Below are 82,330 nucleotides of genomic sequence, written 5' to 3'. Positions count from 1 at the left end.
GCCCCCACCACCGCCAGCTTCTTGGGCTGGGGCACCCGGCCGAAGGTGAGCTCGGTCTCGAAGCAGGCTCGCGGGTTGACCAGACAGGAGGCGCGCTTCTGCTTGAACACGTGATCCAGGCAGGCCTGGTTGCAGGCGATGCAGGTGTTGATCTCGTCCGCCCTGTCTTCGGCCGCCTTGATGACGAACTCGGGATCCGCCAGGAAGGGGCGCGCCATGGAGACCATATCCGCCTCGCCCCCCGCCAGGATGCGCTCCGCCACCTCCGGCGTGTTGATGCGGTTGGTGGTGATGAGGGGCACGGTGAGATGCTTCTTCAGCTCGGCGGTCACCCAGCTGAAGGCGCCGCGCGGCACGCTGGTGGCTATGGTGGGGATGCGGGCCTCGTGCCAGCCGATGCCGGTGTTGATCAGGGTCACTCCCACCGCTTCCAGCGCCTTGCCCAGCGCAATCACCTCTGCCAGGGTCGAGCCCTGCTCCACCAGATCCAGCATGGAGAGGCGGAAGATGATGATGAAATCCGGGCCGACCCGCTCGCGGATGGCGCGCACTATCTCCACCGGGAAGCGCATCCGGTTATCAAAGCTGCCGCCCCAGCCGTCGGTACGCTTGTTGGTGCGCTCGCAGATGAACTGGTTGATGAGATAGCCTTCCGACCCCATCACCTCCACGCCGTCGTAACCCGCACTCCTGGCCAGGGTTGCCGTGGTGGCGAAGTCGCGGATGGTGCCGCGGATCTGCCGCTCGCTCATGGCGCGGGGCTTGAACGGGGAGATGGGCGCCTTGAGGGCGCTCGGCGCCAGGCTGAACGGATGATAGGCGTAGCGGCCGGCATGGAGGATCTGCAGCGCTATCTTGCCCCCTTCCCGGTGCACCGCCTCGGTCACCTTCCTGTGCTTGGCCACCTGCCAGGGGAAGCTCAGCTGGGTGCCATGGGGCACCAACCGCCCCCGCAGGTTGGGGGCGATGCCGCCGGTCACGATGAGACCGACCCCGCCACGGGCCCGCTCGCCGTAGAAGGCGGCCAGCTTGTCGAAGCCCCCCTTCTCCTCTTCGAGGCCGGTGTGCATGGACCCCATCAATACGCGGTTGCGCAGCCGGGTAAAGCCGAGGTCGAGGGGGGTCAGCAGCGTGGGATAACGGCTCATCATGAACTCCTTGTCGGGGCCGGGCTGGAGGCACCCCGCCCTGATCCGGCCATCGCCCAAGGCCAGGGCGACGTCGGCAGGATGGGCGTGTGGCTCACGGGGCCTCCAGTTAATTTTTTGTTATCAAACTGGGGCTAGAGTAAAGAATCAAAAATTCTTTTTCAAACAATTGTTTGGACATTTTTTCAGCGAACAGCCGTGTTCCGAAGGCGGGGCAGGCGATCGTCGCCAAGGGGAAATGGCAATTAACGGTGCAACTGGTTAATAATGCCCTTCTCTACCCATTAACAGGGCGACAACGCAGCCATGTCTATTTTCAAAGGTCTGGGGTGGCTATTTCGCAGCCTCTGGCGTCTGCTCAACTTTACCCGGTTGATGCTGGTCAACCTGCTGTTTCTGCTCGTCGTGCTGGTCATCGCCTTCAGCGTCGGCCAGAGCGAGACCCCGGACACCCCCATCGAGGGAGCCCTCACCCTCAACCTCTCCGGCGTGCTGGTGGAGCAGCGCACTCAAACCGATCCGACCGTGCAACTGCTGCGGCAGATGGACAGCAGCGACGAGCAGCCGAGCGAGATAGTGCTCTCCGATCTGCTGTGGGCCATCAAGAGCGCCGGGGATGACGATCGCATCAAGGCGCTGGTGCTCAAGCCCCAGGGACTGCAGGGAGCCAGCCTCTCCAAGCTGCAGGAGGTGGCAGCCGCCATCGACGCCTTCAAGGAGAGCGGCAAGCCGGTCATCGCCATGGCCGACTACTACAGCCAGGGAGCCTACCTGCTCGCCGCCCACGCCGATCACGTGCTGCTCAACCAGAGCGGTGCCGTGCTGATCGAGGGCCTCGGCGTCTACCAGACCTATTTCAAGTCGGCGCTGGAGAAGCTCAACGTCACCCCCCACGTGTTCAAGGTCGGCACCTACAAGTCCTTCGTCGAACCCTATACCCGGGACGAGATGTCCCCCGAGAGCAAGGAGGCGAACCAGCGCTGGCTGGATCAGCTGTGGCAGTCCTATGTGGCGGACGTGGCCGAGCAGCGGGAGATCGAGCCCGATGCGGTCGCACCCAACAAGGATCACTTCCTCGAGCTGCTGCGCAAGGCCGGTGGCAACGCCGCCAGCTACGCCCTCGACAACGGCCTGGTGGATCAGCTCGCCACCCGCGACGAGATGACCCAGGCGGTGATCAAGGAGGTGGGCGAGAGCGATGATCACGGCTGGAAGGGGGTGGGCCTCAAGGAGTACCTGGCCGCCATTCCGGAGCAGTATCCCCAGAGCGGCAAGGATGAGGTGGGCCTCATCACCGCCAGCGGCGCCATCATGGACGGCGTGCAACCCGCCGGCACCATAGGGGGCGACAGCCTGGCCGATCTGCTGGCCGAGGCCCGCCGCGACGACCAGGTGAAGGCCGTGGTGCTGCGGGTCGACAGCCCGGGGGGCAGCGCCTTCGCCGCAGAACAGATCCGCGCCGAGCTGCTGGCCCTGAAACAGGCGGGCAAGCCGGTGGTCATCTCCATGGGCAGCTACGCCGCCTCCGGTGGCTACTGGATCTCCGCCGATGCGGACAAGATCTTCGCCTCCCCCACCACCCTCACCGGCTCCATCGGGGTGTTCGGCATGTTCGCCACCATCGACAAGGCGCTCTCCCAGTACGGGGTGCACACCGACGGCGTGGGCACCACGGACTTCGTGGGGATCGGGTTGACCCGGGCCCTGCCTGAGCACGTGGGCGAGGCCATCCAGCTCAGCGTGGAAGACACCTACCAGCGCTTCGTCGGCCTGGTGGGCAAGGGCCGCGGCCTGAGCCCGGAGGAGGCGGAGAAAGCCGCCGAGGGCCGGGTCTGGACAGGTCGGGATGCCAAGGATCTGGGGCTGGTGGACGAGTTCGGCAATCTGGACGACGCCCTCAAGGCCGCCGCCGAGCTCGCCAATCTCAAGCGCTGGCAGGTCACCCCCATAGCACCGGAAGAGTCAGCCCGGGACAAGTTCCTGCGCGAGCTGTTTGACAGCAGCGCCCGCATCCTGGCCCCGCACCTGCAGAGCTGGCTGCCCGCGGGCTTTGGCAAGGCGCTGCTGGAGATGAACCGCGGCCTGGATCCCCTGACCCGCTTCAACGATCCCCAGGGCACCTATGCCTTCTGCCCGGTCTGTGTCCAGTGACGTGACTCCCCCATAAAAAAAACCGCCCTCGGGCGGTTTTTTTTATGGGGGAAGAGAAGAAAGCCTCAGGCCAGCAGGCCGGACTCATGCCAGCGGTGCAGCTCGGCCAGCACCCGGGTCTCCCGCACCGTCCACTGGGGACAGGGGCCGGCCAGCTGGGTCTTGTTGGTCTGCAGGGCCTCGGCCAGGGCGAACCAGCCCGGGGCGAAGCCGAGGCGGATCTCGTAAGGCTGGGGACAGGGCTCGCTCCACCCCTCCCCCACCCGGCAGAGGTAATAGGACGATCGGATGCAGTAGGCGTCGTAGTCCGGCTCGCGGGCGGCGCGGTACTCCCGGGTTTCTCCCAGCAGGGGCCCCACCTCCAGCAGCTCGGCACCGCACTCTTCCCGCAGCTCACGGGCCAGGGCGGCACCGTGGCACTCCCCCGCCTCGACGCCGCCACCGGGGAACATGAGATCCCCGTTGACGCTAGAATGCACCAGCAGCAGTTCATCCCCGCGCATCACCACGGCCCTGACCGTGGTCCGCTCGAGCACCCTCCCCTCGCAGGGGACCTGACCATGGACGAGGCGGATGTCGAAGGCATGGGCCCACTCAAGGGCGCCGGATGGCAGCGGTATCATGGGGCCTGGTAGCTCCCTTGTCTGAGCGCCTCGACTATGGTGGCGGCCGCCTGATCCAGCCTCTCCTGCTGCTCCTTGCCGATGGCGTGGTAGATCCCGAGCCGGGTGGAGGAGACCTCGGGGCTCTCCTGGAAGGACTCGCTCACCTTGCCCCACAGGTAGGCCTGATCAAACGCCTTCTGCCCCATGTAGAGGGTGCTGAGGGCCGTCAGGATCCGGCTGTTGACCCTGTCTCCCTCCCCGTAGAGGGAGAGCGCATGGTGCATGAGCGTGATGGCTTTCTGTGGCTCGCTCTTGGCATAGATGCCCCCCAGGGCCAGTTGCAGTTCGGGCTCCTCGAGGGCGGGGGTGCCTTCCAGCGCCAGGAAGTCGGCCCGGGCCTGGGGATTGGTGTTGTTGGTCCAGTGCCAGAGCAGCAGATAGGGATCCCGGGAATTGCGGGTCTGCGCATCCAGCTGCTCCAGCTGGGTGCCGGCGGCCAGCATGCCCTCCACCCGGGGGCTCTTCTGCTCGCGGGCCCGCTTGTACTCGATGTTGGTGGAGTGCTCGGCGCACTGCAGGTAGCGCTCCAGTCCGCGCATCAACTCGTACTGGCGCCTGTCCGTCCCCTCCTCCTGCAGGCGGTAGCGGGCGCGGATGACGTCGCTGCGCTCGTGGCGACACCAGCCGTCGTCCACCAGATCCTCACACAGGGCCGGGGATTGGGAACAGATGTTGTGGATCCTGTCGTCGTCGCAGGCCGTCAACGTCAGGCAGCAGGCGAGGGAGAGCAGTAACGGACGCTGTGGGAATAGGGTCATGGTTCACGTCTGGTCGGTAACAATCGCAACCCGCCCTGGCCACCGCCAACTAGCAAACAGGCTACATATCCATTACAATGCGCGCGCCGTATAAGGCCGCGACTGCAGAATAATATAACGAAACCATCAGCCCTACACTGATCTGCATTCGACGAATTTCAATTTGCCCAGGCAACTTGCTTCAACAACGTGAAATAAAGGATCTGGTTAATGACCCACGAGCACTACTTGCAGGCGTGGCAGGAGAGCCAGGAGCTCGCCGAAGCCATGCAACCCTTGATAGGCCGCCTCTACCGCCAGCAAGGGGTAGAGATCACCATCTTTGGCCGCCCCCTGCAAAACGCCTCCACCATCGACATCCTCAAGGCCCACCGGGTCGTTCGCCGCCACCAGGGCACCCCCCTCCCCATCCAGCACAGCTTCCCCCTGCTGCAAGCCATGGTCGCGCTGAACCCGACCGCCGCCGAAGTCGATCTCGGCAAGCTGGCGGTGGGTTACTGGCAGGATCATGAGGACGAGTCGGGCATCGAGGACTATCTGCGAGCCAAGCTGGCACCGGCCCTGAACCGGGCGGGCGTGCCCGCTCCGACCGACGTGGTGCTCTACGGTTTCGGCCGCATCGGCCGCCTGCTGGCCCGGCTGCTGATCGAGCGCACCGGCGCCGCCAACTCCCTGCGCCTGCGCGCCATCGTCGTGCGCGGCGGCCGGGACGGGGATCTGGAGAAGCGCGCCAGCCTGCTGCGCCGCGACTCGGTGCACGGCCCCTTCAACGGCTCCATCGAGGTGGATGTGGAGCGCAGCGCCATCATCGCCAATGGCACCTTCATCCAGGTGATCTATGCAAACAGCCCGGCCGACATCGACTACACCGCCTACGGCATCGATAACGCGCTGATCGTCGACAACACCGGCGTCTGGCGCGACGAGGCGGGCCTGTCCGAGCACCTCAAGGCGCGCGGCGCCGCCCGGGTGCTGCTGACTGCCCCCGGCAAGGGGGAGATGAAGAACGTGGTGTTCGGGGTCAACCACGAGGTGATAGGCCCGGATGACAAGATCATCTCCGCCGCCTCCTGCACCACCAACGCCATCACCCCTGTGCTCAAGGTGATGCAGGACAGGTACGGCATCCGCCACGGCCACGTGGAGACGGTCCACTCCTACACCAACGATCAGAACCTCATCGACAACTATCACAAGGGCGAGCGCCGCGGTCGCAGCGCGGCCCTCAACATGGTAATGACCAGCACCGGCGCCGCCAAGGCGGTGGCCAAGGCGCTGCCGGAACTCAAGGGCAAGTTGACCGGCAACGCCATCCGGGTGCCGACCCCCAACGTGTCCCTGGCCATCATCAATCTGTCCCTGGAGCAGGCGACCGACCGGGAGAGCCTCAACGCCTATCTGCAGCAGATGGCCCTGAGCTCGGCCCTGCATCGCCAGATCGACTTCAGCGCCAGTACAGAGCTGGTCTCCTCCGACATGGTGGGATCCCGCTTCGCGGGCATCGTCGACTCCCAGGCCACCATCGCCGAGGGGGATCACTGCGTGCTCTACGTGTGGTATGACAACGAGTTCGGGTACAGTTGTCAGGTGGTGCGGGTGATGGAGCAGATGGCCGGCGTAGTCCGCCAGGATCTGCCGGTCTGATCCCGCAGTTTATGGCTCAATAGTTCAAGGAGAGGCCGGATGTCGTTTCAACAGGGTGAGTTTTTGCAAGCAATCAGGCAGATGCCCGAAGAGGTGTACGAGCGGCTCAAGACCGCGGTCGAGCTCGGCAAATGGCCGGACGGCAAGCCCCTCACCGAGGAGCAGAAGGCCACCTCCCTGCAGGCCGTGATGGCCTGGCAGGCGATGCACCTTGAGAACCCCGAGCACATGAACATTGGCCGTGACGGCGAGATAGTGATGAAGAGCAAGAGCGAGCTCAAGCGCCAGTATCGCGACGAGGAAGAGATAGTCCGTATCGAGATCAGCCACTGAGCCTGACCTGCCCGCAACAACTACAGAGGGGAGCCAATATGGCTCCCCTCTCTCTTTGCACTGTGCAGCAAGCTTTACCTTCAGGGGGTCAGCTCGCCGCGCAGCGACTGTTGCATCAGCTCGCGGATGCGCGGGGCCGGCAGATCCTGGCTCAGCAGGAAGTGCAGCTTGGTGAGCGCCGCCTCGGCGGTCATGTCGAAGCCCGAGATGACCCCGGCCCGGGAGAGGGCGTTGCCGGTGGCATAGCCCCCCATGTTGACCTTGCCGTGCAGGCACTGGCTCAGGTTGACGATGATGACGCCGCGGGCCGAGGCCTCGGAGAGCAGCGCCAGCATGGCCGGGTTCTGCGGCGCATTGCCCACCCCGAAGGAGAGCAGGATCAGCGCACGCACCGGCTGCTGCAGGATGTTGGCGATCACCTCGGCCGAGATGCCGGGGTAGAGGGTCACCACACCGATGGGCTGGGGGGTGATGTCGTGCAGCACCAGGGGGCGATCGGAGGGCATCCCCAGCTCACCGGCCTCCAGGGAGATGGCGATGCCGGCGTTGAGCAGCGGCGGGTAGTTCGGCGAGTCGAAGGCGTGGAAGCCGTCGGCGTGCACCTTCTTGCTGCGGTTGCCGCGATAGAGCTGGTTGTTGAAGAACAGCGTCACCTCGTGGATCGGGTAGTTGGCCGCGATGTAGAGGGCGTTCAGCAGGTTCTGCTGACCGTCGGAGCGCAGCTCGGCGAGCGGGATCTGGGAGCCGGTGATGATCACCGGCTTGTGCAGATCCTCGAGCATGAAGGAGAGCGCCGAGGCGGTGAACGACATGGTATCGGTGCCGTGCAGGATGACGAAACCGTCGTACTGCTCGTAGTTGCCTTTAATGTCCTCGGCGATGCGCTGCCAATCCGCCGGCGTCATGTCGGAAGAGTCGATGAGGGGAGCATATTCGTGGATATGGTAATCCGGCATTTCCGGTCGATGGAACTCGGGCATCCGCGCCAGACAGTCTTCCATGAAGCCCGCCATCGGCACATAGCCGTGGTCGGAACGCTGCATCCCTATGGTGCCGCCTGTGTAGGCGATGTAGATGGACTTCTTCACACCCTCTCCTCTTTGTGGACTGGAAACCGGCAAATCATGTTGGGGCTCAACCGACACGTTCCCTCGTCACGCCCAGTATCCTGGTGCGGACAGGGGGAAATATCGGGCATCAGCCGCGTCCTTCACTTCCTGCTTCCCCCTGCGGGCTGGAAACGGGCGAATTATAAAGAGTGTCGCCCCAAATGACAGCCGCGACTGCATCACCGCCCTTCGCAGCGGACTCCGCATGGCAGTGTTAAATTCCATGTTAACGTCTTGTTTTAATCATTAATGTGATGAACATGGATATAAACGATGTTTTTTGCTAATATCCGCCGGATTTCTCAAGAATCTCATCTGAACGCCCGCCGCTGACGGGCTCGTATCGTTCCCATTTTCGCGTGGGACGGGGCCCAGGCCCCCTCTGTAATTGGCGCCTTCGCCACTCTGTTTCATCCCGGCTGGATCTGTGCGTCTTTCTCGCCAAAGACACAGCCGATCAACATGGGAGTACCGAATGCTACAACTTGATTCCTACACCACCCTGGTCGCCGCCACTCTGGTGCTGCTGCTCGGCCGTCTGCTGGTCAACCGGATCGGGCCGCTGCGCACCTTCAACATCCCCAAACCCGTGGCCGGTGGCCTGGTTGTCGCCCTTATCCTGCTGCTGCTGCGCTCCACCCTGCAACTGGAGGTGCAATTTGACACCAGCCTGCAGACCCCGCTGATGCTGACCTTCTTCGCCTCCATCGGCCTCTCCGCCGATCTCGCCAGCCTCAAGCGCGGCGGCAAGGCGGTGCTCACCTTCCTGCTGGTGGTCACCGGCCTGCTGCTGATGCAGAACAGCCTGGGGGTGGGTCTGGCCACCCTGCTGGGTCTGGATCCCCACATGGGGTTGCTGGCCGGTTCCATCACGCTGTCCGGCGGCCACGGCACCGGGGCCGCCTGGGGCTCCATCTTCACCGAGAAGTACGGGGTGCAGTCCGCCGCCGAGCTCGCCATCGCCTGCGCCACCTTCGGCCTGGTGCTGGGGGGGGTGATCGGCGGCCCCGTGGCCCGTCATCTGGTGAAGAAGGTGCAGGTGCCCGGCGAGGAGCACAACCGGGACGATGCTCCCCAGGGCTTCGAGATGCCGGACATGGAGCGGCCGCTGACCACCTTCAGCGTGATCGAGACCCTGGCGCTCATCGCCATCAGCCTGAAGGGGGGCGAGATGCTCTCCGCCTACCTCAAGGGCGGCGCCCTGGAGCTGCCGGTCTTCGTCTGCGTGCTGTTCGTCGGCGTGCTGCTGCGCAACGTGCTGACCCTGCTGAACTGGCACGAGGTGAGCGATCGGGAGGTCTCCCTGCTCGGCAACGTCAGCCTGTCGCTCTTCCTGGCCATGGCCCTGATGAGCCTGAAGCTGTGGGATCTGGCGAGCCTGGCCCTGCCCATCTTCGTGCTGCTGGCGGCCCAGACGGTGGCGATGGCGCTCTACGCCGTGTTCGTCACCTTCAGGGTCATGGGCAGCAACTACGACGCGGCCGTGCTGGCGGCGGGCCACTGCGGCTTCGGCCTCGGCGCCACCCCCACGGCAATTGCCAACATGCAGGCCATCACCCAGCGCTTCGGCCCGTCCCACATGGCGTTCCTGGTGGTGCCCATGGTGGGCGCCTTCTTCATCGACATCATCAACGCCGTGGTGATCAAGCTGTTCCTGGCACTGCCCTTCCTGTAATTCCCGTCCTCTCAGACGCAATAGGCACAGGAACCCTCAACCCGGGGGATGCTGGTGACCGAGGCCCCCTCTTTTTGCGAAGAGGGGGCTTTTTGCGTAATAGGAGTCAGACAGCGACCGCCTTGATCACCTTCCACTACTATTGGCTTACGACGTAGTCAATGTGAGGTGATGTGGTGAGACTCAACAGTCTGCGCAATAAAGTGTCTCTCTATCTTCTGCTGCTGATCTCATGCGCAGCAGCCATCAGCTATGGCGTCAGCACGACCGTACTCTCTGCCAATACCCGGATTCTAAACGAGCATAATCAGCAAGCAGCCCTGGATCGTGCCCAGCTGTACATTGAATCCATGCACAAGAGCCTCATGATCAGCACACGAGACTATGCCGAATGGCGAGACTCCATTCGCTTTATCCATGGCAACTTGCCCACTTATCTCGACGAGAACTTCAACGCGGGAACACTGGATAACCTCAATGCCCACTTTGTCCTGTTCATCAGACCGGATCACTCGCTCTACCGTGTAATCGGTAGAGGGGGAGCGACCTACGTGACGCTGGGCAACACCCACCCCATCTGGCCCAAAACGCAGGACTATCTCACCCGCTACTGGTCATCACCAGGCACACGGGGATACACACTGAACGGCTGGTATCAAGAGCAACCCATCCTGCTAGCGGTTCATCCTGTTCACGACCCTGATGCCACCAACCCGCAGCTGGAGGGCTGGATAGCCATGATCCGCCAACTTGATGGGACAGGCGTGCAACAGATCCGGGACATGACCAAGCTGGACATCGAGTTTCTCCGAGATACAGGGGGGGCCCCCCTTGCCGAGCAACGCGCTCTGCCAGACAGCGAGAATACCAATCGGCTCATACTGCGCATCCCCCCAGATCACCAATTGCTGACACAACAGCGGCTCAGCAATCGCATGCTACTCATCAACTCAACCCTGCTCCTGATCGCCGCCGGTCTGGGCACTATTACCATTTATGAACGAATGGTGATGCGTCGGCTCACCATTTTTACCCGCCTGGCCGAGCAATACAGCAGCCTGCAGCCAACAAGCAAACACTGGCCTCTATCGGGTAACCCCGAGTTCGATACTCTGGCCAAGGCGCTCAATAGCATGGTGGAACAGCTCCGACTCTCGGAGCAGGCTCTCTACGATGAGGCCAGACGCGATGGGCTGACCCAATTGGGCAATCGGAAATTTTTGAGCGAGCAGCTCAATCAGCATCCCTGCCTGCTCACCAAACATGACCGTTGCCGCATTGCCTTGCTGATGATCGATCTGGACGATTTCAAGACCCTCAATGACAGCCTGGGGCACGAGACAGGGGATCGGGTCTTGCTAACCATCGCAGAACGCCTCAAGCAGGTGATTCGTGGTGAAGACATGCTGTTTCGCATAGGTGGTGACGAATTTGCCATCATCACCAAGATGGTCAGAGAGGAAGAGGGCGCCATTTCGCTCGCCGAGCGTCTGATGTTCACTATATCCGGCCAGCAAATCGAGCAGGGAGGGCGAAAAATCCAGGTCGGAGCCTCCATCGGAATCGCTTACGATGATGGTGCCATGAGCGCAGATGAGCTCATCCGGAACGCCGACCTGGCCATGTACGATGCCAAGCAGGCGGGCAAACATTGCTACCGCTGTTATCGGGATATACTGCATCAGCAGCTTTCACAGCGCATGCAGCTGGAACAGGCATTGCGGGAAGCGTTGCAACTGCGGCAATTTGAGGTCTGGTATCAACCCATAGTGGATGTGGAAGGTGGCAGCGTCGCCATGGTGGAAGCCCTGTGCCGCTGGCCCACCCCAACGGGGTTCTGTCCCCCCAGTGTATTTATCCCTCTGGCAGAACAGGCCGGACTGATCATCCCCCTGGGTAAGTGGATTGCCGACCAGGCGATGGGAACGCTGCGTGAACTGAGATGTGCCTACCCCGACCTGAACATCAACATCAATCTGTCGGTGCTGCAATTGATGGAGCCAGATCTGGTGACACAACTCGCCGAGCTGGCCGATCGTCATCAGTTGCCGAGGAGCTCCATCCATTTTGAACTCACGGAGAGTCTCTTTGCCGAGAATCACGGTCGCTTGGAAGATCAACTGCTGGCACTGAATCAAGCGGGATTCAAAATCCATCTTGATGACTTTGGCACCGGTTACTCCTCCCTGGAGCGCTTGCTGTCCCTGCCGATCGATGCGATCAAACTGGACTACAGCTTTACCCAGACACTGCTCAAAGGGGATGAAAGGCTCGTCAAGGCGGCGCTTTTACTGGGACGCGAACTGGAGATGCCCGTCATTGCGGAAGGCGTCGAGACCGAGGAGATGCGCGTGCAACTCTACCAGTTGGGGTGCCATTTGATGCAAGGCTACCTGTTCGCGCATCCCATGAACAAAACCGATCTGACTCATTGGCTTGAACTAAAAGCTGGCAAGACCCCCGCCTGATTGACAGAGACCTGCGCCCAGCGAAGGGATGCCTTCGCTCGCTGGCGTCCCCAGGCGAGCACGCCAGGCACAACTGGCGTTTCGCCGCAAGCAGCGTTGACGACATACCCGCAGCCCCTGACGAACAAGCCCCGCGCTCTCTCGAGTGCGGGGCTTGTTTATGTCAGCTCGAACAGGCTGCGACTGGCGTCTTACAGGATAAAGGTCGACACCTGCTTGTTCAGGTCGGTGGCCCGCCCCTTGAGGTTGTGCGCCTGATCCAGGTCGCGCATGGCGGCGGCGGTGATCTCGTCGCTCACGTCCTTGATGGCGGTGGTGTTCTGGGTGATTTCGCCGGTCACCTGGGTCTGCTCCTCGGCGGCGGTGGCGATCTGGCCCGCCATGTCGGAAATCAGCGAGACGGCCTGGGTGATCTCTTCGAGCGCGGCGGCGGCAGCATCGGCGTCTTTCACGCTGTTGTCCGCGAGCCCCTGGCTGGTCTGCATCAGGCTCACCGCGCGGGCCGTGGTCTGTTGCAGCGTCTCTATGGTGGACTGGATCTCCTGGGTGGAGTCCTGGGTGCGGCGGGACAGCACCCGCACCTCGTCCGCCACCACGGCGAAGCCGCGACCCTGTTCACCGGCACGGGCCGCCTCGATGGCCGCGTTCAGCGCCAGCAGGTTGGTCTGCTCGGCGATGCCCTGGATGGTGGAGAGGATGCCGGAGATGGCCTGAGCGTGGCGACTCAGCTCGCCGATGACGCCGGTGGCCTGACCCACTTCCTCCGCCAGGTTGTTGATGGAGTGGCGGGTCTGGTTCACCAGCATCTTGCCCTGCTCGCTGCTCTGGGCGGATTGCTGGGCGGCGGCGGCGGTGTTCTCGGCGTTGCCGGCGATCTCCATGGTGGCGCTCGCCATCTCGGTGACGGCGGTGGCGACCATGGTCACCTCCTGCTGCTGGCGCTGCAGCTCTTCCACCGCGGCCTGGTTGGTCACCAGGCTGCGCTCCGCATCGGCGTTCAGCTCGTTGGCGAGCTGGCGGATGTTGCCGATCAGCTGGTGCTGGCTGCCCACGAAGCGGTTGAAGCTGTTGGCGAGCTGGCCCACCTCGTCGTTGGCGTCGATCTTGATGCGCTGGGTCAGATCGCCGTTACCGTCGGCGATGCGGGCCAGGGCCTGGGAAACCTTGGTGAGGGGGCCGAGCAGCAGGCTGACCAGCCAGGAGATGGCGAGGATACTGCCCACCAGCACCAGCAGGGCCAGGCCGAGCTGGGTCATCAGCAGGGAGGAGAGCGGCGCCTCCAGGGTCGCCTTGTCCAGCACCAGCACCAGCTCCCAGTCGGTGTTGGGGATATCCACCGCCCACAGCAGCTTGTCACGGCCCTCGTTGTCGAAGTAGGCCGGCACCAGGCTGTTGCCGCTCTTGCTCTGCTCGATCAGGGCGTTGGTCAGATCGTTGTCGATCTCGCTGGCCGGCTTCATCGCCTTGGCCGCGTCCTTGTAGGCGATGACGGTGCCGTCCTTGTGCATCAGGATGGCGAAGCCGTCCGCCGGCAGGGCCATCTTGGTGACGTCCTCCACCAGGGAGGCGATGGAGAGGTCGCCCCCCACCACGCCGCCCTGGGCCGGCTGGGCCAGGGTCACCACCAGGATGTTGTAGGCCACGTCCAGGTAGGGCTTGGTGACTATCATGCCGCCCTTGGCCATGGCTTCCTGATACCAGCCACGGGAGCGGGGATCGTAACCGTCGCGGTTGATGGAGGGGTCGGAGTCGTGCATCTTGCCGCTGCCCTCGCCGAAATAGGTGAGCTGGAAGCGGCCGGAAACCTGGGCCTGTTGCAGGGCGTTGAGGGGCTCGGGGCCGGCCTTGTTGCCAAGGGCCTGGATCACGTCACGGCGCGCGGCGAGCCAGTCGCTGACGCTGGCCGCCTGCTGGCTGCCAAGACGCTGCACCTGTTCCTGACTGCCTTGCAGCAGCAGGGACTTCTGACTGGTATAGCTCTGCCAGGAGAGCAGCAGGATCACCAGGGAGAGGGCGATGACCACAGACAACAGTATCTTCTGCTTGAGTGATAGGTTTTTCATCGTGTTTTCTTCTTGTGGGGTCAGGAACAGGATTGCTCGAGTGCACGGCACTATATGTTGTTAGCGGCCAGTCAGAGCAAAACTGAAGCTGAGAATGGCGCCACGGACGATATTTTGCCCGGAAATGAAGAAAATGGCCTGGGAAATCGGCGACGGAAGGCGACCGGGGCCAGCCAACCCTGTTTATTCCTTCTGCAATTGGCTAGAATATCCCGTTTTTAAATCACATCGACCCCGAGAGTTTTCACGATGTTTGAAGTCAATCCTGTATTAAACAAGCTTAAGGAGCTGTCTGAGAGGACCGAGCTGCTTAGGGGGTACCTTTGACTATGACGCCAAGAAAGAGCGTCTAGAAGAGGTCAATGCCGAGCTGGAACAGCCGGATGTCTGGAACGAACCCGAGCGCGCACAGGCGCTGGGCAAGGAGCGCGTCTCCCTGGAGAACGTGGTCAGCACCATAGACGTCTTGACACAAGGTGTTGAGGACGTCGAGATGCTGGTCAGCCTGGCGGTCGAAGGGGAAGACGAAGAGACCTTCAACGAGGCCGTGGCCGAAGCCGACGAGCTCGAAACCAAGCTGGTGGATCTCGAATTCCGCCGCATGTTCTCCGGTCAGCACGACGGCTCCGACTGCTACATCGACATCCAGTCCGGTTCCGGCGGCACCGAGGCCCAGGACTGGGCCAACATGGTGCTGCGCATGTACCTGCGCTGGGGCGATGCCCACGGCTACAAGCCCGAGCTCATCGAATGCTCCGAGGGCGACGTGGCCGGCATCAAGTCCGCCACCATCAAGTTCACCGGCGAGTATGCCTTCGGCTGGCTGCGCACCGAGACCGGCGTCCATCGCCTGGTCCGCAAGTCACCGTTCGATTCCGGTGGCCGTCGTCACACCTCGTTCTGCTCCGTGTTCGTCTACCCCGAGATCGATGACGACATCGAGATCGAGATCAACCCGGCCGACCTGCGCATCGACGTCTACCGCGCCTCCGGTGCCGGTGGTCAGCACGTCAACCGGACCGAGTCCGCGGTGCGTATCACCCACATCCCGACCGGCGTGGTGGTGCAGTGCCAGAACGACCGTTCCCAGCACAAGAACAAAGATCAGTGTATGAAGCAGCTGAAGGCCAAGCTCTACGAGCTGGAGATTCAGAAGCAGAACGCCGAGAAGCAAGCCCTCGAAGAGACCAAGTCCGACATCGGCTGGGGCAGCCAGATCCGCTCCTACGTACTGGATGACTCCCGTATCAAGGATCTGCGCACCGGCGTCGAGACCCGCAACACCCAGTCCGTACTCGACGGCGACTTGGACAAGTTTATCGAAGCCAGCCTGAAATCAGGCCTGTAAACAGAGCAGCAGGAATCACCATGTCTGAACAAACCACCACCCCGGAAGTCGACCAGACTCTCGAACTGAACAACGAGATGACTGAGCGTCGCTCCAAGCTGGCCGCCTTGCGCGCCCAGGGCAACCCCTTCCCCAACGACTTCCGTCGTGACAGCCTGTCCGGCGATCTGCACGCCGAGTTCGGCGACAAGAGCGCCGACGAGCTGGCGGCCTTGAATAAACGGGTGAAGATTGCCGGTCGCATCATGACCCGCCGGATCATGGGCAAGGCTTCCTTCGCGACCCTGCAGGACATGGCTGGCAAGATCCAGGTCTACGTGACCCGTGACGACCTGCCGGAAGGCTTCTACAACGAGCAGTTCAAGAAGTGGGATCTGGGGGACATCGTCGGCGTCGAGGGCACCCTGTTCCGCACCAACACCGGCGAGCTCTCCGTCCACGTCGGCGAGATCCGCTTGCTGACCAAGGCGCTGCGCCCCCTGCCCGAGAAGCACAAGGGCCTGACCGACCAGGAAGCCCGCTGCCGCCAGCGCTACCTGGACCTGATCGCCAACGAAGAGTCCCGCAAGACCTTCGTGACCCGTACCAAGGTGGTGGCCGGCATCCGCAAGTTCCTGAACGACAAGCGCTTCATGGAAGTGGAAACCCCCATGATGCAGGTCATCCCCGGTGGCGCCTCCGCTCGCCCCTTCATCACCCACCACAACGCGCTGGACATCGACATGTACCTGCGTATCGCGCCTGAGCTCTATCTGAAGCGTCTGGTGGTCGGTGGTTTCGAGCGTGTCTACGAGATCAACCGCAACTTCCGCAACGAAGGCATCTCCGTTCGCCATAACCCCGAGTTCACCATGCTCGAGTTCTATATGGCCTACGCCGACTACATCGATCTGATGGATCTCACCGAAGAGATGCTGCGCACCCTGGCGCAGGACATCCTGGGCGACACCAAGATCCGTTACGCCAAAGAAGGCGAAGAGGGCCTGACCATCGACTTCGGTCAGCCGTTCCAGCGCCTCTCCATGGTGGACTCCATCCTGAAGTACAACCCGAGCGTGACCCGTGACGATCTGGCGACCCTGGAGAAAGCCACCGCCGTCGCCAAGGGCCTGAAGATCGAGCTGATGAAGAGCTGGGAGCTGGGCCACGTGATCACCGCGATCTTCGAAGAGACCGTGGAGCACATGCTGCTGCAACCGACCTTCATCACCGAGTACCCGGCCGCCGTCTCTCCCCTGGCCCGCCGCAACGACCAGAACCCGGACGTCACCGACCGTTTCGAGTTCTTCATCGGCGGCCGCGAGCTGGCCAACGGCTTCTCCGAGCTGAACGATGCGGAAGATCAGGCCGAGCGCTTCCAGGCCCAGGTTGACCAGAAGGCCGCAGGCGACGACGAAGCCATGTTCTACGACGCCGACTTCGTGACCGCGCTGGAGCACGGTCTGCCGCCCACCGCCGGTCAGGGCATCGGTATCGACCGTCTGGTGATGCTGTTCACCAACAGCCACACCATCCGCGACGTCATCCTGTTCCCGGCCCTGCGTCCGCAGAAGTAAGTGTGATCCCCGCCGGGCTTCCTCCCGAGCGCGATCACAATGGAAACGCCCCGCACTGCGGGGCGTTTTTTTATCTCCGATGATCCAGGGCGGGCTGCCCCGGCTTTATATCGCCGGCGGCAACAACCACGCCCCCTGCCACAGGGTCAGCGCCCGGCCCGCCATCAGCACCCGCTCCCCTTGCAGGATGAGCCTGAGCTCCCCGCCTCTGGCCGAGATCTGGCGCGCCTTGAGCCGCGTCTTGCCGAGCCGCTCGGCCCAGAAGGGCACCAGGGCGCAGTGGTTGGAGCCGGTCACCGGATCCTCGTCCACCCCGACCCAGGGGGCGAAGTAGCGGGAGACGAAGTCATGGTCCGAGTCGCTCGAGGGCGCCGTCACCATCAGACCGCGACCGGGCAACGCGCGCAGGGCGTGAAAATCCGGGGTGAGCGCGCGGACCGCCTCCTCGCTACCGAGCTCAAGCAGGAACTTGGCCCCCGCAGCGAAACTGTGGACAGGCTGGCAACCAAGAGCCGCCCCATAGGCGGGATCCAGCTCGAGGGGCGCCAGGGAGATGCGGGGAAAATCGAGCCAGATCCACTCCCCCTCCCGCCGGGCCAGTAGTTCGCCACTGCGGGTCTCGAAGCGGATGGGGAGATCCCCGGGCACCTCCCCCGTCTGCCACAGCACGTGGGCCGCCGCCAGGGTGCCATGGCCGCACAAGTCCACCTCCACTTGTGGGGTGAACCAGCGCAACCCATAGTGCCCCTCTCCCAGCCGGGTCAGAAAGGCGCTCTCAGAGAGGTTGAACTCCGCCGCCATGGCCTGCAGCTCGGCGTCGGGCCGCGTTTCCCCCAGCACCACCACGGCGGGGTTGCCTCCGAAGGGGTGATGGCTGAAGGCGTTGACATGATAGAGACGGGACATGGTTGCTCCTTGGGGCATGAGTTATCCCCGGGAGAGGGGGCTCGGCAAGGCCATTTTTATATCACGGGCGCCCCGGGGCTGAGATGGATTTTGGCTTTATAAATTCATAAATCGCATAAAGAAGATATTTTTATTCTTTGTTGTTATTCATTACACCCCTTACCCTGACCAAAAATCAGACCATGGAAGACATGTGTGATGCCATTGACAGCCCCCACCCTGAGCCCGCTCTCTGACGAGCAGCAGCGCCAGCTCAACCAAGTTCTCTCCACCCTCAATACCCAGCAACTGGCCTGGGTCAGCGGTTATCTCTACGGCCTCTCCCAGGCGGGCGTCCAGCCCGTGGCGGCCGCAGGCGCAGAAACCGCGGCCCCCGGCGGCAGCCTGACCATCCTCTACGGCTCCCAGACCGGCAACGCCAAGGGCGTGGCCAGCGCCATCAAGGCGCAGGCCGAGGCCCGCGGCCTGCCGGTGACCCTGACCTCCATGGCGGACTACAAACCCAAGCAACTCAAGAAAGAGACCCACCTGCTGGTGGTAGTGAGCACTTACGGGGAGGGGGAGCCCCCCGAGAGCGCCGTCGATCTGTTCGAGCAGCTCAAGAAGGGCAAGGTCGGCAAGCTGGACGGCCTCAGGTTCGCCGTGCTGGGGCTGGGTGACAGCTCCTACGAGTTCTTCTGCCAGACCGGCAAGGATTTCGACGGCTTCCTGTCAAAAGCCGGTGGTGAGCGCATTTATGAGCTTGCGAGCCTGGATGTGGATTATCAGGATGCCGCCAAGGCCTGGGGCGAACAGGCCGTTGCGGCGGTCGCCGCCACCCTGTCCGCAGGCGCCGCGACCGCCAGCGTGGCGGGCGCGGTGCAGGCCGCCGTCGGCCACAGCCAGTACCACAAGGAGAACCCCTTCCCGGCACGGCTCTCGGTGAACCAGAAGATCACCGGCCGCGACTCCACCAAGGACATCCACCATATCGAGATCAACCTGGAAGAGTCCGGCATCACCTATCAACCGGGAGATGCGCTCGGTATCTGGTTCGACAACGACGCGGATCTCGTGGGAGAAGTGCTGGCCCTGGCCGGTCTGACCGGTGACGAGGCCACCCCCCATGGCAACCTGAAGGACGCCCTGACCCGCCACTACGAGCTGACCCGGCTGCACGGGGGCTTTATCACGGGCCTCGCCGAGATCGCGGGCAACGCGGCACTGAAGGATCTGGCCGGTGACAAGGCCCAGATCAACGCCCTGGTGGCCAGCGCCCAGGTGGTGGACGTACTGAAACGCTTCCCGGCTTCCTTGAGTGCCGATCAACTGATCGCGCTGCTGCGCCCCCTCACTCCCCGCCTCTACTCCATCGCCTCCGCCCAGAGCGAGGTGGAAGAGGAGGTACACCTGACCGTCGGCGTGGTGCGCTACCCGCAGGAAGATGGCACTGTGCGCTCAGGCGGCGCCTCCTCCTATCTGGCGGACCGTCTGCCGGAAAATGCCGAGGTACGGGTCTTCGTGGAGCACAACGACAATTTCCGCCTGCCGCAAAACCCCGACACCCCCGTCATCATGGTGGGTCCGGGCACCGGCATCGCCCCCTTCCGCGCCTTTATGCAGGAGCGGGAAGCCCAGGGGGCAGAGGGCAAGAACTGGCTCTTCTTCGGCAACCCCCACTTCACCCAGGACTTCCTCTATCAGGTGGAGTGGCAGCGTTATGTGAAATCGGGCCTGCTGTCGAAAATTTCCCTGGCCTTCAGCCGGGATCAGGGCCACAAGATCTATGTACAGGACAGACTGCGCGAAGCCGGGCTCGAGCTCTACCAGTGGCTGGAAGCAGGCGCTCACTTCTATGTGTGCGGCGACGCCAACCACATGGCGAAGGATGTGCAGGAGGCCCTGCTGGATGTGATTGCCGAACACGGCCACAAGAGCCGTGAGGAGGCGGAAGAGTATCTGAGCGAATTGCGTCGTGCCAAACGTTATCAAAGGGATGTCTACTGATGAGCAAAAAAACGATTCCGGGACCGGTCGAAGGGCCGCTCTCCGACAACGAGCGCCTCAAGCGCGAGAGCAACTTCCTGCGCGGCACCATAGCCGAGGATCTGCAGGATCCCCTCACCGGTGGCTTCAACGGCGACAACTTCCAGCTGATCCGCTTCCACGGCATGTACCAGCAGGATGACCGCGACATCCGCCCGGAGCGCGCGGCCCAGAAGCTGGAGCCCCTGCACAACGTCATGCTGCGCGCCCGCCTGCCGGGCGGCATCATCACCCCGGCCCAGTGGCAGGTGATCGACAAGTTCGCCGAAGAGCACAGCCTCTACGGCAGCATCCGCCTGACCACCCGCCAGACCTTCCAGTTCCATGGCGTACTCAAGCGAGACATCAAGCTGATGCACCAGACCCTCAACAGCACCGGCATCGACAGCATAGCCACCGCGGGCGACGTGAACCGCAACGTGCTGTGCACCAGCAACCCGGTGGAGTCCGAGCTGCACCAGGAGGCCTACGAGTGGGCCAAGAAGATCTCCGAACACCTGCTGCCCAAGACCCGCGCCTATGTGGAGATCTGGCTGGACGGCGAGAAGCTGGGGGGTGACGAGGAGCCGATCCTGGGTTCCACCTACCTGCCGCGCAAGTTCAAGACGACGGTCGTGATCCCGCCCCACAACGACGTGGATATCCACGCCAACGATCTCAACTTCGTGGCCATTAGCGATCACGGCAAGCTGGTGGGCTTCAACGTGCTGGTGGGCGGGGGTCTCGCCATGACCCATGGCGATACCAGCACCTACCCGCGCAAGGCGAGCGACTTTGGCTTCATCCCGCTCTCTCACGTGCTGGAAGTGGCGGCCGCCGTGGTCAGCACCCAGCGCGATTGGGGCAACCGGGTCAACCGCAAGAACGCCAAGACCAAGTACACCCTGGAGCGCGTCGGCGTCGAGGCTTTCAAGGCCGAGGTGGAGAGCCGCGCCGGCATCCAGTTCGGGCCGGTTCGCCCCTATGAGTTCACCAGCCGTGGCGATCGCTTCGGCTGGGTGGAGGGGATCGACGGCAAGCACCACCTCACCCTCTTCATCGAGAACGGCCGCCTGCTGGACTTCCCGGGCAAGCCCCTCAAGACCGGCATGCTGGAGATCGCCAAGGTGCATCAGGGTGACTTCCGCCTGACCGCCAACCAGAACCTCATCATCGCGGGCGTGCCTGCCGGTGAGAAGGCCCGCATCGAAGCCCTGGCGCGCCAGTACGGCCTGCTGGATGACGGCGTGAGCGAGCAGCGCAAGCAGTCCATGGCCTGCGTGGCCCTGCCCACCTGTCCGCTGGCGATGGCCGAGGCCGAGCGCATGTTACCCGCCTTCGTCACCGACATCGAGGGCTTGCTGGCCAAGCACGGTCTGGCGGATGACGCCATCATCTTCCGGGTCACCGGCTGCCCCAATGGCTGCGGTCGCGCCATGCTGGCGGAAGTGGGGCTGGTGGGCAAGGCGCCGGGACGCTACAACCTGCACCTGGGGGGCAACCTCGAGGGGACCCGCATCCCGCGCCTGCATCTGGAGAACATCACGGAGCCGCAGATCCTGGCGGAGCTCGACACCCTGATCGGCCGCTGGGCCAAGGATCGCAACCCGGGCGAGTGCTTCGGCGATTTCGTCATTCGCGCCGGCATCATAGCCCCGGTCATCGACTCCGCGAGGGACTTCTATGCAGCCTGAGCAGACTGGTACAGCCCGGCTGGCGCGCACCGCCGACGGCCGGCTCGACCTTGACGCCCTGCTGGCCCTGAGCCGCGAGGAGCAGACCGAGGCGCTGGCCCCCCTCAACCGGGAGCTGGACGCCATGAGCGCCCCCGAGCGGGTGCGCTGGGCCCTGGCCAACCTGCCGGGGGAGCATGTGCTGTCGTCGAGCTTCGGCATCCAGGCGGCGCTCATGCTGCACCTGGTGAGCCGCGAGCGGGCCGACGTGCCTGTGGTGCTGACCGATACCGGTTATCTCTTTCCCGAGACCTACCGTTTCATCGACGAGCTGACCGAGCGTCTCGCCCTCAACCTCAAGATCTATCGGGCCGAACTCAGCCCGGCCTGGCAGGAGGCCCGCTTCGGTCTCCTGTGGGAGCAGGGGGTGGAGGGGATCACCCGCTACAACCAGCTCAACAAGGTGGAGCCCATGGACCGCGCCCTGAACGAGCTCGGTGCCCGCACCTGGTTCTCGGGCCTGCGCCGGGAGCAGTCCGGCAGCCGGGGCAAGCTGCCGGTGCTGGCCATCCAGCGCGGCCGCTTCAAGTTCCTGCCGGTGATCGACTGGAGCAACAAGGACGTCTTCTACTACTTCAAGGAGTTCGACCTCCCCTACCACCCGCTGTGGGAGCAGGGCTACCTGTCGGTGGGCGACGTGCACACCACCACCAAGTGGGAGCCCGGCATGAGCGAGGAGCAGACCCGCTTCTTCGGCCTCAAGCGCGAGTGCGGCCTGCACGAGGAGAACGGCGAGAACGACGGATCCGGCATCTGAGCCCGACCTTCGTCCATAAAAAAACGCCCGGCCAGTGCCGGGCGTTGTCGTCTCGGGCCGGCGCACTCAGCACCGTTGCCAGGTCTCGAAGCGATAGGGATGGGGGTTCTTCTCGTCAGCGGGATGGGCCTCGCTCTCCACGAGCAGCCACTGCTCGTCGTCGAACGCCGGGAAGCGGGTGTCCCCTGCCACCGCCAGATCGATGCGGGTCAGATAGAGCCTGTCGGCCCGGGGCAGCAGCTGGCCATAGAGGTGGCCACCACCTATCACCATCAGCTCCTCTGGCGACTCGGCCTCAGATAATGTGGCCAACACCTCGTCGATGGATGAAAAAACCTCTATGCCGGGCGCTTTGAATCCCGGATTACGGCTAATGACCAGGTTGCGGCGCCCGGGCAGCGGGCGGCCGATGGACTCGAAGGTCTTGCGCCCCATCAGCACCGGCTTACCCAGGGTCACCCGCTTGAAGTGGGCCAGATCGGCCGGCATATGCCAGGGCATCTGGTTGTCCAGACCGATCACGCGATCGTGGGCCATGGCGGCAATCATGGAAATTTTCATGGTGTCGGTCTCTTGCACCCTGACTCAGACAATGGGGCGATTACGGTACACGACCAGGGAGGGTATCGCCAGCCCGAAGCTCAATGCTCCTACTATAAAGATAGCCTTCAAGCCGTTCTCCACCGCGCTCTGGAGCAGTTCCATGGTCACCCCGGAGATGTTGAGCTCCACTATGGCGATCATGGTCTTGAACGCATAGCTGCCCGGGATCATGGGGATGATGGAAGCGACGCTGAACACCGGGCGTGGCGCCAGCAGACGGCGCGACCAGTAGACACAGACAAAGCCGACCGTGGTCGCCGCCGCCAGGGTGGCCCACTCGATGGGCATGCCGTAGTGGATGAGCAGGGTGCGCAGGCTGTGGGCCAACGCGCCCCCCATGGCGCAGTATTTCAGCATCCGTGGCGGTACGTTGAACAGCATGGCAAAGCCCACCGCCGGAATCGCCGACCAGAAGGCATCCTTGGCCAGCAGCCAGAGCAGATCCATCATGCCTTTCCTCCTTGAATGCGGCCGACCGACGTCGCCAGCGTGATATTCGGCGCCTGATGCAAACCCCTCATACCTTCCACCCCCAGATACCGGTGACCGACATGGCCAATATGATGCCGATGGCGGCACTGATGGTGAGCAGGGTCGCCGTGCCCCAGCGGGCCAGCCCCATGTTGAAGTAGCCCTTCACCATGTCGGAGACCGCGTTGATGAGCGGGAACCCCGGCACCAGCAGCAGCACGCTGGCCGCCATGGCGAGATAGGGTTGCTCGCCCCAGCCAAAGAAGGTAGCGCTGGAGGAGAGCAGTGTCGCAATGAAGCCGGTGGCGGCGAAGTTGATGAGCGGGCTGTGGTGATGGCGGGCGATCAGCTGGCGCACCCGCATCGCCACCGAGGCCGAGAAGCAGGTCACCAGGAAGATGGGCCAGTCACCGCCGAACAGCAGGCTGAAGGCGCCGCAGGAGAGGCCCACCATGGGCACCACCAGCCAGGGGTGGTAATGGAACGGCGTGATGGCCTCCAGCCGCTGGCGCACTTCCCGCGCACCGATCAGCGCCTTTTCCGTCATGATGCAGATGCGCTGGATCTCGCACACCACCTGCATGTTGATGCCGTGCTCCCGCACCCGGCGCGTGGTGGTGACGCAACTGCCACGATAGAGGCTGGTGAGCACGATGGCGCTGGAGGAGATGGCCATCTCGACGCTCTCCAGCCCCAACGCCATGCCGAGCCGGACCGTGGTCTGCTCTATGATGCGGCTCTCGGCCCCAAACTGGGCCAGCATCTGGCCCGCCTTGACGATGATCCGGGTGATCTCCGTCTGCTGCTCCCGCGACAGCTCCCTTCCTGGTGTGATGCTGCTCATGATCCCTTTGAGTGTTAGCAAGATGGAATATGCCGAGATATTACCCCAAACGTGATATTTCTCCATCCCTATCTGCCGCACCACCGGCCTTGCGGGTATTAATTCAATGGGAGCTGCTGATTTGCAGCAAATAAAAAACAAATCGCCCAGGTTGCTTAACACCGGGCGATCTTCATTAAAGAGTGGAGGGGAATATATATCCGGCGGGTGACCAGGCGTTATTTTTCTTTGCGGTAGGTCGCAAGCTGGACAACATTATTTGGCAACGGGTTATCCTGCGTTTCGGCCGATGATTCGTTCTGCAGCTGAATGAGATGGTGGCGCATGGCATGGACGGATTCGTGCATCATATTGGCAATGCGGATGCAGCTGTCCATATTGTTCTTGGCGAGACGGCGCTGACAGTCGATGCGAAATTGCAGGCCTCGCAACCGCCGTTGCTGCTCCGGTCCCACCTGGGCGATCAGGGCATCTATCTGCTGGTGCAGCAGCGCATCGAGCCGTTTCGGGTCGGCCAGGGCCCAGTGCTTCAGGGTGTCGAAATCGGGCAGCTCCATGTCTCCTCCTGGCTGGACCTGTGGTGGTGGCACGGCACGACGCCGCCGGTGCATCACCCCTTCACTGTCCATAGGAAAGGTTATATAGGATGGCGATGAATTTGGGTCAGTCAGCTCCGAGCCACAGGAGTCCTTCTTTCCGGAGAAGGGGGCGTTTTGCCGGGGAGGAATTCATTTATTCCTTATTATTCATGAAATTGTTTTCAATCTGCCTGCGTCAGTTTTTTTATAAAATTTAAAGTCGTTTATAGCCACTCTTATGCGCTATTCATCGGTGCGACATAAATAGTTTTTCGTTCGAATCTCGGCCTGAATGACCCGACTTCCCGCCTCCTCCCGGTGGTTTAACATATCTCACTGATTATGTTATTTTATTTTCCACTTATTAGGACAACCAAGAGCAGACCATGAGCAAGGCAAGAATCGGTATCGTCACCGTCAGCGATCGCGCCAGCGCGGGCATCTACGAAGATCTCTCCGGCAAGGCCATCATAGACACGCTGAACGCCTATCTGACCTCGGCGTGGGAGCCCGTCTATCAGGTGATCCCGGACGAGCGGGACCAGATCGAGGCAACCCTGGCTCGGCTGGTCGACGAAGAGCAGTGCTGCCTCGTCGTCACCACGGGTGGCACCGGGCCGGCCAGGCGGGATGTGACCCCGGAGGCGACCGAAGCGGTCTGCGATCGCATGATGCCGGGCTTTGGCGAACTGATGCGGGCAGAGTCCCTCAAGTTCGTGCCGACCGCCATCTTGTCGCGCCAGACCGCCGGCCTGCGCGGCAGCTCCCTCATCGTCAACCTGCCGGGCAAGCCCAAGTCCATCCGCGAGTGCCTGGACGCTGTCTTCCCCGCCATCCCCTACTGCATCGATCTGATGGAAGGGCCCTATCTCGAGTGCGACGAGGCGGTCATCAAGCCGTTCCGCCCCAAGAAATAAGCCACTCTCTCCATGACATGAACAAGGTGGACGAAAGAGCCGACCACCTTGTTTTATGATCTCGCGCCGCGCCCTGCCCGCTACTTCCTGCCATAGACCTCGACGCCGGCCTTGCTCCCTGACGAGTTGCCGTAGACCTCTATCTTCTTGATGCAGAGCCGGCTGCCGAGGGACTTCCACCCAGACTCCTGACCCTCTTTCAGGTTCCTGTCAAAGTGCAGGGTCTTGCTGCGGTCGTTGCCGTAGATCACCTTGACCCTGTCCAGGGTCAGATCCCGCCTCGCCTTCACCATGAGCGACTTGACGGGTCGACAGATGACCATGGGGATAGTGGCCGGATAATCCCCCACGCCCAGCAGCAGTGTCTTGCCAAGGCGAATATCATCATCCGCCAGGGCCGGCGTGGCCAGCATCAGCAGGGAGAACGAGAGCGCGACCAGGCCGGGCGCGTGAGCTTGACGAGGGTGTGAAATGGACATGATGCCTCCTGAAAATGGAGGCATCTTAATGAGCCGAACCTAAACCCAGGCTGTACTGGAGCTGAATCCAAGCTGGACCAGGACTGAACGGGCGCCTCCCCGTCAGGCCCAGCGCTTGAAGATGAGGGAGGTGTTGATGCCACCAAAGGCGAAGTTGTTGGACATCAGGTACTCCACATCCAGCATCCGGCCACCGCTGCGGACATGGTCCAGGGGGGCGCAGGCCGGATCCGGTTCGTTCAGGTTGAGGGTCGGGGCGAACCAGCCCTCGGCCATCATCTCCAGGGAGAGCCAGGCCTCGATGGCGCCGCAGGCACCCAGGGTATGGCCGAAATAGCTCTTGAGGGAGGAGATGGGCGTCCTGTCGCCGAACAGGGCGGCGGTGGCATGACTCTCGGCGATATCGCCGCGCTCGGTGGCCGTGCCATGGGCGCTGATGTAACCGATGTCCTTGGGTTCGAGGCCGGCATCCGCCAGCGCCAGCGCCATGCAGAGCTGCATGGTCTCCTGCTGGGGCTGGGTCACATGGGCCGCGTCGCAGTTGGTGGCAAAGCCCACCAACTCGGCGATGATGTGGGCACCACGCGCCCTGGCGTGCTCCAGCTCCTCCAGGATCAGGGTCCCTGCCCCCTCGCCTATCACCAGGCCATCCCGGTCCCGGTCAAACGGCCTGGGACTGAGGGAAGGGGTGTCGTTCATCTGGCTGGTGGCGAACAGGGTATCGAATACCACGGCCTCGGACGGGCACAACTCTTCGGCCCCCCCGGCGACCATCACATCCTGATAGCCGTGCTTGATCGCCTCATAGGCGTAGCCTATGCCCTGGCTGCCCGAGGTACAGGCACTGGAGGTGGGAATGACCCTCCCCCGCAGACCGAAGAAGAGCCCGGTATTGACCGCCGCCGTGTGCGGCATCATCTGCACATAGGTGGTGGCCGTGATGCTGGCGGTGGTCTTGTCATTGAGCATGGCGCCAAAGGCGCTGATGGGGGCCGTGCTGCCGATGGAGGATCCATAGGCGATCCCGGTGCGCCCGCCGGTCAGCACCGGATGGTCGAGCAGCCCCGCCTGCGCCAGGGCCAGCTCGGTGGCCACGGTCGCCAGCTCAGAGACCCGCCCCATGGCCCGGGTCTTCTTGCGCGGATAGCGGGCCGGCAGCGCAAAGTCCGCGATGGGGGCCGCCAGCCGGGTATTCAAACCCTCATAGACTGCCCACTCCGGCATGGCGCGCACGGCGTTGTGCTCCTCCCTGAGGCGGGGCCCCACGCTCTGCCAGTCATTGCCAAAGGCGGTCACGCCGGCCATGCCGGTGACGACGACACGCTTCATGCTGCTACTCTCCATCCGTTCCCCTTCACCGGGTCAACCCGTCTCATGTCCCCCCTCATACCAGGCCTCCGTTGATCGAGATGACCTGGCGGGTGACGTAACCTGCGATGTCCGACATCAGATAGGAGACCAGCCCCGCCACTTCGTCGGCCTGCCCCATCCGCTTGAGGGGGATCATCTTCAGCGCTTCCGCCTCCACCTCGGCATTGACCATGCCGGTGTCGATGAGGCCGGGGGCCACGCAGTTCACCGTGATCCTGCGCTTGGCCAGCTCCAGGGCCAAGGCCTTGCTGGCCCCTATGATGCCCGCCTTGGCCGCGCTGTAGTTGACCTGGCCCCGGTTCCCCATGATGCCGGAGACCGAAGAGAGGGTGACGATGCGACCGCCCCGACGCAGCCCTATCATGGGCATGATGCAGGGTTTGAGCAGGTTGTAGAAGCCGTCAAGGTTGGTGTGCACCACCCCGTCCCACTCCTCGTCGGTCAGGGCCGGAAAGGCGCCGTCGCGGATGATGCCGGCGTTGCAGACCACCCCGTAGTAGGCGCCGTGGGCCTCGATATCGCCCTCCAGCCGGCTGCGGCACTGCTCCCTGTCCGAGATATCGAACTGGATGAGGCGCCCCTGCCCCCCAGCGGCCGTCAGCTCACTCAGGGTACCCTCGGCCCCTTCCCGATCGCTGTGATAGTGCACCACGACATGAAAGCCATCGGCGGCCAGCCTCAGGGCGATGGCACGGCCTATGCCCTTGCTGGCACCGGTCACCAGTACGGTGGAATTCATCCTCACTCCCTCTTCAAAAAAACAGACAATTCGACGGTTGCATGCAACCAACCCCGCCAGGATCGCATCTGTCCTGCTATCCAAGCAGGGTCGACAACGCTTCATCGCCCGGCAGATAGGTGCTGAGCCTGGCCTCGGCGCAGGGCAGATCCCCGCACAGGATCCGGCACTCGAAGCTCGCCATGCCGCCATCCTCCAGCAGGCATTCGGCCTCGATGACGATCCGCTCACCGGCCGCGAAGCTCGGCACCCGGCACTGGTACTGCCGGCTGCCGAGCAGCATGCCGATGCGCACCGGCTCCCCCCGCGCCCTGGCCCGCATCCCGGCCCAGGCGGCTATGGTCTGGGCCATCAGCTCAAGACCCACCCAGGCGGGCAGATTGCCCCGCTCGTCCAGCAACAGGCCGTGGCGCTCACCGATCCGGGTCTCGCAGCGCACTCTGGCTCCCTGGTAGTCCAGCAGCCGGTCCAGCAGCAGCATGGGGGCCTGGTGGGGCAGCAACTCGGCGATGGTGATCTCGTTCATGCTTCTTTCCCCTGATCAATCGGCACGGTACGCCCCAGCAGCAGGCTGGCGTTATTGCCGCCGAAGGCGAAGGAGTTGGACAGCACCCTGGCCACTGGTCTGCCACGGCCGGAAGCCACGCCGGCCTGCACCAGCGCGATGGGCGCCAGGGCGGGATCCCGCTCGCCCCCCTGATGAGGCAGGGCCAGTCCCTGCTCCATCAGCAGGCAGCAGAGCGCCGCCTCGATGGCGCCCGCCGCTCCCAGGGTGTGGCCGGTCAGCATCTTGGTGGAGCTGCAGGGCGCCGTCCCTTTTCCGCCAAACAGACGGGCCAGGGCCTGGCTCTCCATCTCGTCGTTGAGCCGGGTCGCGGTGCCGTGCAGGTTGATGTAGTCAAGGTCGGCGGCGCCGAGCCCGGCCTGGCGCAGCGCCATGGCCATCGCGGCTTCGGCCCCGATCCCCTCCGGATGAGGGGCCGAGATGTGCCAGGCATCGGAGGATTCACCGGCACCGAGCAGGGCCAGTTCGGCGTGCTCCCGGGTCAGCAGGAAGAGGGCGGCCCCCTCCCCGATGTTGATGCCCCGCCGCTCGCGGCCAAAGGGGCGACAGCGCTCTAGGCTCAGGGACTCCAGGCTGTCGAAGCCGTTGAGGGTCAGCCCGCACAGGCTGTCCGCCCCCCCGACGATGACCGCATCCGCCAGCCCGCTCATCAACAGCCGCTGACCGCTGATGAAGGCGCGGGCGCTGGATGAACAGGCGGTGGAGAGGGTATAGGCGGGGCCGGTGAGGCCCAGATGGCGGGCCAGAAACTCGCTCGGCGAGCCCAGCTCCTGCTGGCGGTAGTCAAACCCCGCCGGCAGCGGTTGGCCCGAGTGCATGGCCGCGACGGCAACCTCGGCCTCGGCGATCCCCGAGGTGCTGGTGCCGAGCACGATGGCGATGCGATCCGCGCCCAGCCGGCACTTGAGCCCGTCGAGGGCGGGCTGGATCTGGGCAAGGGCCGCCAGCAGCAGGCGGTTGTTGCGCGATTCATAGGCACAGAGCGCCGCCGGGATGGCGGGCAGTTCGGCGTGCACGCGGCCGACCGGGGTGAGCCGGCCATCGCTCAGTACGGCCCGTTCACCGTCGAGGGGGGTGATGTCGGCCTGTTGCCAGCGGGCCAGGGCCGCAGACACGGCCGCCTTGCCCTCCCCCAATGCGCAGATCAGGCCATAACCCTGGATATAACAGGGGGCAACGGGAGCCGCGCCTTTCACGTTCAGATTCATGGGGCCAGCCTCTCCATCTGCAACTGGTAATCGAAGGCGTGCTGGATGAGCCGCACCGGCTCGCGCTCCCCGGCGATCAAGCGGTAGTGGATCTCGCTCACCAGCCGGCCGTCGGGATCGGTCAGGCGCCGCACCATGCCGTCATCCTCGAGGCGCCAGCCTGCCGGCAACCTGGGCTGCCAGGCTGTGAGCGGCCAGTAGCTCAGCATCACGTCGGCGAGCACCTGGGTCACCGGCGGCAGGGCGGTACCGCCGAGCAGCGCGGCGAGCTGCTCGGTGTGAATGCTCTCGCCGTCATAGCTGAGCCGGAACAGGCGGATCCCGCTCGGGGTCAAGCCTGCCAGGGCGAGCCGGTGGCCGTCGGCCTCCAGCACGGTCAGCAGCTGATGATCTCCCCCCTTGCTGTGGGCACTCAGCAGTTGCTGGCGATAGAGGGGCTGGGCACGGACCGGTGCCGGCAGCAGCACACTGGTGCCCGGGGCCAGATAGGCGCGGTTCTCGGGCACGGGCTGGCTGGCGCAGGCGCCGAGCAAGAGGGCGAACAACAGGGGCAAGAGCTGCTTCATGATGAGTCCTGCAGGGCTGTGGTGAATGGTGGTCATCGCCGCTCCAGCACCAGTGGCGAGAGCAGAAACGCGATAAAGATGCCGCCGCTCAGCACCAGGCCGAAGCCCGCGATGGCCGAGGTATGGCTCAGAGCCAGCAGGCCGAACGACAGCTGGGTGGTCAGGTTGGCCAGCAGGATGGCGAACATGGTCGAGCGTTGGCGCAGGGGATCTTCGCCGCTGTAGGCGAAGAAGAGGCTGTAGTCGATGCCGATGCCGAAGATGAGGCTCATGGCCAGCACCCCGAACAGGGTGAGCGGCTGACCGCAGGCGGCCAGCAGGGCCAGGCCTGCCCCCAGCGAGAAGCCGCTGATCAGCAGGATCCGCAGGCTCTTGCGCCAGCCGAACCTCACCCACAGCAGCACGCCCACCAGGGCGATGGCCAGCAGCAACAGCTCGGTCAGCTTGACGCGGTAGTGGGCAAACAGCTGGCTCCACTGGCCACGCTGGTCCTGCCAGAAGACCCCCTCCTGCCCCTCGGCCAGGGCCGCCACGGCCGCCCCGTCCGTCACCCCGTAGACCGGCAGCCAGAGCGCGACCCGACCATCTGGCAAACCGTGCCAGAGCAGCCGGCTCCCCTCGCTGACGGGACTCCCGAGCCAGTGCGCCGGAGTCAGGGGATGCCAGGGGCGAGGCTCGGTCCTGGCCGGCACCCCGGCCCGGTTGAGCCGCGCCACCACCTCGGGCAGCAGACGGGTGAGGGCGGCGTGATCCGCCCGCTGCTGCGCCAGGGAGGGCAGCCACTGGGCCAGCGAGACGAAGCCCGCCAGCTGGCCCGCGGCCCTGGCCTCGGTCAGCTTCTGGCTCATGGCCTCGAGGCGCTGCAGGGCGGTCTCCCCATCTTTCGCCGTCACCAGGAAGCCGGTCATGCCCCCCTGCTGGCCGGTGAGCTGCTGGATCTGCCGCTCCTGGGCCTGCAACTCGGTGGGCAGGGGTTGCAGACGGGCGATGTCGTCGTCGACCTCCAGCCGGCTCAATCCCGCCCCGATCAGGGTCAGGCAGAGCAGCGGCACGCCCCGGCGCAAGGCGGGCCACTCGCGCCACCAGCTGAGCCAGAGCGCCATCGGCACCAGCACGCGCGCCTCCCGCCGGGGCAGGTCACCGAGCCAGAGCGGGAACAGGCAGAACACGGTAATGAACGAGGCCGTCAGCCCCACCAGGGCGCACAGCGCCATCTGCTGCAAGCCGGGGAAGGGGGCGAGCCAGAGCAGGCCATAACCCACCAGGGTCGCAAACAGTGCCATCGAGAGGCTGGGCAGCAGGCGGGCGCGGGTCTGGTGCGGGCTCTCCTGCTGGCCGTGCAGGCGCCGCTCGGTCAGGAAGTGGATGCCGTAATCTATGATGCCCACCAGGCTGGAGCTGATCACCAGGGTGAAGATGTGCACCTCGCCAAACCACAGCACCACGGCCAGTACCCCCCAGGCGAGGCCGATGGCGATGGGCAGCAGGGAGATCCAGAGCGCCCGGTACGAGCGAAACGCCAGCCACATCAGCAGCAGGACCCCGACCGTGGAGCCCAGCCCTATGGTGGAGATGTCTTGCTGGGCCAGCTCGCTGGCATGCTGGCTGTAGAAGAGGGTGCCGCGGCGCAGCAGCTCCAAGCCGGGATATTGGCTCTTGAGGCCCTGCTCCGCCGCGTCGAGGCGGCTTAGCAGCTCGGTATTGCGAGCGAGGTCGAAGGCCGACAGATCCAGCTCGGCCCGCAGCAGGAACCACTGCCTGCCGGCCCCATCCTCGCTCAGCAGCCAGCCATGGTCGAGACGCAGGGGGCTGGCAACCTGGCCCTGCACCCCGGCCCGGACCAGCAGCAGGGGGTCGGCCTGCCACTCGGCGCGGGAGACGCCGCCGAAGGGGCTGTAGATCTGGCCGAGCACCCACTGGCTCCAGGCCTCCGGCCCCGCCGCCAGCCTGGCCCGGCTGCCCTCGTCGAGGCGCTGCCAGGCATGGTCATAGAGAAACCCTTGCCAGACCGAGGCCAGTTCAGGCTGGGCACCGCGCACCGCACTGAGCTCGGGCAAGGCGTTCAGGGTCTTGGCCCACGCCTGCGCCGCGACGCGGCCATCCTGCCCCGCCGGCAGGCTCAGCATCCAGACCAGCTGCCTGTCGAGCTGGCGCAGCAGGCCCTCACGCAGGGCCGGATCCAGGGTGGCGCGCTCCTCGTGGGGCAACAGGTCCATCAGGCTGGTGTTGATCCGGCCCTGGGAGAGCTGCCAGCCGAGCAGCGCCAGGGCCAGCAGGCTGAGCAGCAGCCAGCAGCAGGAGAAGCGGCGCCAGGTCGGCTCGCTCCAGCCCCGGACAGAGGATGTGCGTTCGGCAGCAGATGCGGCGGGCTGTTCAGGGAGCAAAATGGGTCTGCTCCTCGGCAGATAGGGGCAGCGTCACCCTCTGCCAGTGAGAGAAGCGGATGCGGGTCTCGTCTCCCTGGCGATCGGCGATCACCAGCCGCTCCAGCTGCTTGCCGCCGCTCAGGGTCAGGCTGGCAAACACCTTGTCGAGCGGCGCCACCTGCGGCGTCAGCACCAGGCTCCAGCCCTGCTCGCCGGACTGGAAAGCGAGGGCGAAGTAGCGGGTCAGCGTCTGCTCGTCCGAACCGAACAGGGCCAGCATCATGCTGCTGAACTGGAGCAGCTGGGGATTGTCGATCACCTGGACAGGGCCCTGCCCCACCTGCTGGCTCATGCGCTTGGCGGTCAGGCTCAGGGCCAGCTCGAAGGGCTGCAGCTGATGCCACCAGAGCCCCTGACCCCGCACCAGCAGCAGCTCGCCACTGGATGTCAGGGGCCGGGCCAGCCCTTCCACCTGCTTCTCCTGCTCGAAGCGGGCTCGCTGGGCGGGCTCGGCACTCAGCAGCTCGCGGACCTCCGCCTGGGTCATGGGCAAGGCCCATGCGACCATCGGCATCATCAGCCACAGGCAGGCACAGATCCAGCCTCCCATTCCTCTGAGCCAGCGCCTCATTCGCTCACTCCCAGCTTGTCGAGCAGTACCCTTGGAGAGGCGAGACACATCTCGCCGCTCTCCTTGTTCACCGCCACCTGGATGCTGTAGCCCTTGCTGGTCCGAGTGCCCGTCTTCGCATCGAACAGTTGGTACTCGATCTTGAGGCGATTCTGGTATTCGCACAGCCGCGCCTCGACCCGCACCTTCTGACCGAAGCGCAGGGGGGCCATGTACTTGAGGCGCAAGTCTATGATGGGCCAGTGGTAGCCGGAGGCCTCCATCTGGGGATAGTTGTAATCGATAGTCTCCAGCAGGGCGCAGCGGGCCAGCTCGATGTAGCGCACATAGTGCCCATGCCAGGCCACCGCCATCATGTCCACGTCGTGGAAAGGGATCTCCACCTCTATGCTGTGGCTGATCATCCAGGGTTCAGTTGACATGTTTCAGCTCTCCATAAAGCGGATAATGACGCCCCTGCAGGCGGGCGATCAGGGCCCTGAGCTCCTGCTCCAGCGGCCTGTCCTCCACCAACACCGGGTGATCTTCTCGCACCGCCTGCACCATCTCCCGCAGGGGGTGGCTCAGTGCCTCCAGCCCAGAGTGCTGCAGGCCCAGGCGCAGCTCGACCCCCTGCACCGCCGCCAGCAGGCAGGCGGCCCCTACCTGCTCGGTCAGGGTCAGCACCCGCAACGCATCCCGCGCCGCTATGGTGCCCATGCTCACCTTGTCCTGGTTGTGGCACTCGGTGGAGCGGGAGAAGACGCTGGCGGGCATGGTCAGCTTGAGCGCCTCCGCAGTCCAGGCGGAGACCCCTATCTGCACCGCCTTGAAGCCGTGGTTGATCATGCGCCGCTCGCCGCTGGCGCCGGACAGATTGCTCGGCAGGCCGCCGTTGAACTTGACGTCCACCAGCTGGGCCAGCTGGCGGTCGAGCAGATCGGCGAGGTTCGCCACCGCCGTCTTCATGCTGTCCATGGCCATGGCGATGTGGCCGCCGTAGAAGTGACCGCCGTGCATCACGTGCTCGAAATCGCCATCGATGAGCGGGTTGTCGTTGGCGCTGTTGAGCTCGTTCTCGATGAGCTGGCGCCACCAGGGCAGGCTGTCGGCCACCACGCCGATGACGTGGGGCGCGCAGCGCAGGGAGTATCTGTCCTGCAGCCGGTCGCTGTGGCGCGGCAGCTCGCCGCTTCGCAGATCGGCCCGCAGCCAGGCGGCGATATTCTGCATGCCGGGGTGCGGCTTGGCCGCGAACAACCGCTCGTCGAAGTGGAAGGCGTTGCCCTCCATGGCGACGCTGACCAGGGCGGTGATCCGGGTCGCCAGCCGCATCAGGTACTCGGTACGGGCATAGGCGAGGCAGGCGAGCGCCGTCATCACCGAGGTGCCGTTCATCAAGGCCAGCCCCTCTTTCGGACGCAGCCGCAGCGGCATCACCCCCAGTTCGCCATAGACATCCGAGGTGCTGGCGAGCCGGTCGTCCCGATAGAGCTCACGCTCCCCCACCAGCACGGCGGCCACGTAGGAGAGCGGGGTGAGATCGCCGCTGGCCCCCACCGACCCCTCCTGCGGGATGCGCGGGATCAGATCCTGCTCCAGCAGCCAGCAGAGCCGCTCCAGCAGTGCCGGGCTGACGCCGGAGACCCCCTGGGCCAGGGAGCAGAGGCGGGTCGCCAGCACGGCACGTCCGGCCGCGACGCCGAGATCCTCCCCCAGGCCGCAGCCGTGGAAGCGGGTCAGGTGCAGGGGCAGCTCGGCCACCAGGGGGGGGGGCACGGCCCGGGTCACGGAGTCGCCGTAGCCCGTGGTCACCCCATAGATGACTCCCTCCTCCGCCAGCAGGCGATCGAGGAAGTCGGCGCCACGCTGGACGCGGGCCATAAAGGCGGGATCGGCGTTCAACGCCGGGCGGGCGCGGCGCTCAGCCAGGGCCACCACCTGCTCTATGGTGAGCCGTCCAGCCCCGAAGGTGACCTGGGGAGAGGGAGTATCACTGTTCATCATGGGTCAGCTGCCAAAAATCGAAGAAATTGAACCAGTCCAGCGGCGCGCGCAGGCAGTGGTGCTGCAAGCGGTCTGCATAGGCCTGTACCCAGTGGCGCAGGGCCGCCTCCCGTTCGGCGCGGGGCAACAGCAGCCGCTCGGCGAAGGGCTCGAAATGGACCCTAAAACGCCCCTGCTCCTTGAGGCCGAACATCAGATAGACGGGGCAGGCCAGGACGCTGGCCAGGGCGAAGGGCCCCATCGGGAAGGGGGCGGGCGCGCCGAGGAAGTCGGCCCAGACCACCCGCTTCTCCCGGGTCACCGAGGTACGGTCCCCGACGATCACCACCCACTCCCCCGCCTCTATCTTCTCCTTGAGCAGGATGGCGGTGTCGGCCCCCATCTCCTGCACCTGGATGAGATTGATGCCGGCATCCGGATTGACCTGCCTGAGCAGGGCGTTGAAGCGGGCCGCGTGGCGGGTGAACACCAGGGCATTGATGCGCACCTGGCCGTCCCGGGTGCCGAGCGCCCGGCACAGCTCCAGATCCCCGAGATGGGAACCGAGCAGCAGCAGGCCGCGCCCGCTGGCCAGGGCCGCCTCGTGGTGCTCTCGCCCCACCAGCTCGACCCGCTCCCGGGGGATGTCGCCGCGCCAGCCCGCCAGCTTGTCCAGCGCCGCCTCGCCAAAGCGCAGGAAGTGCCGGAAGCTCGTTCTCGGCCCGGGGGGCAGAGCCACCTGCTGGCTGGCCGCGAAGGCTTCCAGCCTCTTCAGATACTGCTCGGACGCCGCCCGCTGGCGGCGACCGGTCAGCCAGAAATAGCCGATGACGGGGTAGAGCAGCGCCTTGAAGCCCGTCCGGCCCAGCAGCCGATAGCTGGCCAGCATGATCTGCAGGCCCAGCAGCGAGCCCCGCTCCGGCGTGCGCGACCAGTGCCGCCTGCCCTGCTGCCAGAGCCGGACCGGCACGGCAGGCAGCTTGCGGACCCCATCCCAGAGCAGTCGGCACACCAATCGGGTGTGCATCCAGGAGATGTCCACGTTGTCCCGCCAGAGCCGAAAGTGCGAGCTGCCGTCTTCGGGATAGATGACCCGGGTCGGCACGAAGCGCATGGGCACCCCGCGCCAATGGAGGCGCACCATCACCTCGGTATCGAAATCCATGCGCCGACCGAGGCGCACCTCGTCCAGCAGGGCGCAGCTGGTTGCCAGGGGGTAGACCCGAAAGCCGCACATGCTGTCCTGTATGGTGAAGGAGAGGGTCTCTATCCAGACCCAGACATGGGTGATGTAGCGGCCATAGAGACGCCCCCTGGGCACGGAGTCATCGTAGAGGGGGCGTCCCGAGACCAGGGCATCCGGCTGGCGTTCGGCCTCCGCCAGCAGGCGCGGCACGTCCGCGAGGCAGTGCTGGCCATCCGCGTCTATCTGCACCCCGTGGCTGAAGCCCAGGGTCCGTGCGGCCATGAGCCCGGTGGCCACGGCGGCCCCCTTGCCGAGGTTGCGATCGTGACGCAACAGGGTCAGCCACGCCCCATGTTCCTCGGCCAGGGCATCCAGGGCGGCGGCAGCACCGGGCTCGCTACCGTCGTCGATCAGCAGGCAGGGCAATCCCAGGGGGTGCAGCTCGGCCAGCACCCCGGCCAGGGGGGCAGAGTGGTTGTAACAGGGGATGATGAGGCAGGGCTTCAGGGACATAGCCGCACCCGACCGCTGCTGGCATGCTCGTCCCCGAGCCGGTAACTGAACAGCAGCTGGCCCTTGTCGGCCTGCCAGCAGAGGTGCAACTCGCACTCCTGACCCGGGCGCAACGGCCTCTGGAATTTCAGCTGGTTCATGCCGGCGAAGCTCCCCACCAGGCCTGGCAACTGGCGGCCATAGTGCATGGCCCAGTGCACCTGCACCACACCGGGCAACAGGGGCGCGCCCGGGAAGTGGCCGCGAAACCAGGGCAGCTCGGGGTCGAGACGCAGGCGCAGCACCAGATCGCGCCCCTGCCAATGCTGCTCGAGCAGGGTGGGCAGCCCACTTATCTGCATGGCGCCTGCCCGCTGGCTGAGTGTTCCATCTGGCCCAAGGCGGGCTCTTTGGCATTGATGTCCATGGGTGCCTTATCGAATAATGCTCTCAACTGCCCCCAGGGGCGCTTCCCCTGGCTGTTGAGGGGCAGCTCGGGCAGCAGGCGCAGCCGGCGCGGCAGGGCGACCGGCTCAAGCCAGGGCCTAAGTTGCTCCCGCAGGGCGATGAGGAAACGACCTGGCCCCAGCGCCTGCCACTGGATCAGTCCCGCCTCGGTCAATACCAGCACGGCACCGAGCTGCTGCCTAGTCGCCACGTTCATAGGCAACACGGCCGCCTCCCGCACCCAGGGCAGTGCCCGCAGCCGCTCCTCCACCTCCTCGAGGGAGATGCGTTTCTCTTCGAGCTTGATCACCCTGTCCCCCCGCCCGATCAGATGAAAACCGGACTCGCACAGACGAATGCGATCGGCACAGAGCAGGGGGGCGCCATCCGGCAGGTAGGGGGATCTCAGCAGCAGCTGGTCGTCTTCTCCCAGCGCGATCGCTATGCCCGGCATGGGTTGCCAGGGGGTGTCGGCCTCCTGACTCTGGCGCCAGGCGATGCCGCCGGTCTCGCTGCTGCCAAACACCTCCACCGGCAGTTGGCCGAGGAGTTGCTCGCACCGGGACGCATCTGCCGGCGCCAGGGGGCCGCCGGAGGAGACGACGAGACGACAGCCCGTCGCCTTGAGTCCGGGGTCGAGCCGGCTGAGAAGCGCCGGAGAGGCGATCAATGCCCACAGGCCAGGCTGTGCGCTCAGTTGCTCGGGGTAGAGCGTCAGGGTACGGGCGAAGGGCACGCGCAGGATGAGCGGCAGCAGGATGCGAAACAGCAGGCCATAGATGTGTTGATGACTGACGCTCGCCAGCAGGCGGGCCCCCGCCAGCGGCTCGCCCCAGAGTCCGATCAACACCCTCAGCTCGGCATCCAGCTGGTGCCAGGTCTTGGGGATCGCCTTGGGCTGCCCCGTCGAGCCCGAGGTGAACAGGGTCAGTCGCAGGGAGACGGGGGCAGGCCAGCGTGCGGTCGACGGCGCCTCGGCCGCGGTGGACAGGGGCAGATGCAACCAGGGGACGGCACTCCCCTCCCCCAGGGTCTGGCTATCGGTCAGCACCCCATCGAACCCGGCACTGAGCTCGGCCAGGGCGGCCGGCCGCTGATGACCGGGCAGGATGGCCTCCCGTCCCGTCAGGGCGCAGGCGAGCAGGGCCTCTGCAAACAGCAGACTGTCCTCGAAGCAGAGCGCCCAGCGCTGGGCGGGCAGGCTCGCCAACCGGGTGGCCAGCCGTTCGGCCCCCAGACGGAGGGCACCGAAAACGGCATCCCCTTGCGGACCAAACGCCACTACCTCGTCGTCGGCTCGCGCCCAGATGGCGGCGAGCAGGTTCGCTGGCGCCATCATGCTGCGAAACACCGTTTGACTCGGCGACGCACCAGGTACTCCCCCGCCATCAGCAACCCCATCAGCAGATAGCTGACGAGGCCGTTATAGAGGCTCCAGAGGGCGAGATCCCCGTACCAGACGGTGGCGACAGCCAGGCCACCGTTGAGCACGAAGAAGCCGCACCAGACCTGGGTCACGGTACGGGTATAGCGCACCCCGGCCGGCGGCAAATCGGGTTCTTGCAGGCGCGCGAGGCGCTCCACCAGGCTCATGGGCTGGGTCAGGCTCCAGCCAAACAGACAGAGCAGTGCCAATGAGACGGCGATGGGGTAGTAGAGCAGCCAGTGCTGGGCCGAGAAGAGGGCGCTCAGGCTCGTCAGCAGCAGGCCGACGCAGGCCAGCAGGCGACCGAGCAGCAACCACTCGCGCCGCGGGGCTGACCTGGGCAGGAGGCGCAGGGCGAAGGTGACCATCAGGATCACGAGCAAGGCGGAGCCACCCCAATGGGTCAGCCCCCAATACACCGCCAGGGGATAGACCAGCAGCAGACCGCCCGCCAGCAGGGAGAGCAGGCGCATCATGGCAGCAGATCAGCCATGGTTCATCAGACGATCGACCGCCTCGACCACATCGGCCACGCTGCGCACCGACTTGAACTCTTCGGGCTTGATCTTCTTGCCGGTGAGTTTTTGCAGGTGCACCACCAGATCGATGGCATCTATGCTGTCGAGCTCCAGATCCTGGTAAAGCTGGGCATCCAGGGTCACGGCGTCTTCATCCACCTCGAACAGCTCGACCAGGGTCGCCTTCACCTTGGTAAAAATGTCGTCTCTATTCATCACGATATCTCCTCGATGGCGGGATCAGGCCTGGGACTGAACCAGGGCAGCCAGGGCCTCGACACTGGCGAAATGGCGACGGGTGTCCGCATCGTCGGCGGAGAGCACTATGCCGTAACGCCCCTTGATGGCCAGTCCCAGCTCCAGCGCATCGATGGAATCCAGACCCAGTCCGTCGCCAAACAAGGGAGCCTGGTCGTCGATGTCATCCGGGGTCAGCCCCTCCAGATTGAGGCTGTCGATGATGAGTTGCTTTATCTCTCGTTGCAGGTTTTGCATTGCGCTTCCATAGGCTGTCATGGGGTCCCGGGTTGCAGGACCTGGGTAAGAAATCGGGTTAGCTGGCGGGCGGCCAGGCCACTGCTCTGTTCGCCGTCGCCCCACCCGGTGGCCGCGATCTGTGGCAAAAACTCCAGGGTAAAGATCGGCTTGCGCTGCGGGACATGGAACCACTTGTCCTGCTTGGTGAGAAAGCGCTCGCTGCAGTGAATGCGCACGGGCTGCAGTGTCACTTGGCCGCGCAAGGCAAGCTGGGCGGCGCCCCGCTGCAACCGGATAGGCTCGCCCGGCGTAGTGCGGGTACCTTCCGGAAAGATCAGCAGCAAGCCACCGCGGCGTACCCGTTCGATGCACAGTGGCAACAGTTGTTCCGCTTCCCCGTTGGGAATGTAGTCGGCGGCACGCACCACGCCACCGAGGAAAACATTATGCCACAAAGCCCGCTTGACGATGCAGTCGCACACCGGCAGCTCGGCCGCCAGGATCACGTAGTCGAGCAGGCTGGGATGGTTGGCGACGATGAGGGCCCCCTGCAGGGCAGAGGGCATGCCGCTGACCCTGTAGTCCAGCACCCCCAACCTCTTGAGCATGCCCATAAACAGCCGGAAGCTCTGCTTGATGCTGGCCTGCGCCAGGATGCGACGCCGCTCCCCGCGCAGGCAGATGGCCAGCAACGGAAACCAGCACAGACTGAGCAGGAGCCCACCCAGACCGAACAGGGTAAAGCCGAGGGCGGTCCCCATCAGCCGCCAGAGCCGATTCAGCTGCGTCGCCATGACCACTCCCGGCGCCCATCGCTCAGCAGGCATGCGGGTTGTTGCAAAAGATGTGCGCGCCAGAATGCCAGGGGCTGGGCCAGCTCGGGGTTCCGCCCGGCTTCCCGTTGCCCCTCGCAGCGCCAGCGTTCGACTGCGTGTTCATCTTCGCCACGCCCCAGCACCAGCGCCACCGCATAAGGCGCCGTGGCAGGGAGCCAGGCTTGATGAAACGCCGGGATCTCCCCCTCGAACGCCACCAGCAGCACCCGTTCACCGCCGGCATGCAGGTTGGCGATCGCCTCGGTCAATCCGGCCATCAGGCCCCCTTCTCCTGCGGCAATGGAACTCATGGGCAGGGCCGCCTTGCCCTGGATGGAACAGAGCCCGGCCGCGGTGTTGTGCACCGACATGGAGAAATCCGTGGGGGAAAGCGGCTTGCCGGCCGCCAGGCCCTGTAGCAGCGCCATGGAACGCGCCAGCTCCCCATGACGACTGACGAAGATGGCGCTGTCGATGGGGTGGCGACCCAGCATATCCAGACCGAGTTGTACCGCGAGGCGGGCGCCCGCACTGAGGCGGCGCGCCATCATCATGGGGATCAGGGGGGTAAGGGGCAGCGCGGGAGTGACCTGGGGCCACTGTACCTCTCTGGCCCACTGTTGCCATTGACCGGCCTGCTCCAGTCCAGGAGAGAGCGCCTGCGCATCAAGGAGTGAAAATGAGAGCATGATAGCGGCGTTCTGTCCTTTTTTGGCGCGGGAATTCATTAGATATAATAAATGAGTTGTTCAATGTCGGCATAAAAATATGCGCAAACAATAACCAACTTGTTATCAGTATTAACTTTTTGGCATGGTAACATTATTTTTTAAAAAAGTAGATCCCCTCACATATCACTTATTGCATCAGACCATATTTTATTGAAAATATCATGACAATGATGTCTCATTGCCTGGCTTATTGCATTTAGCACCGGAGAATAATAATGAATTGGATCACAAAATCGGGGTTGGTACTCGGCGCATTCCTGCTCGTCGCCTGCTCCACCAGCAAGCCGATACAGAATCTTCCTGCCAACCAGGTGAATTTCAATTTGAGCGAAGAACAGGTTGGTAATGCCATCATCAACGGTGGCATCAGCAAGGGCTGGGTGATGAAAAAAGAACAGCCAGGTGTTATTCGCGGTCAATTGAACGTGCGCCAGCATCAGGCGGTGATCAATATTCCTTATACTGCTCGTGATTACTCTATCAATTATGTCAGCAGCATCAATCTGGATGACGATGGCAAAGGTGCCATCCACCGCAGTTATAATCGCTGGATCCTGGGGCTGAATCAGGCCATCCAGATCGAACTGTCCCGCGCCGGCACCCAATAACCAGAGACAGGACCGCCATTGAAACACTACCAGTGTGAGCAATACAACGCCCTCGATGCCATCAGCCAGGCTCAGCGCATCGCCTTCGCCCCCATGCTGTTTCAGGCGAGCTGGTGCCTGCGGGAAACCGGGGTGCTCGCCTATCTGGAGAGCCGAGGCAAGACGGGGGCCACCACGGCCGACATCGCCAGCCACTGCGGGCTCAGCGAATATGCGGTGGCGGTGCTGCTGGACATGGGGCTGGGTGGCGGTGTCTGTCATCTGGCCGGAGAGCACTATGTGCTCGGCAAGGTGGGCAAGTACCTGCTAAACGACCCCATGACCCGGGTCAACATGGACTTCACCCAGCACGTCTGTTACCAGCCGCTGGCCCAGCTGCTGGATGCCATTCGCGAGGGCAGGCCGGAGGGGCTCAAGGTGTTCAGCCCCGATTGGGAGACCATCTACCCCCATCTGGATGAGTTGCCTGAACCTGCCCGCGCCAGCTGGTTCTCCTTCGATCACTTCTACTCCGACTGGGCATTCCAGCAGGCGCAGGATCATGTGCTGAACTACGCGCCACGCTGCCTCTATGACGTCGGGGGCAACACGGGCAAGTGGGCTCTCTCCTGTGCGGCCAGGGATCCTGAGCTCAGCGTCACCATTCTGGATCTGCCGGAGCAGCTCGCCCTGGCCCGGCCCAGGATAGAGGCTGCGGGTCTGGCAGACCGGGTCCGTGGTCACGGGGTCAACATGCTGGAGGCCGAAGGCCACCTGCCCGGGGAGGCCGACATCTGGTGGATGAGCCAGTTCCTCGACTGTTTCAGCCACGAGCAGATCGTCACCATCCTCAAGCGCATTCGTCAGCACATGAAGCCGGGAGCCAGGGTCTGCATTCTGGAGCTCTTCTGGGACAGGCAGAGTTTCGAGGCCGCCAGTTTCTGTCTCAACGCCACCTCCCTCTACTTCACCGCCATCGCCAACGGCAACAGCCGCTTCTATCACTCCAAGCAGATGTACCAGTGCCTGCGTGATGCCGGCTTCCACGTGGAGGCCGAGCACGAGATCCCGGGCCCGGGTCATACCCTGCTGGTTGCCCAACCTCTGCCTGCGCGGCCATAATGGCCCATCGATAATGGATGGCATACATCAGGAAAGGAGCGACCCATGATGCGCAATGGCCGGATATGGCTGGTGCTCGGGCTGGCCCTGGGGGCGGTGACGACCGGCTGCACCCACATCAAGGAGGCGGGCAGAACCGTGGGCCATACCACCAGAGACGTGACCCGCGAGATTGGCCACACCACCCGGGATGTGGCCCGAGAGATAGGCCATGGTACCCGGGATACCGTCAAGAAAGTGGGTGACGAGATAAGCAAATGACAACAGGGGCCCAGGCCCCTGTTGCGTTATCTGTGATTCGGAATCACCACATGGCCATCAGCCGGAACTCCATGGTCTCTTCCTGTCCGTCCGGCAGCGTGGCGAAGAAGTCGAGCCCGGTCTGCTCCTCCACCGCATCCACCGTCACCCTGCAGTCCGCCAGCCGGCTGGCCGACACCTTCTGCTGGGACAGGCCCGGCCCATCGCTGTCATGGGCATGCCTGCCCCGGCAACAGAGGACTGCTTCTTACGTCGGGAGAGGTGTGGGGGTGGCATCGTCGACGCCGGGAAATAGTGCGTGCTTGTTTGTTCAAGATCAAAGGGGTCAATCAGAACGACTCTAGAATCAGCCCGTTATTTATTTGGAACGGCATGAAAGGCGATTCACCACCACGGGCAGGCGTTATTAATTCATCGACATACTTCCCATGAATTAATACGCCACCTTGCCAGATGAAATATTTGAGCCCATTCATTTCACGCCAAAAATGCAACATAACAACCAGCCTTCCATAACAAATAACCGGGTCTGATCCTTGGTACCCCGTATTCAGACAATGCCATTGATGATGCCTTCTTGTGTGAAGGCAAGAAATGGCCGTGCTTTTCAATCAAGATAAGGATGCATGATGAGAAAGTCCCTGTTGGCCACCGCCCTGCTGCTCTGCCCCGCCGCCTTCGCCGCCACGACGCACTGGGGATACAGCGGTGAAGCCGGTCCGGCGAAATGGGCCAGCCTGACCCCGGAATATGGCCAGTGTGCGGGCAGCAACCAGTCGCCGGTCAACCTCGCAGGCCTGGTGGAGGCCGAACTGGCGCCCCTGCAGTTCCACTACCGGACGGGTGGCAAGACGCTGGTCAACAACGGCCACACGGTGCAGGTCAACTATGCCCCCGGGAGCGCCCTGGAACTCGACGGCATGCGCTTCGAGCTCAAGCAGTTCCACTTCCACGCCCCCAGCGAAAACCTCATCGAGGGCAGGTCCTACCCCCTGGAGGGTCACCTGGTCCACGCCAACGCCAAGGGGGAGCTGGCGGTGGTCGCCGTGATGTTCGAACCGGGCTGGGCCAATGCCGCCCTGAGCCAGGCCTGGCAGGCGCTGCCAGCCAAGGCGGGGGAGAGTCACGAGCTCAAGGAAGGGGTCTCGGCAGAGGCACTGCTGCCCGCCCAGCACGACTACTACCGCTTCAGCGGGTCGCTGACCACCCCGCCCTGCTCGGAAGGGGTGCGCTGGCTGGTGATGAAGGAGCCGGTGCAGGTGAGTCAGGCGCAGATCGACGCCTTCAAGGCGGTGATGCACCATCCCAACAACAGACCCGTCCAGCCCCTCAACGGGCGACTGGTGCTGCAATAAGGTTGTATGTCACCGATTTGCGCAATAAAAAGAGGGCCTATCGGCCCTCTTTTGCATCTTCCGCAAAGGTGTTTACAAGCTGGCAGCGATGCGTGCCCCCAGCGCGGCGTTGTTCAACACCAGCTGGATGTTGGAGGCCAGGGAGTTGCCACCGGTCAGCTCGCAGACGCGGGCCAGCAGGAAGGGGGTGGAGGCCTTGCCCTTGACCCCCTGCTCGTCCGCTTCCCGCAGCGCCTGCTCGATGGCCGCGTCTATGTCCGCCTTCGGCATCGCAAACTGGGCCGGGATGGGGTTCGCCACCACGGCGCCGCCCGCCAGCCCCAGCTCCCACTTCAGGCGCAGCGCCTCGGCGATCGCCGCCGGGGTGTCGAGGCGGTAATCCACCTTGAAGCCGCTCTCCCGGGTGTAGAAGGCGGGCAGCTCCTCGGTCTGGTAGCCGATGACCGGCACCCCCTGGGTCTCCAGGTACTCCAGGGTCAGGCCGATGTCGAGGATGGACTTGGCGCCGGCGCAGACCACGGCCACCGGGGTCTGGGCAAACTCCTGCAAGTCGGCGGAGATGTCGAAGCTCTCCTGGGCGCCGCGATGCACGCCGCCGATGCCGCCGGTGGCGAACACACGGATCCCCGCCATGGCGGCCACTATCATGGTGGAGGCCACCGTGGTCGCCCCCATCCCCTTGTTCGCCAGCACGAAGGGGATGTCACGGCGGCTGCACTTGATGGCGGCGTGGCCGGCCTTGCCCAGCGCCTCCAGGGCTCCCGCATCCAGGCCCACCTTGAGGCGGCCATCGATGATGGCGATGGTGGCCGGCACGGCGCCGTTGTCGCGCACCACCTGCTCCACCTGGCGCGCCGTCTCCACGTTCTGCGGATAGGGCATGCCGTGGGAGATGATGGTGGACTCCAGGGCCACCACCGGCTTGCCGGCGGCCAGCGCGGCGGCAACTTCAGGTTGGATATCGAGGTAAGCGTTCAACATGGGTACTCCTCCAGCATGCGTTCAACGGCGGCCTTGGATAGGCCGGAAAAGACGGTATCGGAACAATTGACGGTGAGGGCGGCGCAACCGAGGGCGAACCGGGTCGTCTCGACAATGTCCTGCTCCTGCAACCAGGCGTGGGCCAGCCCTGCCATGAAGGCATCGCCGCCGCCGGTCACGTTGACGACAGGGCTGCCGAGCACGGGCAGATGGCCCTGGCACGCCCCGTCGCTGTAGAAGATCCCCTGATCCCCGAGACTCAGGAAGAGCCGCTGCACCCCGGCGCGGTGGAACCAGGCCGCCGCCATGGGCCAGGTGTCGGGCCCGCCGATGGTGAAGCCGCACAGCTGCTCCGCCTCGGTACGATTGGGTTTGAGGGTGTGGATGCGGTGCAGCCAGGGGCGGATCTTCTCCACCTTGGCGACCGACACGGTGTCCACGAAGATGATGTGCTCCCCCTGGCGCTCGAACAGCCAGTCCAGGGTGTGAGTGGCGAGGTTGGTGTCGAGCACCCAGAGCCGGGCCGCGCCGAGGAAGCCGCTCAGGGGGGCAAGCCGGGCCGGGGTGAGCTGCTCGATGATCCCCATGTCGTTGACGGCGCAGCTCATCTCGCCGCTGCCGTCGTGCAGGCTGAGGTAGCAGGAGGTCGCCTGCCCCTCCAGCACCAGCACCTGGCGCACATCGACGCCGGCGCGCTGGCTCACCTCCAGCAGGTGATGGCCGTACTGATCGTTGCCCACCGCGGTCAGCAGCCGGGTGTCGGTGCCGAGCCGCGCCAGGTTCTCGGCGATGTTGCGCCCCACCCCGCCGGCCGAGGTACGCACCTTGCCGGGGTTGGAATCCCCGATGCGCAGGTTGTCGTGGCTGCAACCGCAGATATCCATGTTGGCGCCGCCGATCACCACGGCATAGGGGCCTTCGCGCAGCACGTAGCCGCGCCCCTGCACATAGCCCTGACGCATCAGGCTGGAGATGTGGCTCGCCAGCGCCGAGCGGCTGATACCGAGCCTGTCCGCCAGCTCCTGCTGGGCAATCATGGGGTCCTGGCGCAGCAGGGCGAGGATCTCTTGCTCACGTTCCGTCATAGACAAACATCCAGTTACAAACGTTTGTCCATTATTTCCAAAAAACGTTTTCCCGCCATCCTCTCGTGCAAGAAATGTCGGGTCAGCCACAAAAAAATCACCGGGCAAGCCCGGTGATAGAAAAACGGTTTTCAGATGGTGCCACTCACCCCAGCTGTACCCAGACCTCGCTCCCCTCCAGCCGCACCGGCCAGCAGGCGACGCTCAGGGCCGGATCGTCCAGACAGCGACCGTCCATCAGGGCGTAGCGCTGCTTGTAGAGCGGCGAGGCGACCACGGGCTCCCCACCGGCATCCCCCACCAGGCCACGCCCCAGCACGGCGACGCCGGCCAGGGGGTCCACCCCGTCCAGGGCATAGACATGCTCCCCGAGGCGAAACAGTGCCAGCACCCGCCCCTCCAGCCAGGCGCTGCGCCCGGCCTGCTCCGGCAGCGCCGCCAGCTCGCATACCCGATGCCAGGCCCCGGTCGCTGACTGCAAGGTCTCTTCTTTTATGTCCCTCATACCACCTCCTTGATAGCGATATCCGGCACCCATTGCCCCCGCTCCTCACGGCGCGGCGGCGTCTCGTCCTCGGGCCGGTTGACGAAGGCCTCGAACAGCTTGAGCTTGTCCGGATCCGCCAATGTGCTCTTCCACTCGCACTGCCAGGTGCCGACGATCCCCTCCATCATGGCCTCCAGCTCGGCGCCGATGCCGAGCCTGTCCTCGATGATCACCGACTTTAGGTAGTCGAGCCCCCCTTCCATGTTCTCCATCCAGACCGAGGTACGTTGCAGCCTGTCCCCGGTGCGCACATAGAACATCAGCAGCCGATCGATGTAGCGGATCAGGGTCTGCTCGTCGAGATCCGTGGCGAACAGGTCGGCGTGGCGCGGCCGCATGCCGCCGTTGCCACACACATAGAGGTTCCAGCCCCGCTCGGTGGCGATGACGCCGATGTCCTTGCTCTGGGCCTCGGCGCACTCCCGGGTGCAGCCGGAGACCGCAAACTTCAGCTTGTGAGGGGCCCGCAGCCCCTTGTAGCGATGCTCCAGGGTCTGGGTCAGGGTCATGGAGTCCTGCACCCCGTAGCGACACCAGGTGGAGCCCACGCAGGACTTCACGGTGCGCACCGACTTGCCGTAGGCCTGACCGGTCTCAAAGCCCGCTGCCACCAACTCGCCCCAGATGGCGGGCAGCTGGTCGACCCGGGCGCCGAAGAGATCGATGCGCTGGCCGCCGGTGATCTTGGTGTAGAGGCCGTACTTGCGCGCCACTTCGCCGATGGTGATGAGCCCCTCCGGGGTGATCTCCCCCCCCGGGATGCGCGGCACCACCGAATAGGTGCCGTCCTTTTGCAGGTTCGCAAGGAAGGCGTCGTTGGTATCCTGCAACGCGCGGTGGGGCTTCTCCAGCACGTGCTCGTTCCAGAGGGACGCCAGGATGGAGGCCACCGTCGGCTTGCAGATGTCGCACCCCAGCCCCTGGCCGTGCTTGTCCCGCAGCGCCTCGAAGCTCTTCAGCTCGCCCACCCGGGCCAGGTGGTAGAGCTCCTGACGGCCGTAGGCGAAGTGCTCGCACAGCCCCTTGTCCGCCTCGACGCCTAGGTCCGCCAGGGTCTGATCCACCACCTGCTTGAGCAGGTTGCTGCAACCGCCGCAGCCCGTGCCCGCTTTGGTGCAGCTCTTCACCGCCGCCAGCTCGTGATTGCCCGCCCGCACGGCGGCCACCACGTCCCCCTTGCTGACGTTGTGGCAGGAGCAGAGGATGGCGCTATCCGGCAGCACCAGGGGCGCGGGGGCGGCCCCGACCTCCCCCACCAGCAGGGAGAGCGGCGGCTGGGGCAGCGCCACCCCGTTCTGGTAGTACTGCAGCAGCCGCTCATAATCGGCCCCGTCCCCCACCAGGATGGCGCCGAGCAGGCGATTGCCCTCGCCGTCGGTCACCAGCTTCTTGTAGATGCCCTTGACCCTGTCCAGCAGCAGCAGCTCCTGGGCGCCGGCGGTGGCGGCGTGGGCGTCGCCGATGGAGCCCACGTCCACCCCCATCAGCTTGAGCTTGGTGGACATGTCGGCCCCCGTGAAGCGGCTCTCGCCGCCGCACAGGCTGGCCACGGCGGCCCGGGCCATCTGGTAGCCGGGGGCCACCAGGCCGAAGATGCGCCCCTGCCAGAGCGCGCACTCGCCGATGGCGAGAATGGCGGGATCCGAGCTGTGGCAGCCGTCGTCGATGCAGATGCCGCCGCGCTCCCCGACGTCCAGCCCGGATTGGCGGGCCAGGGTGTCGGCGGGGCGGATCCCCGCGGAGAACAGCAGGACGTCGGTCTCAATGTGAGTGCCGTCCTTGAAGCGCAGGCGGTGGCGTGCCTGCTCCCCCTGCTCGATGCACTCGGTGGCCTTCTCCACCAGCACCTCGACCCCGAGCGCCTGGATCTTGTCCCGCAGCACGGCGCCGCCGCTCTCGTCGAGCTGCACCGGCATCAGCCTGGGGGCGAACTCCACCACCTGGGTCTTGAGGCCGAGCAGGCGCAGGGCATTGGCCGCCTCCAGCCCGAGCAGACCGCCGCCGATGACCACGCCGCTGCGGGCCTGAGCGCAGGCATCGCGGATGGCGGCGAGATCCCCCAGGGTGCGATAGACGAAGCAGCCCTCCCGCTGATGGCCGGGAATGGGGGGTACGAAGGGCACGGAACCGGTCGCCAGCACCAGGCGGTCGTAAGGGAACTGCTCGCCGTTGGCGAGGGTCAGGGTGCGGGCGGCCCGGTCTAGCACCTCCACCTCGGCCCCCAGTCGCAGCGTTATGCCGCTCTCTTCATACCAGGCGGGATCCGCCATGCGCAGGGCCTGGGGCGCCTTGCCGCCAAACACCTCGGACAGGTGCACCCTGTCGTAGGCGGCGTCCGGCTCGGCGCCTAACACCGTCACCTCGAACCGGTCGAGACCACCAGCCGCCACCAGCTGCTCGACGAAGTGGTGACCCACCATGCCGTTGCCCACCACCAGCAGCCGCTGCTTTTCGGTCTTGTCGGCGGAACCGCTGTTCTGGCGACCGAGCAGGTCCATGCCGTCCCCTGTCACCCACTGTATCTCTTTGTCAGTCATGTCTCTCTTCCTTGAATCCGGTGGGCTCAGGCGCGCAGCTTGCTGCGCACCTGCCCGGCTGCCTTGAGGGGGGTCACCTTGCGCTGCTTCTCGTAGAGGAAGCGCAGCACCTGCTGGCGCAATTTGTGGTAGTGGGGGTCATCCGCCAGGGCGACCCTGTCCCTGGGCCTTGGCAGGTCCACGGTCAGGATCTCCCCCACGGTGGCGCTGGGGCCGTTGGTCATCATGACGATGCGATCGGAGAGCAGCACCGCCTCGTCCACGTCGTGGGTGATCATGATGACGGTGTTGCCAAGCTCCGTCTGGATCGCCATCAGGGCATCCTGCAGATGGGCCCGGGTCAGGGCATCGAGGGCGCCGAACGGCTCGTCCATCAGCAACACCTTGGGGGAGAGTGACAGGGCCCGGGCTATGCCGACCCGCTGCTTCATGCCCCCCGACAGCTCGTGGGGCATCTTCTGGCTGGCGTGATCCATCTGCACCAGGGAGAGGTAGTAGTCCACCCGCTCCGCCACCGCCCGCTTGTCAGACTCCACCTGGGCCACCGCCAGCGCCACGTTCTGCTGGACGCTGAGCCAGGGCAGCAGGGCGTGGTTCTGGAACACCATGGCCCGCTCGGGCCCGGGGCCCGCTACCTCGCGGCCATCGAGAATGATGCCCCCCAGGGTCGGCTCCAGCAGCCCGGCCACCAGGTTGAGTACCGTGCTCTTGCCGCAGCCCGAGTGACCGATGAGAGAGACGAACTCCCCCTTCTCGATGCGCAGGTTGACCCGGCTCAAGGCCTCGAAGCGCCCCTGCTCCGTCTCGAACGAGATGCCGAGGTCGCTTATCTCCAGATAACTCTTCATTGGCTCTTCTCCTGCCTGAATAGGAATGTGGTTAACGCAGCACCTGGCGCTTGTCCTGAAGCAGAACCACTGCTGCAGGGCCTGTGCTGCCTCGGTTTCCCGTGGGCGTTCCTAGCGCAATACCTGGCGCTTGTCCCAGGACAGCCACTGCTGCAGGACCAGCATGCCCCTGTCCAGGGCACAGCCGATGAGGCCTATGGTGATCACCGCCACCATGATGCGGGCCAGGGAGGACGAACCGCCGCTCTGGAACTCGTCCCACACGAACTTGCCGAGCCCCGGGTTCTGGGCAAGCATCTCCGCCGCGATCAGCACCATCCAGGCCACCCCCAGCGACAGGCGCAGCCCGGTGAAGATCATGGGCAGGGCGCCGGGCAGCACGATGCGCCGCACATGGGTCAGGAACGACAGGCGCAGCACCCGGCTGACGTTGTGCAGATCCCGGTCCAGCCCCGCCACCCCCACCGCCGTGTTGATCAGGGTCGGCCAGAGGGAGCAGAGGGTCACCGTCAGGGCCGAGGTGAGGAAGGACTTGGCAAGCCAGGGCGCGGGACTGGCGTAGAGGGCGCTCACCACTAGCGTGATGAGGGGCAGCCAGGCCAGGGGGGAGACCGGCTTGAGCAGCTGGATCACCGGGTTGGCGGCGCGATAGAGCCCCTGGTTCATGCCGAGCAGCACCCCGCACGGGATGGCGATCAGGGTCGCGAGGCCAAAGCCGCACAGCACGGTGAGCAGGCTGGTGGCTATCTGATCGAAGAAGGTGGGGCGCCCTGTGTAGGGGCGCAGCTTCACCTCGGCCGCCGGATCCTCCGCCAGCCTTGCCGCATTGCGCGCCTGCTGGCGCTCGAGAAAGGCCGCCGCCTTCTCCCGCTCCTGCAGATGCTCCTGCCCGAGGGACCAGAGCTGGCTGGCGGTGGCCAGCGGTCCGGGCAGGGTGCCCAGACTGGTCTGCACCTGGCTCGCCCCCCATTGCCAGAGGCCGAGGAACAGCAGCACGCCGAGCAGGGGCTGCACCATGACTTTCCAGTTGACGGCTTTCAAATGGATGAGGGGCCACGTGTGTCGTTTCATTGCGCTCTCCTTGCTCATTGCACCCGCTCATCGCCCTTGAGGCCGATGGCGAACTGCTGCAGATAGGCGTTGGGGTGGCGGCCGTCATAGATGAGGCCGTCGATGAAGCCATCCTGGGGGCCGCGATAGCCCTGCTCGCTGGCAAAATCGGGGAAGTCGGTGGCCTTGAGCTTGCCCTCGGCGATGAGGGCCTCGGCGGCCTGGCGATAGACGCCCGGTTGATAGACCGCCTTGGCCACCTGCTCGAACCAGGCGTCCGGCTTGGCCTCGGGGATCTGGCCCCAGCGCCGCATCTGGGTCAGGTACCAGATGGCGTCCGAGTAGTAGGGATAGGTGGCGTGGTGGCGGAAGAAGACGTTGAAATCCGGCACCTGGCGCTTGTCCCCCTTGGCGTACTCGAAGGTGCCGGTCATGGAGCTCGCGATCACCGCCTCGTCGGCCCCCACGTACTCGGGTTTGGCCAGCATCCTGGCCGCCTCGCGCCGGTTGCCGTTCTGCTGTGCATCCAGCCACCAGGCCGCCCGCAGCAGCGCCTTCACCAGCCGGACATGGGTGTTGGGGTGGCGCTCGGCCCACTGCCGGGTGACGCCGAACACCTTCTCCGGGTTGTTGCGCCAGATCTCGTGATCCGTGATGACGGGCACCCCTATGCCCCTGGCGACCGCCTGCTGGTTCCAGGGCTCCCCCACGCTGTAGCCGGCGATGGTGCCCGCCTCCAGGGTGGCGGGCATCTGGGGCGGCGGTGTCACCGACAGCAGCACGTCCGCCTGACGCTGGCCCGAGTTGTCGCCGAGTGTGGGCGCATAGAAGCCGGGGTGCAGGCCGCCTGCGGCCAGCCAGTACCTGAGCTCGTAGTTGTGGGGGGAGACGGGGAACACCATCCCCATGTTGAAGGGCTTGCCCGCCTGGCGGTAATCCGCCACCACGGGCTTGAGGGCGGCGGCGCTCACCGGCGGCGGCACCTGGCCCGCCTGCGGTCTGGGCAGCTGGGGCGCCATGGCGGCCCAGACGCTGTTGGCCACCGTGATGGCGTTGCCGTTGAGATCCATGGCGAAGGCCGTCACCAGCTCGGCCTGGGTGCCAATGCCGATGTGGGCCGCCAGAGGCTGACCCGCCAGCATCTGGGCGCCGTCCAGCTCGCCGTCTATCACCCTGTCCAGCAATATCTTCCAGTTCGCCTGGGCCTCCAGGGTGACGTAGAGCCCCTCGTCCTCGAAATAGCCCCGCTCGTAGGCCACCGCCAGCGGCGCCATGTCGGTCAGCTTGATGAAGCCGAGCCTGAGCTCCTCCTGCTCCGGGGCTCCCAGTGCCAGCACCGGCAGCGACAGCGCCGCCAGCAGCAACCCCGCACATCCTTGTCGTCCGTTCATTCCAGTCCCTCGCTCGGTTCACTCTTCCCGGCGGCCACGTCACGCTCCTGGGGGTTGCAGCGCCACCTCGTTGCAGCGCTGCGACCCGAAAGGCGAGTCGCGACCAAAAAAAAGCCCCACCGATCCGGGATCGGTGGGGCTTCTTTGCCCTGTTGCGGAGGAATGGCCGGATGGCCCTTCCCTGTCCGCTGTCTCTTCACTTGCTATCGTGTATTCGGTTATTCACTTTCCGTGCCAGCTCTGCCAGAGCCCGCCAGACGGGCTTTCGCCCCTCCAATCCCGCCCTCGCCACCCCCAATTTGCCTCAATTAGGCGCAGTTGCACCAAAACGGTTGGCCACCGGGACGCTCAGGCGGGCAATGCCAGCAACAGCTGCCGCGCCAGCTCCCCCAGGCTCAGGTGGCGGCTCATGGCAGTGCTGCGCATCAGGCGATAGGCCTGCTCCTCGTCCAGCCCCTGATGGCGCATCAGCCGCCCCTTGGCCTGCTCGACGAGCCGCCTCTCTTCCAGCTTCTGGCGCAGCTCGCTCTCGGTCTGCATCAGGGTCTGCACCATGGCAAGCTGGCTGCGGGCCAGGCGCAGCCACTGCTCCACCGGCTCCCGCTCGCCGCAAGGGTGGGGCACCAATAGCACACCCTGCTGCAACAGGGCGAGCTGGGTGTCTCCCCCCAGCCGCTCGCAGAACAAGAGGCGCGGCAGGCCGGGCCAGAGGGAGAGGCCGAGGCGCACCTCGGCGCCGAACTGTCGGCAGCTGACGAGCAGGGCGTCCCCCTGCTCCATCGGGGTCAGCAACTGGCGGGTATCGAGGATCCTGGGCTGGTGCCCATACTGGCTGACCAGCAGGGCCAGCCGATTGGCCTGACCGGGATCATCGGCGTGGATCAGCAGGCGGGAAGCGGGGCCGTCCTGACCCCGGGTGGAAAGAGTAGTCATGGCGCTCCTTGCCAACGGCTATCGCAACTTGTCTGCTGCCAATGCCGCAACATGAAGGCCAACTCTTTGAATCTACCTCCTTTTTATCTATCAGGAGGTAGTGGGGGTAGAGGGTGGATCTCGGCTCAGGCGACCCTGTCCAGCGCCTCCGTCAGCAGACCTTGCAGCTCGGCGCGAAGGCGCACCACCTCCCCCACGATGATCAGCACCGGGCTCTGGCCGAGCAGGGCCAGCGCGGCCTGCGCCAGCCCGTCCAGCGTGGTCTCGTGCACCTGCTGGCGGGCGCTGCACCCGGCCACCACCAGGGCCACCGGCACATCCAGTGAGGCCCCCGCCGCCAGCAGTCCCTGCCGGATCTGGGCCGCCTGCTCCAGCCCCATGTAGAACACCAGGGTGTGGCCGGCCCGGGTCAGCCCCTGCCAGCCCTGATAGTCGCGCTCGTCCATCAGGTGGCCGGTGACCAGGGTCAGGGAGCGGGCCAGCCCCCTGTGGGTCAGGGGGATGAAGGTGCTGGCGGCGCACCCCAGGGCCGCCGTGATGCCGGGCACCAGCTCGGCGGCGATGCCGTGCCGGGCCAGGTGCAGCGCCTCCTCGCCGCCACGGCCGAACACCAGGGGATCCCCCCCCTTGAGGCGCACCACCCGCTTGCCGGTGCGGGCCAGGGCCAGCAGCAGGGCGTTGATCTCCTCCTGGGTCGGGCTCGGCTCGCCGCAGCGCTTACCCACGTCGAAGCGGGCCGCCCCCTGGGGAATGCGGGCCAGGATCTCGCTCCCCACCAGGCGGTCATAGACCACGACCTCTGCCGCCTCCAGACGGTGCAGGGCGCGCAGGGTCAACAATTCGAGGGGCCCGGGGCCCGCTCCCACCAGACTGATTTGGCTCATCTCAGACTCCTTGTGTCCTGGCACCGCACTAAGCGGATGCCAAGAAAACATGTTTGATCAACAGCTTGTCGATTTCGGGCAGACAGGTGCCGCAGTTGCTGCCACAGCCGAGCAGGGCCTGCAGCCCCGCCAGCTCGCTCACCCCCTGCCGGGTGATGGCATCGACGATGCGCTGCTCCGAGACCCGCAGGCAGGAGCAGACCAGCCGGCTCTCCCCGGCCAGGGCCTGGCTCAGTGTCTGGCTCAAGGCCCCCGCCTGGAGCGGCGTGCCGAGCAGACTGGCCAGCAGGTCGACCTTGATGTCCGGGCGCCGCTCCCCCACCAGCAGGATCCCCTCGATGCGATCCCCGGCCAGGGCCACGGCCAGCCAGCCCTCCTTCATGGGCAGCCTGAGCCAGTGCCCCTCTGCCCCCAGCCGTTGCCACAGGCGCTCTAGGCTCTCTGACCAGGAGGCCAGCAGGGTGCAGTTGCCCTCGGGCAGGGGGCGCCTGGCCCACCAGTCCACCCCCTCGCGCCAGTCATGGCGGCCGCACCAGAGCCCCTGCCAGCGGGTGGGCTGCGCCCTGGCCTGCACTCGCCCCTGCTTGAACATGGGCTGGCCCGAGAGGGGATCCACCACGGCGGCGATGAGGCGGTTGACCGCCCCCTGGCTGCACTGGCTGTCGGTCCAGTGCATGGGCAGGAAGGCCTCCCCCTCCCTGAGCCCCTCGTCCAGCCCGACCAGCAGCAGCGCCTCCCCGAGCGCGTTGCCAAGGCGCACCAGATCCCCCTCCCTGGCGCCGAGCGCCAGCAGGCTGGCGGCCCCCACCCGCACCCTGGGCCAGGGCTCGGCCTCCTGCAACCTGGGCACGTGACCGGTGCGGGTCATGGAGTGCCACTGATCCCGCAGCCGCCCGCTGTTGAGGAGCAGGGAGACAGCCCCTGCAAGCGGGGGCGTTTCTGGCTGCTCGGGGAAGCGCTGGGCCAGGGGCAGCAGGCGGGCCCGGCCATCCGGGGTGGCAAAGCGCCCGTCCTCGAACAGGCGATCACGCCCTTTGGGCCAGCGGGCATTGACGGGCCAGCGCAGGGGGGCCAGGGCCTCGAATTCGGCACGGGTGAGACCCGCCAGCCCCGAAATGTCGAACTGGCGGGATCCGTCGTTTTCAAACCCGGAGAGGGCGGCATGCTCGCAGAAGATCTCGTGCTCGTGCTCATAGGCGAACCCCTCGCCAAAGCCGAGCCGGCGGGCGAGCCGGGTCAGGGCCCACCAGTCGGGCCTGGCCTCCCCCGGCAGGGGCAGGAAGGCGCGCTGGCGGCTGATGGTGCGCTCGGAGTTGGTGACGGTGCCGCCCTTCTCCCCCCAGGCGGCGGCAGGCAACAGCAGGTGGGCGAGGCGCGCCGTGTCGGTGTTGGCCGTCACCTCGGAGACCACCAGCAGCTCGCAGCGGCTCAGGGCCTCACGCACCCGGTTGCCGTCCGGCAGGGAGACCGCCGGGTTGGTGCCGAGCACCCAGAGCGCGCGGATCTCCCCCCGATGCACCGCCTCGAACAGCTCGACCGCCTTGTGCCCCGGCCCGCGCACCATGGTCGGGCTCCCCCAGAAGCGCTGTACCCGATCGCACTCGGCCTCGCCAAAGCCCATGTGGGCAGCGAGCTGGGTCGCCAGGCCCCCCACCTCGCGCCCTCCCATGGCGTTCGGTTGCCCCGTCATGGAGAAGGGAGCCGCTCCCGGCTTGCCGATGCGACCGCACATCAGGTGGGCGTTGATGATGGCGTTGGCCTTGTCCACCCCCTGGTTGGACTGGTTGATCCCCTGGCAGAACAGGGTGACCGTCCTGGGGGTGCGGGCAAACAGCTGGTAGAAGCCGAGCAGATCGCTGCGGGAGAGACCGCAGCTGCGGGCCACCTCGTCCAGTTGCCAGGCGGGGTCGTCCAGCGCCGCCGCCAGCGCCTCGAAGCCGCTCACATGCTGCGCCACATAGGCCTTGTCCCAGCCGTCGCTGTCGAGGAGATAACGGCACAGGCCGTTCCAGAGCGTCACGTCGCTGCCGGGCTTGAGCGCCAGGTGCAGATCCCCCTGCTCCGCCGTCATGGTGCGGCGGGGATCCAGCACCACCAGCCTGAGCTCGGGGCGCCGCGCCCTGGCCTGCTGCAGGCGGCGAAACAGCACGGGATGGGTCCAGGCGGTGTTGGCGCCGGTCAGCACCACCAGATCGGCGAGCTCCAGATCCTCGTAGCAGGCGGGCACCAGATCCTCCCCGAAGGCGCGCTGGTGGGCCACCACGGCCGACGACATGCAGAGCCGGGAGTTGGTGTCCACATTGGCACTGCCGAGGTACCCCTTCATCAGCTTGTTGGCGACGTAGTAATCCTCGGTGGTGAGCTGACCCGACAGGTAGATGCCGATAGCCTCAGGCCCGGACTCTGCCATGATGGCGGCCAGGCGTTCCGCCAGGGTGTCCAGGGCCTCCTCCCAGCCGATGCGCTGCCCCATCCAGCGCGGATAGAGCAGGCGATCGGGAAAGGCCAGGCTCTCCAGCAGGCTGGCCCCCTTGACGCACAGGGCGCCGCCGTTGGCCGGATGCTGCTCATCCCCCTGCAACTGCCAGTTGTCGCCCTCCCGACTCAGCCGGATGCCGCACCCCACTCCGCAATAGGCACAGGTGGTCTTCATTCCCTTGCTCCTTGTCATGTGTCTGACGAGGGGCCCATAAAAAAGCGTCCGCCCCCCTGCGGGGACGGACGCCATTGTCCGGATGCCTCATCGTCTTGTATGGGAAAGTGACTGCAAACCCCGCGCCAGGATGCAAGGGGCGCCGCCATTGCGCGTCAGCGTGCCGGGCTGCGCCAGAGCGGTGCAGCCGCCCCCTTGTTGGGCCCGCTGGACGGGAATGCGCCCCGCACGCTGGGCAAGGAGCGCGCCGGGGGTATAATGCGCCGCCACACAGGAGAACGAGATGAAAGTGTCAGGTTACGGCGCCGCAGAGCGGGTCGATGCGCGGCCGGATGCGGCCCCCGAGTATTGCGCCATCGGGCTGGTCAACCCCAAGTCACCGGAGAACGTGGGGGCCGTAATGCGGGCCGCCGGCTGCTATGGGGCGGACGAGGTCTACTACACGGGGCAGCGCTTCGAGCTGGCGCGCCGCTTTGCCACCGACACCAAGCAGATGGTGGAGAAGATCCCCCTGCTCGGGGTCGAGGAGCTGCTGGCGTTCGTCCCCGAGGGCTGCACCCCTGTGCTGGTGGATCTGATAGAGGGGGCCACCCCCCTGCCGGATTACGTGCACCCCAGGAGAGCCTTCTACATCTTCGGCCCTGAGGATGGCACCCTGGAGCCCGCCCGCTTCGCGACGGTGAAGGAGGTCATCTATGTGCCGACTCAGGGTTGCATGAACCTGGCCGCCTCGGTCAACGTGATCCTCTACGACCGGCTGGCCAAGACGCTGAGATCGGGAGGCTGAGGGCAGAACAAGGAGGTGATCTACGTGACCACAGCACGGCTGCATGAACCTCGCCGCCTCGGTCAACGTGATCCTCTACGACCGACTGGCCAAGACGCAGAGATCGGGAGGCTGAGGGCAGAACAAGGAGGTGATCTACGTGACCACAGCACGGCTGCATGAACCTGGCCGCCTCGGTCAACATGATCCTCTACGACCGGCTGGCCAAGACGCTGAGATCGGGAGGCTGAGGATAGAATAAGGAGGTGATCTACGTGACCACAGCACGGCTGCATGAACCTCGCCGCCTCGGTCAACGTGATCCTCTACGACCGGCTGGCCAAGACGCTGAGATCGGGAGGCTGAGGGCAGAACAAGGAGGTGATCTACGTGACCACAGCACGGCTGCATGAACCTCGCCGCCTCGGTCAACGTAATCCTCTACGACCGGCTGGCCAAGACGCTGAGGGCGGAGGCTTGAGTAAGAGGGTGCGCTACGTGGCAAGCATGGCGCTAGGGTAACGGCTTGCGCGCCCTCGCCTCCTGCTCGCGGATAAAGTCCCGGAAGTAGTCGTAGAGCCGGTGTTTCCGATAGATCTGTGCCAGCTTCCCCTGCCTTGCCAGGGTGCGCATGCCGGGATCCCAGAGCCCGTGCAACTGCCTGCCCCGCTCGTTATCGGCGAAGATGGGGTAGGTCGGGATCCAGCGCAGGAAGACCTGGGCCAGTTCGGGAGGGAGGGAGCCCTTGGGATAGAGGACGCCGGCGGTCAGGTAGTAGCGGTAGCGCCCCTTGACCAGCAGTTGCAGCGCCATCTCATGGCTGTCTATCTCGTGCCAGCGCATGGGCACCGGGATGAATTTGTCGAAGGCCCAGCCCCGCAGCCAGAGCACCTCCTGCTCCTTCAGGCTGGCCTCCCCCGTCCACAGCGGCAACCAGCGCTTCTGCATCACCACGGTCACGTCGTCGGCCGAGTCCGGATAATCCGGCTGATGGACGCCGTCCACCTCCTCCCGATAGACCCCCATCGCCATGTCGCCCCCCTTCTGCACCACCGCCAGCGCCCGTTTATAGGGCACCAGGTGAGGCTGAACCACATAGCCTTCGGGCTCATAGATGGCGCGCACCAGGTCCAGGTAGATCCCGCTGCCATCCCTCTGGCAGAAGCCGGGCCAATCATCGCAGTAGACGTGCAGGGTGTCGGCCCGCAGGGGCCAGACGATCAGAAGGGAGCACAACAGGAGCAGACGAACCATGGGTTTCCTCGGTGGTATGGCCATCGGCGGTGCTCACCGCAGACGGCCCGTTCAGGCTTACAGATAGCATAGAAAACTGCCGTGCCAACCGACATTTTCCTGATTTTGCGAGCGGGTCGAGGGTTATTGCCGCCCCCTCAGGTATCATGAGAAACAAGATTCATTAGTAGCCCAACCAGAGGGGAGTTTCTCATGCCAACCATCAAATCCCTGCTCTGCCCCGTCGACTTCTCCGACATGTCCAGGGCCGTGCTCGACTACGCCGTCTTCATGGCCAATACACACCAGGCCGAGCTCAAGCTGGTCCACGTGGTGGATCAACTGCACGGCTTCGACAGCTACAAGATCCTGCACATGACCGCCATCGAGATCACCCACGAGATGGAGCGCCAGGCCAAGAACCAGCTGAAAGAGCTGGTGGCGCTGCTGCCCATCCCGGCCAAGTTCGAGGTGCGCTTCGGCCGCGCCGCCGACGAGATCGTCCTCCAGGCGAAGGAGGACAAGGTGGATCTGGTGGTCATGGGCAGCCACGGCCGCTCCGGCATCAGCCATCTGCTGGTGGGCAGCGTGGCCGAATCCGTGGTGCGCCACGCCCCCTGCCCGGTGCTGGTGGTGCGCAAATAATCACCGCCTGATGCGCGAAGGCCAGCACGAGCTGGCCTTTTTGCCATCTGCGCCTTCTCAACCGTGGGCATAGATGACGCTGCCCCCCTTGATGGTGTCGATGATGGCCCTGGACTGCTCCCGCGGCAGGGCGGGGCAACCCCAGCTTCTGCCCAGCTTGTCAAATTTTCGCAGATGTTTCGGGCTCGCATAATCCGCCCCGTGCACCACGATGGCGCGCTTGCGGGCATTGCTGTTCTTGCCTGGGCTGAGCCCGTCGAGGCGCAGGGAGTAGCCGTGCTTGCCCTGATAGGTTTCGGCGGTGCGATAGACCCCGAGGGAGCTCTGCCGGGAATTCATCTGGTTGGAGAACTGGCGGGCGGCCAGCTCCCCGGAGTTGCGGCCGTGGCTCACCCAGGTGTGGTAGAGCAGCTTGTGGCGCTTGACGTCGATGACGAACAGCCGGCGCATGGTCGAGGGCTTGCTGTAGTCGATGATGGTGAGGATGGGCTTGCGCTTGTGGCGCACCTTCTGGTAACCGTCCAGAGCCTGGCGAAATACCTGCTTGTCGAGCTTGCCCGCCAGGCCCAGCTGGCGATAGAGATCCTGATCCCAGCTGGCGTGACTGGCTCCGCTGAACCAGAGCGCTCCTATCAGCAGTGGCAGGCTCAGCCAGAGTCGGCCGCACCACGCCCTCCAATCCTGTCCCTTCATCCTTGAAGTCGCTCCCCTTGCTGTCGGTGACCTGACGCCCCGAGTGACACCGCATCCTGCAGGATAGTTATATGCAAGCCCTTGATTGCGAGCAATAAAAAACCACAAAAATGCCGACCCGAGTCGGCATTGCATGGATTGTTGCGCACACCAGCCTCAGGCACGGCTGAGATAGTCCGCCTGCCCCACCCACTTGTAGCTGGTGAGCTCGGTCAGCCCCATGGGGCCGCGGGCGTGCAGCATCTGGGTCGAGACCGCCACCTCGGCCCCGAGGCCGAACTGGCCGCCGTCGGTGAAGCGGGTGGAGGCGTTGACATAGACCGCCGCCGAACCGGCGCCGTTGACGAAGTGCTCGGCGTTGGCGAGGGAGTTGGTCAGGATGGCATCGGAGTGGCCGGCGTTGTGCTCGCGCATATGGGCCAGCGCCTCGTTGACGTCGGCCACCAGCTTGACCCCCAGGGTCAGCCCCAGCCACTCGGTGTCGAAATCTTCCGGGCCCGCCTCGCACAGGTTGTCCCCGCCGGCCAGCAGCGCCATGGCATTGGGGGCCCCCACCAGGGTCACCTTGCGCTCATTCATGAGCGCCACCAGCTGCGGCAGGAAGGTGGCGGCCACCTTCTCGTGCACCAGCAGGGTGTCGAGGGCGTTGCAGGCGGAGGGGCGCTGCACCTTGGCGTTGTCGATGACCGCCAGGGAGCGCACCAGGTCGGCGCTCTCGTCCACGAAGATGTGGCTGATGCCGAAGCCGCCGATGATCACCGGGATGGAGCTGTTCTCCTTGCACATCTTGTGCAGGCCGGCGCCACCGCGGGGGATGATCATGTCCACGTAGCGGTCGAGGCGCAGCAGCTCGCCCACCAGAGCCCGGTCCGGGTTGTCGATGTATTGCACCGCCGCCTCGGGCAGGCCGGAGGCCGCCAGCGCATGCTGGATCACCCGCACCAGCTCCAGGTTGGAGTGGAAGGTCTCCCGGCCGCCGCGCAGTATGCTGGCGTTGCCGGTCTTGAGGCAGAGGCTGGCGATGTCGATGGTGACGTTGGGACGCGCCTCGTAGATGACGCCGATGACGCCGATGGGCACCCGGCGACGAGAGAGGCGCAGGCCGTTCTCCAGCACCCGGCTGTCGATCTCGGCGCCGACCGGATCGTCCAGGGTGATCACCTTGCGCACGTCCGCGACGATCCCGGCCAGACGCGCCGGGTTCAGCAGCAGGCGATCCAGCATGGCCTCCGTGAGCCCCGCCTCGCGCCCGGCGGCGATGTCCTTCTCGTTGGCCGCCAGGATCTGGGCACTGCGTGCCTCCAGCTCGTCGGCGATGGCCGCCAGCGCCCGGTTCTTCTGTGCCGTGCTGACGGTCGCCAGCTGATAGGCGGCCTCTCGGGCCGCCAGCCCCATTTTCTCCAGACTCATAGCCTTATCCCTTTTTCTTTCATTGGGACTGCTCATAGCAGCACCATATCGTCTCTGTGAATGGCCACGGCCCCGTAGCCGTACCCCAGCACCTGTTCGATCTGATCCGAGTGTACCCCGCGCAGTTTCTCCAGCTCGACGTGATCGTAGCGGCAGATGCCGCGCGCCAGCTCGCTCCCCTTGGGATCCAGGATGCGCACCACCTCGCCCCTGGCGAAGTCGCCCTTCACCGCCGTGATGCCCTTGGGCAGCAGGCTGGAGCCCTTCTCCTGCATGGCGGCCACGGCCCCCTGATCCACCTGCACCTCTCCGTGCGGAGGGGGGCCCGCCAGGATCCAGCTCTTGCGCCCTTCCAGCGGGGAGGCCAGGGCCGGGAACAGGGTCCCTACCCGCTCCCCTGCGGCGAGACGGCCGATCACTTCCGGGATCTGGCCGGTGGCGATCACCACGTCCACCCCGGCCCGGCGGGCCACGTCGGCCGCCTGCAGCTTGGTAGCCATGCCGCCAGTCCCGAGGCCACTGACGCTGTCGCCGGCGAGGGAACGCAGGGTGTCATCTATGGTCTGCACCTCTTCGATGAGCTGGGCATCCGGGTTGGTGCGCGGATCGGCGGTGAAGAGCCCCTTCTGATCGGTCAGCAGGATCAGCAGATCGGCGTCCGCCAGGATGGCGGCACGGGCGGAGAGGTTGTCATTGTCCCCCACCTTGATCTCGGCGGTGGCCACGGCGTCGTTCTCGTTGATGACGGGAATGATGCGGTGATCGAGCAGGGTACGCAGGGTATCGCGGGCATTGAGGTAGCGCTCCCTGTCTTCCAGATCGGCGCGGGTCAGCAGCATCTGGCCGATGTGCAGCCCGTAGAGATTGAACAGGTCCTGCCACACCCGGATGAGCTGGGTCTGGCCGACCGCCGCCAGCATCTGCTTGTTCGGCAGGGTAGGCGCCAGCGGAGGATGGCCTAGGTGTTCACGACCGGCGGCGATGGCCCCCGAGGTGACCAGGACGACACGGTGTCCGTGTCGATGCAAGGCGGCACACTGCCTGACCAGCTCCACCATGTGGGCACGGTTGAGCCGGGCAGATCCCCCGGTGAGCACGCTGGTGCCCAGTTTGACGACTATGGTTCTGTTTTCCATGGGAACGAAGGGTTAGAAAAGTAAGGAATCCCTTTATACCCACGGCCCTGTTGCCCTGCAAGGCAATTAAGCCTGCCGGGTTGCAAGGGCAAGAGAGAAGCGGCCCCGCGCCAGTCAGACAGGGGGCCGGGAGATCAGGCCGCCGTCACGCTCAGCTCGGCGGTCACCTGGTCGGCGGGTGACAGGGTGCACTCCAGCTGGGCCAGCTTGCCGCTGATGAGCTTGTAGAAGTGATGGAGAGTTCGCTCCACCTCGGCCTGGTGCTTCTTGGGCAGCGCTTTGTCGAGCCAGACCCCCTCCGCATTGTAGAAGCCGACCTGATAGTGGTAGCTGAAGTGGTGATCCTCCTGCTCCAGCACCAGCCACCAGCCCCAGAACTCCCGCTTGTCCGGCGCCGGCTTGGCGCTGACGCAGACGGACAGGCAGTCGAAGCGGTAGCGCCCCTCCTCGCACAGATCTTCACGCAAATAGGGGCCAATGGCCGCGAACTGCCGCAGCAATCGCTTGTAGGTCACTCTCTCTGACATGCTGAACCTCCCTGTTGAACAAGCCATACCATCACATGGTGATGTTACATTTTTAGTTTTATATCATGTACATAAGTGCTTTTTCAGCCAATCGACCGTCTCTTTCAGCGCCTCGTCATACACCTCGAGCAGCGGCTGCTTGTCAAACACCACCGCCTTGCCGTTGCGACTCGCAGCGGCCAATGCCCGGACATCCTGCTCGGGGCAGATGAAATCTTTCTTGTGACCGATGCTCAGGATGGGCACAGAGGTGCGGCTCCCCAGCAGCCCCTGGGTCTTGAGGGAGAAGACCTGGCACTTGGTGCGCAGCAGATCCCACTGGCCAGCATCGGCCCCCAGCCGGTTTGCCAGGCCGTCGCGCATCATGCGGGGGCAGCGGGCAAACAGCTCCTGGTTGGTGAACACCTGATTGATGCCGGCACCGATGCAGACCACGGTCCTGAGCTTGAAGGGCTCGACGAAGGCGAGGCGGGCCGCCACATTGCCGGCCAGGCGGAAACCCACCATGGCGATGCGCTGGTGATCGACCCAGGCCACCTCGGCGAGGTAGCCCAGCACCGCCTGGTGCAGGCGGCTGGTGTCCTGCACCAGCGGCCAGTGCTCGGCATAGCCGGTCCCCGGCATGTCCAGAGACAGCATGCCGATGCCGTGGGGCTCGAGGCACTTGAAGTAGAAGTTGAGAAAGTCGACCTGAAGGGAGTCGATGCCACCGCTGACGATGACCAGGGGCACCGGCTTGTCGGTGGTGGGCAGGTGCAGATAGCCCTGGATGGTCTTGCCCCGGAACGGGACCTGCAGCTCCTTGAGCGGCACCTTGAACAGGCGTCCGGCCTCGCGATAGGCCATGTTGCCGAGCAACTGGGCCTGATCCGCCAGCTCGTCGTGCTTGAGGTGGGGGTAGCTCGCGATGGAGTAGTAGCGCACCGCCTTGAGCAGATGCTTCAGGGCGCTGGCCGATTCCCCCTGGGCCACCAGCTCGCGCCCCCGGTTGAAGTAGCGACCGGCCAGCTGGCTCCACTCATAGACCCAGTTGCCGGGCACATAGCCCTTGATGGTATCCAGGTAGCGCTCGTGGCTGCGCTCCCCCTGCCCCATGGCGATCTGGGCCAGGGTCTGCTCCACCTCTACCGGATCCGCCCCCTGCCAGGCCCAGGTCGGCCGACGCAGCAGGCGATACCAGCGGGGGGAGAGGGCACCGTCGATAAAGCTCTCGGTCAGCGAGCCATCGTGCTCGTCAACCGGGCTGGAATTGGAGATTTCGGAGGTTTCCAATACCTTTTTGACCCGGGTGAACAGCTTTTCCGTCAGGTTGGTATCGTCGTTTGGTTCCAAGATGGTGGCTCTTCTGTCGCAAACAATGCTCCATCTTAACCACTTTTCAGGGCGGGCAGCCACACCTGAAACGCATCAGGCCCCAAAAGGGGCCCGAGTGGATCATTGATGCCTCAGGGAGCCAGACACGGCGACCGGTCGAGGCAAGGCAATGATCAGGCTTCGTCGCAGATAGGCTTGGCGAATTCCAGCGCCATGTCCCAGGGCTGTTCGATCCAGGTGTCCTGCGGGATGGCGACTTCGAAGTCATCCACCAGGGGCTCCCCCATGGGTTTGGCGAAGATGGTGATGAACCTGGCCTTGGGATAGAGCTCGCGGATCGCCTTGGCGGTACCGCCGGTGTCCACCAGATCGTCCACCACCAGCCAACCTTCGCCGTCACCGGCCGTGGTGGCCGCCTTGACGACCACCAGTTCACGCTGGTTGTCGTGGTCATAGCTGGAGATGCAGAGGGTTTCGACGTTGCGAATGCCAAGTTCGCGGGCCATCAGGGCCGCAGGCACCAGACCGCCGCGGCTGACGGCAATGATCCCTTTCCACTGGCTGACAGGCAGTTGACGACGGGCCAGACGGCGCGCTTCACGTTGCAGGTTATCCCACGACACATAAAACTTTTTTGGCATGCTATCGATCTCAACGAGTTATAAAGCAATCACTTAAGAGGCAAGGACCCCGGCAGACACAGGGGATCCGGTCAATTCTGGCGCTCCGTTTCCCGAATTTTGCTTGCACGTCTACCGCCTCAGGGCTGGCGCCTCGGTGGCAGACACGGATGCAGTGAACGCAGGGATTGGAGGTAGCTGGCGGCCATGTCGGGCAGGATCCCGCACTCGGGCCGGCTGTTGGGCCGGTATGATAGCACCCTTTATCGATAAAAAGAGTGGCAAACGTATGCGAAAAGCAGGAAAAGTCGGCCATCTCCCGCCGTTCAGGCTACACGGGGAACAGGTTTTCGCCAGCAGGGTGTCCATTCGAGCAGCTCATTTCCGAATGCCGGACAAAAAAATAGCAGGGGAGGATGGGGTCCTCACTCCTGCTGCTCTTGGGTTGCCTGTCAGCCTCAGCGGCGACTGGCGTAGGGATTCGGGTAGTTGAAGCCCTGGGTATAGAGGGATTGGGCAAACCAATAGGTTGAATTGCTGCCTGACATCATGAACTCCTGATTGCTTAACAAGTTACGTACCTTAATGCGGGTTCAAATCCCTGAACGGACACTCGGTTCCATGGAGGCGCACTTGCTTTGCTTCGGTTCCCTGGAGGCATTGATTGTCATCCTGACAAGTGGGCTGGCCACGGCGGCTAATTTACCATTCGGCGCCGAAATGACAATATTTTTGTGATGCGCATCACGAATTTCATCTTGTGCTGATTCAACGAGGCGGGACAGTGAAGTGCGCCATGTCGATGCCCTTTGCCAGCACAAGCAGACCGCTATTTGCGCTGATCGCTCACATTTTTGCGTGATTGACTGTATTATCGTTGTCCTCTTCCCAGGCCCGCAGATGGGGCCCCGACAATTTCCATGCAGGTAAGGAGTCCCGACGTGGCACAGCTCAGTTCTCTGTCTCCCAAGTTGATTTGGCAATTCTTCGAGCAGATCTGCTCCATCCCCCACCCCTCCAAGCACGAAGCCCAGCTCAGCGCCTGGATAGTGCAGTGGGCCCAGGGAGAAGGCCTGGCGGTCAAACAGGACGCCGTCGGCAACATCATCATCAAGAAACCTGCCACGCCGGGAATGGAAAACCGCAAGGCCGTGGTGCTGCAAGCCCACATCGACATGGTGCCCCAGGCCAACGCGGACACCCAGCACGACTTCACCAAGGATCCCATCGATGCCTACATCGACGGCGAATGGGTCACCGCCCGCGGCACCACCCTGGGTGCCGACAACGGCATGGGCATGGCGGGTTGTCTGGCCGTGCTGGCCGACAAGAGCATCAAGCACGGCCCGCTGGAAGTGCTGCTGACCACGGACGAAGAGACAGGCATGACCGGCGCCTTCGGTCTGGAAGCGGGCTGGCTGGAGGGCGAGATCCTGCTCAACACCGACTCCGAAGAGGATGGCGAGGTCTACATGGGCTGCGCCGGCGGGGTGGATGCCAATATCCGCTTCCCCCTGGAGCGGGTCGCCGCCGCTGAAGGCGAAGGCTTCGAGCTGCAGGTCAAGGGGCTGCGCGGCGGTCACTCCGGGGTCGACATCCACCGCGGTCGCGGCAACGCCAACAAGCTGCTGGTGCGCCTGCTCAAGGCCGCCGAGCCGCTCGGCCTGCGTCTGGCCGAGCTCCACGGTGGCACCCTGCGCAACGCCATCCCGCGCGAGGCCCGCGCCAGCCTGCTGGTGCCCGCCGCCAGCGTCAACGAGTTCAAGGCCCTGGTCGACCGTTACACCGGCATCTATCAGAGCGAGCTGGCCGCCACCGAAGCCAACCTGACCGTGCTGCTCACCGCCCGGGACAAACCGGCCCAGCTGATGAGCGAAAGCCTGCAGTCCCGCCTGCTGGACGCCCTGATGGCCTGCCCGAACGGGGTGATGCGCATGAGCGACGCCATTCCGGGCGTCACCGAGACCTCCACCAACCTGGGCGTCATCAAGACACTCGACGGTGAGGTGTACGTGCAGTGCCTGATCCGCTCCCTCATCGACTCCGGTCGCGAGAGCATCGAGCAGATGACCCGCTCCCTGTTCACCCTGGCCGGCGCCAGCTGCGAGTTTACCGGCGCCTACCCGGGCTGGGCACCGAACGTGGACTCCCCTGTGATGGCACTGGTGCGCAGCAGCTACCAGACCCTGTTTGGCGAGATGCCGAACGTCATGGTGATCCACGCCGGCCTGGAATGCGGCCTGTTCAAGAGCGCCTATCCGGACTGGGACATGGTCTCCTTCGGCCCGACCATCCGCGGCGCCCACGCGCCGGGCGAGAAGGTGCACATCCCGGCGGTCGAGCGTTTCTGGCAACTGCTGGTCCACGTGCTGGAACATATCCCCGCCAAGTAAACAGCCGCGTCACCTCGACAACAAAGATGCCCCGCCCCGTGCGGGGCATCTTTTTGGCTGCCCCTCCCGGCCTGCCAGTTTTTGCCCAGCCTTCGCCCTCCCAACCGCGACCCGGGCTTGAAATCGTATCCATAAGCAACCCTGCTTTTGAAAACCTTTTCCATGATTTATGTAAATTTACAACACAAAAAGTTGATCCAGGTCACATAAGGCCATAGGATCAAACCGTGACCCAGGTCACACGCAACCGATGAACACCAACCGATGAGGTGAATATATGTTTGAGAACCTGGCAGTGCTGTTCCACCTGAAGGGTGCAACCAGCAAGAAAGGCGTCGAAGAGAAAGACACTTATGCGCCTGCAACCCGCAACTACTACTTCCGCTATGGCGCCTGATGTCGTCCGTCCGGAAGTTGAAGTTAGCAACGTAATAAAACTACAAAACAATCCAGCAATCCACACAACAGCCACCCCTTCGGGGCGCTGTCCTGCCCGGGCCAGATGTTCCACGGCCAAACCTGAACTCCAACCATGAAGATGGGGCCTGCAGGCCCCATTTTTTTATTGCTTGTCCCCCGTGCCATCTTGCTGCGATGCGGGCACCGGCATCATATCGCCTTTCCCAGCGGCACCGCCTCCGCCGGGGCCAGGGGGAAATGGCAGGCCACCTGATGAGCCGCACCGCCGCACGGCTCCAGATCGGGTGACGTGGTGCGGCACAACTCAGTCGCATAGGGGCAGCGCTGATGGAAGTGGCAGCCGCTCGGCGGCGAGATGGGGGACGGCACGTCCCCGGTCAGCAGGATGCGCTGGCTGCGCCTGCGGGGATCCGGCACCGGGATGGCGGAGATCAGAGCCTGGGTATAGGGGTGACGGGGGGCCAGATAGAGCTGCTGGGCCTCTGCCAGCTCGACGATCCGGCCCAGATACATGACCGCAATCCTGTCGGAGATGTGCTTGACCACCGACAGGTCGTGGGCGATGAAGATGATGGCCAGGTTCATCTCCCGCTGCAGGGTGAGCAGCAGGTTCACTATCTGGGACTGCACCGAGACGTCGAGGGCCGACACCGCCTCGTCGCACACCAGCAGCTTGGGCTTGAGGGCGATGGCCCGTGCGATGCCGATGCGCTGGCGCTGGCCTCCCGAGAACTCGTGGGGATAGCGATCCGCCGCGCTGCCGGGCAGCCCCACCTTGTCCAGCAGCTCCTGCACCCATGCACGCCGCTGTTCGGCGTTGCCCTTGCCGTGGATGATGAAGGGCTCCTCCAGGAGCTGCCCCACGGTGTGGCGGCCGTTGAGGGATTCCGCAGGATCCTGGAACACGACCTGCATCTCCTGGCGCAGGGAGCGCATCTCCCTGGGCGAGAGGTGGGTGATGTCGCGCCCCTCGAAGGTGATGGAGCCGGCGGTCGGCTCGAACAGCTTGAGCAGGGAGCGCCCCAGGGTGGACTTGCCGCACCCCGACTCCCCCACCAGGCCGAGGGTCTCCCCCTGCCGGAGATCGAAGCTGATGCCATCCACCGCATAGACGGTGTATTGCTTGCGCAGGAAGCCGCCGCCCATCTTGAAGTGCTGTTTCAGATCCCGTATGGACAACAAGGTGCTCATGACGCTCTCCCCCCACCGCTTGGGAGGCACAGTGGCGATGCCTCTGCCCCGCAGAAGGACGGAGCCCCGTCCCGTACCGGCAACACACGACTCATATGCTCAACTCCTTCCAGTGGTGACAGGCCACGGCGTGGCGAACGCTCAGCTGCTCGGTCACCGGTATGGTCTCCACGCACAGTGCGGTGGCATGGGGGCAACGGTTGGAGAAGCGGCACCCCGCCGGCATCTCGTGCAGGGCGGGCACCTGGCCCTTGATGGTCTTGAGCAGGCTCTTTGGCACATCTTCGAGGCGCGGGATCGAGGCCATCAGACCATGAGTATAGGGATGGCGCGGATGGTCAAACAGCTCGTAGATGTCGGCCCGCTCCACCGCCCTCCCCGCATACATCACCACCACCTCGTCGCACAGCTCCGCCACCACCCCGAGATCGTGGGTGATGAAGATGATGGCCATGCCGGTCTGGGCCTGCAGCGCCTTCATCAGATCCAGGATCTGGGCCTGAATGGTGACGTCCAGCGCCGTGGTCGGCTCGTCGCAGATGAGCAAGTCGGGCTCGCAGGCGAGCGCCATGGCGATCATCACCCGCTGGCGCATGCCCCCCGACAGGTTGTGGGGATAGGCCGAAAACCGCTGGACGGGCTCCGGGATCCCCACCTTCTGCAGCATGGCGATGGCGGCCTCCCGGCGCTGTGCCTTGCTGTAGTCCGGCCTGTGCAGGTGAAACACCTCCATCAGCTGATCCCCGACCGTCTGCACCGGGTTGAGCGCCGTCATGGGCTCCTGGAAGATCATGGAGATGCGGTTGCCGCGCACCCTGTACATCTGATCCGGTGCCAGCGTGAGCAGCTCCTCCCCCTGAAAACGGATGGAGCCTGCCACCACTTGGCCGTGGGGCCTGGGCAGCAGCCCCATGATGGCGAGCGAGGTGACGCTCTTGCCGCAGCCGGACTCGCCGACGATGCCCAGGGTCCTGCCCGGCGCCACGGAAAAACTTACCCCGTCGAGCACCTTTATCTTGCCGTCGTCGACGGCGAACTCCACCTCGAGATCGCGCACCTCCAGGATGGGGGCATGGCGCGGATCCTCATGATGCCTGGCACCGAAAACGGGGGCCTGTGTGTTGGGCATGACTGCTGCTCCCTTCTCAACCACATCAATGACGTGCATAGGTCTTGTCGATCAGCGTGACGGGGGCGAGCGCCTCCCCCTCGGCCTTGGCCTTCCGGGTCTCTTCCTTCACCTTGGGATCGATCCAGAGCAGGCCGCCGCTGCTGTGGGGGTAGCCATCCATGGGCCAGTAGAGCAGATCCGGCGTGTTTCGGGTGGCGGGCACCTCTGGCAGCATCACGTGGCGCCAGCTGCTGGCCCGCACATAGTTGAGCTGGACGCCGGGCACGAAGATGGCGAGATCATAGATGCGCTGCTGGATCTGACGGGAAATCCCGGCCCGCTTGGCCATGTCGAACTCGACGTTGTAGGCGTCGATCAGGGTATCCAGCTCCTTGTCCGCCACGTTGAACAGGTTGTTGGTCTGGGGCTTGTTGGCGTTGTCCGAGTGGAAGGACTCCCAGTATTGCGGGTAGAGACCGCCGCCGCCCCAGCCGAGCCAGGCCGCCTCGTGCTTCTTCTCCAGCATCACCTTGAAGCCGGTGGCACCGTCCACCAGGTTGAGCTCCAGATCCAGGCCCGCCTTCTTGGCCTCTTCTTTGAGCACGGTCAGCCGCTTGGAGTGCTCCTGGCTGGTGTAGGTGAGGGCCAGGGTCAGCCGCTCGCCCTTGTCGTTCTGCAGTATGCCGTCCGGCCCCGGCTTGCCGTAGCCCCCCTTGGCGAAGTACTCCCGCGCCTTGGCGATGTCGTAGGCCCGCTCCGGCAGCGTCATGTCGGTGAACTCGCCAAAACCCGATCCGAAGGTGGTGGCCCTGTCGTAGTCGCCGCGCAGCACCGTCTCGATCATCTTGTCGAGGTTCATGGCGTGCTGGATGCCGAGCCGCACGTTGATGTCCGCCAGCTTGGGATGGCTGACGTTGAGGTGTATCCCCTGCCCGCCCTGCTTGGTGTCGGTCATGGCCATCACCTTCTGCACATAGCCCTTCTTGTACTCCGGGGTGACCGCCTTCTCATGCCACCAGTTCGGCAGGATCATCTCGAAGGTGTCCAGCTCCCCCTTCAGGAAGTGACGGAACGCGATGTTGTGGTCGCGGATCACCTGCACCTTGATGGTGTCGATGTTGAACCTGTGCTGGTTGTAGCGATCGTCCTTTGCCCACCACTCCTTCTGCTTGCTGAAGGTGACGGACTTGCCCTTCTTCACCTCGCTCATCACGTAAGGGCCCGTGGTGGGCACCACGGCCCAGTTGTACTGCTTCACCCAGTTCGGGCCCATCTTGTAGTAGTGCTTGGGCTGGGGCCACAGCTCCGTGGTGTTGAGGAGATCCAGCTTGGCCTTGCGGCTGCCCGCCTTGACTAGGATGGTGTGGTCGTCGATCTTCTCCACCGCCACCACTTCGGTGGTGTAGTAGTTGTTGAACCAGGGCCCCTTGATGTCCTTGGAGCGCATCATCTCGTAGCCGAAGGTGTAGTCATCGGCGGTGACCGGCTTGCCGTCGGACCATTTGGCGCGGGGATCCAGCTTGAAGTAGACGGTCTGGCTGTCCGGCGCTATGGCCCAGGCACTCGCGAGCGAGGGAATGGGGTTGCCCGTATTGGGGTGAAAGCTGATGAGCCTCAGCTGGTTGTCCTGGATGAAGGAGCGGAACGAGCCGTTGGAGTCGGGCCCCACGGTGCGAAACGTCAGCGGGAAGCTGTCGACGAAGAGGTTGAGGGTGCCGCCGGGCAGCGCCTTGGGCGAGGCGAACACGGGGTCGGTGTCGTTGGTCTCCCACTTGAGATCCGCAGGCAGGCTGGCCGCCCACACCCAGGATCCGTTCACCAGCAGAAAAATAGCACCTATCCATTTGATTTTATTGTTCATGTTTGACTTCCTGGTCATGCCCCTGCACTGGGGGCTTATTCATCAAGGGTTCTGTCAACGCGGCCTGGCATGGCGCCGCGCCTCACTGATAACGGGTAAATTTGCGCGGATCGAACGCCTCCCGGATGGCCTCGCCGATGAAGGAGACCATGATGAGCACCAGGCTCACCGCCGCCACCACCGAGCTCACTATCCAGATGGCATCCAGGTTGTTGATCCCCTGGGAGAGCAGCTCCCCCCAGCTCGGGGTCGGCGGCGCCAGGCCGAAGCCCAGATAGTCCAGCGCCGTCAGGGTAGAGATGTTGCCCACCACGGCAAACGGCGCCAGGGTGACGATCATCATCAGGGTGTTGGGTAGAATGTGGTGGAAGATGATGCGCCCCGTGCCCGCCCCCTGGGCCCGCGCCGCCATCACATAGTCCCGCGCCCGCTCCTTGTAGGTGAGGGTGCGCATGTACCAGGTGATCCCCATCCAGCCGAACAGCACGTTGATGCCGACGAAGAGGCCGAAATTCGGCTTGGCCAGGGACACCAGGATCATGATGACGTAGAGGAAGGGCACCTGGGACCAGATCTCGATAAAGCGCTGCAGAATGAGATCGAAACGGCCGCCGAGGAAGCCCATCATGCAGCCGATGCTGACCCCGATGACATAGCTCGCCACCAGCGCGATGAAGGCGAAGCCGATGGCGATGCGAAAGCCGTAGACCAGCCGTGCCAGCACGTCGCGACCGCTGGTGTCGGTGCCGAGGAAGTGGCGCTCCGTGAGGCTAGGCGCATAGGGCGGATAGGCCTCCTCCTTGAAGTCCTGCTCATAGGGGTTCCAGGGCACCAGGGGCAGCAGCACCCAGTCTCCCTTGTCCTCTTGCTCCAGCTTGGCTTGCAGTTGGCGGTAGTTGGTCTCGTACTCGTAGTCGAGCCCGAAGTGCTGCCCCGGGATCACGTCGCCATAGGTGGGGAAGTAGAGCTCCCCCTGATAGCTCACCGCCAGCGCCCGGCTGTTGACCAGGAGCTCCGCCAGCAGGGAGATGACCACCAGGGCCGAGAAGATGACAAAGGAGTAGTAACCGCGCTTGATGGACTTGAAGCGCTTGAGTTTTTTCAAGGTAACCGGATTGAGCTGCATGGTTATTCTCCAAACCGCACGCGGGGATCCACAGGAGGTGCAACGCAGATATCGGAGACGATAGGGCGTGACATCGGCATGAGAAGAGAGATCAGATTCATCCTCAGTCTCCAAATCTGACACGGGGGTCGACCAGGGCCACGCAGATGTCGGAGACGATGTTGCCCACCAGCATCAGCATGGAGGTGATGGCCAGGATGCCCATGACGGTGGGGTAATCCCGCTCCACGATGGCCTCGTAGCCGAGCAGGCCGATGCCGTCGATGTTGAAGATGGTCTCGATGAGGAAGGAGCCGCCGAAGAAGACGGTGAGCACGGACCCCAGGTGGCTCGCGATGGGGATCAGGCTGTTGCGCATGGCGTGGTCGGTGACCGCCTTGCGAAACGGCAACCCCTTGGCCACGGCGGTGCGCACGTAGTCCGCCGACAGGTTCTCCATCAGGCTGTTCTTCATGGTCATGGTGAGGATGGCAAAATCCCCGATGGCGTAGGCGATGAGGGGCAGCAGGGCGTGGGCGAAGAGGGTGCGGATCTGATCCCAGCGGCTCTCCATGTACTCGAAATCGTCCCCCGGGAAGCCCCCCATGGGCAGCCACTCCAGATGGAAGGCGAAGACGGTGATGAGGAAGATCCCCACCACGTAGGCGGGCAGCGCATAGGCCATGTAGATGAGCATGGAGCTCAGCGAATCGAAGCGGCTGTTGTGCCTGAGCGCCTTGGCCACCCCGAGCGGAATGGAGACGGCATAGCTCAGCAGGAAGGTCGCCAGCCCGAAGAAGGCGGTCACCGGCAGCCGCTCCTTGATGAGATCCCACACCGGCTCGTAGTAACGGGTCGACTCGCCGAGATCCAGCACCGCCAGCTTCTGCAGCCACTCCCAATAGGCGATCAGCATGGGCTTGTCGAGGCCGTAGAAGGCCTTGAGCTCCTCGATCTGCTCGTCGGAGAGCGCCTGCGCCCCCTTGCTGCCGCTGGAGCGGCCGGACTCGTTCTGCGAGACCTGGGCCTGCAGCAGCATGCGCTCGACCGGACCACCCGGCACGAAACGGGTGATGGTGAAGACGAGCAGGGTGATCCCGAGAAACGTCGGGATGATCAGAAGCATCCGACGTAAGAAATACGACAGCATGTGGAACCTCGTCCTTGTTGTTCTTTTATGGCCAGTCACATCCGGTGACAGGCCTGTCCTTCCTGGCATTACTCGCTGAATTGACTGGCATTGGCAGACAATCCGGCCTGGTCACTGTAAAAGCTCTGCAACAAAAATCAAGTAGAACCAAGCCAGCGATCATGGCATCCCTCCCGCAGCATATCTCGCCGATGATTTTTTTCAAAAAAACCAACTTCAATATAAAAAACTGCTACACCATCCTCTTTAACTTGTTTTTAATTATTAAAAAATTAATTACACACCCGTTTAAAGAATTGCAAAGCACAATAAAAACAACAAGATAAAAACCAATCATCGCCCTCTTTATTTTACCTGTAGAAGAAGAGGGATATATCCATGGAGATCAGACCAGCTCAAAACGGCCTCCCGCAGAAAGGCAGATGAATATACTGTAAAAGTATGGGTTAACGATATTGATCCTGGCGAGACAGGCGAGTTATCGATAAGTTCAAAAATAATAAATAAAATTGCAAAGATCGAAATTAACAACATCTTTACACAATCTTGATTGATATTTTCGGAATAAAACGCCAAAAACAATCCATCAATCATAGATAGTCATCTGATTCCCTGCTTCATCCCCATCCTCGCCGCTCCATTTGACGTCCGTCATCAAACCTTGATAAGCCTTACGCACCGCTCCAACGAGGGCGGTAATGGAAGCAAACAAAAAACAATCAGGAAGGATACTAGCCATGCTTAGGAAAAGCAGACTCTCTGCTGCCGTAGCGTTTGCCTTGGCGAGCGCGGCAGTTGTGGCCACCCCTGTCCTGGCCGAAGAGGGCCAGAACGTCGAAAAACTGCAAAAAATCAAGGTTACCGGCTCGCGGATCTCCCGGGTCGACGTGGAGGGGGCCACCCCGGTCGTCTCCGTGACCAAGGCAAAGATCGAGCAGTCAGGTCAGCAGACCGTCGCCGATTACCTCAAGCAAGCCTCCTACAACTCCTTTGGCGGCGTCTCCCCGGCCTCCGGCAGCTCCTTCCAGTCCCAATCCACCGTCGGCCTGCGCGGCCTGGGTTCAGAGCGCACCCTGGTCCTGCTGAACGGCAAGCGGGTGGCGGGCTCCCCCACCATGGGTGGCACCTCCATCAACCTCAACACCATCCCCATGGCCGCCGTTGAACGGGTCGAGGTCAACCTGGACGGCGGCTCCGCCATCTACGGTTCCGACGCCATCGGCGGCGTCATCAACGTGGTGCTCAAAGAGGGCTACGAAGGCCTGACCTTCCAGGGTCGCCTCGGCTCCCCGACCGAAGAGGGCGGTGACGAGAAGAGCGGCTCCATGGTCGCGGGGATCAACGGCGAGAAGGGCTCGCTGATGGCGGTCTACGAGCACGACAAGAAGGACGTGATCTACAGCCGTGATCGCGACTATCTCGCCAAGCAGGGCAACGATGCCCCCAGCCCCTACGGTCGCAACGTGGAAGGGATCACCGGCCTCGATGCCAACGGGGATCCCATCTGGAAATACGGCCCCCTGGCCGGCGCCACCAATGCCGACGGCACCTGCAAAGAACCCTTCATCGGCTTCGAGGGCGGCTGCAACTTCAACTATGGCCAGGTCGCGGCCACCACCGCCTCCCGCAGCCGTGACACCCTCTACGTGAACGGTCGCTACCACATCAACGACACCGTGGACTTCGTGCCGCAGCTCATCGGCTCCCGGGTCGAGAGCTTCGGTCGCTTCGCCCCCGCCGCCGGCGCCTTCACCATAGATCCGGCCAACCCGAAGAACGCCCAGTTCTTCACCGACAACGGCCTGGATGCCGCCGCCACCCAGGGTCTGGGTGAGGCAGCCTACGCCTACTACCGCTTCAGCAACGTCGGTCCCCGTGACAACTACGTGACTGACGTGACCGGCAGCATGAACCTCGGCTTCGAGGGCACTGTCACCACGGAAAGTGTCGGCGACATGCAGTGGAACGCCGGCTACATGTACTCCAAGACCGACAACAAGGAGAACGGCACCGGCTACGTGCTGAAGTCCGCCGCCCAGCAGGCGGTTGCCGACGGCAAGTTCGTGGGGGGCGAGTTTGACGCCAATACCACGGCCTCCATGGCCGCCGACACCAGCCGCCGTTCCACCATGGACTTCTACCAGTGGTACGCCGGTGTCCAGTGGGACATGGGCGAGCTGCCGGCCGGTCCGGTCAGCTGGTACGCGGGCGCCGAGTACAACGACTGGGTCTACAGCGACAAGTACGATGCCCAGTCCGAGGCCGGCAACATCATCGGCTCCGCCGGCAACTCCTCCGGTGGGGTGCGCGACGTAACAGCCGCCTACATCGAGTCCCTGGTGCCCATCACCGAGCAGGTCGAGCTGAACGTGGCCGGCCGCTTCGATGATTACAGCGACTTCGGCAGCGCCTTCTCGCCCAAGGCGAGCCTGCGCTACCAGCCGCTGGACAACCTGATGCTGCGTACCTCCTGGTCCCGCTCGTTCCGCGCCCCCAGCCTGAGCGATCTCTACGCGGCAGATTCGGAGTCCGCCGACTGGGCCAAGGACTATGTCTACTGCGAGGCGAACGGCATCTCGGCCGCCGACTGCCCGAACCGCCAGTACACCACCACCCGCACCGCCAACGAAAATCTGAAGGAAGAGACCGCGGATACCTGGAACTTCGGGGTGGCCTACAGCCCGCTGGACGACCTGAACCTCTCCCTGGACTACTACACCATCAAGATCGAGGACGTGATCCAGCTGAACTCCCTGCAGTCCGTCATCTATGACGAGCTGAACAACGGCGGCTCCAGCAACATAGTCCGCAACAGCCAGGGCAAGATCAGCAGCGCCATCGCCCCCATGGTCAACCTCGGCACCCTGAACACCAGCGGCCTGGATCTGAAGCTGGATTACCGTTACGACCTGAACGCCGCCACCATCCGCTACGACCTGGGCGGTACCTACATCCTGGAGTACAAGGAAGGTCTGTACGCCGGTGGCCCCGTCATCGACAAGATCGGCCAGAACGGTCTGCCGCAGCTGCGCTTCAGCTCCGGCGTGGGCGTCAACGTTCCCCAGTGGTGGAACATGGATACCTACCTGAGCGCGAACTACATCGACTCCCAGAGCCAGGACTACATCGCCGACACCGGTGAGGAAGTGGGTCACATCGCGTCCCAGACCACCTGGAACCTGAACGTCGGCGTGGATGCCCCCTGGGATGGCAAGATCCAGGTCGGGGTGAAGAACATGTTCAACGTGGGCCCGTCCCTCGAGAGCGATGGCTTTACCTATGACGAGGATCTCTACAGCATCGACGGCCGCATCTACTACCTCGACTACAGCCAGAAGTTCTAATCCACCAGCAGATGACAAGCCGGCCCGGTCGGGCCGGCTTTGCCCCATGCCCCAAGGAAGTTACGGAGATAGGGTAATCCTATGAAAACAAGGACAATTACAATGAAGAAAGCGCTCCTCGGCAGCCTGGTTTCGGCTGCCTTGCTGACCAGCTTCAATCTGAGTGCCGCCACCGCCGGTCAGGCCGTGGACGCTCAAGCCGCCACCGACAATGCCTCCAAAGTTTCCCAGCAGAAGATCGACAGCTACGCCGACTCTGCCGAGTCAGCCCTGGCCCAGTACAAGGCCGCCCTGCGCCAGGTCGACAGCCTGCGCACCTACAACGAGCAGGTGGGCAAGATGGTCGAGTCCCAGAGTGCCGAGCTCGCCTCCATGCAGAAGCAGATCGCCCAGATCGACCAGACCAGCACCGAAGTGGTACCCCTGATGCTCAAGATGATCGACTCCCTCGATCAGTTCGTGGCCCTGGACCTGCCGTTCCAGAAGGTCGAGCGGGAGGACCGCGTGGCGGCCCTGACCGATCTCATGAACCGGGCCGACGTCACCATCTCCGAGAAGTACCGCAAGATCCTCGAGGCCTACCAGATCGAAGAGGGCTTCAGCCGCACCATCGAAGCCTACAAGGCGAGCCTGGACAAGGATGGCGGCGAGAAGACCTACGAGTTCCTGCGCGTGGGTCGCATCGCCCTGCTCTACCAGTCCCCGGATGGCAATGAGACCGGCATGTGGAACAAGAAGACCCGCCAGTGGGAGGAGCTGCCCCAGGAGTATCGCAGCGCGGTTGAACAGGGCCTTCGCATCGCCAAGAAGCAGGCACCTCCCGCCCTCATCAAGCTGCCGGTTCAAACTGCGGAGAAAGCATCATGAAAGGAATCAAACTTGCCATCGCCTCGCTGATCGCGGGCGCCACCCTGGTCACCCTGCCGGTGACCGCCGCCGAGAAGCCGGTGGATCTCAATGCCCTGCTCAATCAGGTCAAGGCCGCCAGCACCAGCGAGTCCCAGCTCAACAAGGAGCGGGAAGCCCGCTTCCTGGCCGACAAGAACGAGCAGACCGCCCTGCTGGCCAAGGCCAAGGCGGAGCTGGCCGCCGAGGTTGCCAAGGGCGAACAGCTCAAGGCCACCTTCGATGCCAACGACAAGCAGCTCACCGAGCTGACCGAGACCCTGCGCCAGCGCTCCGGCAACATGGGCGAGATGTTCGGCGTGCTGCGCCAGTTCGCCGGCGAGTTCAAGGGGATCTTCAACGCCTCCGCCCGCCGGGTCAAGCATCCCGAGCAGACCGCCCTGCTGACCCGTCTGGCCGAGAGCAAGGAGCTCCCCTCCAGCGACGACCTGACCGCCTTCTGGACCACCACCCTCAGCCGCATGGTCGACGGTGGCAAGGTGAGCCAGATCCCGGCGACCGTGGTCTACGGCGAGGGCAACCAGGCCGAGAAGACGGTCACCCAGATCGGCGAGTTCAACACCGTCTCCGAGGGCAAGTACCTCACCTTCGTGCCGGAGACCGGCAAGTTCGAGCAGTTGCCCCGCCAGCCCGACAAGGCGGTACTGGAGCCCGTGGCCGACTTTGAGCAGGGTGACGGCAGCGTCAAGCCCGTCTTCATCGATCCGTCCCGCGGCGTGATCCTCTCCCTGCTGGTGCAGTCCCCGACCCTGAAGGAACGGATCGACCAGGGGGGTGAAGTGGGTTACGTCATCATGGTGCTCGGCGTGCTCGGGACCCTGCTGGCCCTGTTCTGCGGTGCCCGCCTCTCCCTCATCGGCGGCGCCATGCGCAAGCAGCTCAAATCCGAGCAGGTCATCAAGGGCAACCCCATCGGCGAGATGCTGGTGGCCTACCAGGAGCACCGCGGTGACAACATCGAGGATCTGGAGTCCAAGCTCGACGAGATCATCCTGCGCAACGTGCCCAAGTTCGAGAAGGGCATCAGCATCATCAAGCTGATCGCCTCGGTCGCCCCGCTGCTGGGTCTGCTGGGTACCGTGGTGGGGATGATCGCCACCTTCCAGGCCATCACCCTGTTCGGCACCGGCGATCCCAAGCTGATGGCGGGCGGCATCTCCGAGGCCCTGGTGACAACCATGCAGGGTCTGGTCGTGGCCGTGCCCATGCTGTTCCTCTACACCATAGTGCAGACCCAGAGCCGCCGTCTCATCCAGGTCCTGGAAGAGCAGAGCGCCGGCTTCGTCGCCCGCTATCAGGAACGCCTGCACGCCGCCAAGGCCGCAGCCTAAGGAGTCACCCATGTGGTTCTGGTTGATTGAAGAAGTCGAGTCGGTCCGCCGGTTTCTGGGATTGGGGGGCGACGTGCTGGTCGCCCTGTTCTTCCTGACCCTGATGATGTGGGCCCTGCTGCTGGAGCGCTGGTTCTACTTCAGGGCGGTCTACCCCAAGCAGGTGAAGCAGACCAAGGCCGCCTGGCTGGCCCGCACCGATCACCTCTCCTGGTCCGCCAAACAGATCCGCCGCGAGCTGGTCTCCCGGGTCGCCATGGCGGTGGACAAGGGGATGCCGGTCATCAAGGTGCTGATCGCCCTCTGCCCGCTGATGGGGCTGCTCGGGACCGTGGTCGGCATGGTGCAGGTGTTCGACACCCTGGCCATCACAGGCACCGGGTCGCCGCGCGCCATGGCCTCGGGGATCTCCAAGGCGACGGTGCCGACCATGGCGGGCATGATTGCCGCCCTTTCCGGCCTGTTTTTTGTCAACCAGCTCGATCACAAGGCCAAGTTGGCGGTGCAGAAGCTGGAAGACAACCTGAAACACGGCTGATGCAGGATGCACATCCCCGGCAGGCCCTGACCCGCCGGGGCACAGAACAAGCAAGGAGTTTTTTGCCATGAGAAAACGTCACAGCGACAGCGGTGCGGACGAGGCGGCCATCGATTTGACCCCCATGCTGGACATAGTGTTCATCATGCTGATCTTCTTCATCGTCACCACCTCGTTCGTCAAGGAGTCCGGCGTGGAGATCAACCGCCCGAGCGCCAGCACGGCCGAGACGGTGAAGAAGGGGAACATCATGGTCGCGGTCCGCGAGAACGGTCAGGTCTGGGTCGACAAACGGGTCGTCGAGGTGGGCGCGGTGCGCGCCAACATCGAGCGGCTGCGGGCGGAGAACCCGGAGAGCGCCGTGGTGATCCAGGCCGATACCGAGTCCCGTTCCGGGCTGGTGGTCCAGGTCATGGATCAGATCCGCATGGCCGGTGTCCAGAACATCTCCATCGCGGCAAGCAAGAGCAGCTGATGCCGGAGCGAGCCCTATGAGATACCTGATATCGTTGGCGGTCTCCTGCGTGGTGGTGTTCTTCCTGTTCCTGGGAATGAACAAGCTCATCACGCCGGATCACCGGGAGCTGACGGAGAGGGAGGACGTCACCATGACCGACTTCATCCGCCTCAAGCCTCAGGAGACCCTGCAAGAGAAGCAACGGGAACTGCCCAAGCCGCCGCCCCCGAAC

The 82,330-nt window shown here is 64.2% G+C and carries 75 protein-coding genes and 3 pseudogenes; 27 read left to right on the top strand and 51 right to left on the bottom strand.

All coding sequences use genetic code 11. From position 1 onward, the window contains the following. Positions 1-1,148 (bottom strand): 2,4-dienoyl-CoA reductase FMN-binding domain-containing protein (locus BN1132_RS17970; RefSeq protein WP_042079187.1); only part of this gene is annotated, 1,148 nt, incomplete at its 3' end. 306 nt (positions 1,149-1,454) lie between these two features. Between BN1132_RS17970 and sppA the strand changes: the two genes are divergently transcribed. Beyond that, entirely contained in the window at positions 1,455-3,299 is a 1,845-nt protein-coding gene (sppA, locus tag BN1132_RS17965; RefSeq protein ID WP_042079186.1) for a signal peptide peptidase SppA, read from the top strand. A 65-nt stretch (positions 3,300-3,364) separates the two neighbouring features. Here the strand turns inward: sppA and BN1132_RS17960 are convergent, their stop codons facing one another. Both BN1132_RS17960 and BN1132_RS17955 read right to left on the bottom strand, forming a co-directional pair. Continuing rightward, positions 3,365-3,922: an NUDIX domain-containing protein gene (locus BN1132_RS17960; RefSeq protein ID WP_042079185.1), complete on the bottom strand. Its 558-nt coding sequence runs from the start codon at positions 3,920-3,922 to the stop codon at positions 3,365-3,367. Beyond that, positions 3,919-4,722 carry a DUF2989 domain-containing protein gene (locus BN1132_RS17955; protein ID WP_042079184.1) on the bottom strand — a complete coding sequence of 268 codons (804 nt, stop codon included), beginning with the start codon at positions 4,720-4,722 and terminating at the stop codon, positions 3,919-3,921. The genes BN1132_RS17960 and BN1132_RS17955 overlap by 4 nt, the downstream gene beginning before the upstream one ends. A 210-nt stretch (positions 4,723-4,932) precedes the next feature. On the opposite strand from BN1132_RS17955, the gene BN1132_RS17950 reads away from it, so the two are divergent. After that, entirely contained in the window at positions 4,933-6,366 is a 1,434-nt protein-coding gene (locus BN1132_RS17950; protein WP_042079183.1) for a glyceraldehyde-3-phosphate dehydrogenase, read from the top strand. A gap of 39 nt (positions 6,367-6,405) precedes the next feature. Continuing rightward, positions 6,406-6,699 carry a YeaC family protein gene (locus tag BN1132_RS17945; protein WP_042079182.1) on the top strand — a complete coding sequence of 98 codons (294 nt, stop codon included), beginning with the start codon at positions 6,406-6,408 and terminating at the stop codon, positions 6,697-6,699. Between the two features lie 80 nt (positions 6,700-6,779). Here BN1132_RS17945 and ansA read toward each other — a convergent pair whose 3' ends face one another. Continuing rightward, positions 6,780-7,787, bottom strand: coding sequence for an asparaginase (ansA, locus tag BN1132_RS17940; protein ID WP_042079181.1), 1,008 nt, complete (start codon positions 7,785-7,787; stop codon positions 6,780-6,782). A gap of 496 nt (positions 7,788-8,283) precedes the next feature. On the opposite strand from ansA, the gene gltS reads away from it, so the two are divergent. After that, a complete protein-coding gene (gene gltS, locus BN1132_RS17935; protein WP_042079180.1) occupies positions 8,284-9,483 on the top strand; it encodes a sodium/glutamate symporter in 1,200 nt (399 codons plus the stop codon). Positions 9,484-9,659: 176 nt separating this feature from the next. Further along, entirely contained in the window at positions 9,660-11,951 is a 2,292-nt protein-coding gene (locus BN1132_RS19220) for a bifunctional diguanylate cyclase/phosphodiesterase (protein ID WP_157005488.1), read from the top strand. Between the two features lie 191 nt (positions 11,952-12,142). On the opposite strand, the gene BN1132_RS17925 is transcribed toward BN1132_RS19220, so the two are convergent. After that, positions 12,143-14,014, bottom strand: coding sequence for a methyl-accepting chemotaxis protein (locus BN1132_RS17925; protein ID WP_042079179.1), 1,872 nt, complete (start codon positions 14,012-14,014; stop codon positions 12,143-12,145). A gap of 249 nt (positions 14,015-14,263) precedes the next feature. Between BN1132_RS17925 and prfB the strand changes: the two genes are divergently transcribed. Together prfB and lysS are read left to right on the top strand one after the other, a co-directional pair. Then, a protein-coding gene (prfB, locus tag BN1132_RS17920) for a peptide chain release factor 2 (protein ID WP_157005485.1) occupies positions 14,264-15,362 on the top strand; the annotation gives its coding sequence in 2 pieces (ribosomal slippage) (positions 14,264-14,338 and positions 14,340-15,362; 1,098 coding nt in all). Between the two features lie 20 nt (positions 15,363-15,382). Beyond that, positions 15,383-16,918 carry a lysine--tRNA ligase gene (lysS, locus tag BN1132_RS17915; RefSeq protein ID WP_042079176.1) on the top strand — a complete coding sequence of 512 codons (1,536 nt, stop codon included), beginning with the start codon at positions 15,383-15,385 and terminating at the stop codon, positions 16,916-16,918. A gap of 105 nt (positions 16,919-17,023) precedes the next feature. Here the strand turns inward: lysS and BN1132_RS17910 are convergent, their stop codons facing one another. Next, positions 17,024-17,824 (bottom strand): PhzF family phenazine biosynthesis protein, encoded by an 801-nt coding sequence (locus BN1132_RS17910; RefSeq protein WP_042079174.1) that lies wholly within the window; start codon positions 17,822-17,824, stop codon positions 17,024-17,026. A 198-nt stretch (positions 17,825-18,022) separates the two neighbouring features. On the opposite strand from BN1132_RS17910, the gene BN1132_RS17905 reads away from it, so the two are divergent. The 3 genes from BN1132_RS17905 to BN1132_RS17895 are packed head-to-tail and all read left to right on the top strand — an operon-like array spanning position 18,023 to position 22,318. Further along, positions 18,023-19,810 carry an assimilatory sulfite reductase (NADPH) flavoprotein subunit gene (locus BN1132_RS17905; RefSeq protein ID WP_042079173.1) on the top strand — a complete coding sequence of 596 codons (1,788 nt, stop codon included), beginning with the start codon at positions 18,023-18,025 and terminating at the stop codon, positions 19,808-19,810. Then, complete coding sequence (gene cysI, locus BN1132_RS17900; protein WP_042079172.1) at positions 19,810-21,522, top strand: assimilatory sulfite reductase (NADPH) hemoprotein subunit; 1,713 nt, start codon at positions 19,810-19,812, stop codon at positions 21,520-21,522. The genes BN1132_RS17905 and cysI overlap by 1 nt, the downstream gene beginning before the upstream one ends. Next, positions 21,512-22,318: a phosphoadenylyl-sulfate reductase gene (locus BN1132_RS17895; RefSeq protein ID WP_042079171.1), complete on the top strand. Its 807-nt coding sequence runs from the start codon at positions 21,512-21,514 to the stop codon at positions 22,316-22,318. The genes cysI and BN1132_RS17895 overlap by 11 nt, the downstream gene beginning before the upstream one ends. 66 nt (positions 22,319-22,384) lie before the next feature. On the opposite strand, the gene folA is transcribed toward BN1132_RS17895, so the two are convergent. The 4 genes from folA to BN1132_RS17875 all read right to left on the bottom strand — a co-directional run bounded on the left by folA (position 22,385) and on the right by BN1132_RS17875 (position 24,793). Next, positions 22,385-22,879 (bottom strand): type 3 dihydrofolate reductase, encoded by a 495-nt coding sequence (folA, locus tag BN1132_RS17890; protein WP_042079169.1) that lies wholly within the window; start codon positions 22,877-22,879, stop codon positions 22,385-22,387. A 24-nt stretch (positions 22,880-22,903) separates the two neighbouring features. Next, a complete protein-coding gene (locus BN1132_RS17885; RefSeq protein WP_042079168.1) occupies positions 22,904-23,371 on the bottom strand; it encodes a threonine/serine exporter family protein in 468 nt (155 codons plus the stop codon). A 67-nt stretch (positions 23,372-23,438) separates the two neighbouring features. Next, positions 23,439-24,236, bottom strand: coding sequence for a threonine/serine exporter family protein (locus BN1132_RS17880; protein ID WP_042079167.1), 798 nt, complete (start codon positions 24,234-24,236; stop codon positions 23,439-23,441). Positions 24,237-24,454: 218 nt separating this feature from the next. Beyond that, entirely contained in the window at positions 24,455-24,793 is a 339-nt protein-coding gene (locus BN1132_RS17875; RefSeq protein ID WP_042079166.1) for a DUF3135 domain-containing protein, read from the bottom strand. 407 nt (positions 24,794-25,200) lie between these two features. Between BN1132_RS17875 and mog the strand changes: the two genes are divergently transcribed. Further along, the gene (gene mog / locus BN1132_RS17870; RefSeq protein WP_042079165.1) at positions 25,201-25,731 is read left to right on the top strand and encodes a molybdopterin adenylyltransferase; all 531 of its coding nucleotides are present in this window, start codon (positions 25,201-25,203) and stop codon (positions 25,729-25,731) included. An 80-nt stretch (positions 25,732-25,811) separates the two neighbouring features. On the opposite strand, the gene BN1132_RS17865 is transcribed toward mog, so the two are convergent. The 18 genes from BN1132_RS17865 to BN1132_RS17780 all read right to left on the bottom strand — a co-directional run bounded on the left by BN1132_RS17865 (position 25,812) and on the right by BN1132_RS17780 (position 41,671). Beyond that, positions 25,812-26,150, bottom strand: coding sequence for a DUF2541 family protein (locus BN1132_RS17865; protein WP_244462969.1), 339 nt, complete (start codon positions 26,148-26,150; stop codon positions 25,812-25,814). A 162-nt stretch (positions 26,151-26,312) separates the two neighbouring features. Next, positions 26,313-27,539 carry a beta-ketoacyl-ACP synthase gene (locus BN1132_RS17860; protein ID WP_042079163.1) on the bottom strand — a complete coding sequence of 409 codons (1,227 nt, stop codon included), beginning with the start codon at positions 27,537-27,539 and terminating at the stop codon, positions 26,313-26,315. 55 nt (positions 27,540-27,594) lie between these two features. Next, positions 27,595-28,320, bottom strand: coding sequence for a 3-ketoacyl-ACP reductase FabG2 (locus BN1132_RS17855; RefSeq protein WP_042079162.1), 726 nt, complete (start codon positions 28,318-28,320; stop codon positions 27,595-27,597). A gap of 76 nt (positions 28,321-28,396) precedes the next feature. Further along, entirely contained in the window at positions 28,397-28,846 is a 450-nt protein-coding gene (locus BN1132_RS17850) for a hotdog family protein (protein WP_042079161.1), read from the bottom strand. Further along, positions 28,843-30,093 (bottom strand): beta-ketoacyl-[acyl-carrier-protein] synthase family protein, encoded by a 1,251-nt coding sequence (locus tag BN1132_RS17845; RefSeq protein ID WP_042079160.1) that lies wholly within the window; start codon positions 30,091-30,093, stop codon positions 28,843-28,845. The genes BN1132_RS17850 and BN1132_RS17845 overlap by 4 nt, the downstream gene beginning before the upstream one ends. Then, a complete protein-coding gene (locus BN1132_RS17840; protein WP_042079194.1) occupies positions 30,090-30,659 on the bottom strand; it encodes a DUF3261 domain-containing protein in 570 nt (189 codons plus the stop codon). Before BN1132_RS17840 ends, BN1132_RS17845 begins: the two co-directional genes overlap by 4 nt. 32 nt (positions 30,660-30,691) lie before the next feature. Beyond that, positions 30,692-33,043 (bottom strand): MMPL family transporter, encoded by a 2,352-nt coding sequence (locus tag BN1132_RS17835; protein WP_052447049.1) that lies wholly within the window; start codon positions 33,041-33,043, stop codon positions 30,692-30,694. After that, positions 33,033-33,593: an outer membrane lipoprotein carrier protein LolA gene (locus BN1132_RS17830; RefSeq protein WP_244462968.1), complete on the bottom strand. Its 561-nt coding sequence runs from the start codon at positions 33,591-33,593 to the stop codon at positions 33,033-33,035. The genes BN1132_RS17835 and BN1132_RS17830 overlap by 11 nt, the downstream gene beginning before the upstream one ends. Before the next feature lie 59 nt (positions 33,594-33,652). Beyond that, entirely contained in the window at positions 33,653-34,078 is a 426-nt protein-coding gene (locus BN1132_RS17825) for an acyl-CoA thioesterase (RefSeq protein WP_042079158.1), read from the bottom strand. Continuing rightward, the gene (locus BN1132_RS17820) at positions 34,068-35,639 is read right to left on the bottom strand and encodes an HAL/PAL/TAL family ammonia-lyase (RefSeq protein ID WP_042079192.1); all 1,572 of its coding nucleotides are present in this window, start codon (positions 35,637-35,639) and stop codon (positions 34,068-34,070) included. The genes BN1132_RS17825 and BN1132_RS17820 overlap by 11 nt, the downstream gene beginning before the upstream one ends. After that, the gene (locus BN1132_RS17815) at positions 35,629-37,314 is read right to left on the bottom strand and encodes a glycosyltransferase family 2 protein (protein WP_042079191.1); all 1,686 of its coding nucleotides are present in this window, start codon (positions 37,312-37,314) and stop codon (positions 35,629-35,631) included. Before BN1132_RS17815 ends, BN1132_RS17820 begins: the two co-directional genes overlap by 11 nt. Then, positions 37,311-37,661, bottom strand: a complete 351-nt coding sequence (locus BN1132_RS17810) for a 3-hydroxyacyl-ACP dehydratase FabZ family protein (protein ID WP_042079157.1) — start codon at positions 37,659-37,661, stop codon at positions 37,311-37,313. Before BN1132_RS17810 ends, BN1132_RS17815 begins: the two co-directional genes overlap by 4 nt. Next, complete coding sequence (locus BN1132_RS17805; RefSeq protein WP_244462967.1) at positions 37,652-39,085, bottom strand: AMP-binding protein; 1,434 nt, start codon at positions 39,083-39,085, stop codon at positions 37,652-37,654. The genes BN1132_RS17810 and BN1132_RS17805 overlap by 10 nt, the downstream gene beginning before the upstream one ends. Next, positions 39,082-39,648: a COG4648 family protein gene (locus BN1132_RS17800; protein WP_042079156.1), complete on the bottom strand. Its 567-nt coding sequence runs from the start codon at positions 39,646-39,648 to the stop codon at positions 39,082-39,084. Before BN1132_RS17800 ends, BN1132_RS17805 begins: the two co-directional genes overlap by 4 nt. Before the next feature lie 9 nt (positions 39,649-39,657). Then, complete coding sequence (locus tag BN1132_RS17795; RefSeq protein ID WP_042079155.1) at positions 39,658-39,906, bottom strand: acyl carrier protein; 249 nt, start codon at positions 39,904-39,906, stop codon at positions 39,658-39,660. 24 nt (positions 39,907-39,930) lie between these two features. Then, entirely contained in the window at positions 39,931-40,185 is a 255-nt protein-coding gene (locus BN1132_RS17790) for a phosphopantetheine-binding protein (protein ID WP_042079154.1), read from the bottom strand. A gap of 17 nt (positions 40,186-40,202) precedes the next feature. Continuing rightward, a complete protein-coding gene (locus BN1132_RS17785; RefSeq protein WP_042079153.1) occupies positions 40,203-40,961 on the bottom strand; it encodes a lysophospholipid acyltransferase family protein in 759 nt (252 codons plus the stop codon). After that, complete coding sequence (locus BN1132_RS17780; RefSeq protein ID WP_042079189.1) at positions 40,946-41,671, bottom strand: beta-ketoacyl synthase chain length factor; 726 nt, start codon at positions 41,669-41,671, stop codon at positions 40,946-40,948. The genes BN1132_RS17785 and BN1132_RS17780 overlap by 16 nt, the downstream gene beginning before the upstream one ends. A 257-nt stretch (positions 41,672-41,928) precedes the next feature. Between BN1132_RS17780 and BN1132_RS17775 the strand changes: the two genes are divergently transcribed. From BN1132_RS17775 to BN1132_RS17765, 3 genes are read left to right on the top strand one after another with little or no spacing between them, the layout of a single operon-like run. Then, positions 41,929-42,321, top strand: a complete 393-nt coding sequence (locus BN1132_RS17775) for a hypothetical protein (protein ID WP_042079152.1) — start codon at positions 41,929-41,931, stop codon at positions 42,319-42,321. Positions 42,322-42,339: 18 nt separating this feature from the next. Then, entirely contained in the window at positions 42,340-43,422 is a 1,083-nt protein-coding gene (locus tag BN1132_RS17770) for a methyltransferase (RefSeq protein WP_042079151.1), read from the top strand. A 45-nt stretch (positions 43,423-43,467) separates the two neighbouring features. Beyond that, a complete protein-coding gene (locus BN1132_RS17765) occupies positions 43,468-43,683 on the top strand; it encodes a hypothetical protein (RefSeq protein ID WP_042079149.1) in 216 nt (71 codons plus the stop codon). Between the two features lie 43 nt (positions 43,684-43,726). On the opposite strand, the gene BN1132_RS19810 is transcribed toward BN1132_RS17765, so the two are convergent. Then, positions 43,727-43,861, bottom strand: a complete 135-nt coding sequence (locus BN1132_RS19810) for a DNA/RNA non-specific endonuclease (protein ID WP_244462966.1) — start codon at positions 43,859-43,861, stop codon at positions 43,727-43,729. A gap of 451 nt (positions 43,862-44,312) precedes the next feature. Between BN1132_RS19810 and BN1132_RS17760 the strand changes: the two genes are divergently transcribed. Next, positions 44,313-45,038 (top strand): carbonic anhydrase, encoded by a 726-nt coding sequence (locus tag BN1132_RS17760; RefSeq protein ID WP_042079148.1) that lies wholly within the window; start codon positions 44,313-44,315, stop codon positions 45,036-45,038. A gap of 72 nt (positions 45,039-45,110) precedes the next feature. On the opposite strand, the gene BN1132_RS17755 is transcribed toward BN1132_RS17760, so the two are convergent. The 10 genes from BN1132_RS17755 to BN1132_RS17710 form a co-directional block, all read right to left on the bottom strand. After that, entirely contained in the window at positions 45,111-46,019 is a 909-nt protein-coding gene (locus BN1132_RS17755) for a pseudouridine-5'-phosphate glycosidase (protein ID WP_042079147.1), read from the bottom strand. Next, entirely contained in the window at positions 46,013-47,104 is a 1,092-nt protein-coding gene (locus BN1132_RS17750) for a PfkB family carbohydrate kinase (RefSeq protein WP_042079146.1), read from the bottom strand. The genes BN1132_RS17755 and BN1132_RS17750 overlap by 7 nt, the downstream gene beginning before the upstream one ends. A gap of 145 nt (positions 47,105-47,249) precedes the next feature. Further along, positions 47,250-47,609 carry a nitrite reductase small subunit NirD gene (gene nirD / locus BN1132_RS17745; RefSeq protein ID WP_042079145.1) on the bottom strand — a complete coding sequence of 120 codons (360 nt, stop codon included), beginning with the start codon at positions 47,607-47,609 and terminating at the stop codon, positions 47,250-47,252. Continuing rightward, complete coding sequence (gene nirB, locus BN1132_RS17740) at positions 47,606-50,188, bottom strand: nitrite reductase large subunit NirB (protein ID WP_084203093.1); 2,583 nt, start codon at positions 50,186-50,188, stop codon at positions 47,606-47,608. The genes nirD and nirB overlap by 4 nt, the downstream gene beginning before the upstream one ends. A gap of 26 nt (positions 50,189-50,214) precedes the next feature. Beyond that, positions 50,215-51,036: an ABC transporter ATP-binding protein gene (locus BN1132_RS17735; protein WP_042079143.1), complete on the bottom strand. Its 822-nt coding sequence runs from the start codon at positions 51,034-51,036 to the stop codon at positions 50,215-50,217. A gap of 111 nt (positions 51,037-51,147) precedes the next feature. Next, a complete protein-coding gene (locus tag BN1132_RS17730; protein WP_042079142.1) occupies positions 51,148-52,107 on the bottom strand; it encodes an ABC transporter permease in 960 nt (319 codons plus the stop codon). Positions 52,108-52,121: 14 nt separating this feature from the next. After that, complete coding sequence (locus tag BN1132_RS17725) at positions 52,122-53,477, bottom strand: CmpA/NrtA family ABC transporter substrate-binding protein (RefSeq protein ID WP_042079141.1); 1,356 nt, start codon at positions 53,475-53,477, stop codon at positions 52,122-52,124. A gap of 348 nt (positions 53,478-53,825) precedes the next feature. Further along, the gene (locus tag BN1132_RS17720) at positions 53,826-54,410 is read right to left on the bottom strand and encodes an ANTAR domain-containing response regulator (protein ID WP_042079140.1); all 585 of its coding nucleotides are present in this window, start codon (positions 54,408-54,410) and stop codon (positions 53,826-53,828) included. Between the two features lie 125 nt (positions 54,411-54,535). Further along, the gene (cobA, locus tag BN1132_RS17715; protein ID WP_042079139.1) at positions 54,536-55,294 is read right to left on the bottom strand and encodes a uroporphyrinogen-III C-methyltransferase; all 759 of its coding nucleotides are present in this window, start codon (positions 55,292-55,294) and stop codon (positions 54,536-54,538) included. Between the two features lie 28 nt (positions 55,295-55,322). Beyond that, entirely contained in the window at positions 55,323-57,947 is a 2,625-nt protein-coding gene (locus BN1132_RS17710; RefSeq protein WP_042079138.1) for a nitrate reductase, read from the bottom strand. A gap of 283 nt (positions 57,948-58,230) precedes the next feature. Here BN1132_RS17710 and BN1132_RS17705 point away from each other — a divergent pair, with 283 nt between their 5' ends. The 3 genes and pseudogenes from BN1132_RS17705 to BN1132_RS20315 all read left to right on the top strand — a co-directional run. Then, positions 58,231-58,734 (top strand): RNA methyltransferase, encoded by a 504-nt coding sequence (locus tag BN1132_RS17705; RefSeq protein ID WP_042079137.1) that lies wholly within the window; start codon positions 58,231-58,233, stop codon positions 58,732-58,734. 239 nt (positions 58,735-58,973) lie between these two features. Further along, positions 58,974-59,079: pseudogene (locus BN1132_RS20320) on the top strand (TrmH family RNA methyltransferase); the annotation flags it as partial. A gap of 9 nt (positions 59,080-59,088) precedes the next feature. Continuing rightward, positions 59,089-59,194 (top strand): annotated as a pseudogene (locus tag BN1132_RS20315) (TrmH family RNA methyltransferase); the annotation flags it as partial. Positions 59,195-59,226: 32 nt separating this feature from the next. Here the strand turns inward: BN1132_RS20315 and BN1132_RS17700 are convergent. After that, positions 59,227-59,967 (bottom strand): type 2 periplasmic-binding domain-containing protein, encoded by a 741-nt coding sequence (locus BN1132_RS17700; RefSeq protein ID WP_042079135.1) that lies wholly within the window; start codon positions 59,965-59,967, stop codon positions 59,227-59,229. A 192-nt stretch (positions 59,968-60,159) separates the two neighbouring features. Here BN1132_RS17700 and BN1132_RS17695 point away from each other — a divergent pair, with 192 nt between their 5' ends. Then, positions 60,160-60,591, top strand: a complete 432-nt coding sequence (locus tag BN1132_RS17695; protein WP_042079134.1) for a universal stress protein — start codon at positions 60,160-60,162, stop codon at positions 60,589-60,591. Positions 60,592-60,648: 57 nt separating this feature from the next. Here BN1132_RS17695 and BN1132_RS17690 read toward each other — a convergent pair whose 3' ends face one another. The 6 genes from BN1132_RS17690 to gpt form a co-directional block, all read right to left on the bottom strand. Then, positions 60,649-61,284: a murein L,D-transpeptidase catalytic domain family protein gene (locus tag BN1132_RS17690; RefSeq protein WP_042079133.1), complete on the bottom strand. Its 636-nt coding sequence runs from the start codon at positions 61,282-61,284 to the stop codon at positions 60,649-60,651. A 156-nt stretch (positions 61,285-61,440) separates the two neighbouring features. Then, positions 61,441-62,694, bottom strand: coding sequence for a glutamate-5-semialdehyde dehydrogenase (locus BN1132_RS17685; RefSeq protein ID WP_042079132.1), 1,254 nt, complete (start codon positions 62,692-62,694; stop codon positions 61,441-61,443). A gap of 32 nt (positions 62,695-62,726) precedes the next feature. After that, positions 62,727-63,830, bottom strand: coding sequence for a glutamate 5-kinase (gene proB, locus BN1132_RS17680; protein ID WP_042079131.1), 1,104 nt, complete (start codon positions 63,828-63,830; stop codon positions 62,727-62,729). A gap of 134 nt (positions 63,831-63,964) precedes the next feature. After that, entirely contained in the window at positions 63,965-64,357 is a 393-nt protein-coding gene (gene crl / locus BN1132_RS17675; protein ID WP_042079130.1) for a sigma factor-binding protein Crl, read from the bottom strand. Positions 64,358-64,420: 63 nt separating this feature from the next. After that, positions 64,421-65,689, bottom strand: a complete 1,269-nt coding sequence (gene frsA, locus BN1132_RS17670) for an esterase FrsA (protein WP_042079129.1) — start codon at positions 65,687-65,689, stop codon at positions 64,421-64,423. Between the two features lie 155 nt (positions 65,690-65,844). Then, positions 65,845-66,312 (bottom strand): xanthine phosphoribosyltransferase, encoded by a 468-nt coding sequence (gpt, locus tag BN1132_RS17665; RefSeq protein ID WP_042079128.1) that lies wholly within the window; start codon positions 66,310-66,312, stop codon positions 65,845-65,847. Positions 66,313-67,232: 920 nt separating this feature from the next. Between gpt and BN1132_RS17660 the strand changes: the two genes are divergently transcribed. Beyond that, complete coding sequence (locus tag BN1132_RS17660; RefSeq protein WP_042079127.1) at positions 67,233-68,684, top strand: aminoacyl-histidine dipeptidase; 1,452 nt, start codon at positions 67,233-67,235, stop codon at positions 68,682-68,684. Between the two features lie 609 nt (positions 68,685-69,293). On the opposite strand, the gene BN1132_RS17655 is transcribed toward BN1132_RS17660, so the two are convergent. The 5 genes from BN1132_RS17655 to BN1132_RS17635 form a co-directional block, all read right to left on the bottom strand. After that, positions 69,294-70,295 (bottom strand): ABC transporter ATP-binding protein, encoded by a 1,002-nt coding sequence (locus tag BN1132_RS17655; protein WP_042079126.1) that lies wholly within the window; start codon positions 70,293-70,295, stop codon positions 69,294-69,296. Between the two features lie 91 nt (positions 70,296-70,386). Beyond that, on the bottom strand, positions 70,387-71,424 hold the full coding sequence (locus BN1132_RS17650) for an ABC transporter ATP-binding protein (RefSeq protein ID WP_042079125.1): 1,038 nt from the start codon (positions 71,422-71,424) through the stop codon (positions 70,387-70,389). Positions 71,425-71,449: 25 nt separating this feature from the next. After that, on the bottom strand, positions 71,450-73,267 hold the full coding sequence (locus BN1132_RS17645) for an extracellular solute-binding protein (protein WP_042079124.1): 1,818 nt from the start codon (positions 73,265-73,267) through the stop codon (positions 71,450-71,452). 82 nt (positions 73,268-73,349) lie between these two features. After that, positions 73,350-74,393: an ABC transporter permease gene (locus tag BN1132_RS17640; RefSeq protein ID WP_042079123.1), complete on the bottom strand. Its 1,044-nt coding sequence runs from the start codon at positions 74,391-74,393 to the stop codon at positions 73,350-73,352. Positions 74,394-74,496: 103 nt separating this feature from the next. Next, positions 74,497-75,522, bottom strand: coding sequence for an ABC transporter permease subunit (locus BN1132_RS17635; protein WP_042079122.1), 1,026 nt, complete (start codon positions 75,520-75,522; stop codon positions 74,497-74,499). A gap of 14 nt (positions 75,523-75,536) precedes the next feature. Here BN1132_RS17635 and BN1132_RS20085 point away from each other — a divergent pair, with 14 nt between their 5' ends. From BN1132_RS20085 to BN1132_RS17605, 7 genes and pseudogenes are all read left to right on the top strand, one after another. Continuing rightward, complete coding sequence (locus tag BN1132_RS20085) at positions 75,537-75,848, top strand: hypothetical protein (RefSeq protein ID WP_157005480.1); 312 nt, start codon at positions 75,537-75,539, stop codon at positions 75,846-75,848. Between the two features lie 411 nt (positions 75,849-76,259). Then, a complete protein-coding gene (locus BN1132_RS17630) occupies positions 76,260-78,866 on the top strand; it encodes a TonB-dependent receptor plug domain-containing protein (protein ID WP_042079121.1) in 2,607 nt (868 codons plus the stop codon). A gap of 102 nt (positions 78,867-78,968) precedes the next feature. Beyond that, positions 78,969-79,733 carry a DUF3450 domain-containing protein gene (locus BN1132_RS17625; protein ID WP_042079120.1) on the top strand — a complete coding sequence of 255 codons (765 nt, stop codon included), beginning with the start codon at positions 78,969-78,971 and terminating at the stop codon, positions 79,731-79,733. Beyond that, positions 79,730-81,103 carry a MotA/TolQ/ExbB proton channel family protein gene (locus BN1132_RS17620; RefSeq protein ID WP_042079119.1) on the top strand — a complete coding sequence of 458 codons (1,374 nt, stop codon included), beginning with the start codon at positions 79,730-79,732 and terminating at the stop codon, positions 81,101-81,103. The genes BN1132_RS17625 and BN1132_RS17620 overlap by 4 nt, the downstream gene beginning before the upstream one ends. Positions 81,104-81,113: 10 nt before the next feature. Further along, entirely contained in the window at positions 81,114-81,641 is a 528-nt protein-coding gene (locus BN1132_RS17615; protein WP_042079118.1) for a MotA/TolQ/ExbB proton channel family protein, read from the top strand. Between the two features lie 67 nt (positions 81,642-81,708). Next, the gene (locus BN1132_RS17610; RefSeq protein ID WP_005327075.1) at positions 81,709-82,116 is read left to right on the top strand and encodes an ExbD/TolR family protein; all 408 of its coding nucleotides are present in this window, start codon (positions 81,709-81,711) and stop codon (positions 82,114-82,116) included. A gap of 16 nt (positions 82,117-82,132) precedes the next feature. Further along, positions 82,133-82,330: pseudogene (locus BN1132_RS17605) on the top strand (sugar ABC transporter substrate-binding protein); the annotation flags it as partial.

The organism is Aeromonas sanarellii, from assembly GCF_000820085.1.
GTDB lineage: Bacteria > Pseudomonadota > Gammaproteobacteria > Enterobacterales > Aeromonadaceae > Aeromonas > Aeromonas sanarellii.
The sequence above is the reverse complement of the archived record's forward strand: the minus strand, read 5'-3'. Positions and strand labels throughout refer to the sequence as shown.

Excerpts from the sequence above, each read along its gene's own strand:
- BN1132_RS17955 (WP_042079184.1), bottom strand. The coding sequence starts at position 4,722 with ATGACCCTATTCCCACAGCGTCCGTTACTGCTCTCCCTCGCCTGCTGC.
- BN1132_RS17910 (WP_042079174.1), bottom strand. The coding sequence starts at position 17,824 with ATGTCCCGTCTCTATCATGTCAACGCCTTCAGCCATCACCCCTTCGGA.
- proB (WP_042079131.1), bottom strand. The coding sequence starts at position 63,830 with ATGGAAAACAGAACCATAGTCGTCAAACTGGGCACCAGCGTGCTCACC.
- BN1132_RS17790 (WP_042079154.1), bottom strand. The coding sequence starts at position 40,185 with ATGCAAAACCTGCAACGAGAGATAAAGCAACTCATCATCGACAGCCTC.
- BN1132_RS17750 (WP_042079146.1), bottom strand. The coding sequence starts at position 47,104 with ATGACGGAACGTGAGCAAGAGATCCTCGCCCTGCTGCGCCAGGACCCC.
- BN1132_RS17945 (WP_042079182.1), top strand. The coding sequence starts at position 6,406 with ATGTCGTTTCAACAGGGTGAGTTTTTGCAAGCAATCAGGCAGATGCCC.
- BN1132_RS17825 (WP_042079158.1), bottom strand. The coding sequence starts at position 34,078 with ATGTCAACTGAACCCTGGATGATCAGCCACAGCATAGAGGTGGAGATC.
- BN1132_RS17630 (WP_042079121.1), top strand. The coding sequence starts at position 76,260 with ATGCTTAGGAAAAGCAGACTCTCTGCTGCCGTAGCGTTTGCCTTGGCG.
- gltS (WP_042079180.1), top strand. The coding sequence starts at position 8,284 with ATGCTACAACTTGATTCCTACACCACCCTGGTCGCCGCCACTCTGGTG.
- BN1132_RS17690 (WP_042079133.1), bottom strand. The coding sequence starts at position 61,284 with ATGAAGGGACAGGATTGGAGGGCGTGGTGCGGCCGACTCTGGCTGAGC.
- BN1132_RS17850 (WP_042079161.1), bottom strand. The coding sequence starts at position 28,846 with ATGAACGAGATCACCATCGCCGAGTTGCTGCCCCACCAGGCCCCCATG.
- BN1132_RS17780 (WP_042079189.1), bottom strand. The coding sequence starts at position 41,671 with ATGCTCTCATTTTCACTCCTTGATGCGCAGGCGCTCTCTCCTGGACTG.
- BN1132_RS17635 (WP_042079122.1), bottom strand. The coding sequence starts at position 75,522 with ATGCTGTCGTATTTCTTACGTCGGATGCTTCTGATCATCCCGACGTTT.
- nirD (WP_042079145.1), bottom strand. The coding sequence starts at position 47,609 with ATGAGGGACATAAAAGAAGAGACCTTGCAGTCAGCGACCGGGGCCTGG.
- BN1132_RS17765 (WP_042079149.1), top strand. The coding sequence starts at position 43,468 with ATGATGCGCAATGGCCGGATATGGCTGGTGCTCGGGCTGGCCCTGGGG.
- BN1132_RS17645 (WP_042079124.1), bottom strand. The coding sequence starts at position 73,267 with ATGAACAATAAAATCAAATGGATAGGTGCTATTTTTCTGCTGGTGAAC.
- BN1132_RS17885 (WP_042079168.1), bottom strand. The coding sequence starts at position 23,371 with ATGATGGATCTGCTCTGGCTGCTGGCCAAGGATGCCTTCTGGTCGGCG.
- sppA (WP_042079186.1), top strand. The coding sequence starts at position 1,455 with ATGTCTATTTTCAAAGGTCTGGGGTGGCTATTTCGCAGCCTCTGGCGT.
- BN1132_RS17720 (WP_042079140.1), bottom strand. The coding sequence starts at position 54,410 with ATGACTACTCTTTCCACCCGGGGTCAGGACGGCCCCGCTTCCCGCCTG.
- gpt (WP_042079128.1), bottom strand. The coding sequence starts at position 66,312 with ATGCCAAAAAAGTTTTATGTGTCGTGGGATAACCTGCAACGTGAAGCG.
- BN1132_RS17625 (WP_042079120.1), top strand. The coding sequence starts at position 78,969 with ATGAAGAAAGCGCTCCTCGGCAGCCTGGTTTCGGCTGCCTTGCTGACC.
- BN1132_RS17640 (WP_042079123.1), bottom strand. The coding sequence starts at position 74,393 with ATGCAGCTCAATCCGGTTACCTTGAAAAAACTCAAGCGCTTCAAGTCC.
- BN1132_RS17705 (WP_042079137.1), top strand. The coding sequence starts at position 58,231 with ATGAAAGTGTCAGGTTACGGCGCCGCAGAGCGGGTCGATGCGCGGCCG.
- BN1132_RS17785 (WP_042079153.1), bottom strand. The coding sequence starts at position 40,961 with ATGGCGACGCAGCTGAATCGGCTCTGGCGGCTGATGGGGACCGCCCTC.
- BN1132_RS17880 (WP_042079167.1), bottom strand. The coding sequence starts at position 24,236 with ATGAGCAGCATCACACCAGGAAGGGAGCTGTCGCGGGAGCAGCAGACG.
- BN1132_RS17810 (WP_042079157.1), bottom strand. The coding sequence starts at position 37,661 with ATGCAGATAAGTGGGCTGCCCACCCTGCTCGAGCAGCATTGGCAGGGG.
- BN1132_RS17735 (WP_042079143.1), bottom strand. The coding sequence starts at position 51,036 with ATGAAGAGTTATCTGGAGATAAGCGACCTCGGCATCTCGTTCGAGACG.
- BN1132_RS17840 (WP_042079194.1), bottom strand. The coding sequence starts at position 30,659 with ATGAAGCAGCTCTTGCCCCTGTTGTTCGCCCTCTTGCTCGGCGCCTGC.
- BN1132_RS17725 (WP_042079141.1), bottom strand. The coding sequence starts at position 53,477 with ATGAACGGACGACAAGGATGTGCGGGGTTGCTGCTGGCGGCGCTGTCG.
- BN1132_RS17695 (WP_042079134.1), top strand. The coding sequence starts at position 60,160 with ATGCCAACCATCAAATCCCTGCTCTGCCCCGTCGACTTCTCCGACATG.
- BN1132_RS17760 (WP_042079148.1), top strand. The coding sequence starts at position 44,313 with ATGAGAAAGTCCCTGTTGGCCACCGCCCTGCTGCTCTGCCCCGCCGCC.
- BN1132_RS17895 (WP_042079171.1), top strand. The coding sequence starts at position 21,512 with ATGCAGCCTGAGCAGACTGGTACAGCCCGGCTGGCGCGCACCGCCGAC.
- BN1132_RS17960 (WP_042079185.1), bottom strand. The coding sequence starts at position 3,922 with ATGATACCGCTGCCATCCGGCGCCCTTGAGTGGGCCCATGCCTTCGAC.
- BN1132_RS17905 (WP_042079173.1), top strand. The coding sequence starts at position 18,023 with ATGCCATTGACAGCCCCCACCCTGAGCCCGCTCTCTGACGAGCAGCAG.
- BN1132_RS17700 (WP_042079135.1), bottom strand. The coding sequence starts at position 59,967 with ATGGTTCGTCTGCTCCTGTTGTGCTCCCTTCTGATCGTCTGGCCCCTG.
- BN1132_RS17730 (WP_042079142.1), bottom strand. The coding sequence starts at position 52,107 with ATGAAACGACACACGTGGCCCCTCATCCATTTGAAAGCCGTCAACTGG.
- cobA (WP_042079139.1), bottom strand. The coding sequence starts at position 55,294 with ATGAGCCAAATCAGTCTGGTGGGAGCGGGCCCCGGGCCCCTCGAATTG.
- BN1132_RS17860 (WP_042079163.1), bottom strand. The coding sequence starts at position 27,539 with ATGAAGCGTGTCGTCGTCACCGGCATGGCCGGCGTGACCGCCTTTGGC.
- BN1132_RS17845 (WP_042079160.1), bottom strand. The coding sequence starts at position 30,093 with ATGAATCTGAACGTGAAAGGCGCGGCTCCCGTTGCCCCCTGTTATATC.
- BN1132_RS17610 (WP_005327075.1), top strand. The coding sequence starts at position 81,709 with ATGAGAAAACGTCACAGCGACAGCGGTGCGGACGAGGCGGCCATCGAT.
- BN1132_RS17795 (WP_042079155.1), bottom strand. The coding sequence starts at position 39,906 with ATGAATAGAGACGACATTTTTACCAAGGTGAAGGCGACCCTGGTCGAG.
- BN1132_RS17655 (WP_042079126.1), bottom strand. The coding sequence starts at position 70,295 with ATGAGCACCTTGTTGTCCATACGGGATCTGAAACAGCACTTCAAGATG.
- mog (WP_042079165.1), top strand. The coding sequence starts at position 25,201 with ATGAGCAAGGCAAGAATCGGTATCGTCACCGTCAGCGATCGCGCCAGC.
- lysS (WP_042079176.1), top strand. The coding sequence starts at position 15,383 with ATGTCTGAACAAACCACCACCCCGGAAGTCGACCAGACTCTCGAACTG.
- BN1132_RS17615 (WP_042079118.1), top strand. The coding sequence starts at position 81,114 with ATGTGGTTCTGGTTGATTGAAGAAGTCGAGTCGGTCCGCCGGTTTCTG.
- crl (WP_042079130.1), bottom strand. The coding sequence starts at position 64,357 with ATGTCAGAGAGAGTGACCTACAAGCGATTGCTGCGGCAGTTCGCGGCC.
- folA (WP_042079169.1), bottom strand. The coding sequence starts at position 22,879 with ATGAAAATTTCCATGATTGCCGCCATGGCCCACGATCGCGTGATCGGT.
- BN1132_RS17830 (WP_244462968.1), bottom strand. The coding sequence starts at position 33,593 with ATGGTCGCATGGGCCTTGCCCATGACCCAGGCGGAGGTCCGCGAGCTG.
- BN1132_RS17685 (WP_042079132.1), bottom strand. The coding sequence starts at position 62,694 with ATGAGTCTGGAGAAAATGGGGCTGGCGGCCCGAGAGGCCGCCTATCAG.
- BN1132_RS17620 (WP_042079119.1), top strand. The coding sequence starts at position 79,730 with ATGAAAGGAATCAAACTTGCCATCGCCTCGCTGATCGCGGGCGCCACC.
- cysI (WP_042079172.1), top strand. The coding sequence starts at position 19,810 with ATGAGCAAAAAAACGATTCCGGGACCGGTCGAAGGGCCGCTCTCCGAC.
- BN1132_RS17800 (WP_042079156.1), bottom strand. The coding sequence starts at position 39,648 with ATGATGCGCCTGCTCTCCCTGCTGGCGGGCGGTCTGCTGCTGGTCTAT.
- BN1132_RS17855 (WP_042079162.1), bottom strand. The coding sequence starts at position 28,320 with ATGAATTCCACCGTACTGGTGACCGGTGCCAGCAAGGGCATAGGCCGT.
- BN1132_RS17925 (WP_042079179.1), bottom strand. The coding sequence starts at position 14,014 with ATGAAAAACCTATCACTCAAGCAGAAGATACTGTTGTCTGTGGTCATC.
- BN1132_RS17755 (WP_042079147.1), bottom strand. The coding sequence starts at position 46,019 with ATGTTGAACGCTTACCTCGATATCCAACCTGAAGTTGCCGCCGCGCTG.
- BN1132_RS17650 (WP_042079125.1), bottom strand. The coding sequence starts at position 71,424 with ATGCCCAACACACAGGCCCCCGTTTTCGGTGCCAGGCATCATGAGGAT.
- BN1132_RS17950 (WP_042079183.1), top strand. The coding sequence starts at position 4,933 with ATGACCCACGAGCACTACTTGCAGGCGTGGCAGGAGAGCCAGGAGCTC.
- BN1132_RS17775 (WP_042079152.1), top strand. The coding sequence starts at position 41,929 with ATGAATTGGATCACAAAATCGGGGTTGGTACTCGGCGCATTCCTGCTC.
- BN1132_RS17710 (WP_042079138.1), bottom strand. The coding sequence starts at position 57,947 with ATGAAGACCACCTGTGCCTATTGCGGAGTGGGGTGCGGCATCCGGCTG.
- nirB (WP_084203093.1), bottom strand. The coding sequence starts at position 50,188 with ATGACTGACAAAGAGATACAGTGGGTGACAGGGGACGGCATGGACCTG.
- BN1132_RS17875 (WP_042079166.1), bottom strand. The coding sequence starts at position 24,793 with ATGGAGCTGCCCGATTTCGACACCCTGAAGCACTGGGCCCTGGCCGAC.
- BN1132_RS17820 (WP_042079192.1), bottom strand. The coding sequence starts at position 35,639 with ATGAACAGTGATACTCCCTCTCCCCAGGTCACCTTCGGGGCTGGACGG.
- BN1132_RS17805 (WP_244462967.1), bottom strand. The coding sequence starts at position 39,085 with ATGATGGCGCCAGCGAACCTGCTCGCCGCCATCTGGGCGCGAGCCGAC.